General features: G+C 47.4%; 132 protein-coding genes, 2 tRNA genes and 2 pseudogenes (1 of these 136 only partly in view). 73 read left to right on the top strand and 63 right to left on the bottom strand.

The features are described from left to right. The 9 genes in view from L3N51_RS04740 to pyrB are tightly spaced (at most 58 nt apart) and all read right to left on the bottom strand, a layout consistent with a single transcriptional unit that may run on beyond the window. Positions 1-441, bottom strand: the 5' portion of a protein-coding gene (locus tag L3N51_RS04740; RefSeq protein ID WP_238025790.1) for an Lrp/AsnC family transcriptional regulator. The gene continues 30 nt to the left of window position 1, outside the view; the window shows 441 of its 471 coding nt (coding positions 1-441); its start codon is at positions 439-441; its stop codon lies beyond the left edge, outside the window. A 58-nt stretch (positions 442-499) separates the two neighbouring features. Beyond that, on the bottom strand, positions 500-1,102 hold the full coding sequence (locus L3N51_RS04735; protein ID WP_238025789.1) for a MarC family protein: 603 nt from the start codon (positions 1,100-1,102) through the stop codon (positions 500-502). Continuing rightward, positions 1,089-1,421, bottom strand: coding sequence for a hypothetical protein (locus L3N51_RS04730; RefSeq protein ID WP_238025788.1), 333 nt, complete (start codon positions 1,419-1,421; stop codon positions 1,089-1,091). Before L3N51_RS04730 ends, L3N51_RS04735 begins: the two co-directional genes overlap by 14 nt. Next, a complete protein-coding gene (locus L3N51_RS04725) occupies positions 1,405-1,701 on the bottom strand; it encodes a hypothetical protein (RefSeq protein WP_238025787.1) in 297 nt (98 codons plus the stop codon). The genes L3N51_RS04730 and L3N51_RS04725 overlap by 17 nt, the downstream gene beginning before the upstream one ends. Next, positions 1,698-2,561 carry a dihydroorotate dehydrogenase PyrD gene (gene pyrD / locus L3N51_RS04720; protein ID WP_238025880.1) on the bottom strand — a complete coding sequence of 288 codons (864 nt, stop codon included), beginning with the start codon at positions 2,559-2,561 and terminating at the stop codon, positions 1,698-1,700. Before pyrD ends, L3N51_RS04725 begins: the two co-directional genes overlap by 4 nt. Continuing rightward, positions 2,542-3,693 carry a dihydroorotase gene (gene pyrC, locus L3N51_RS04715; protein WP_238025786.1) on the bottom strand — a complete coding sequence of 384 codons (1,152 nt, stop codon included), beginning with the start codon at positions 3,691-3,693 and terminating at the stop codon, positions 2,542-2,544. The genes pyrD and pyrC overlap by 20 nt, the downstream gene beginning before the upstream one ends. Then, on the bottom strand, positions 3,683-4,264 hold the full coding sequence (locus tag L3N51_RS04710) for a 2-polyprenylphenol hydroxylase (RefSeq protein ID WP_238025785.1): 582 nt from the start codon (positions 4,262-4,264) through the stop codon (positions 3,683-3,685). Before L3N51_RS04710 ends, pyrC begins: the two co-directional genes overlap by 11 nt. Further along, positions 4,261-4,737 (bottom strand): aspartate carbamoyltransferase regulatory subunit, encoded by a 477-nt coding sequence (pyrI, locus tag L3N51_RS04705; protein WP_238025784.1) that lies wholly within the window; start codon positions 4,735-4,737, stop codon positions 4,261-4,263. Before pyrI ends, L3N51_RS04710 begins: the two co-directional genes overlap by 4 nt. After that, positions 4,730-5,626, bottom strand: coding sequence for an aspartate carbamoyltransferase (gene pyrB, locus L3N51_RS04700; protein ID WP_238025783.1), 897 nt, complete (start codon positions 5,624-5,626; stop codon positions 4,730-4,732). Before pyrB ends, pyrI begins: the two co-directional genes overlap by 8 nt. Positions 5,627-5,695: 69 nt before the next feature. On the opposite strand from pyrB, the gene pyrE reads away from it, so the two are divergent. From pyrE to L3N51_RS04685, 3 genes are read left to right on the top strand one after another with little or no spacing between them, the layout of a single operon-like run. Continuing rightward, a complete protein-coding gene (pyrE, locus tag L3N51_RS04695) occupies positions 5,696-6,271 on the top strand; it encodes an orotate phosphoribosyltransferase (protein ID WP_238025781.1) in 576 nt (191 codons plus the stop codon). Beyond that, positions 6,268-6,915, top strand: coding sequence for an orotidine 5'-phosphate decarboxylase / HUMPS family protein (locus L3N51_RS04690; RefSeq protein WP_238025780.1), 648 nt, complete (start codon positions 6,268-6,270; stop codon positions 6,913-6,915). Before pyrE ends, L3N51_RS04690 begins: the two co-directional genes overlap by 4 nt. Beyond that, positions 6,887-7,528, top strand: coding sequence for a hypothetical protein (locus L3N51_RS04685; protein ID WP_238025778.1), 642 nt, complete (start codon positions 6,887-6,889; stop codon positions 7,526-7,528). The genes L3N51_RS04690 and L3N51_RS04685 overlap by 29 nt, the downstream gene beginning before the upstream one ends. Here L3N51_RS04685 and L3N51_RS04680 read toward each other — a convergent pair. The 5 genes from L3N51_RS04680 to L3N51_RS04660 are packed head-to-tail and all read right to left on the bottom strand — an operon-like array spanning position 7,525 to position 11,167. Next, positions 7,525-8,535, bottom strand: a complete 1,011-nt coding sequence (locus L3N51_RS04680) for a phosphate uptake regulator PhoU (protein WP_238025777.1) — start codon at positions 8,533-8,535, stop codon at positions 7,525-7,527. The genes L3N51_RS04685 and L3N51_RS04680 overlap by 4 nt on opposite strands. Before the next feature lie 23 nt (positions 8,536-8,558). Beyond that, complete coding sequence (cdvB3, locus tag L3N51_RS04675) at positions 8,559-9,056, bottom strand: cell division protein CdvB3 (protein WP_238025776.1); 498 nt, start codon at positions 9,054-9,056, stop codon at positions 8,559-8,561. Between the two features lie 40 nt (positions 9,057-9,096). Continuing rightward, a complete protein-coding gene (locus L3N51_RS04670; protein WP_238025775.1) occupies positions 9,097-9,420 on the bottom strand; it encodes a winged helix-turn-helix domain-containing protein in 324 nt (107 codons plus the stop codon). A gap of 24 nt (positions 9,421-9,444) precedes the next feature. Continuing rightward, on the bottom strand, positions 9,445-10,794 hold the full coding sequence (locus L3N51_RS04665) for a dihydrolipoyl dehydrogenase family protein (protein ID WP_238025774.1): 1,350 nt from the start codon (positions 10,792-10,794) through the stop codon (positions 9,445-9,447). After that, positions 10,784-11,167 carry a hypothetical protein gene (locus L3N51_RS04660; protein ID WP_238025773.1) on the bottom strand — a complete coding sequence of 128 codons (384 nt, stop codon included), beginning with the start codon at positions 11,165-11,167 and terminating at the stop codon, positions 10,784-10,786. The genes L3N51_RS04665 and L3N51_RS04660 overlap by 11 nt, the downstream gene beginning before the upstream one ends. Positions 11,168-11,255: 88 nt before the next feature. On the opposite strand from L3N51_RS04660, the gene L3N51_RS04655 reads away from it, so the two are divergent. Further along, positions 11,256-11,900, top strand: a complete 645-nt coding sequence (locus L3N51_RS04655) for a tRNA(Phe) 7-((3-amino-3-carboxypropyl)-4-demethylwyosine(37)-N(4))-methyltransferase (protein ID WP_238025772.1) — start codon at positions 11,256-11,258, stop codon at positions 11,898-11,900. Here L3N51_RS04655 and L3N51_RS04650 read toward each other — a convergent pair. From L3N51_RS04650 to metG, 3 genes are read right to left on the bottom strand one after another with little or no spacing between them, the layout of a single operon-like run. Then, positions 11,826-12,458, bottom strand: coding sequence for a 7-carboxy-7-deazaguanine synthase QueE (locus L3N51_RS04650; RefSeq protein WP_238025771.1), 633 nt, complete (start codon positions 12,456-12,458; stop codon positions 11,826-11,828). The genes L3N51_RS04655 and L3N51_RS04650 overlap by 75 nt on opposite strands. After that, positions 12,439-13,434: an NOG1 family protein gene (locus L3N51_RS04645; RefSeq protein ID WP_238025770.1), complete on the bottom strand. Its 996-nt coding sequence runs from the start codon at positions 13,432-13,434 to the stop codon at positions 12,439-12,441. Before L3N51_RS04645 ends, L3N51_RS04650 begins: the two co-directional genes overlap by 20 nt. Next, on the bottom strand, positions 13,428-13,766 hold the full coding sequence (gene metG / locus L3N51_RS04640) for a methionine--tRNA ligase subunit beta (RefSeq protein WP_238025769.1): 339 nt from the start codon (positions 13,764-13,766) through the stop codon (positions 13,428-13,430). Before metG ends, L3N51_RS04645 begins: the two co-directional genes overlap by 7 nt. Positions 13,767-13,870: 104 nt before the next feature. Between metG and purC the strand changes: the two genes are divergently transcribed. The 15 genes from purC to lysX all read left to right on the top strand — a co-directional run bounded on the left by purC (position 13,871) and on the right by lysX (position 30,994). After that, positions 13,871-14,572: a phosphoribosylaminoimidazolesuccinocarboxamide synthase gene (gene purC / locus L3N51_RS04635; protein WP_238025768.1), complete on the top strand. Its 702-nt coding sequence runs from the start codon at positions 13,871-13,873 to the stop codon at positions 14,570-14,572. Continuing rightward, entirely contained in the window at positions 14,569-14,841 is a 273-nt protein-coding gene (gene purS / locus L3N51_RS04630) for a phosphoribosylformylglycinamidine synthase subunit PurS (RefSeq protein WP_238025767.1), read from the top strand. The genes purC and purS overlap by 4 nt, the downstream gene beginning before the upstream one ends. Further along, positions 14,822-15,490 (top strand): phosphoribosylformylglycinamidine synthase I, encoded by a 669-nt coding sequence (gene purQ, locus L3N51_RS04625; protein ID WP_238025766.1) that lies wholly within the window; start codon positions 14,822-14,824, stop codon positions 15,488-15,490. The genes purS and purQ overlap by 20 nt, the downstream gene beginning before the upstream one ends. After that, on the top strand, positions 15,487-17,595 hold the full coding sequence (gene purL, locus L3N51_RS04620) for a phosphoribosylformylglycinamidine synthase subunit PurL (protein ID WP_238025765.1): 2,109 nt from the start codon (positions 15,487-15,489) through the stop codon (positions 17,593-17,595). The genes purQ and purL overlap by 4 nt, the downstream gene beginning before the upstream one ends. Next, on the top strand, positions 17,592-18,932 hold the full coding sequence (gene purF / locus L3N51_RS04615) for an amidophosphoribosyltransferase (RefSeq protein WP_238025764.1): 1,341 nt from the start codon (positions 17,592-17,594) through the stop codon (positions 18,930-18,932). Before purL ends, purF begins: the two co-directional genes overlap by 4 nt. A 4-nt stretch (positions 18,933-18,936) precedes the next feature. Next, on the top strand, positions 18,937-20,142 hold the full coding sequence (locus tag L3N51_RS04610) for an amidophosphoribosyltransferase (RefSeq protein WP_238025763.1): 1,206 nt from the start codon (positions 18,937-18,939) through the stop codon (positions 20,140-20,142). After that, positions 20,143-21,576 (top strand): phosphoribosylamine--glycine ligase, encoded by a 1,434-nt coding sequence (gene purD / locus L3N51_RS04605; RefSeq protein ID WP_238025762.1) that lies wholly within the window; start codon positions 20,143-20,145, stop codon positions 21,574-21,576. Then, the gene (purM, locus tag L3N51_RS04600; RefSeq protein WP_238025761.1) at positions 21,570-22,541 is read left to right on the top strand and encodes a phosphoribosylformylglycinamidine cyclo-ligase; all 972 of its coding nucleotides are present in this window, start codon (positions 21,570-21,572) and stop codon (positions 22,539-22,541) included. The genes purD and purM overlap by 7 nt, the downstream gene beginning before the upstream one ends. A 56-nt stretch (positions 22,542-22,597) precedes the next feature. Continuing rightward, on the top strand, positions 22,598-23,044 hold the full coding sequence (locus L3N51_RS04595; RefSeq protein WP_012021912.1) for a hypothetical protein: 447 nt from the start codon (positions 22,598-22,600) through the stop codon (positions 23,042-23,044). Between the two features lie 78 nt (positions 23,045-23,122). Then, positions 23,123-23,308, top strand: coding sequence for a hypothetical protein (locus L3N51_RS04590; protein WP_238025759.1), 186 nt, complete (start codon positions 23,123-23,125; stop codon positions 23,306-23,308). 99 nt (positions 23,309-23,407) lie between these two features. Beyond that, entirely contained in the window at positions 23,408-24,583 is a 1,176-nt protein-coding gene (locus tag L3N51_RS04585) for an argininosuccinate synthase (RefSeq protein ID WP_238025758.1), read from the top strand. Then, positions 24,583-25,929 carry an argininosuccinate lyase gene (argH, locus tag L3N51_RS04580; protein ID WP_238025757.1) on the top strand — a complete coding sequence of 449 codons (1,347 nt, stop codon included), beginning with the start codon at positions 24,583-24,585 and terminating at the stop codon, positions 25,927-25,929. Before L3N51_RS04585 ends, argH begins: the two co-directional genes overlap by 1 nt. Beyond that, entirely contained in the window at positions 25,904-27,022 is a 1,119-nt protein-coding gene (gene carA, locus L3N51_RS04575) for a glutamine-hydrolyzing carbamoyl-phosphate synthase small subunit (protein ID WP_238025756.1), read from the top strand. The genes argH and carA overlap by 26 nt, the downstream gene beginning before the upstream one ends. Next, positions 27,009-30,149 carry a carbamoyl-phosphate synthase (glutamine-hydrolyzing) large subunit gene (gene carB, locus L3N51_RS04570; protein ID WP_238025755.1) on the top strand — a complete coding sequence of 1,047 codons (3,141 nt, stop codon included), beginning with the start codon at positions 27,009-27,011 and terminating at the stop codon, positions 30,147-30,149. The genes carA and carB overlap by 14 nt, the downstream gene beginning before the upstream one ends. After that, positions 30,149-30,994, top strand: coding sequence for a lysine biosynthesis protein LysX (gene lysX, locus L3N51_RS04565; RefSeq protein WP_238025754.1), 846 nt, complete (start codon positions 30,149-30,151; stop codon positions 30,992-30,994). Before carB ends, lysX begins: the two co-directional genes overlap by 1 nt. Here the strand turns inward: lysX and L3N51_RS04560 are convergent. Then, positions 30,991-31,596 carry a haloacid dehalogenase gene (locus L3N51_RS04560; RefSeq protein WP_238025753.1) on the bottom strand — a complete coding sequence of 202 codons (606 nt, stop codon included), beginning with the start codon at positions 31,594-31,596 and terminating at the stop codon, positions 30,991-30,993. The genes lysX and L3N51_RS04560 overlap by 4 nt on opposite strands. 94 nt (positions 31,597-31,690) lie before the next feature. On the opposite strand from L3N51_RS04560, the gene L3N51_RS04555 reads away from it, so the two are divergent. Continuing rightward, positions 31,691-32,638 carry a 3-hydroxyacyl-CoA dehydrogenase family protein gene (locus L3N51_RS04555; RefSeq protein WP_238025752.1) on the top strand — a complete coding sequence of 316 codons (948 nt, stop codon included), beginning with the start codon at positions 31,691-31,693 and terminating at the stop codon, positions 32,636-32,638. Here L3N51_RS04555 and L3N51_RS04550 read toward each other — a convergent pair whose 3' ends face one another. After that, positions 32,639-33,184 (bottom strand): cupin domain-containing protein, encoded by a 546-nt coding sequence (locus L3N51_RS04550; protein WP_238025750.1) that lies wholly within the window; start codon positions 33,182-33,184, stop codon positions 32,639-32,641. A 42-nt stretch (positions 33,185-33,226) separates the two neighbouring features. Between L3N51_RS04550 and L3N51_RS04545 the strand changes: the two genes are divergently transcribed. Then, a complete protein-coding gene (locus tag L3N51_RS04545) occupies positions 33,227-33,418 on the top strand; it encodes a hypothetical protein (protein ID WP_238025748.1) in 192 nt (63 codons plus the stop codon). 14 nt (positions 33,419-33,432) lie between these two features. Here the strand turns inward: L3N51_RS04545 and L3N51_RS04540 are convergent, their stop codons facing one another. Beyond that, positions 33,433-33,927, bottom strand: coding sequence for a hypothetical protein (locus tag L3N51_RS04540; protein WP_238025746.1), 495 nt, complete (start codon positions 33,925-33,927; stop codon positions 33,433-33,435). 106 nt (positions 33,928-34,033) lie between these two features. Between L3N51_RS04540 and L3N51_RS04535 the strand changes: the two genes are divergently transcribed. Together L3N51_RS04535 and L3N51_RS04530 are read left to right on the top strand one after the other, a co-directional pair. Continuing rightward, the gene (locus L3N51_RS04535; RefSeq protein ID WP_238025744.1) at positions 34,034-34,417 is read left to right on the top strand and encodes a hypothetical protein; all 384 of its coding nucleotides are present in this window, start codon (positions 34,034-34,036) and stop codon (positions 34,415-34,417) included. 27 nt (positions 34,418-34,444) lie between these two features. Next, positions 34,445-34,933 (top strand): adenosine-specific kinase, encoded by a 489-nt coding sequence (locus L3N51_RS04530; RefSeq protein WP_238025879.1) that lies wholly within the window; start codon positions 34,445-34,447, stop codon positions 34,931-34,933. On the opposite strand, the gene L3N51_RS04525 is transcribed toward L3N51_RS04530, so the two are convergent. Next, a complete protein-coding gene (locus L3N51_RS04525) occupies positions 34,835-35,302 on the bottom strand; it encodes a DUF309 domain-containing protein (protein ID WP_238025742.1) in 468 nt (155 codons plus the stop codon). The genes L3N51_RS04530 and L3N51_RS04525 overlap by 99 nt on opposite strands. 33 nt (positions 35,303-35,335) lie before the next feature. Here L3N51_RS04525 and amrS point away from each other — a divergent pair, with 33 nt between their 5' ends. After that, the gene (amrS, locus tag L3N51_RS04520; RefSeq protein WP_238025878.1) at positions 35,336-36,391 is read left to right on the top strand and encodes an AmmeMemoRadiSam system radical SAM enzyme; all 1,056 of its coding nucleotides are present in this window, start codon (positions 35,336-35,338) and stop codon (positions 36,389-36,391) included. 114 nt (positions 36,392-36,505) lie between these two features. On the opposite strand, the gene L3N51_RS04515 is transcribed toward amrS, so the two are convergent. Continuing rightward, positions 36,506-37,069, bottom strand: coding sequence for a hypothetical protein (locus tag L3N51_RS04515; RefSeq protein ID WP_238025740.1), 564 nt, complete (start codon positions 37,067-37,069; stop codon positions 36,506-36,508). A 71-nt stretch (positions 37,070-37,140) separates the two neighbouring features. Between L3N51_RS04515 and L3N51_RS04510 the strand changes: the two genes are divergently transcribed. Next, positions 37,141-37,920, top strand: coding sequence for a 3-hydroxypropionyl-CoA dehydratase (locus L3N51_RS04510; protein ID WP_238025738.1), 780 nt, complete (start codon positions 37,141-37,143; stop codon positions 37,918-37,920). A 54-nt stretch (positions 37,921-37,974) separates the two neighbouring features. Here the strand turns inward: L3N51_RS04510 and cyoE are convergent, their stop codons facing one another. From cyoE to L3N51_RS04490, 4 genes are all read right to left on the bottom strand, one after another. Beyond that, positions 37,975-38,832: a heme o synthase gene (gene cyoE, locus L3N51_RS04505; protein ID WP_238025736.1), complete on the bottom strand. Its 858-nt coding sequence runs from the start codon at positions 38,830-38,832 to the stop codon at positions 37,975-37,977. A 61-nt stretch (positions 38,833-38,893) separates the two neighbouring features. After that, positions 38,894-39,832: a homoserine dehydrogenase gene (locus tag L3N51_RS04500; RefSeq protein ID WP_238025877.1), complete on the bottom strand. Its 939-nt coding sequence runs from the start codon at positions 39,830-39,832 to the stop codon at positions 38,894-38,896. 1 nt (position 39,833) lies between these two features. After that, the gene (locus tag L3N51_RS04495; protein WP_428846156.1) at positions 39,834-40,490 is read right to left on the bottom strand and encodes a B3/B4 domain-containing protein; all 657 of its coding nucleotides are present in this window, start codon (positions 40,488-40,490) and stop codon (positions 39,834-39,836) included. Further along, positions 40,490-40,876 carry a CopG family ribbon-helix-helix protein gene (locus L3N51_RS04490; RefSeq protein WP_238025733.1) on the bottom strand — a complete coding sequence of 129 codons (387 nt, stop codon included), beginning with the start codon at positions 40,874-40,876 and terminating at the stop codon, positions 40,490-40,492. The genes L3N51_RS04495 and L3N51_RS04490 overlap by 1 nt, the downstream gene beginning before the upstream one ends. Before the next feature lie 26 nt (positions 40,877-40,902). Between L3N51_RS04490 and tldD the strand changes: the two genes are divergently transcribed. The 4 genes from tldD (at position 40,903) to L3N51_RS04470 (ending at position 45,256) form a co-directional block, all read left to right on the top strand. Next, complete coding sequence (gene tldD, locus L3N51_RS04485) at positions 40,903-42,246, top strand: zinc metalloprotease TldD (RefSeq protein ID WP_238025875.1); 1,344 nt, start codon at positions 40,903-40,905, stop codon at positions 42,244-42,246. Beyond that, a complete protein-coding gene (locus L3N51_RS04480; protein WP_238025732.1) occupies positions 42,239-43,492 on the top strand; it encodes a TldD/PmbA family protein in 1,254 nt (417 codons plus the stop codon). The genes tldD and L3N51_RS04480 overlap by 8 nt, the downstream gene beginning before the upstream one ends. 74 nt (positions 43,493-43,566) lie before the next feature. Continuing rightward, positions 43,567-43,992, top strand: a complete 426-nt coding sequence (locus tag L3N51_RS04475; protein WP_238025731.1) for a universal stress protein — start codon at positions 43,567-43,569, stop codon at positions 43,990-43,992. 31 nt (positions 43,993-44,023) lie between these two features. Then, on the top strand, positions 44,024-45,256 hold the full coding sequence (locus L3N51_RS04470; protein ID WP_238025730.1) for an FAD-dependent oxidoreductase: 1,233 nt from the start codon (positions 44,024-44,026) through the stop codon (positions 45,254-45,256). Here the strand turns inward: L3N51_RS04470 and L3N51_RS04465 are convergent. Together L3N51_RS04465 and L3N51_RS04460 are read right to left on the bottom strand one after the other, a co-directional pair. Further along, positions 45,236-45,919: a biotin--[acetyl-CoA-carboxylase] ligase gene (locus L3N51_RS04465; protein ID WP_238025729.1), complete on the bottom strand. Its 684-nt coding sequence runs from the start codon at positions 45,917-45,919 to the stop codon at positions 45,236-45,238. The genes L3N51_RS04470 and L3N51_RS04465 overlap by 21 nt on opposite strands. After that, positions 45,906-46,958, bottom strand: coding sequence for an L-threonylcarbamoyladenylate synthase (locus L3N51_RS04460; protein ID WP_238025728.1), 1,053 nt, complete (start codon positions 46,956-46,958; stop codon positions 45,906-45,908). Before L3N51_RS04460 ends, L3N51_RS04465 begins: the two co-directional genes overlap by 14 nt. A gap of 260 nt (positions 46,959-47,218) precedes the next feature. Between L3N51_RS04460 and L3N51_RS04455 the strand changes: the two genes are divergently transcribed. Next, positions 47,219-47,731, top strand: a complete 513-nt coding sequence (locus tag L3N51_RS04455) for an NADH-quinone oxidoreductase subunit B (protein WP_012021939.1) — start codon at positions 47,219-47,221, stop codon at positions 47,729-47,731. Here L3N51_RS04455 and L3N51_RS04450 read toward each other — a convergent pair. From L3N51_RS04450 to L3N51_RS04430, 5 genes are read right to left on the bottom strand one after another with little or no spacing between them, the layout of a single operon-like run. After that, positions 47,710-48,897, bottom strand: coding sequence for a glycerate 2-kinase (locus tag L3N51_RS04450; protein WP_238025727.1), 1,188 nt, complete (start codon positions 48,895-48,897; stop codon positions 47,710-47,712). The genes L3N51_RS04455 and L3N51_RS04450 overlap by 22 nt on opposite strands. Continuing rightward, on the bottom strand, positions 48,818-49,990 hold the full coding sequence (locus L3N51_RS04445) for an MFS transporter (protein ID WP_238025725.1): 1,173 nt from the start codon (positions 49,988-49,990) through the stop codon (positions 48,818-48,820). The genes L3N51_RS04450 and L3N51_RS04445 overlap by 80 nt, the downstream gene beginning before the upstream one ends. Continuing rightward, entirely contained in the window at positions 49,987-50,253 is a 267-nt protein-coding gene (locus tag L3N51_RS04440; RefSeq protein ID WP_255776147.1) for a hypothetical protein, read from the bottom strand. Before L3N51_RS04440 ends, L3N51_RS04445 begins: the two co-directional genes overlap by 4 nt. A gap of 58 nt (positions 50,254-50,311) precedes the next feature. After that, positions 50,312-50,953 (bottom strand): metal-dependent transcriptional regulator, encoded by a 642-nt coding sequence (locus L3N51_RS04435; protein WP_238025722.1) that lies wholly within the window; start codon positions 50,951-50,953, stop codon positions 50,312-50,314. Positions 50,954-50,965: 12 nt separating this feature from the next. Next, positions 50,966-51,226, bottom strand: coding sequence for a hypothetical protein (locus L3N51_RS04430; protein ID WP_425597971.1), 261 nt, complete (start codon positions 51,224-51,226; stop codon positions 50,966-50,968). Positions 51,227-51,315: 89 nt separating this feature from the next. Between L3N51_RS04430 and L3N51_RS04425 the strand changes: the two genes are divergently transcribed. Both L3N51_RS04425 and L3N51_RS04420 read left to right on the top strand, forming a co-directional pair. Beyond that, positions 51,316-51,741 carry a hypothetical protein gene (locus tag L3N51_RS04425; protein WP_238025721.1) on the top strand — a complete coding sequence of 142 codons (426 nt, stop codon included), beginning with the start codon at positions 51,316-51,318 and terminating at the stop codon, positions 51,739-51,741. Next, positions 51,717-52,118 carry a hypothetical protein gene (locus L3N51_RS04420; protein WP_238025720.1) on the top strand — a complete coding sequence of 134 codons (402 nt, stop codon included), beginning with the start codon at positions 51,717-51,719 and terminating at the stop codon, positions 52,116-52,118. The genes L3N51_RS04425 and L3N51_RS04420 overlap by 25 nt, the downstream gene beginning before the upstream one ends. On the opposite strand, the gene L3N51_RS04415 is transcribed toward L3N51_RS04420, so the two are convergent. The 3 genes from L3N51_RS04415 to mobB are packed head-to-tail and all read right to left on the bottom strand — an operon-like array spanning position 52,110 to position 53,992. Then, positions 52,110-52,805: a class I SAM-dependent methyltransferase gene (locus tag L3N51_RS04415; RefSeq protein ID WP_238025719.1), complete on the bottom strand. Its 696-nt coding sequence runs from the start codon at positions 52,803-52,805 to the stop codon at positions 52,110-52,112. The genes L3N51_RS04420 and L3N51_RS04415 overlap by 9 nt on opposite strands. Position 52,806: 1 nt before the next feature. Beyond that, the gene (locus L3N51_RS04410) at positions 52,807-53,514 is read right to left on the bottom strand and encodes a CBS domain-containing protein (protein ID WP_238025718.1); all 708 of its coding nucleotides are present in this window, start codon (positions 53,512-53,514) and stop codon (positions 52,807-52,809) included. Further along, complete coding sequence (mobB, locus tag L3N51_RS04405) at positions 53,507-53,992, bottom strand: molybdopterin-guanine dinucleotide biosynthesis protein B (protein ID WP_238025717.1); 486 nt, start codon at positions 53,990-53,992, stop codon at positions 53,507-53,509. Before mobB ends, L3N51_RS04410 begins: the two co-directional genes overlap by 8 nt. 28 nt (positions 53,993-54,020) lie before the next feature. Here mobB and L3N51_RS04400 point away from each other — a divergent pair, with 28 nt between their 5' ends. The 4 genes from L3N51_RS04400 to L3N51_RS04385 all read left to right on the top strand — a co-directional run bounded on the left by L3N51_RS04400 (position 54,021) and on the right by L3N51_RS04385 (position 57,975). Further along, positions 54,021-55,181 carry a molybdopterin molybdotransferase MoeA gene (locus L3N51_RS04400; protein WP_238025715.1) on the top strand — a complete coding sequence of 387 codons (1,161 nt, stop codon included), beginning with the start codon at positions 54,021-54,023 and terminating at the stop codon, positions 55,179-55,181. Then, positions 55,162-55,758 carry a molybdenum cofactor guanylyltransferase gene (gene mobA, locus L3N51_RS04395; protein ID WP_238025714.1) on the top strand — a complete coding sequence of 199 codons (597 nt, stop codon included), beginning with the start codon at positions 55,162-55,164 and terminating at the stop codon, positions 55,756-55,758. Before L3N51_RS04400 ends, mobA begins: the two co-directional genes overlap by 20 nt. 355 nt (positions 55,759-56,113) lie before the next feature. Beyond that, on the top strand, positions 56,114-56,782 hold the full coding sequence (locus L3N51_RS04390) for a diphthine--ammonia ligase (protein ID WP_238025713.1): 669 nt from the start codon (positions 56,114-56,116) through the stop codon (positions 56,780-56,782). Further along, positions 56,752-57,975, top strand: coding sequence for an amidohydrolase (locus L3N51_RS04385; protein WP_238025711.1), 1,224 nt, complete (start codon positions 56,752-56,754; stop codon positions 57,973-57,975). Before L3N51_RS04390 ends, L3N51_RS04385 begins: the two co-directional genes overlap by 31 nt. Here L3N51_RS04385 and lrs14 read toward each other — a convergent pair. Next, complete coding sequence (gene lrs14 / locus L3N51_RS04380; RefSeq protein ID WP_012021954.1) at positions 57,958-58,356, bottom strand: HTH-type transcriptional regulator Lrs14; 399 nt, start codon at positions 58,354-58,356, stop codon at positions 57,958-57,960. The genes L3N51_RS04385 and lrs14 overlap by 18 nt on opposite strands. A 246-nt stretch (positions 58,357-58,602) precedes the next feature. Here lrs14 and L3N51_RS04375 point away from each other — a divergent pair, with 246 nt between their 5' ends. Next, the gene (locus L3N51_RS04375) at positions 58,603-58,767 is read left to right on the top strand and encodes an AbrB/MazE/SpoVT family DNA-binding domain-containing protein (RefSeq protein ID WP_012021955.1); all 165 of its coding nucleotides are present in this window, start codon (positions 58,603-58,605) and stop codon (positions 58,765-58,767) included. A gap of 31 nt (positions 58,768-58,798) precedes the next feature. Then, on the top strand, positions 58,799-59,560 hold the full coding sequence (locus L3N51_RS04370; protein ID WP_238025710.1) for a TatD family hydrolase: 762 nt from the start codon (positions 58,799-58,801) through the stop codon (positions 59,558-59,560). Here the strand turns inward: L3N51_RS04370 and L3N51_RS04365 are convergent. Genes L3N51_RS04365 through L3N51_RS04355 form a run of 3 tightly spaced genes read right to left on the bottom strand, consistent with a single transcriptional unit; the run spans position 59,521 to position 62,534 of the window. Next, a complete protein-coding gene (locus L3N51_RS04365; protein ID WP_012021957.1) occupies positions 59,521-59,709 on the bottom strand; it encodes a hypothetical protein in 189 nt (62 codons plus the stop codon). The two genes, L3N51_RS04370 and L3N51_RS04365, sit on opposite strands and share 40 nt — an antisense overlap. Then, positions 59,710-60,732 carry an oxidase gene (locus L3N51_RS04360; protein WP_238025709.1) on the bottom strand — a complete coding sequence of 341 codons (1,023 nt, stop codon included), beginning with the start codon at positions 60,730-60,732 and terminating at the stop codon, positions 59,710-59,712. It lies immediately after the preceding gene. Positions 60,733-60,776: 44 nt separating this feature from the next. Next, positions 60,777-62,534, bottom strand: a complete 1,758-nt coding sequence (locus tag L3N51_RS04355; RefSeq protein ID WP_238025708.1) for a cbb3-type cytochrome c oxidase subunit I — start codon at positions 62,532-62,534, stop codon at positions 60,777-60,779. Between the two features lie 530 nt (positions 62,535-63,064). On the opposite strand from L3N51_RS04355, the gene L3N51_RS04350 reads away from it, so the two are divergent. Together L3N51_RS04350 and L3N51_RS04345 are read left to right on the top strand one after the other, a co-directional pair. Further along, positions 63,065-63,161: transfer RNA gene (locus L3N51_RS04350), tRNA-Ser, on the top strand. Between the two features lie 63 nt (positions 63,162-63,224). After that, positions 63,225-63,989 carry a hypothetical protein gene (locus L3N51_RS04345; RefSeq protein ID WP_425598009.1) on the top strand — a complete coding sequence of 255 codons (765 nt, stop codon included), beginning with the start codon at positions 63,225-63,227 and terminating at the stop codon, positions 63,987-63,989. A 164-nt stretch (positions 63,990-64,153) separates the two neighbouring features. On the opposite strand, the gene L3N51_RS04340 is transcribed toward L3N51_RS04345, so the two are convergent. Both L3N51_RS04340 and L3N51_RS04335 read right to left on the bottom strand, forming a co-directional pair. Next, positions 64,154-64,238, bottom strand: a tRNA-Leu gene (locus L3N51_RS04340). Positions 64,239-64,271: 33 nt separating this feature from the next. After that, positions 64,272-64,541 (bottom strand): UPF0147 family protein, encoded by a 270-nt coding sequence (locus tag L3N51_RS04335; RefSeq protein ID WP_012021961.1) that lies wholly within the window; start codon positions 64,539-64,541, stop codon positions 64,272-64,274. 55 nt (positions 64,542-64,596) lie between these two features. On the opposite strand from L3N51_RS04335, the gene L3N51_RS04330 reads away from it, so the two are divergent. Further along, complete coding sequence (locus L3N51_RS04330) at positions 64,597-64,956, top strand: Sjogren's syndrome/scleroderma autoantigen 1 family protein (protein ID WP_238025707.1); 360 nt, start codon at positions 64,597-64,599, stop codon at positions 64,954-64,956. Here L3N51_RS04330 and tmk read toward each other — a convergent pair. The 3 genes from tmk to L3N51_RS04315 are packed head-to-tail and all read right to left on the bottom strand — an operon-like array spanning position 64,889 to position 67,060. Next, the gene (gene tmk / locus L3N51_RS04325; RefSeq protein WP_238025706.1) at positions 64,889-65,479 is read right to left on the bottom strand and encodes a dTMP kinase; all 591 of its coding nucleotides are present in this window, start codon (positions 65,477-65,479) and stop codon (positions 64,889-64,891) included. The genes L3N51_RS04330 and tmk overlap by 68 nt on opposite strands. Positions 65,480-65,528: 49 nt before the next feature. Continuing rightward, on the bottom strand, positions 65,529-66,515 hold the full coding sequence (locus L3N51_RS04320) for a Clp1/GlmU family protein (RefSeq protein ID WP_238025705.1): 987 nt from the start codon (positions 66,513-66,515) through the stop codon (positions 65,529-65,531). After that, positions 66,512-67,060: a hypothetical protein gene (locus tag L3N51_RS04315; RefSeq protein ID WP_238025704.1), complete on the bottom strand. Its 549-nt coding sequence runs from the start codon at positions 67,058-67,060 to the stop codon at positions 66,512-66,514. Before L3N51_RS04315 ends, L3N51_RS04320 begins: the two co-directional genes overlap by 4 nt. Positions 67,061-67,077: 17 nt before the next feature. Between L3N51_RS04315 and L3N51_RS04310 the strand changes: the two genes are divergently transcribed. Genes L3N51_RS04310 through L3N51_RS04295 form a run of 4 tightly spaced genes read left to right on the top strand, consistent with a single transcriptional unit; the run spans position 67,078 to position 68,690 of the window. Continuing rightward, complete coding sequence (locus tag L3N51_RS04310; protein WP_238025703.1) at positions 67,078-67,602, top strand: AAA family ATPase; 525 nt, start codon at positions 67,078-67,080, stop codon at positions 67,600-67,602. After that, positions 67,593-68,090 (top strand): CDP-2,3-bis-(O-geranylgeranyl)-sn-glycerol synthase, encoded by a 498-nt coding sequence (locus L3N51_RS04305; RefSeq protein WP_238025701.1) that lies wholly within the window; start codon positions 67,593-67,595, stop codon positions 68,088-68,090. Before L3N51_RS04310 ends, L3N51_RS04305 begins: the two co-directional genes overlap by 10 nt. 7 nt (positions 68,091-68,097) lie before the next feature. Further along, complete coding sequence (locus tag L3N51_RS04300) at positions 68,098-68,430, top strand: hypothetical protein (RefSeq protein WP_238025700.1); 333 nt, start codon at positions 68,098-68,100, stop codon at positions 68,428-68,430. Between the two features lie 41 nt (positions 68,431-68,471). Next, positions 68,472-68,690 carry a hypothetical protein gene (locus L3N51_RS04295; protein ID WP_238025698.1) on the top strand — a complete coding sequence of 73 codons (219 nt, stop codon included), beginning with the start codon at positions 68,472-68,474 and terminating at the stop codon, positions 68,688-68,690. On the opposite strand, the gene mcm is transcribed toward L3N51_RS04295, so the two are convergent. Then, on the bottom strand, positions 68,687-70,747 hold the full coding sequence (gene mcm / locus L3N51_RS04290; protein ID WP_238025696.1) for a minichromosome maintenance protein MCM: 2,061 nt from the start codon (positions 70,745-70,747) through the stop codon (positions 68,687-68,689). The two genes, L3N51_RS04295 and mcm, sit on opposite strands and share 4 nt — an antisense overlap. Next, positions 70,728-71,267: a DNA replication complex GINS family protein gene (locus L3N51_RS04285; RefSeq protein WP_255776128.1), complete on the bottom strand. Its 540-nt coding sequence runs from the start codon at positions 71,265-71,267 to the stop codon at positions 70,728-70,730. Before L3N51_RS04285 ends, mcm begins: the two co-directional genes overlap by 20 nt. A 96-nt stretch (positions 71,268-71,363) precedes the next feature. On the opposite strand from L3N51_RS04285, the gene L3N51_RS04280 reads away from it, so the two are divergent. Genes L3N51_RS04280 through moaC form a run of 4 tightly spaced genes read left to right on the top strand, consistent with a single transcriptional unit; the run spans position 71,364 to position 73,823 of the window. Then, positions 71,364-71,867, top strand: coding sequence for a THUMP domain-containing protein (locus L3N51_RS04280; protein ID WP_238025694.1), 504 nt, complete (start codon positions 71,364-71,366; stop codon positions 71,865-71,867). A 33-nt stretch (positions 71,868-71,900) separates the two neighbouring features. Further along, the gene (locus L3N51_RS04275) at positions 71,901-73,154 is read left to right on the top strand and encodes an ORC1-type DNA replication protein (RefSeq protein ID WP_238025693.1); all 1,254 of its coding nucleotides are present in this window, start codon (positions 71,901-71,903) and stop codon (positions 73,152-73,154) included. Next, a complete protein-coding gene (locus L3N51_RS04270; RefSeq protein ID WP_238025692.1) occupies positions 73,129-73,383 on the top strand; it encodes a hypothetical protein in 255 nt (84 codons plus the stop codon). The genes L3N51_RS04275 and L3N51_RS04270 overlap by 26 nt, the downstream gene beginning before the upstream one ends. Before the next feature lie 11 nt (positions 73,384-73,394). Continuing rightward, positions 73,395-73,823 carry a cyclic pyranopterin monophosphate synthase MoaC gene (moaC, locus tag L3N51_RS04265; RefSeq protein ID WP_238025691.1) on the top strand — a complete coding sequence of 143 codons (429 nt, stop codon included), beginning with the start codon at positions 73,395-73,397 and terminating at the stop codon, positions 73,821-73,823. Here moaC and L3N51_RS04260 read toward each other — a convergent pair. The 4 genes from L3N51_RS04260 to psmB all read right to left on the bottom strand — a co-directional run bounded on the left by L3N51_RS04260 (position 73,810) and on the right by psmB (position 77,322). Then, positions 73,810-75,141, bottom strand: a complete 1,332-nt coding sequence (locus L3N51_RS04260; protein ID WP_238025690.1) for a replication factor C large subunit — start codon at positions 75,139-75,141, stop codon at positions 73,810-73,812. The two genes, moaC and L3N51_RS04260, sit on opposite strands and share 14 nt — an antisense overlap. Beyond that, positions 75,138-76,118 (bottom strand): replication factor C small subunit, encoded by a 981-nt coding sequence (locus tag L3N51_RS04255; RefSeq protein ID WP_238025689.1) that lies wholly within the window; start codon positions 76,116-76,118, stop codon positions 75,138-75,140. Before L3N51_RS04255 ends, L3N51_RS04260 begins: the two co-directional genes overlap by 4 nt. Before the next feature lie 66 nt (positions 76,119-76,184). Beyond that, positions 76,185-76,637, bottom strand: coding sequence for a YbhB/YbcL family Raf kinase inhibitor-like protein (locus tag L3N51_RS04250; RefSeq protein ID WP_238025688.1), 453 nt, complete (start codon positions 76,635-76,637; stop codon positions 76,185-76,187). 31 nt (positions 76,638-76,668) lie between these two features. Beyond that, entirely contained in the window at positions 76,669-77,322 is a 654-nt protein-coding gene (gene psmB / locus L3N51_RS04245; protein WP_238025872.1) for an archaeal proteasome endopeptidase complex subunit beta, read from the bottom strand. Between the two features lie 202 nt (positions 77,323-77,524). On the opposite strand from psmB, the gene L3N51_RS04240 reads away from it, so the two are divergent. Next, complete coding sequence (locus tag L3N51_RS04240) at positions 77,525-77,923, top strand: winged helix-turn-helix domain-containing protein (RefSeq protein WP_238025687.1); 399 nt, start codon at positions 77,525-77,527, stop codon at positions 77,921-77,923. 399 nt (positions 77,924-78,322) lie between these two features. On the opposite strand, the gene L3N51_RS04235 is transcribed toward L3N51_RS04240, so the two are convergent. Further along, positions 78,323-78,541: a hypothetical protein gene (locus L3N51_RS04235; RefSeq protein ID WP_238025686.1), complete on the bottom strand. Its 219-nt coding sequence runs from the start codon at positions 78,539-78,541 to the stop codon at positions 78,323-78,325. Between the two features lie 271 nt (positions 78,542-78,812). Between L3N51_RS04235 and L3N51_RS04230 the strand changes: the two genes are divergently transcribed. Next, the gene (locus L3N51_RS04230; protein ID WP_255776126.1) at positions 78,813-79,232 is read left to right on the top strand and encodes a cobalamin B12-binding domain-containing protein; all 420 of its coding nucleotides are present in this window, start codon (positions 78,813-78,815) and stop codon (positions 79,230-79,232) included. Further along, positions 79,222-80,166, top strand: a complete 945-nt coding sequence (gene meaB / locus L3N51_RS04225; RefSeq protein ID WP_238025685.1) for a methylmalonyl Co-A mutase-associated GTPase MeaB — start codon at positions 79,222-79,224, stop codon at positions 80,164-80,166. The genes L3N51_RS04230 and meaB overlap by 11 nt, the downstream gene beginning before the upstream one ends. Positions 80,167-80,224: 58 nt before the next feature. Here the strand turns inward: meaB and L3N51_RS04220 are convergent, their stop codons facing one another. Further along, complete coding sequence (locus tag L3N51_RS04220; protein ID WP_238025684.1) at positions 80,225-80,860, bottom strand: DUF2250 domain-containing protein; 636 nt, start codon at positions 80,858-80,860, stop codon at positions 80,225-80,227. After that, positions 80,845-81,444 (bottom strand): alpha/beta fold hydrolase, encoded by a 600-nt coding sequence (locus L3N51_RS04215; RefSeq protein WP_238025683.1) that lies wholly within the window; start codon positions 81,442-81,444, stop codon positions 80,845-80,847. Before L3N51_RS04215 ends, L3N51_RS04220 begins: the two co-directional genes overlap by 16 nt. Positions 81,445-81,590: 146 nt before the next feature. On the opposite strand from L3N51_RS04215, the gene L3N51_RS04210 reads away from it, so the two are divergent. Together L3N51_RS04210 and L3N51_RS04205 are read left to right on the top strand one after the other, a co-directional pair. After that, complete coding sequence (locus L3N51_RS04210; protein WP_238025681.1) at positions 81,591-82,820, top strand: NAD(P)/FAD-dependent oxidoreductase; 1,230 nt, start codon at positions 81,591-81,593, stop codon at positions 82,818-82,820. A gap of 5 nt (positions 82,821-82,825) precedes the next feature. Continuing rightward, on the top strand, positions 82,826-83,407 hold the full coding sequence (locus tag L3N51_RS04205) for a DUF1641 domain-containing protein (RefSeq protein WP_238025680.1): 582 nt from the start codon (positions 82,826-82,828) through the stop codon (positions 83,405-83,407). On the opposite strand, the gene L3N51_RS04200 is transcribed toward L3N51_RS04205, so the two are convergent. Further along, on the bottom strand, positions 83,400-84,206 hold the full coding sequence (locus L3N51_RS04200) for an ATPase (protein ID WP_238025677.1): 807 nt from the start codon (positions 84,204-84,206) through the stop codon (positions 83,400-83,402). The genes L3N51_RS04205 and L3N51_RS04200 overlap by 8 nt on opposite strands. Before the next feature lie 99 nt (positions 84,207-84,305). Here L3N51_RS04200 and L3N51_RS04195 point away from each other — a divergent pair, with 99 nt between their 5' ends. Together L3N51_RS04195 and L3N51_RS04190 are read left to right on the top strand one after the other, a co-directional pair. Then, entirely contained in the window at positions 84,306-84,848 is a 543-nt protein-coding gene (locus L3N51_RS04195) for a hypothetical protein (RefSeq protein WP_238025676.1), read from the top strand. Between the two features lie 216 nt (positions 84,849-85,064). Next, complete coding sequence (locus L3N51_RS04190; RefSeq protein ID WP_238025674.1) at positions 85,065-85,925, top strand: dihydrodipicolinate synthase family protein; 861 nt, start codon at positions 85,065-85,067, stop codon at positions 85,923-85,925. A 55-nt stretch (positions 85,926-85,980) separates the two neighbouring features. On the opposite strand, the gene L3N51_RS04185 is transcribed toward L3N51_RS04190, so the two are convergent. Beyond that, the gene (locus tag L3N51_RS04185; RefSeq protein WP_238025673.1) at positions 85,981-87,504 is read right to left on the bottom strand and encodes a cation:proton antiporter; all 1,524 of its coding nucleotides are present in this window, start codon (positions 87,502-87,504) and stop codon (positions 85,981-85,983) included. Positions 87,505-87,544: 40 nt separating this feature from the next. Here L3N51_RS04185 and L3N51_RS04180 point away from each other — a divergent pair, with 40 nt between their 5' ends. The 3 genes from L3N51_RS04180 to L3N51_RS04170 are packed head-to-tail and all read left to right on the top strand — an operon-like array spanning position 87,545 to position 89,390. After that, entirely contained in the window at positions 87,545-87,937 is a 393-nt protein-coding gene (locus tag L3N51_RS04180; protein ID WP_238025672.1) for a metal-dependent transcriptional regulator, read from the top strand. After that, entirely contained in the window at positions 87,934-88,509 is a 576-nt protein-coding gene (locus L3N51_RS04175) for a DedA family protein (RefSeq protein ID WP_238025671.1), read from the top strand. Before L3N51_RS04180 ends, L3N51_RS04175 begins: the two co-directional genes overlap by 4 nt. A 14-nt stretch (positions 88,510-88,523) precedes the next feature. Next, entirely contained in the window at positions 88,524-89,390 is an 867-nt protein-coding gene (locus L3N51_RS04170) for a sulfite exporter TauE/SafE family protein (RefSeq protein ID WP_238025670.1), read from the top strand. On the opposite strand, the gene L3N51_RS04165 is transcribed toward L3N51_RS04170, so the two are convergent. Beyond that, complete coding sequence (locus tag L3N51_RS04165) at positions 89,380-89,691, bottom strand: hypothetical protein (protein ID WP_238025669.1); 312 nt, start codon at positions 89,689-89,691, stop codon at positions 89,380-89,382. The genes L3N51_RS04170 and L3N51_RS04165 overlap by 11 nt on opposite strands. A 72-nt stretch (positions 89,692-89,763) precedes the next feature. Here L3N51_RS04165 and L3N51_RS04160 point away from each other — a divergent pair, with 72 nt between their 5' ends. The 6 genes from L3N51_RS04160 (at position 89,764) to L3N51_RS04135 (ending at position 95,143) form a co-directional block, all read left to right on the top strand. Beyond that, positions 89,764-90,297: a hypothetical protein gene (locus L3N51_RS04160; RefSeq protein ID WP_238025668.1), complete on the top strand. Its 534-nt coding sequence runs from the start codon at positions 89,764-89,766 to the stop codon at positions 90,295-90,297. An 89-nt stretch (positions 90,298-90,386) separates the two neighbouring features. Then, positions 90,387-91,895, top strand: coding sequence for an MFS transporter (locus tag L3N51_RS04155; protein ID WP_238025667.1), 1,509 nt, complete (start codon positions 90,387-90,389; stop codon positions 91,893-91,895). Further along, positions 91,873-92,508: a type-4 uracil-DNA glycosylase gene (gene udg, locus L3N51_RS04150; RefSeq protein ID WP_238025666.1), complete on the top strand. Its 636-nt coding sequence runs from the start codon at positions 91,873-91,875 to the stop codon at positions 92,506-92,508. The genes L3N51_RS04155 and udg overlap by 23 nt, the downstream gene beginning before the upstream one ends. After that, the gene (locus L3N51_RS04145) at positions 92,486-93,265 is read left to right on the top strand and encodes an SDR family oxidoreductase (protein WP_238025665.1); all 780 of its coding nucleotides are present in this window, start codon (positions 92,486-92,488) and stop codon (positions 93,263-93,265) included. The genes udg and L3N51_RS04145 overlap by 23 nt, the downstream gene beginning before the upstream one ends. Before the next feature lie 108 nt (positions 93,266-93,373). After that, entirely contained in the window at positions 93,374-94,858 is a 1,485-nt protein-coding gene (locus tag L3N51_RS04140) for an ATP-dependent nuclease (RefSeq protein ID WP_238025870.1), read from the top strand. A gap of 6 nt (positions 94,859-94,864) precedes the next feature. Next, positions 94,865-95,143: a TIGR00304 family membrane protein gene (locus L3N51_RS04135; protein WP_238025664.1), complete on the top strand. Its 279-nt coding sequence runs from the start codon at positions 94,865-94,867 to the stop codon at positions 95,141-95,143. Here the strand turns inward: L3N51_RS04135 and L3N51_RS04130 are convergent. Both L3N51_RS04130 and L3N51_RS04125 read right to left on the bottom strand, forming a co-directional pair. Then, the gene (locus tag L3N51_RS04130; protein WP_238025663.1) at positions 95,127-96,392 is read right to left on the bottom strand and encodes a Glu/Leu/Phe/Val family dehydrogenase; all 1,266 of its coding nucleotides are present in this window, start codon (positions 96,390-96,392) and stop codon (positions 95,127-95,129) included. The two genes, L3N51_RS04135 and L3N51_RS04130, sit on opposite strands and share 17 nt — an antisense overlap. Positions 96,393-96,462: 70 nt before the next feature. Next, on the bottom strand, positions 96,463-97,728 hold the full coding sequence (locus L3N51_RS04125; protein WP_238025662.1) for a hypothetical protein: 1,266 nt from the start codon (positions 97,726-97,728) through the stop codon (positions 96,463-96,465). 50 nt (positions 97,729-97,778) lie between these two features. Between L3N51_RS04125 and L3N51_RS04120 the strand changes: the two genes are divergently transcribed. Continuing rightward, positions 97,779-98,204: an NUDIX hydrolase gene (locus L3N51_RS04120; RefSeq protein WP_238025661.1), complete on the top strand. Its 426-nt coding sequence runs from the start codon at positions 97,779-97,781 to the stop codon at positions 98,202-98,204. Here the strand turns inward: L3N51_RS04120 and cysS are convergent. Genes cysS through L3N51_RS04105 form a run of 3 tightly spaced genes read right to left on the bottom strand, consistent with a single transcriptional unit; the run spans position 98,185 to position 100,963 of the window. Further along, positions 98,185-99,585, bottom strand: coding sequence for a cysteine--tRNA ligase (gene cysS, locus L3N51_RS04115; protein WP_238025660.1), 1,401 nt, complete (start codon positions 99,583-99,585; stop codon positions 98,185-98,187). The genes L3N51_RS04120 and cysS overlap by 20 nt on opposite strands. Before the next feature lie 6 nt (positions 99,586-99,591). Beyond that, positions 99,592-100,533 carry an SIS domain-containing protein gene (locus tag L3N51_RS04110; protein ID WP_238025659.1) on the bottom strand — a complete coding sequence of 314 codons (942 nt, stop codon included), beginning with the start codon at positions 100,531-100,533 and terminating at the stop codon, positions 99,592-99,594. Then, positions 100,526-100,963, bottom strand: a complete 438-nt coding sequence (locus L3N51_RS04105) for a hypothetical protein (RefSeq protein ID WP_238025658.1) — start codon at positions 100,961-100,963, stop codon at positions 100,526-100,528. Before L3N51_RS04105 ends, L3N51_RS04110 begins: the two co-directional genes overlap by 8 nt. A gap of 52 nt (positions 100,964-101,015) precedes the next feature. Here L3N51_RS04105 and L3N51_RS04100 point away from each other — a divergent pair, with 52 nt between their 5' ends. The 5 genes from L3N51_RS04100 to L3N51_RS04080 are packed head-to-tail and all read left to right on the top strand — an operon-like array spanning position 101,016 to position 106,584. Continuing rightward, positions 101,016-102,320 carry an FAD-dependent oxidoreductase gene (locus L3N51_RS04100; RefSeq protein ID WP_238025657.1) on the top strand — a complete coding sequence of 435 codons (1,305 nt, stop codon included), beginning with the start codon at positions 101,016-101,018 and terminating at the stop codon, positions 102,318-102,320. A gap of 46 nt (positions 102,321-102,366) precedes the next feature. Then, entirely contained in the window at positions 102,367-103,461 is a 1,095-nt protein-coding gene (locus tag L3N51_RS04095) for a DNA double-strand break repair nuclease NurA (RefSeq protein ID WP_238025656.1), read from the top strand. A gap of 20 nt (positions 103,462-103,481) precedes the next feature. Beyond that, complete coding sequence (locus L3N51_RS04090) at positions 103,482-105,257, top strand: ATP-binding protein (protein WP_238025869.1); 1,776 nt, start codon at positions 103,482-103,484, stop codon at positions 105,255-105,257. Between the two features lie 9 nt (positions 105,258-105,266). After that, positions 105,267-105,662, top strand: a complete 396-nt coding sequence (locus tag L3N51_RS04085; RefSeq protein WP_238025655.1) for a hypothetical protein — start codon at positions 105,267-105,269, stop codon at positions 105,660-105,662. A gap of 25 nt (positions 105,663-105,687) precedes the next feature. Next, positions 105,688-106,584 carry an acyl-CoA thioesterase gene (locus L3N51_RS04080; RefSeq protein ID WP_238025868.1) on the top strand — a complete coding sequence of 299 codons (897 nt, stop codon included), beginning with the start codon at positions 105,688-105,690 and terminating at the stop codon, positions 106,582-106,584. Here the strand turns inward: L3N51_RS04080 and L3N51_RS04075 are convergent. Next, positions 106,561-107,673 (bottom strand): MFS transporter, encoded by a 1,113-nt coding sequence (locus L3N51_RS04075; protein ID WP_255776125.1) that lies wholly within the window; start codon positions 107,671-107,673, stop codon positions 106,561-106,563. The genes L3N51_RS04080 and L3N51_RS04075 overlap by 24 nt on opposite strands. A gap of 57 nt (positions 107,674-107,730) precedes the next feature. Here L3N51_RS04075 and L3N51_RS04070 point away from each other — a divergent pair. Both L3N51_RS04070 and L3N51_RS04065 read left to right on the top strand, forming a co-directional pair. Beyond that, a pseudogene (locus L3N51_RS04070) lies at positions 107,731-108,684 on the top strand (SLC13 family permease); the annotation flags it as partial. Between the two features lie 76 nt (positions 108,685-108,760). Next, a pseudogene (locus L3N51_RS04065) lies at positions 108,761-109,341 on the top strand (ISNCY family transposase); the annotation flags it as partial.

The raw sequence follows: 109,341 nt of genomic DNA, 5'->3' as shown, positions 1-109,341 counted from the left end.
TGCATTAAGGACAATACTGGTGTAAGTCCTCTCCACCTTGCTGTTCTTCAGGAGCTGTTTTAGGAAAACGTCAAGATCCTCAACGCTTCTAAACTTAGCAATAAGGACTACATCATATTCACCAACAACATCGTAAACCGCGACGATATTGTCAGTATTTGCAATCTCCTTTTCAAACTCCACAAGGTATTTTCCACTCACCTTCACCATGATGATTGCAGAAAGTGAGTAACCGAGTTTGGTATAGTCCACGAGGGCCGTGAATCCCTTGATCACACCCTCCTGGACAAGTCTGGTCAACCTATTATGAAGTGTAGCGGGGGATACACTCATCTCCTCGGAGAGTCTCCTCAGGCTGACTCTAGAGTCCCTCAACAGTTCAATAAGTAACCTCCTGTCAACTGTATCTAACTCAACTTTCTTTCTTCCATTGTTTGACATGAAACCCTACGATCAATCTGATTTCTAATTAAAAAATTTTTATTCTCCGAAGGAATTGTCATGCAACCTTTGCCTGTGATATACCCTGGATAATTAACTGCACTCCAAAGGCAGCTATTATTATGGCAGTAAACCTACCAGCGGCAACTGTTCCTGTTCTCCCAAGGATCTTAATGAGGAGAGGGCCCATCATGAGGACTAAGTAGGTGAGGAGTGCAGCTATTAGACTCCCTATGGCCAGTTCAAGTATACTGTTCTGAACGGAGAGGGAAACCAGGGCGGTCATGGTACCAGGACCCACTATTAGAGGCGTTGCAATGGGGGTGACCACGGCCTCCTCAAGTCGCTTGGAGAGGAACTTAAGTTGTTGAAACCCGCCTAGAGTATCTATTCCCAGGTAAACGAGCAAGATTCCGCCTCCTATCTCCAGGGAATAGGGCTGTATTCCCAAGAATTCTAATATGAATCTCCCTATTACGGAGAAGAGAAGCAGAAGAACTACAACCGCAACCTCAACCTTGTTAACGAGGTAGGACCACTTCATGTTCTCTCCTCCCTGAGTTGCTTCCTCAAAGATGGATAGAATGTAGGGTATGATTGAGAACGGGTCCATAACCGCAAAAACTTTTATCGCAATTACTAGGACGCTATCTATTATCATTGTCTAGTACAGAAAGGATCTCACTTAAAGCATTACGCTTTTCTTCCTCGTTATTGGTGGAAAGGGCTACCACGACGTGAGACAATATCCTGTAAAGTGTGGAAATCTCCTTCCTGAGTTTTGCGTTCTCCTCCTCCAGCTCCTTGGTCTTGGAGTCTAGGCTCTGATAGTTCATGTAAAGTTCTCCAAGAACGGACTCTAGGTCTGACTCCTCGTGGTGATGATGCTCATGTTCGTGTTGATGAGAGCTTTCAACTTCCCTCTGTATTTCCTCTATATCCTCGTCAGTTTTGGGTAACTTATCAATTCTGAGTTTCATCCTCATCTCCTCCCTCCATATCCACGTTTCCACTCACATCTCCTTCCTTAATTATATAATTTCCTACTCCCAGCCTTAGGTAGTGCTTCATCACGGTTGAGATTTTTCCTGCAGCCCTAATGGGAATGCACTCCGTCTCTACCTCCTCGCTTGTGTCCAGTGTAGCCACGACCTTGGCCATGGTTTTGCTCTCGTTGCAGAACTCCACGTTCACAGTCTTTACCCTCCCCAGGAATACTAGGTTCTCCATATCCCTTCCTTTCATGTTTATCCTTGTCATTTTTTCACTGCTGATCCTATTACTTTACTTGGATTTATTCCCATCTCCTGAACCAACCTGTGAAATTCCTGTCTAAGGGACGCGAAGGCCTCTAATCCCCGATCAATGATCAGGGTTCCCAAACCCACCACCTTCGCTCCCACTTCCATGAGTTCCAGCGCGTCCTCAGCCGAGAAAACTCCTCCTATCCCTATGATCTCGGGTTGGTACTCCTTGTACACATCGTGTATGATCCTGACTGCAAGGGGGTGAATGCACCTGCCTGATATGCCCCCTGTTCCGTAGCTGAGGATCGGCTTCCCACTGAACACGTCCACCTTCATTCCCTTAAGTGTATTAATGAGAGTTAGACCATCCGCTCCTCCCTCAAGAGCCCTCCCAGCTAGCTCCAGAACGTTATCCCAGGGGCCCAACTTAACGAATACCGGTCTGGTGGTCACGCTCTTAACATCCTTCACGATCTCCCTGACGTACTGGGCCATATCAGCCCCATAGCTCCTCCTGTTAGGACTGCTCACGTTGATCTCAATGAGTTCAGCCAGCTCGTTAGCCAAGGATGACGTCTTCACGATCTCCTCCCTGGATGAGCCCCCGACGCTAACGAACAGTTTACATCCCACCGGTTTCAGTTCCCGTATTCCCGGATTTCCAAGGCCTATGGCGTTCATGTAGCATCCGTCGCCCACCCTGATCAGGGTTGGAGGCTTGTGGGGTTCCAGAGGGTTGAGGGTGAAGGTCTTCGTGGTTATGGCAGATGGTCTATACTGTTTGCACACTCGAGTCATGTACTCGGGAACGTCAGGAATTATCCCTGAGGCGATAATGAAGGGATCCTCCAGTTCAACTCCTGCCAGTATCATCGAATACATTTGATCCCCTCACAGGATAAGAATGTCCGTCCAGGTAGGCAACTTTTCCCTCCACTACTGTGCCATGCACCGTTGCGTCCAAGGCAAATCCGTCCAGCGGGGTATGTATAGCCTTACTGTACATGGTGGAATACCTCCACCTCTCCTTTCTCAGGATCGTGAAATTGGCCAGGTAACCCTCCCTTATTTCGCCTGCCTTAATACCCAGGATTCTGCTTGGGCCCATAGCTGTGAGCTCCACGGCCCTTGAAATGGGGAGGACATCCCTGAACACTAGGGTGTAAATGAAGGGGAGCGTAAAGGACATGGCGGGTATTCCCGGGGGACAGAGCTCGTGGGGTAGACCCTTTTCCCAGCTCGAGTGGGGAGCGTGATCGCTAGCCACTGCGTCCGCCTCAAACAGGGCTGAGAACAGCCTCCTTCTTTCCGTTACGTCCCTAATGGGAGGGTTCACCTTTGAAAGGCAGTCCCTCTCTCCATCCACAAGCAGATGGTGCATTGTAAGATCTGTGGTGTAGCCCAGCGTCCTCGCTATTCTCAAGGTATCAAGATTGCTCACATGGGTTATATGGAATTTTCCCCTGATCAGGAAGAGGGAGGCAAGTTCCTGCCACAGTCGCCTGTTTCCCCTCCCCGGGCGAAGGGACATGGGAATCTCAGGGTGAAGAACCTTTAGTTTGGGTGAAGAGAACACCCTCTGAACTTCCTCCTTTTCCAGGTCCTCCGGGAACACCTTATACCCAGCTATTGGCAGATTATCCACGTTCTCCTTAGTGACGCCCGAGTAAATACCGTAATCACACCTGGAGTGATTGGCCAGTTCGGCAAGCCTGAGCTTTATTGTCTCCTCGCTGTTGATAACTGGCAGGGTGTTGGGCATGTCCACCACAACTCCGATACCGCCGTACACCGCTTCGGAGGTTGCAGAGGTCACAGTTTCCTTATAGGAAAGCTGAAGTCCCCTCAAGTGAACGTGCATGTCAACCCCAGCCGGAACTATGATTGAGTCCTCAGGTAGCTTCAGATCGGGTTTGCATTCCTTCCTCACCTCTCTTATCCTTCTATCAAATCCCACACATCCCTCCACTATCTCCCCAAGGAACAGCTTTCCCTTAATCCACAACTCTCTCAACCTCAAGGAACGGTCCCTCTACACAGGCTAGGTTTCCCTTTATCTGACATACACCGCAAACGCCGTTCATACAATTCATCTTAACCCATCTAACGTAAACCAGCGTTCCTGGGGGGAGATCCCTAATCCTCTCCTTCGGGACAGAGGCTATGACCAGATCCCAATGCTCCCTCCTTCCCGAGGGAAAGTTGGCATCGCATTCGTCAATGCACTCAAGTCCAACGTCAAAACCCATCCTCCTTGCCTCCCTGAGAGGGTAGAGAACGTCGTGGTAAAGTTCCCCTGTGGTGATTGCCCTAGTGTTTCCCAGTTTCAGAGGTCTACCAAAAGGTCCATCAACTAACACAGTCTTGCTCTCAATTAACCATTGAGCCAGACCCTTGGAATCCACGTATACCTCTACCTCTCCATCCCTGTAGTCTGATACCCCCAGGGGAATCTCCTTCTCCCCCGGTGCTATCACGGTCAGGAACTGTCCTGGTTTAGGTGGCCTTCCATGATACTCCAGCAAGAACCTAGTGGACTTTCCCTCCCGGTGATACTCTAGGACTCTGGAGATCATCCCAGAATCTGCCTCACTACCTCATCTTCCGTGAGCCTGGTTTCGCAGTACTCGCATGCCAGCTGGAGAGGTTTCCTCTTTATGGTTCTGAACCTAGTTACCGCCTCCACATCATTGTTGGTAATACATGAGGGGTTGGTACATCTCAGCAGTCCCACTACCTCCTGGGGTATCTCCTGCTTCCTCTTCCCCACCACCTCATAGTCCTTGATGATGTTGATCGTGGCGTCCGGAGCAATTAAGGTGATCAATTCCGCCTCCTTCTCCTCTATCTCCCGATCCTCTATCTTCAGGATATCCTTCTTCCCCATCTTGGAGCTTTCAGCGTTCATCACTAGCGCTATCCTGTACCCCTCTATCCCCTTTATTCCCAGGACCTTGAGGACAGCTAATGCCCTTCCTGCAGGTATGTGATCAATGACTGTCCCGTTCCTTATCTTGCTTACTATGAGACCGCTTTTCAACTCAATCACCGGCCATTACCTCGTGGAGTAACGCTGATCTCAGGGGAACGGCGTAGGATGCCTCAAGGAAGTACTTTGCCTGTGGCATGGAATCAATCCTTCTATCTATCTCTGAAACCCTTGGAAGGGGATGCAAAATGGCGGAATCCCTTTTCATTTTCTCCACAGTCCTGTACTCGAGACGGTAACTTTCCTTTACCTTTTCATATTCATCCTCGTCCAAGAACCGCTCCCTCTGTATTCTCGTGACGTAAAGCACGTCCAGTTCCCCTATGATGTCCCTAACGTCGGTCAATTCCTTGACGGGGTAGTTTAACTCCTCCAAGATCTCTGCCCTGGCCCTTAGCTGTGGAGGGGATATCAGGTACACCATCCTGGGCCTAAACATGGTAAGTATCCTTAACATGCTGTTTACCGTCCTAGCATATCTTAGATCTCCAAGGAAGCCAAAGGTTAGACCCTCCATGGTCCCAAACAGTTTCCTCACGGTGTACATATCTATCAAGGCCTGGGTGGGATGTTCCCTTTTCCCATCCCCGGCATTTATCACCGGTTTCTTGGCGATTTCTGCGGCGAACTTGGCTGAGCCATCCAGTTTGTGACGCATCACTATGCAGTCAGCGTAGTTCTCCAACATCCTTATGGTATCTGCAAGGTTCTCTCCCTTGGACACTGACGTGGCCTCGTCCGAGGAGAATCCAAGAACCTTTGCCCCGGCGGAGAGGGCCGCGCTGGTGAAGCTCAATGCAGTTCTGGTGCTGGGCTCAAAGAACGCCGTCGCCACTATCTTTCCCTCCAGCCTTGGCTTGAATTTGCCAGAGAGAACTTCGTCCGTAAGTTCGAAAAGTTCCAGAACCTCACTCTTGGAAAAATCAAGGATCGAAATTACATCTCTCACGTAATGCCCTTCAAACTATTGATTCGAACTATATTTAAACTCTTTTCCTAGTATCTAGACTGGGTTACAATGGATATAGGAGAAGTCTTAGTGAGAAGAAAATTGCTCCTCATTGGTAACTTCGTGCTAACGTCAGGGAAGACCAGTCCCTACTACATCGACCTCAGGAGGTTCCCAAGCTACCCAGAATTTCGACAGGTAGTGGAGGAGGCTATCAAGAAGGTGGAGAAGGTCGGGTTTGATTTCATAATGGGTGTGGCGACGGGAGGTGTACCCCTAGCTTCTTTTCTGGCATGTAAGATGAACGTACCCATGGGTTACGTAAGGGTTGAGAAGAAGGGGCACGGGACGGATAAGCTGGTGGAAGGAGAGGTTTCCAGTAGAAAGGTTCTGGTGGTTGATGACGTGGCCACCACGGGGGGATCCCTGGAGAGGGCGTCGGTGGAGATAACCAAGAGTGGCGGTAAGGTGGTGGGAGCACTGGTGATTGTGGACAGGGAGGAAGGAGCATCTGAAAAGTTGAGGGATCTTGGAATAGAGTTCATCTCCGTGTTTAAGATAAGTGACATCCTGCGGTCTGTCTCCAGTACCTTGAGTGAGAGTGAAAGAAAACTCATCGAGGAATATCTAGGTGGAATTAAGTGAACAGGGTTATCCTTTCCCTAGATTCTCCCGTTCCCGAGGAAACCTTAAGGAAACTTAACGGTAAAGTGGCGGGGATTAAGGTGGGATGGCCCCTCCTTCTTTCCCTGGGCAAAGGGAGAGTTAAGGAACTCATGGACCTTGTTGAAGGGATGAAAATACTCGATCTGAAACTTGCTGACATAGACAACACGATGCTGTTGATTGCGGATGAACTGAAGGACGTGGCCAACTCCTTCATAGCCCACGCCTTTGTGGGTGTGGAGGGGGGTCTTGCACCACTTAGTCAGAAGGTGGATCTATTCCTTGTGCTGTCCATGTCCCATCCTGGATGGAATGACGCCTTCTACCCCTACCTGAGGGAAGTGGCCAGAAAGGTGAATCCAAGGGGTTTTGTGGCACCAGCTACCAGACCATTTATGATCTCAAGGGTAAAGAGCGACTTTCCAGATAAAGTGGTGATATCCCCTGGTGTGGGTGCTCAGGGGGCTAAGCCTGGAGTGGCCCTATGTCATGGTGCCGATTACGAGATAGTGGGCAGGAGCATCTATCAGTCTCCCGACCCCATCAAGAGGGTGGAGGAGATAGTGAGAACACAGGAGGAGGTCCTGAGTTCCTGTGAAGGAGCAAAAGATAGGGGTTCATGATACCTCCGTCAGGCTGGCCAAACTTTCCTCGCTGGTGAACAGGGCAGAGGAGATTTTCGAGGAAAACGATGTAGTGTGCACCACTGACCTGGAGGATCTCTTCTCTGAGGTTCCAGTGGAGGGAGTTAAGAGCGGGAAGGGGCCGTATCCCTACAGCATACTCTATCGCGAGATCTATATGGCACACCTGAATTTCCTTAAACAGGTATTCATGGATTACTCCAAGAAGACCATGGGTAACGGCGTGGAGTTCATTTCGTTCACGCTGGATACGGGGGAATACGTTATTTTCGAGGGAGAGGAGAACAGGGTGAGTCTACCCATGCCCCATGGTGTCACGTCAGCCCACACCCATCCAGGAATATGCCTCTTCTCGAATCCAGATCTGGAGACCGCAGATAATCTGCTCATAAAGGGCTACTTCAGCATAGGGGTCATGAATCCCGAATGTGCCCTCATCCTATATAGAAATGGACCCTACACCCTAGAGGACAGAGATTCATTACTTGACCTAGCTAGCAAGGTCAAGAAGGCTAAAACGCTCGAGGAACTAACCAAGGCTTACAACTCGTTCAGGGCACCGAATCTCGCAATGTCCTTGAACAGGCTCTAGGACTCTACCGCCTTAGTCTTGGCGAGCAGGTTTATGGTTGTCTCAGCCAAATCAAGGGAGTACCTGCTGACCCTTCTGAAGGAATCCGTGACAAGTAGGAGGGAAGGTTTAGTGCTCTCACTTGACCTAAAGATGGCCTCCGTCACCTTTTTATGCTCCATGGCAAGCTCGTAATCCTGGTCTATGATCTTGTTGGCTATCTCCCTCTTTCCGTTCAGGAATGCCCTAGTAGATTCCTTGTAAACCTCAAGAACCTTACTCCCAAAGTCCAAGATTGGTTGAGGTGTTTGAGGTCCAATTTCTAGGGCCAGACTTGAGATTCTGCTGGCGTGATCTGCAATCCTCTCAATGGACTTAACTGCAGAGTAAATATCCACTATCTGGGTTGCGTTATACCCCTCTTCCTCCAGTATCTCAAATGAGCTGATACTGAGTGTCAATTGTCTGGCTACGTAAAAGTAGAATCTGTCCACCTCATCATCCCTCTCCTGGACCTCCTTGGCCATCTCCCCGTCGTTGTTCCTCAGGGCGTCCAATGTGTCCTTCAACATGTTTTGAGTGATCACGGCAGCCCTGTTTATGGCCCTCGATATGGGTAGATCCTTTTCGTTAACCAAGAACTGAACCGTGAGGTTAGAGTTGTCCTCCTCTATAACCTCTGCGCCAAGAAGTCTCTTCCTTACACTATCCTTGACTAGAGTCCTCTCTTCAGCCTTCATCTTGGGACATATCAGCGAAACTATCGTGAAACCTGCCATGTAGTAGGCAATGAACTCCCTAACCGCGAAGGTAGGCCTCAGATTTTCGCAGGTTATGGTTGCCCTGTTCTGCTTGGTATCCTGTGGAATTCCCTTAGGGACAAGGAGAAGCCTGAAATTGTTATCCTGAATTACCTCGATTTCATCTCCAGGATTCAGGGATAGTTGTCTCACCCACGACTTGGGTAAGGATATGATGTAAGTGGAACCGCCAGTCAACTGAATCCTTCTTGATGATCTACTCTGCATACTGTATATAGAACTATATATATTTAAGCTTGAGTACCTACCCTAGTCTTGTTTCTACTATTAACTATATTTTCGCTCTCCTTGAGGATGGCCTTGGCCTCTTCCCTAGCCTTGATTCTCATGGGTTCAGGTACCTCTACCGAGGCATAGAAGCCGGAATAGAGCTCGTCCACGAGAATGCTCAGCTCCGTACTCAGGAGGGGAGTTAGCCGCTTAAACTCCTTCAGTGCCTCCATGAGGTTTACCATGTCCTGGGATATATAATCTATATAGGTCAGGGTCTCAAGTTTAAGTTCGACCATCTCGAGAAGGATGTCAAGCCTTTCCATGTAATTGAGTATGTTTTCCAATTGTTCCGACTCCTTAGCGTACTGTTCAGCAAGAGTGGCGAACCTTGTCGCGTTATTAGCTGAGAGTCTCTTGAACTGCTCTGCCCTAGAGCTGAGCCTGCTTTGCCATAGCCTTATTTTACCCCTGGCAATCTTAACGTCAATGAGAAGTCTCTGAAACTCTTTTTTCATGAGATTAGTATCGTGGCATAACGCTTAAGAGAGTTTAGGGTTATTTTTTTGTGGTTTTGGGCATCTTTACATCAGAAATGAGCTCATTGAAAACGTCAATGTACATCATGAATGACTTGCTTGGTTTATATAGTGCGCCATAGCCTGTGCCTTCCCTTGTTATTATCATGTTCTCCATTAGGACGTCCAAGTGATGCTGGACAGTCTTGTAATCCAGGGAGAGGACGTTACTCAACTGGTTTGCGTTCAAGGGAGACTTCAGGAGAGCCTCCACAATTCTTATCCTAGTGTTGCCTCCCCTTGATGTCAAAAATAGAAAAATGAAAAGCTTCCTTACCTGTCGCCTCTCCCTATCGTCACCCATTTACATATCCACACCGATCCCATCTTAATATATCTCTCCGTGAGTCAGCCTCTGAATTGCCTCACCAATCACTTCGCTCACCGTGGGATGGGAGAAGGTCACGGAATACAGTTGAGTTATGGTTATGCCCAACTCCATGGCCAAGGCCATGGTATTGATAACCTCTGTCGCCCCCTCACCAATCATGTGAGCACCTTCAATCTTGTTCCCTGCCACCACCAGTTTCAGGAATCCTTCGGTCTCATTGAGGGTCCAGGCCCTGGGTATGTCCTTCATCTCAACCATCACCTCCCTGGCGTCTATTCCAGCCTTCTTCAGGTCATCAAGGGTCTTTCCCACTGTCCCTATTTCCATATCCGCAAATATGGAGGAGGGAATATACTTGGGCATCTTGCTGTCCTTCCCTCCTATGTTATCGCCTGCCACTATTCCCTGCCTCCAGGCCTTGGTCGCGGACAGTGGCACTCCCGCCACATCTCCTGCAGCGAAGACCTTGGGGTTTGTGGTTCTTCCCCTTTCGTCAACTTTCACGTATCCTCTCTGATCCGTTTCCACCCCAATCTCCTTGAGGTTAAGGTTTTCAGTGCTAGCTTTCCTGCCTATGGTGACAACGGCCAGGTCTCCCTCCACTTCCTCGGAAGCGTTTGGAAGGTTAACGGAGAACTTCACAGTCCCATCGGAGTTTATAATCTTGGACTTGGCGTTGAGGTATATCCTGATCCCCTTCTCCTCCAACCTCTTCTTGGTGGTTGACGCCAGATCCCTGTCAAATCCCGGCAATAGCTGGGGCATTAGCTCCAGAATGGTCACTTCCTTGTTCAGGGCCCTGAACAGGGTCGCAAGCTCCACTCCAGCAACTCCTCCCCCAACTATCACAATCCTGTTCTTGAGCTCCCTCAGGTTCATGGCAGTCCATGGATCCAGAACGTTCTTCCCGTTGAGGGGAAAGTCCGGCAGGGATAGGGGTACTGATCCCGTGGACAAAACTAGGTGATCACCCGTTATGGTCTTTCCTTCCACCTCCACCTCTCCCTGAGCCTTTATCTTGGCATTTCCCTTAATCACCCTCACGTTTTTGGCGTTAAGGTTGTGTTCCATCCTGTCCTTAATTGCCGTTATTATCCTAGCCTTATTCTCGTTTAACTTAGCGTAGTCCAAGGTTGCAGAGGAAACTATCCATGGGGAGGAGGATACCCTGTTCACTGTCTTCACTGCGTCAATAAGGGTCTTGGAAGGTATGCACGCCCTATTTATGCATTCGCCTCCCACCTGGTCCCTCTCAACCAGGGCTACTGTCTTTCCAAGTTCTGAGGCCCTGAGAGCAGCAGAAACGCCTGCCACTCCGCCGCCTATTACTATTACATCAAAGTCCATGGTCACTACTCTTACGAGAGAGTATAAAGGTTTTTAACCTACGAAGGGCATGTGCAGCGTCCTCATCTCTCACCGCGTGAAGACAGTGGAGGGCAACGTACTCAAGGTCAGTGTAGACCCCATACTTCTCGTGTATATCGTTCAGGGAGAGGTCCAGATCTAAGTAATCCCTTGCGAACTCTGGATTGCAGTCGTACGCTATCTTAAGGAAAGCTAGATAAACCACTCTTCTCCTTCCTCCCCTCTCCAGCAATACCTGAGTTTCCAGGGGAATTTCATTTAACTCCGCCAGGCTACCCGGATCTATGAAGTCAACCTTAACCCTGAACTCCTCCCCTCGTCTGTAGAGGTCCACTACTTCCCTAGCTTTCATGGGTCACTAAAGGAGAGTGGGAATAAGTTCTTTACCCCTTTACCCTTCCGACGACTAGTTATTTAGTTAAGCAAGTAAAGCTTAATCTATGCTCAACAGGGATTCAGAGTGGTCGAGGTTTAAGGAAGAAGCCAACGCCCGACTGCTAAGGGATAAGGAGATAGGGTACCTGGATCCAGATATCTGGGACCTCCTGGAGGCATTCATGAAGAGGGATAAGGCATTCACCTACAGCAGTTGCAGTGGAAGGATAACCGTGATTGACTCCTTTTATCCGTGGAGCAGAAAGGACTCCTCAGTAATATACAAGAACCATCTTGGACTACCCGGCGACGAACTGCCCAGAATTGTGGAAAGAAAACACGTGAGGAGGTTGTGGCTTATTGTCCAAGGTCCTATCCTTCACGTTTACACAAGGGACTACGAGGAGGCGTGGACCATTCTCAAGACTGCAAGGGAGGTGGGTTTCAAGCACAGCGGAGTCCTGGTTGAGAATCGCAAGGGAATTCTGCTGGAACTGAGAACCGGGATAAGAATGGTTCACCTCCTGAAGGATAGGGTATCCCCACGCCTTGAGGAATTGGAGGAGGTGACCAAAGTGGCCAACGAGATACTTGCCAAGGGGAAGGAGAAGAAGAATCAGCTAAGGGACGCAATCCTATCTATAGGAAATGATCCTGTGAAGCTGGGGAAGGACCCTGAAGGGGAGTCCCAGCTCCATAACGGCGTCTGATAGCTCCCTGAGCGCCTGTGTGTAGTCCTGCCTGTTGCCGTCGGGTTGAACTATCACCTTCTCGGGATCTATTCTTTGTTCCTCAACGAAGTCCTTCACCTCCCTGAGGTCCCTGTAGGGCTCAACGATTACAAACTTGTAGTATGTGGCCCAGTCATCTGAGAAGTCGTACCTCAGCTTATGACCTGAGTTGGACAGTTTTGGGGAAACGGAAAACACGTCCACAATCTTCCTGAGTTCCTGTTTAGGCTTCACGGTTCCATTGGTCTCCACGGCCACGTTGTAGCCCATGTTCTTTAGAGTTGAGGCCAGCGGGATCAGATCCTGAAGGAGTGGTTCCCCACCAGTGATTGTGGTCCACCTGACCGACCTGCTCAGCTTACTGATTATTTCCTCCAGCTCCATGGGTTTCCCGTCCTCCCTCACCCACGAGAACTTGGTGTCGCACCAAACACAACGGAGGTTACATCCAGCTAGCCTGACGAAGTTTGACGGTCTCCCTATTACAAGCCCCTCTCCCTGAATTGACGTGAATATTTCAACAATCCAGTACCGCACTTGGATCCTGTGAAATTGACTTAAGCCAATTAAAAATTTCCCTCTTAAGCTCGGGAATTCCAGTTCCCTTTTCCGAGCTTATTTCTAGGACTTTGTCTCCCACTCTGGAGAGTATTTCCCTCCTCATGGCTTCGTCAACTGCATCTATCTTGTTCATGGCTAGGATAACCGGTTTGCCAAGGGCCTTGACCTCCCTCATGATATTCAGCTGTTGTTCTGCCCCGTAAATGGAGGAGGTCGAAACGTCAAAGAGGAAAATAACCAGACCGTTGAGATTCCTCAACGCATTGACAGCCTTCCTTTCAATCACATTCCTTTCAATGTCAGGCCTATCCAGAATACCAGGGGTGTCTATTACCTGAACCCTCATACCACAGTCCATGTGGCCAACGTGAATCTCCTTGGTGGTGAAGGGATAGTTGGCAATCTCAGGTTTGGCCGAGGATATTCTAGACACCAGAGTGGATTTCCCAACGTTTGGCGGTCCGGCCACCATCACTGTGGGAAGTTCCGGGTCTATTGCCTTCCCCTTGGAGATCACTGCGACCACTTCAGAAATCCACTCAACGCAATCGCTCATTTTCCTCAAGATGGAACTGGCCCTGCCGAACCCAGCCCTCATGAGGGAGTTGGCCCTCTCCTCCGGTTCCCTCCTGATCATGACCATGTATCTCTCGAGCATGTTCTGGGCCATGCTGGCGTGCCTTGATATGGCAGATAGGCACATTCTCACCCTGTCCAGAGATCCTGAGGCGATCTCCAGCGACGTTCTGTAAAAGGGGTGAAGGTCATTGATCCTGGGAAAGGCCTTCACAAACTCAACGTAAACCTCTATCCTGTCCCTGTAGTCCTTTAGCCTCCTGATCTCCCTCTCCTTAACCGTCTTTCCACCAATGGAGCTGAGCCTCTTCGCCTGGGATTCCACGAAGCTGTCCACGCTGGGTGGGGGTCTAAGCCTCTCAAAGGGGTTCAACATATTCTGGTACCCGGGGGTACGTCCCCATCAGGCGCGAGAAGGACAGGTTTCACTCCCCTTTGTTCATCCTCCTTACAGCCTGCAGCTAGTATCATTCCTTGACTTTCATATCCCCTTATCACCCTGGGTTTCAGGTTAACCAGGACTATCACCTTCTTGTTAACCAGCTGTTCTGGAGTGTAGTATTCGGCAATGCCCGATATTATCTGCCTAGTTTCTCCTCCAAGGTCTATCTTGAGCTTCAGGAGCCTAGTTCCCTCTATCCTTTCCGCTTCAACGACGAGTCCGACCTTCATCTCAACCTTCTGAAAATCGTCTATTGTAATTTCCATGCCTGAACCAGTAATCCCATCGTTTAATAGCTGAGTTTACTTGAGGAAGTAAATGTAAACGCAGTTGAGAGGCGAATTTTTAAGCTAAGCACGTAAATGTTGTTATGGAGAAAATTTCGGAGGGAAAGACCAAGGAAGTCTTTTCCCTTGATAACGAACATGTTCTCCTTAGGTTCAAAGACTCCGTAACTGCTGGGGATGGGGCCAAGGCGGACGTGATAGAGGGGAAGGGAGTTCTGAATGCCCAGACCTCAGCTCTCCTCTTCAGATTGCTGGAGAGGGATGGCATAGAGACCCATTACGTAGGAATGAAGGACGAGAGGACCATGATTGCCAGAAGATTAACCATGATACCCGTGGAAGTTGTGTTGAGGAACTACGCCACGGGGAGTATCGTGAAGAGGTTGCCCATAAAGGAGGGGGAAGTCTTCAATCCGCCAATCGTGGAGTTCTTTCTCAAGGACGACGCACGTCACGATCCCCTGCTCAATTACCACCACATGAGACACCTCAAGCTCATGAATGAGGAGGAGGCAAGGCAGGTGGAGGATATCATGGTCAGGGTTAACGATACCCTATCCAGAGTGATTTCCAAGATGGGACTCATACTCTATGATTTCAAGCTCGAGTTTGGGAGAGATGGAGGTAAACTTGTGGTGGGAGATGAGATCTCCCTGGATTCCATGAGAGTGAGGGAACCCAACGGGAGGATCTTGGATAAGGACCTTTACAGGAAGGGATATCCACTGGATCAGGTCAAGTCCTCCTACGTGGAATTTCTGGACAGGTTGAGGTCAGTGATATGATGTACAGGGTGGAGTTAATAATACTCAACAAGGATGGAGTGAGGGATCCGGAGGGCGAGACCCTCAAACGATACGTAGTGGACTCCACCTTGCCCGGTAAGGTTGCTGAGGTGAGAGTGGGAAAGATAGTGGTTGTAACCATGGAGGCTTCTTCAAGGGAGGAGGCAGAGAAATTAACAAGGGAACTGGCAGAGCAGAGAAGGCTGTACAATCCCATAGTGCACAAGCTCCAGGTGAGGGCAGAGAAGGTTGAGGACGGCAGTGATTAAGTTTCCAGGTACCACCTGTGAACTTGACGTTGTGAAGGCTCTGAAAGAGGTTGGCGCACAGGCGGAGGTGGTTAAGTTCAACTCCCTGGATCCCGACAGGTATGAGGCAGTGGTCATCCCTGGGGGCTTCAGTTTCGGGGATTACTTGAGGGCTGGGGCCATTGCTGCCAACAGTGAGGCCATGAAGGGGGTAAGGGAGATGGCCAATGAGGGAAAGCTGGTCTTGGGTATATGCAACGGGTTCCAGATCCTGGTGGAGTCCGGACTGCTTAGGGGTGCCCTTCTTCCCAACATTAACTTGAGGTTCGTAACCAGGTGGGTCAGGATAAGGGTCAGGAGAAAGGATACCCCCTTCACAGGGGAGAGTAAGGATGTGCTTTTCATGCCCATAGCCCACGCGGAGGGGAGGTACTTTCTTGATGACGAGGAGATGGCCTCCAGGCTCGCTGTTTTCCAGTATGTGGATGAAAGGGGAGAACCATCACCCCAAGCCAACCCCAACGGATCTCTCATGAACATTGCAGGAATCACCAATGAGGCAGGGAACGTTCTTGGATTGATGCCACATCCGGAAAGGGCCTCCTTTTCCTCAATTTCACCCGATGGATCGAGAGACGGACTTGAGATATTGAGGGTGTTTGGGAAATGATCCTCACACTATCAAGTGGCGAAATGGAAGTGGTGAGAAGGGTTCTGGGGAGAGAACCCAGGGAAGCGGAATGGAAACTGGTTGATGCGCTATGGTCTGAGCACTGCTCCTACAAGAGCTCAAAGGTTTTCCTCAGGAGTCTGCCCAGCACCGGTCCCAACGTCATAATGAGCGTGGAGGACTGGCAGGATGCCGGTGCAGTGGACGTGGGGAACGGGCTTGCGCTAGTTCTCAAGGTTGAAAGTCACAATCATCCCTCGGCAATTGATCCCTTCAATGGTGCAGCCACTGGAGTTGGGGGAATTCTGAGGGATATTATAAGTAAAGGGGCAAAGCCCATAGCCCTTCTGGACATGATAAGGGTTGGGAAACTTGACGAGAAGGGAAAGTGGTTACTCAGGAACATTATTGCGGGAATAGGCTTCTACGGAAACAGCGTCGGAGTTCCTGTCGTTGGAGGGGAACTTTCATTTGACGAGACCTATAACGATAATCCACTTGTGGACGTTGCATGTGCGGGGATCGTGAGCAAGGATTCCATTGTGCCCAGTGTAGTTAAGGAGCCAGGTCTGAGACTTGTCCTCGCCGGCTTCACGGGATTGGACGGTCTTGGAGGAGCTTCCTTTGCCTCCAGGAAACTGAGCGGTATGGATGAGATCGGAGCGGTTCAGATAGCGGATCCTTTTGCGGGGAAGATAATCATTGACGTGACCCTGGAGGTCGCAAAGGAGGTTGAGGCCATAAAGGATCTTGGGGGCGGAGGACTGGCCGTGGCAGTCACGGAGATGGCCAACGGACTTGGTGCGGTGGTTAACCTAGAGAAGGTACCCTTGAGGTTCAAGTATCTTTCGCCGGAGGACATCATAATATCTGAGACCCAGGAGAGGATGCTCTTTGCAGTGAAACCTGAAAGGGTGGAGTCCGTGTGCTCCAAGTTCAGGGAGTACAACTATCCGTGCGAGGACATAGGCGAGATCACCGCTGACCCCACCATAAGGTTCCAGTATAATGGGCAGGTAGTGGCTGAGTTACCCTCAGACCTCCTTCTTTCTCCTCCCCTCAACGTCTGGCCGGCGGAGAGAGCCTCAAGGAGGAGAGAGCCAGGGAGGGAGGTTCCCCTCGGGGAGGCATTGAGGGCTATACTCACTCATCCTGATCTGGTAAGCAAGGAGTGGGCCTACTCCCAGTTTGATTATGAGGTTGGAACGTCCACTGTGGTGAAGCCGGGGCAGGCGGACAGCGCTGTAGTGGAGTTGCCCAACGGGAAGTATCTTGCGCTGAAGGGAGACGCCAACCAGGATCTCTGTGCCGAGGACGCGTACGAGTGTGGTAAGGCCATAGTTGCCGAGGCATACAGGAACCTAGCTACGGTTGGGGCAAGGGGAATAGCCCTGGTGGATCACCTTCAGTTTGGAGACCCCAGAAAGCCCAACGTGTATCAGGACTTCATAGATGCAGTGAGAGGGATATCGGAAGCCTCAAAGTTCTTCTCCATTCCAGTGGTAGGAGGAAAGGTATCGTTCCACAATGAGGACAAGAACGGAAATCCCATAAAGCCTACCCCTCTCGTGGTGATGGCGGGACTCATTGAAGGTAAACTGGCTAGGAACAGGATAGATGAGGGCAACCTTGTACTGATTGGGGAGACAAGGAACGAACTGGCTGGAACCCTCTTCTCCAGGATATTCGGTGGAGGTGGAGAAGTGGCCAAGACCAGGTTAATGGAGGATCTGATAGCGTCAAACCTGGTGATAAAGGGAATAAACGAGGGCAAAGTAATCTGGAACAAGGATATATCCAAGGGTGGTCTTGCGGGAGCGCTTCTCCCAATCCTGACCAAGGGATTTTCCGTGAAGATTTCCTCCTCTCACGTGGTTGGGACCTCAAGCGTCCTCGGAAAGATGTTCTCGGAGAACGGAGGGAGGTTCCTGGTGCTCACAAGCGATCCACAGTGGTTTATGTATCAGGCTGGAAGGATGGGAATACAGGCCTCTGCAATAGGGAAGGCAACCAGGGATGGAGGCAAACTTGTCCTGGACGACGAGACCTTCCCCATGGATTCCGTGGTGGAGAACTACTATACCTTTCTGGAGGGGTCGTTATGAACGTAAGGGAACACTGTGGGGTTTTCGGGGCCGTGGGACCAGACTCGACGAAGCTCACCTTTGAGGGTCTTAAGCTCCTTCAGCACAGGGGGCAGGAATCGGCAGGAATCTCGTGGATAGAAGGGGGTAAAGTCCTTACTAGAAAGGGACTTGGCCTGGTGGGTGAAGCTCTGGATCCCAAGGACATAGGGGAGTCGTTCTTTTCCATTGGTCACGTGAGGTACTCAACAACTGGGTCCACCACACTTCAGGAGGCCCAGCCCCTAGACGATGGTTCCATAGCGGTTTCTTTCAATGGTACCATAACCAACCATTTCAGGTACGGGAGGTTCTCCACGGACACGGAGTTCATTCTCTCCTTTCTCAGGGGGCAACTCTCCCAGGGAAGGAGCCTGGAGAGCTCAGCTAAGGCATTCATGGACGTCGCTGACGGAGCCTTTTCCCTTCTGGTTCTCTCCTCTAGGGAGGAAATCGTGGCCATGAGGGATCCTCGGGGTTTCAGACCCCTTGTCATAGGCGAGATAGGGGAAAACAAGGTTGTATCATCTGAGGACTCAGCAATCAAGCAGTTGGGGGGAAGGGTAATAGGTTTCGTTCATCCAGGGGAGATAGTTAAGATAACCAGGGATAACCTGATCAGGGAGAGGGTTTCCTCCCTTCCTACGACCACGTGTGCCTTTGAGTACATCTACTTCTCCAGGGCTGATTCCGAGATAGATGGAATCTCAGTGTACGCGTCAAGGATCAGGCTCGGAGAGTTACTGGCCAGGAATCATCCAGCACGGGGAGACATCGTGGTCCCGGTGCCTGACTCTTCAAGACCCATTGCTCTGGGTTTCTCAAGGACGAGCGGTATCCCCATGGAGGAGGCCCTGGTTAGAACCGTATCCTCAAAGCGATCCTTCATTATGCCATCCAACGAGAAGAGGAACGAGGTATTGAAGGAGAAGTTTGGGGTTGTTGAATGGGCGATCAGGGGAAAGAGAGTAGTCTTAGTTGACGATTCCATAGTCAGGGGAAACACCATGAAGAGGTTGGTGAACTCGCTGAGGAACGCCGGGGCTAACGAGGTTCACATCAGGATCGGGTCACCCATGATCAGGTTTCCCTGTTACATGGGAATTGATTTTCCCAGAAGATCGGAGCTAGTGGCCAACGTTGGGGATGAGAGGGCCATAGCTAGAGAGCTCAATGCCGATAGTGTGGAGTATCTCTCCGTGGAGGAGATGGTTCAGGCCATTGGGAGAACCACCCTATGTAAGGCATGTTTCACGGGAGAATACCCCTTGAAGGGGAAATATGACCTCTCCAGTCTGGAGAGCGTTTTCGCAAGGTGATAAAATGGCGGGAATAGTCGGTCTCCTGGCATTCGATAAGGTATGGAACATATCCAGGTTCCTGTACTACTCCATGATAGGGCTCCAGCACAGGGGCTACGCCTCAAGTGGAGTGGTAATGCTAAACCAAGAGATGAGATCAGTCACGAGGGACGTATCGCCCGAGGACCTAGAGTTTCAGCTGGAGGGATGGGCAGGAATAGGCTACACAGGATCAAGGAGGGGTTACCCCATCCACAACGATGAAGTTGCCATTGTAGTGGATGGGGTTCTCAGGGAGCCTGAGAACTTCCTAAAGACCTTCACCAGGGACAGGGAAAGAGCGCTCGAGGAAGCCAAGGGAGCTTTCTCACTAATAGCCATGACCCGTGACGGTGAGATAGTGGGGTATAGGGATGAAACTGGGGTGAGACCTCTCAGCTTGGGAGGTTTCGGCTTCGATATGGGCATAATTGCGTCAGAGCCAGTGGCAATGTCGGTGATAGGTGGGGATTTCAGAAGAGAAGTGATGCCCGGAGAGATGGTTACAATCTCGAGCTTAAACGTCAAGTCAACGCAGATTAAGGAGCCCAGAAAGGCTTACTGCTCCATTGAGTATGTTTACCAGGCGAGGATAGACAGCGTGGTGAACGAGTCCAACGTGTATGAAACCAGGGTGAGAATTGGGGAGCAACTGGCTGAGGAGAAACCCATTGAGGCTGACACCGTGATAGGCGTTCCTGACACAGCGCTTCCCTTCGCCGTGGGCTACTCTAGGAAGCTGGGCCTTCAACTGGACCTGGGTTTCACGAGAACCGGAAGCCCCATAAGGACCATGCTGGCCTCCGACAGCTTCCTGAAGATAGTGGGAGTACAGCTGAAGCTGAACCCCATAAAGAGCGCAGTCTTCGGGAAGAGGGTGGTACTGATAGATGATTCAATGGTTACTGGAACAACTCTGAAGAACACCATCATGAGCCTCAGGAGGCTTGGCGCCAAGGAGGTTCACGTACTTATCGGCAGTCCCAAGCTTATATCAGCCTGTCCGTACGGCATAGAGGTACCAGAGGATAAGGAGTTAATCGCTGCGAACCTCTCGGAGGAGGAAATAGCCAAGGTTCTGGGCGCGGATTCGATTCACTGGTTATCTCTAGAGGGGTTATCCAGGGCAATATCCAAGTCCACCCTCTGCACGGGGTGCATGACCAAGAGGTATCCAAAGGTGATCTGAATGAAGGTTCTACTCGTGGGAGATGGAGCTAGGGAACACGCAATGGCGGAGGCGCTGGCGAGCTCTCCGCAGGGATACAGGGTATATGCCCTTTCCTCTTACGTGAATCCCGGGATCAGGGAGGCGGTGAACAGAACTGGCGGAGAATACACTCAAGGAAACATAAACTCCAGGGAGGAGGTAGCAAAGGCCATCAAGAGGTTCAACCCAGACTTCGGTGTGGTTGGACCAGAGGATCCCCTTTTCCACGGCGTAGCTGACGAGTTCAGGAAGAACGGAATACCGGTTGTGGGTCCCAACATGGCGGGGGCCGAGATAGAGAGATCCAAGGTGTGGATGAGACAACTCATGTGGAAGTACAGGATTGATGGCAGGCTCAGGTTCAGGAGCTTCACCAGCCTTGAGGAGGCCTCAAGGTTCATTGTGGAGTACGGAGGGTCTGTGGCCGTGAAGCCAGCTGAGCAGGTGGGAGGAAAAGGAGTGAAGGTTGTGGCGGACATTCAGGCTTATCTCTCCAACGAGAAAAGGAGGGCGTTAAGCAAGAGCGTGGACGAGATAGGGTCTCTAGTGAAGAATGAGGTCAAGATAATCATCGAGGAAAAGGTGGATGGGCCAGAGTACACCCTTCATGTCCTGACTGACGGCCATACCTTCCTACCGCTTCCGCTCGCGCAGGACTATAAACATGCATACCAGGACGGAATAGGCCCCGAGACGGGTGGTATGGGATCCGTTTCAGGTCCGGGGAGACTCCTTCCGTTCATCAATGAGGAAGAGTATGAGAAAACACTGAAGATTGTTCAGGACACGGCCAGGGCCATCGGCCAGGAGACGGGGGAATCATACAGGGGGTTCATTTCAGGACAAATGATGCTCACCGAGCTATGGGGGCCCACCGTGATAGAGTTCTACTCCAGAATGGGAGACCCGGAGACCTCGGCCATCATACCCAGGATAACCTCAGATTTCGGTTACCTTCTACAACTTACTGCCGAGGAGAGGTTAACTCAGGCCAAGCTTGAGGTGAGGATGGAACCCTCGGTGGTGAGGGCTGTCGCCCCCCTGGGTTATCCATTGAGAAGGGATATGGCCACGGGAAAGGAGATTTCGCTGGACGTTAAGGCCATGAGGGAGAAGGGATGTCTGGTGTACTTCGGCTCCATATCCTATGAGGGTGGCAAGCTCGTGACAAAGGGATCAAGGGCACTGGAACTGGTGGCTCTGGGCGACTTTGAGGAATCCTCCAGGAAACTGGACGGTTGCATCAAGATGATCTCAGCCAACACCGAACTGGTGTACAGGACTGACATTGGTAGAACACTGGGAGAGCAGGTTGAGAAGGCCGAAATCGTGAGATACTCCTATCAGAATAGGATAAGAAGGAATTCCCTGGGAGTATCTGCCGACTGGGCACCAAACGGTGGTTTGTGGTGAGCGACTACAAGGATGCTGGGGTGGACCTAGAGAAGCTGAAGGGAATTCACAGGGACATCGCCTCCATGATATCCTCCACCTACAGGAGGACAGTGCTGGGGGCAGGTCACTACTCTGGAGTCGTGGAAATAAATGGACTGAAACTTGCCATTCACGTAGATGGAGTTGGCACAAAGGTACTCCTTGCCAGAAAGGCAGGGAAGTATAGAAGTGTGGGAATAGATTGCGTTGCCATGAACGTGAACGATCTCATTAGCATAGGTGCCAGACCCATTGCCATTGTAGATTACATAGCCATGGAACAGCCCTCCGACGACGTGATCTCCGAGATAGTTCAGGGACTTGTGCAGGGCGCCAAGGAATCTGACGCAGATATTGTTGGAGGAGAGACTGCGGCAATGAAGGATGTGGTTAACGGCTTCGATATATCCTGCACTGCCCTGGGAGTTGTGGAGAAGCTGAAAACTGGAGAGGAAGTTTCACCCGGTGACGTCCTAATAGGACTGGCCAGCAACGGAGTTCACGCTAACGGCTACTCCCTGATAAGGAAGCTACTTAACGAAGGGAAACTGTCCTGGAAGGACTGGGAGGAAGAGCTCCTAAAACCCACGAGGATTTACGTGAAACCAGTCATGGAGATCCTAGATCTCATCAAGGCTGCAGGCCATGTGACAGGAGGTTCCTTCACCAAATTGAGGAGGATAACCAGCTACTCCCTGGAGTTAACCCTTCCAGATCCGCCCTCAATCTTTAAGGCCATTGAGCAGGCCGGTGTGTCCCACGAGGAAATGCACAGGGTCTTCAACATGGGTGTTGGGATGGTGCTCTTTGTGGACAGGAGTTACGCCGAGGAAGTTCTCAGGAAATTAAACCCCTACGTCCCATCACAGATCATTGGAGAAGTTAAGGACAGCCTAGGTCAGATTAAAATAACCACGTACAAGTCCCAGTTTCTTTATTTATAGAATTTTATCAATCCCTTTTAAACTCTGAATGATAAAGCAGTTTCTAGTGGCTAAGTATGAAGCCAGTTGATATAAAATCTCTCGTAAATTATGTCTCTTTGAAGATACTAGGAGGAGGCGACTATCTACTGAACGCCTTGGAGGAATACCTAGTGAAAGGTGAAGGACCGGCCATTGTAGCCCACAAGTACAATATCTCAAAGCATCAGCTCAGGGGTTACGCTCAACGTATCATTGAGAAGAGCGGTAGCGAGATCAGGGCCAAGAAGGTCATTCCCATTCTCCAGTATCTAGCTGAGGGCATTGAGCCCATAGTTGAAAGGAACGACAATGGAGTTTACACGTGCAAGCTCTGCAACACCGTAGTTGCAAGGGAGGATACGGAGGAACATGTCAGAAAATATCACAAGGATCAACTTTCTCTTGCTATCAAGAAAATGATGGAGAGACTAGAGGAGTACAAGGCGAAAAGAGAGAAGGCCCTCGTGGTCACCGCCTCATAAAGTTAAGATTTCTCGTGTTTATGTCCCAATCTGCCTAGGCAAAGTTTTTATGTTAAGATAGGATAGTATTACCTTGCCATGAACAAACAAACTGTAAGTTTGAGGCTTAAATATGAAATTCTAGATGAAATAAATAGGCTGATGCCAAAGGCTGACGTCAGGACAGTGTCGGAATTCATCATCACGGCCATTAGGGAATGCCTCGATGACGAGATGTGCATGAAGGATTTCGATGAGAAAATACTACACCAAGGATTACCGTAACCTTGATTGAAGGATTCCTTCAACTTTATCTTTATCAAGAATTACGTTATTTTCATTATCCCCATAGCTTATAACTCAGAGTTCTTCGTAAGAGTGAAGATGAAAATAGTCCTAGCTTATTCGGGAGGTTTAGACACCACTGTTGCAATCAGGTGGTTAAGCGAGACTTACCACGCAGAAGTGATAAGCGTTAGCGTAGATGTGGGGCAAAGGGATGACTTCAAGAAAATTGAGGAGAGGGCATACATGGCGGGAAGCGCTAAGCATTACCTAGTGGATGCAAAGAAAGAGTTCGCTGAGAACTTTGCCCTCAAAGACGTCAAAATGAACGGACTTTACGAGGAAGTGTATCCCCTAGCGACGGCGCTGGCCAGACCCCTCATAGCAGAAAAGGTTGCTGAAATCGCAAAAAAGGAAGGCACGGAGTATGTTGCCCACGGCTCAACGTCAAAGGGAAATGATCAGGTCAGGTTCGACCTGGCTCTGAAGACCGCGCTGGAGAACGTGAAAATAATTGCGCCGGCCAGAATCTGGAAAATGACCAGGGAGGATGAAATAGCCTTTGCCAGGGAAAGGGGAATACCCATAAAGACAGAGAGCAGTAAGTACAGCATCGATGAGAATCTTTGGGGGAGAAGCATAGAGGGAGACATCATCTCTGATCCCGCCTCAGAGGTTCCAGATGACGCATTTGAGTGGACGGCAGTGAGAAAACAGGATAAACTGAGGTTAAGCGTGGAGTTCGAGAAGGGAGTTCCCGTGGGGATTAACGGTGAGAGGCTTGATCCTGTGACGCTCATATCCAAGCTAAACGAGGAGATAGGTGCCAGGGGATTTGGAAGGGTGGAGCATCTGGAGAACAGGGTAGTAGGTTTCAAGTCAAGGGAAGTATATGAGGCACCTGCCGCACTGGCCCTCATTGCAGCGCACAAGGACCTGGAGAAAACCGTGTTGACACCACTGGAACTCAGGTTCAAGAGGCAACTTGATTCGTTATGGTCTGACCTGGTTTATCAGGGACACTGGTATGAACCCTTGAGGAATACCCTAGAGATTGCGGGAGACGAGATAAACAGGTGGGTGTCTGGAGAGGTCAAGCTTGAGGTTGATCACAAGAGTCTCAGGATACTAGGCAGGACCTCACCCTACTCGCCCTACTCTGAGAAAATATCCTCCTATAATAAGGGATGGTATCCCTCAGATGAGGAGGCCAGGGGATTCATTGAGATCTGGGGAATGCACTCCTTGCTAACAAGGAAGGCGAGGTATGGTTAATGCTGTACAGGAAGTGGGGTTCAAAGGAGGACAAGGTAGTAACCTATACTTCCTCCTCAAGGGAGGACGTCAGGATACTGGACAAGGTAAAGCAGGTAATGAAGGCCCACGTAATAGAGCTCTTCCTGTCTGGAAACATTACCAAGGATGAGGCCAGAAAACTGCTTCAGGGCATAAATTCCTTCACGAGGATAGATCCCTCCTATGAGGACGTTCATGAGGCACTGGAGGATCACCTCATTAAGACCGCCGGTGAGGCGGGTGGTTCGATAGGCCTGGGGAGAAGCAGGAACGACCATGTGGCCACGGCCCTGAGACTGGAAATGAGGGAGGAGTTACTTGCGCTCCTGGAACAGCTCTTGGACTTCAGGGGGATGATCCTGAAGAGAGCTGAGGAGAACCTTGGTACCCCCTTCGTTGTGTACACTCACTTTCAGCCCGCCCAGCCAACGTCCTTTGGGCATTACCTGCTCTACGTAGAGGAGGAGGTTGCCTCCAGGTGGAGTTCCATTTACAGGACCCTCGACCTGGTAAACAGATCTCCACTGGGAAGCGGAGCCATAGTGGGTAGCTCCGTTAACCTGAACAGGGATAGGGAGTCCACACTCCTTGGTTTCAAGGAGGTTCTCGTTAACACCATTTCAGCCACCTCCTCCAGGGCAGACCTCATCTCCTCAGTGATGGAGGTGGTCAATCTAATGCTGGCCCTGAGTAGGATCGTTGAGGACATGATACTGCTCTCCTCTAAGTTCGTGGGGATACTGGAGTTACCTGATACCCACGTGAGTACGAGTTCGCTCATGCCCCAGAAAAGGAACGCAGTTACCATGGAGGTGTTCAGGGCCAGAGTTTCAAGGGTACTCGGTGATCTAATGTCAATTGCGTCAACATACAAATCCCTTCCATCAGGGTATAATCTTGACCTCCAGGAGGTGAACCCGCTCCTCTGGGAGGTCCTTGATGAGACGAGGACCGGAGTGGAGGTCCTTCATGACCTTCTCACCAAGGTAAGGGTGAAGGAGTTCAAGATGGATAAGGAGATACTTTCCACAGATGAGGCGGAAATCTTGAGCGGAAAGGGAATCAGATACAGGGATGCATATTTTACCGTAGCCAAAGCAGTGAGAGAGGGCAAGTTCTCACCCACGATCACCCCTGAACAATCGGTGTCCAGAAAGGCAGTGAAGGGAAGTCCCAGCCCTGAGAGAATGAGAGAGGGTATTTCCCTCGCTAGGGAAAGATTGAATGGTGACGCCAATTTGTTAAGAGAATATAAAAACTGGATTCTCAAAGGAGAAGGGGAATTGAGGCTGATGGAAAATGACATACTGCAAGAGGGGAACTGAAGGACTGATATACCTTGAGGACGGAACCCTGCTGAGAGGTTGTGGGTTCGGTGCCAAGGGGGTAAGATACGGCGAAGTTGTGTTCACCACGGCCATGAACGGTTACCCCGAATCCATGACTGATCCGTCGTATAGGGGGCAGATCCTCATCATAACCCATCCCCTCGTGGGCAATTACGGAGTACCGGATCCCATTGTGAGGAATGGAATCCTGCAGAACTTTGAGTCCGAGAAAATTCAAATTGAGGGACTTGTGGTAACGGAAGAGACTGATCCCTCCAAGTGGAACTCGTCCAAGAGCCTTCACCAATGGATGGCGGAACAGGGTGTTCCTGGCGTTTCCTCCGTGGATACCAGATTGCTAGTAAAGAAGGTCAGAACTTTGGGTTCCATGATGGGAGTGATAGCCTCGGGGGAACAGGTTGAGGACCCGAGGAAACATATTGAGCTGAGATACGACGAGATCGATTTCACAAGGTTCACCTCTCCCAAGTCTCCTATCATCCATCAGAACAACTCACCGGACATAATTGTACTCGTGGATTGCGGTATAAAGCACGGCATACTGGAGGAGCTTTACAAGACAGGATTTACCATTGTCAGGGTTCCTTGTAAGTCCAGCGCAGATGAGATAATGAACTACTCCCCTAAGGGTGTGGTTTTTGGAAACGGGCCCGGAAATCCCAACATTCTAAAGGATCTGGTGAAGAACTTCTCAGCAGTTATGGAGTACAAGTTGCCCACCCTCGGAATATGCCTTGGACATCAGGTGGCGACTCTCGCCCTAGGAGGAAATGTCAGGAAAATGAAATTTGGTCACAGGGCTATAAATAAACCAGTAATGGACGTTTCCAACAACAAGTGTTACATCTCCACGCATAACCATGGATATGGGGTGTACAAGGAGGACATTCCGCCAGACACCCAGATCTGGTTCGTGAATCCAGACGATGGGGTAGTTGAGGGATTGATACACAAAAAATTTCCCTTGATCACGACCCAGTTTCACCCGGAGGCTAGGCCTGGACCCAATGATACCACTTGGGTTTTCCAGAAGTTCAAGAAGATGGTGATAAAGGATGAAGGGAATTAAAAAGGTTCTAGTTGTGGGTTCAGGGCCCATTAAGATAGCTGAGGCTGCAGAGTTCGACTATAGTGGATCCCAGTCTCTCAAGGCCTACAGGGAGGAGGGCATAGAGACAGTGCTGGTTAACTCCAACGTGGCCACGGTTCAAACTAGCTACGGAATGACCGACAAGCTCTACATGGTTCCGGTCACCTGGTGGTCGGTGGAGAAGGTTATTGAGCAGGAGAGACCCGATGCCATAGCCATAGGGTTCGGGGGACAGACAGCACTTAACGTGGGCGTAGATCTTTACAAGAGGGGAATTCTGCAGAAGTACGGGATCAGGGTACTCGGCACTCCCATAGAGGGAATAGAGAAGGCATTGAGCAGGGAGAAGTTCAGGGAGACCATGATAGACGTTAAGATTCCTGTTCCGCCAAGTTTCTCAGCAAAGAGCTCAGAAGAGGCTCTGGAAAAGGCCGAGGAAATTGGCTATCCAGTAATGGTGAGGGTTAGCTTCAACCTGGGAGGTAGAGGTTCCACCGTTGCCTGGGACAGGGAATCCCTGAGAAAGAGCATAGACAGGGCGTTCTCGCAGAGCTACATCGGGGAGGTTCTAGTGGAGAAGTACCTTCATCACTGGAAGGAGTTAGAATACGAGGTGGTGAGGGACTCAAAGGGGAACTCTGCTGTCATAGCGTGTGTGGAGAACTTGGATCCAATGGGCGTTCATACTGGGGAATCCATAGTGATAACGCCCTGCCAGACACTGGACAATAAGGAGTTACAGGAGATGAGGACGCTTTCAATGAAGGTTGCAGAGTCCATAAGTCTAGTGGGAGAATGTAACGTGCAGTTTGCGCTGGATCCGAGTAGCTATACTTACTACGTGATCGAGACCAACCCAAGAATGTCCAGATCCAGTGCCCTCGCAAGTAAGGCCACTGGTTATCCACTGGCCTATGTGTCGGCTAAGCTATCCCTTGGTTACACGTTGGAGGAGATCTTGAACAAGGTATCCGGGGCAACCTGTGCCTGCTTTGAGCCCAGCTTGGATTACGTTGTCATGAAGATACCCAGATGGGATTTGCAGAAGTTTGAGGAAGTGGATACTAGCCTGAGCACCGAAATGAAAAGCGTGGGGGAGATCATGAGCATAGGAAGGTCCTTCGAGGAGGCCCTTCAGAAGGGACTGAGGATGCTTGATATTGGTGAACCTGGGGTAGTGGGAGGAAGATATTACATGTCCACTGCTCCCAAGGATGATGCCCTCAAGAAACTGAGCAAGAGAATACCCTACTGGCCCATATGGGCTGCCAAGGCGTTTAAGGAGGGGGCATCTGTGGAGGAAGTGTATAAGGTAACAGGAGTGGATAGGTTCTTCCTCAGGAAGATTGAGAACCTAGTCAAAACCTTTGAGGGAATCAAGGGATCCAGACTCGACCTGGAGAAGTTGAAGTACCTAAAGACGCTAGGTTTCAGTGATGAACAGGTGGCCATGGCTATCAACTCCAGCGAGGAGGAAGTATGGAAAGTTAGATCCTCTAATCGCATCCTACCCAACATAAAGCTGATCGACACCCTGGCTGGAGAGTGGCCTGCAGTCACCAACTACCTCTATCTAACCTACGTTGGGTCTGAGGATGATATAGAGCTGAACTCCACTGGGAACAACCTCCTCATAGTGGGGGCTGGAGGTTTCAGGATTGGGGTCTCCGTGGAGTTCGATTGGGGAGTGGTGGAGTTAATGAAGGCCTCCCTCAAGTACTTTGACCAGGTAGCTGTCCTGAACTATAATCCCGAGACCGTCTCCACAGACTGGGACGTAACCAAGAAGCTCTACTTTGACGAGATATCTGCCGAGAGAGTTCTGGACATAGTAAACAAGGAGAAATACACCTACGTGGCGACCTTTGCTGGAGGCCAGCTGGGTAACAATATTGCAAAGAAACTGGAGGAGAGAGGAGTGAAACTTTTCGGGACATCGGGATCCTCGGTGGACATGGCGGAGGATAGGGAAAAGTTCTCCAAGCTTCTGGACAAACTGGGGATAAAACAGCCCGAATGGATATCCGCAAGGGACTCAGGGGAGATAAGGAAGTTCGTGGATCAGGTTGGCTTCCCGGTATTGGTTAGACCAAGTTACGTGCTGAGCGGATCTTCCATGAGCATAGTGCGGAGTGAGCAGGAACTGGAGGAGGTCATTCAGAGGGCAAGGCTGTCCACGAGGTATCCCGTGGTAATCAGTAAGTTCCTGGAGAACGCCTTTGAGGCTGAGGTGGATGCTGTTAGCGACGGTAAGGGTGTAATTGGGGTGGTTATGGAACATGTGGAGGAGGCCGGGGTTCACAGCGGTGACAGTACCATGTCCATTCCCACCAGGAAGATCACTCCAGTGGTTCAGGACCTGAAGAAGATATCGCTGACCCTGGCTAGGGAAATTGGGGTCAAGGGGCCCTTCAATCTGCAGTTCGTGATAAAGGATAACGTGCCATACGTTATAGAAATGAACCTCAGGGCAAGCAGATCCATGCCCTTCTCCAGCAAGGCTAAGGGGGTTAACCTAATGGAGATGGCGGTGAAGGGTATCCTTCAGGGATTGGACCTTGATGAGTTCATGGAGCCAGAGAGCAAGTCCTGGGCAGTGAAATCACCTCAGTTCTCGTGGACCCAGCTCAAGGACTCCTATCCGTTCCTTGGTCCTGAGATGAGAAGCACTGGTGAGGCTGCGTCCCTGGGCACGAGTTTCTACGACGCATTGTTAAAGAGTTGGCTCTCATGTTCGCCAAACAGACTACCCAAGCAAGGCAAGATAGCGCTTGTTTACGGAAAGGAAAATATTGACTCGCTGAGGGAGGCTGGGCAGAACCTTGAGAGGTATGGTCTTACCGTGAATACCTTAGATTTCGCTGAAATTTCAGGGTTCGATGTTGTGAACCCAGAGGATGCATTATCCTTAATAAGGAAGGGACAAGTGGATCTCGTGGTGACTAACGGATACATGAAGAACCTTGATTATAACATTAGAAGAACTACCGTGGATCTCAACATACCAATCATCCTTAACGGAAGGTTGGCAAAGGAGGTGTCCCACGCCATGTCCCTGAACGAAATGACGTTCTACGAAATAAGGAGGTATGGAGGAGGGATCTGATGAAAGTTGCTCTAATCGTGGACATAGTCAGGCAAGAGGAGAAGCTTCTGGTGAAGGCACTGAACGATAAGCAGGTGAGTTACGACGTACTTAACGTGGCTCAGGAGCCCCTGCCCTTCAACAGGGCACTGGGCAGATATGACGTAGCCATTATAAGGGCGGTGAGCATGTATAGGTCCCTATATGCCGCTGCTGTGTTGGAGGGAACGGGAGTCCACACCATTAACTCAACAGACGTGATAAGTGTAGCTGGAGACAAGATATTGACCTACTCCAAATTGTTCAGGGCGGGGATACCTGTACCTCAATCCATTATTGCCATGTCACCAGATTCGGTGATGAAAGCTTACGAACAGATTGGGTTCCCTCTCATTGACAAGCCCCCAATAGGTAGCTGGGGAAGAATGGTTTCCCTTATCAGGGATATCATTGAGGGAAAGACTATCATAGAGCACAGGGAGATGATGGGTAATTCTGCCCTAAAGGTTCACATAGTCCAGGAGTACATAACAGGAAAGAACAGGGATATAAGGTGTATCGTAATGGGCAATGAGCTTCTGGGATGCTATGCAAGGAACATCCCTTCCAACGAATGGAGGGCAAACGTAGCCCTCGGGGGAACTCCAACTCCTCTTGAGGTAGATGACGCCCTTAAGGAGACAGTGCTAAAGGCTGTGAAAGTAATAAACGGCGAGTTCGTCTCCATAGACGTACTTGAACATCAATCCAGAGGCTACGTTATAAACGAGCTCAATGATGTCCCCGAGTTTAAGGGGTTCATGCTGGCCACAGGAATAGATGTTCCCAACAGGCTCGTGGATTACATTAAGGAAAAGTTTTCCTAATCCTGGTCCACCTTTCCCACCACCTCAGCAAGGAACACGTCATGTCTCGTGTCCTCCAAGATTTTTCTCATGGCATCAACTTTTTGCCTGAGTCCAGGAACTAAGGACTTGGGATACTCCAGCCTCCAAAGTATATCATAGAGGTTTTCCATCTCCTCCAGGATCCTCCTTCCCCTTTCCTTATCCCCCCTTCTAAGACTTTCAAGGGCAGCTCTCCTCATTTCTCCTATGACATCAGCCAACCCTGTAATGTAATATATATCAGGTATCCCTAGATCCTTGGGCAGATTCAGGGGTAAGTCAAAATAGAAGGAAAGCACCACACTTGCCTCGCTGATCTCCTGAAAGGCAACACCGACGTCACCAAACAACAGCTCCGGGAAGTTCTGGACAATGTTTTTGATCTCCTCAACCCTTTTCTTTGCCTGATTGTACTTCTCCATAGCTTCCTCCTTCTTACCCCTGTGACTCAGCGATATGGTCTCTCCAGAAAAGCGAATTACCTCCCTAGATATCTGAAGTAAACGCTCCCTGTTCTCGAACCTGGACATTAATTTTTCTTCTACCGATGAGATATACTCACCTATTATATCCGTGAACATAACGGGATTATGAGAGAGTGATTTAAAGATTTTCTAGGTTGCCTCTGCGGGCAGGACCTACTAAATTTAAATTACTTATACAATATAAGCACCCATGACAGAAAAGATATCCGTCGTTGGGGCAGGAGTTATTGGTGTGGGTTGGGCAACCCTTTTTGCGTCCAAGGGATATAACGTCTCATTATACACGGAGAAAAGGGAGACCCTAGATAAGGGTATGGAGAAGCTAAGGAATTACGTCCAGGTAATGAAGAATAACTCTCAGATAGCAGAGGACGTGAACACAGTGATCTCCAGGGTTACTCCCACGGTTAACCTGGATGAGGCAGTGAGAGGGTCCAGCTTTGTTATAGAGGCTGTAATAGAGGATTATGACGCAAAAAAGAAGATCTTTGGTTACTTGGATAGTATTCTCGATAAAGATGTTATACTAGCCAGCAGCACCTCAGGTCTACTCATAACTGAAGTCCAGAAGGCCATGTCTAGGTATCCTGAAAGGGCGGTGATAGCACATCCCTGGAATCCACCCCATCTCTTACCTCTGGTTGAGGTGGTGCCTGGCGAGAAGACGAGTAAGGAGGTGGTGGAGAGGACTAAGGCGCTCATGGAGAAACTGGACAGAATTGTGGTCGTCCTCAAGAAAGAGATCCCAGGTTTCATAGGAAATAGACTGGCCTTCGCTCTCTTCCGAGAGGCTGTCTACCTTGTGGATGAGGGAGTTGCGACGGTTGAGGACATTGACAAGGTCATGACTGCGGCCATTGGACTGAGGTGGGCATTCATGGGGCCATTTCTAACTTACCATCTGGGAGGAGGAGAGGGAGGCCTAGAGTACTTCTTCAATAGGGGTTTCGGATACGGTGCCAACGAATGGATGCACACCCTGGCGAAGTACGATAAGTTCCCCTACACTGGAGTTGTGAAGGCAGTACAGCAGATGAAGGATTACTCCTTCATAAAGGGTAAGACCTTTCAGGAGATCTCCAAGTGGAGGGATGAAAAGCTCCTGAAGGTATACAAGCTGGTTTGGGAACAAAAATAATTATTCCTTTTCTTTAAATTCTAGAATACCCATGTTCTCCAGGAGACCAGAATCGGTTACGTCAAAGAGTATGGCCTCTGTCTCACCCGTGTTTGTGTGACTATGCACTGCATTCGCGGGAACCACGAACACGTCTCCCTCATTCCAGTGGTATATCTCACCATCGATTTCGGAGTAACCCTTTCCCTTCACCACCAGGTAGATTGAGGCCATGTTATGGGAGTGAGGTTTGGTGCTTACCCCTGGCTTAATATACTGAAAACCTGCCATCATGTTGGGAGTTAGGCCCCTTGACCTTCCGGTACTGGGTGAATAAAACATTACCTTGGCTACGCCGGGTTCCACCTGGCCTCTCTCAGCCAACCTCTCTAGAAGGGATAGGGTAGGACCGAACCTTATTACCTTGGGCCTCACCTTGGGCGCCGGTTCCGTGTTCTCCATGAAGACAACTACCTTTAAATCGTCTCCCTCTATCTCCTTCACTATGTCACTTACATCCCTTTTCAGTTCAGACTGGAGATCCTTCCTGACTAGAAGTTTTGACATTGGATTTAAAGAGTATAAACAGTATTAAAAAGGTGACTTAGAATGAAGAAGGATTGCATTATAAAATCTGGATATGAAACCTGCGTGGAAATCTGCGGAAGGCTAATATGTGACGAGATTACTGTGAAAGAATATTCCGAGATATGCGAGAAATGCAATAACGGCGACAGGAGGGCCTGTCTGACCCTCTATTCTAGGTATGGTTGCTGGAGCTCCTCAGGGTGGTGGTTATGATTTGAATGCAAACCTCATTTACCAAGAAAGAAGGAGATCAATAACATCACAGCTCCTCCTAACGCAATGACTAGCCCTGATCTTATCTTTTCCTTAAGGGACCCCTCATAGGCCAGCCCCAGGAGGAATAGTTCCCCCAGGGACACCACGACCCCATAAACCACTGTTTTTGTCACCAACGTCACAACGAGGGAAAGAAGACCCAGAAAAGGAGACAGTCCATGGGATAGCACAGAAAGCACGATGGTTATTTTCATCCCGTAATCATACGTAGACCCCTTCAGGCTCCTCATCATCTGTCTTTCCAGCCTCTCGAACTCCAGTTTCCTCTCCTTTACCTCCACGATGAGGGAATTCCACGCCGAGGAGATGGCAACTGCTATCACTCCAGATATCACGGTTAGCTCTATCACCCCGGTGGAGGCCTTTGCCAGGGTTGATGAGACCAGAATACCCAGTGATAGTAGGACCCCATCAAACGCTCCCAGGATAAGATAGCGCCTCAACATGGGCCTCTCATTGCGAAGAGAATACCTTAAACCATCCAAGAATCGGTCAAACACGTTAGTATCTATTGATTCAACTTAAATATTAGTCTTCTCTACTCCCATAACCATGAACAAAAGAGTACTATTAGCGTTAGCCTTTGTGGTCCTCATCCTGACGGTTGCCGGAGTGGTTGCCGCTTCATCTTACAAGACCAGACTGACAATAACATCCCAGGGTTCAAGTTCCAGTGGGGAGTATACGCTTCAAGTGAAGGTTATCATGAATTATGGTCCATTTGGCGGAGAGCAACCGCTGAGCGACGCAGTTGTTCAGGTGACAGGGCAGAATGGAAGCTTCTACAGGAACTTCACACTCTCCAATGGCGTGGCCACTTTCACCCTACCAGAGGGGATATACACGGTGAATGTTGCCAGCCTGCATTACACTTTCAAGGTTGATCTGACCCAGAACGAGCTGGCCACCTTGACTTATGCGTATCTAGTGAGCTAAATTTTAATACGTTTATTTTCAAGTTCAATTATGATTAAGCTAGATGTAGTTAAGATAGATATCCCAGAGGGAACAAATGTAATTATCGGGCATTCCCACTTCATAAAAACAGCGGAAGACCTTTTCGAGACGCTAGCCTCATCCTCGCCAAGCTTGAAGTTCGGTATTGCCTTCAGCGAAGCCAGCGGGAAGAGGCTGATTAGATACGACGGGAACGACGAGGAGTTAATAAAGCTGGCCATAGAGAACTGCAAGAGAATATCTGCAGGCCACACATTCGTAATTTACATCAGGAACGGATATCCCATTAATGTCCTGAACAGGATCAAGGCGGTAGAGGAAGTGGTAAGGATACATGCAGCTACCGCGAATCCGCTTCAGGTTATAGTTGGAGAGACGGAACAGGGAAGGGGTGTACTAGGAGTTATCGACGGCATGACTCCCCTTGGAGTTGAGTCCGAGTCTGACATAAAGGAGAGGAAGGAGATCCTGAGGAAGTTCGGATATAAGAGATAGGGCCCTCTCCATCAATTCGTCAGAGACCTTCCTGTTCTTTCTGTATTTTATCATGGATGCACACATAAGGATGAGGGCCTGAAGGTATCTTTTTTCCGGGCCATCAACCTTCCTCCATGTCTCTTCCAGAAGTTCGTGAGCCTCCCAGAATCTGCAGTCATTGAGGAGATCCCAGAGCTCCACCTTGATCTCCCCTACCTTCACGAAGAAGAGGGGCTGACCCAGGTCCCTCACCGCCTCATCGAGATTACCCAGCACGTCTACCTCCCTGTACTTACAATCCCTGATCTCTACGACCCTATAGCCTTGTCCTTCCCTCCCCTGTACGGGGGATTCGGCGGGGTAGAATAGAATGTACCTTTCCACCATGTTTTTATTTTCTGAAGTGAAGTAATTAGTTTGATGCAGAAGGAAGCCACGCTATACACCAAGGTAGACAATAGGATAAGGTGTGACGCATGCGCCAGGAAATGTCTCATTGGTGAAGGACAAATAGGTTTCTGCGGAGTCAGGTCAGTCTCCAACGGCAAACTTTACCTGAACGTCTACGGAAAGGTTGCAGCGGCTCATATTGACCCCATAGAGAAGAAACCCTTGGTTCACTTCTATCCCGGCTCCAGGGTTCTATCCTTCTCCACATTTGGATGCAATTGGATGTGTATGTACTGCCAGAACTACGATATAAGTCAGAGGAGAGTCGTGGATGGAGCTGATTTAATGCCCGAGGACATTGTGGATATGGCAAGGGCGTATGAGGTTGAGGGGATAACCTATACATATAATGAGCCGGCAATATTTGCTGAGTTTGCCCATGACACTGGGGTGCTTGCCAGAAGGTATGGATTGCTTAACACCATGGTCACCAACGGATACTGGAGCGAGGAGCTTGTGGAATACGTTAAGGACTTTCTGGACGCGGTTACTGTTGATTTCAAGGGTAATGGGGAGCCAAAGTTTATGAGAAGGTATACTGGCGCCTCCGGTCCTGATCCCATTTTTCAGACCATATCGGAGCTGATTCGCAGGAGGATTCATGTGGAGATTACAGATCTAATCATCCCTGAGATAGGGGATAGCCTAGAGTACGCAAGGGGATTTCTTAAGAGGCTATACGACATCGTGGGACCTGACGTGCCGATACATTTCCTTAGGTTCCACCCGGACTACAAGCTGAACAACCTTCCCTTGACTCCTGTAGAGACCCTTGAGGCGCACTACAAGATTGCCAAAGAAGTGGGATTTAGATTCGCATATGTTGGGAACGTACCTGGCCATCCTCTAGAAAACACCTACTGCCCCCAGTGCGGTAATGTGGCCATAAGACGGTACGGCTTTAGAATACTGGAGTGGAATTTGACGGAGGACATGAGATGTGTGCGATGCGGTTACAAACTTCCAATAGAGGGTAAAAGATCCAAACATTATCGCGAGGACAGATTTGAATCAATTTATATTTGACTTTTTGCTATACAGTGACGGAACCCCCATCATAAGTGATAGAAACTCCTCTCAGTAAACTCCTCTCCGTATAGAACATAGCACCAGCCCTGGAAAAGGGAATAAAATAGAACATCAGTATGAAATTGAGAGCTTCATATCGGCAGTATCGTTATTGGATATTATTACCTCCACTATGATGTCGCCACATCTCCTCCTCATAGTTATTTTGTTTTCTGAAAGGGATACCTTGAGGTTGGAACAGTTATTGAGGGATTTTAGCTTGAAGTTATAGTAAGGATTTCTCACTCTTCTAATAGCCTTGCTTACCACTCTCTCAAAAAGTGAGTTGGGATCTATAACCTGGTCACTCAATAGCGGAACCTTAAGCTTAACCTCTATGTAGTACTCGTTCACGTTAATCTCCATGGAGTCAAACTTCTTTGAGAAAGCGTAGGCGAAAAGCAGTGGAGAGACTAAGGAGTAGATAGTTGCTATCAACAGGAAATGTTTCATGTACTCAAAGGTGAAAAGTACGGTTGAGGCGAAGGAGAGAGGGGTTATGTAGAGTAGGTACGGAAGAGAGTTCCAAAAGTCCCTCATTCTCCTCGCTACGAGTAAGGTTGAGACCGCAGGACCTGCCCACGGAATTATTACGGAAAAAGACTGCAGTAACGTACCCCTCTCGTAACTGACCATATTAGATATTACTTAACTCGGGAATTAAAGCATTAATACTACTCCATTTAATAACTCTACTCGTATCAACCATGGAATTTGAAACAATAGAAACTAAAAAAGAAGGAAACTTGTTCTGGATTACATTAAACAGGCCTGATAAACTGAACGCCCTCAACGCTAAATTGCTTGAGGAGTTGCATAGAGCGGTTTCTGAAGCGGAGTCCGACCCTGATACAAGGGTAATAATCATCACAGGCAAGGGTAAAGCTTTCTGTGCAGGAGCTGACATAACTCAGTTTAACCAGTTAACTCCTGCCGACGCCTGGAAGTTCTCGAAAAAGGGGAGGGAGATCATGGACAAAATAGAGGCTTTGAGCAAACCCACGATAGCTATGATCAATGGATATGCCCTTGGAGGTGGATTGGAACTGGCCCTGGCCTGTGACATCAGGATTGCTGCGGAGGAGGCACAGCTTGGTCTTCCTGAGATAAACCTCGGAATCTATCCAGGATATGGAGGTACTCAGAGACTTACTAGGGTAGTGGGAAAGGGAAGGGCACTGGAGATGATGATGACGGGTGATCGTATACCTAGCAGAGATGCGGAGAGATATGGACTGGTGAACAGGGTTGTTCCCCTTGCTAACCTGGAGCAAGAGACAAGGAAGTTGGCCGAAAAAATAGCCAAGAAGTCCCCCATATCTCTGGCACTAATCAAGGAGGTGGTAAATAAGGGACTTGACTCTCCCCTACCCTCAGGTTTAGCACTGGAAAGCGTAGGATGGGGTGTTGTGTTCTCCACAGAGGACAAGAAAGAGGGAGTCAACGCGTTCTTGGAGAAGAGGGAACCAACATTCAAGGGAAAGTGAACAAAGGTATCTTGTGGCAGATTTAAGCACTAAACAACAAGTTAGCCTTGCTTTTTAGATCAACCTGGTAATTATGATCAAAATCAGCAGAATGGCCAGATAAGGCGAGGAGAACTTAAATGACCTCCACGCCTCCTCCCCGGTTGGATTTCTCATCAACCTTACACTGAAGTACATCTGTATGGCAGAGAGGATTAACGCAACTATCCCGTAGACCAGGCCTGCGTAGAGATAAAGGGCCAGGGCAAAGGGTATCATAAGTGCATTGGAGAGAGCTATCATCTTCGCGGAGAAGTTCTCAGACATTATCACAGGCAACATGGGTATCCCAGCCCGGGAATAGTCCTCCTTGAACTTCAGGGCTAGAGCCCAGAAGTGACCGGGAGTCCACATGAAAATCAGGAGGCCAAGAAGTAGGGAAGATATAGTGAAAGAAGACGTTGTGGATGCGTAACCTGCCCAAGCAGCTGCGCTCCCTGCTAGTCCACCTATTACTATGTTCAGTGGACTTCTTGGTTTTAGCCAGACAGTGTAAACCAGAACGTAAACCAGACCTCCAAGAAGAATGAAGAACGAGGTAAGAGGGTTATCCAAGAGTCCCATCAGTGTACCTAGGGCTAGAAGGGCAACTCCCACATAGATAGCCTCCTTCTGTGAAACGTAGCCCATGACTGTAGGTCTCTTGGAGGTCCTCTTCATAACCTTATCCTTGTCTATCTCTACTCCCTCGTTAATTATCATGGATCCAGCCGAAGCAAATGTTCCCCCTACCAACACTGCTAGGATGTTCAAGGGCATAAGCTTGCCTGAAAGAAATGCACCTGAGAGGGCAGCTAAATCCAGCAACCAAATAATCCTTGGCTTGCTCAGCTTAGCGTAATATATCAGCCTGGCTGAAATGGAAGTAGCCAACTTAATCCCGTTTTTTATTGTAGTATTCGCCACTTATAAATGTAAATCTAGAATGTTGGAATCAAATCAACCCCCTGCTCATGAGTACCATATCAGAGAACACCCCAAAGGCTGCGTTCTGTGGACCGGCACCTGGCCCTGTGATAACCACTTCCTGGATATCGGAGTGAATGTCCAGCGTATTGGTCACCCCATCAACGTGATATAGTGGATCCTCAGGTGAAACCTCCGTCAAGCTGACCCTGCTGGTTTTACCCTCAGAGACGGCAACCAGCTTAAGCTTCCTCGATCTACGTTTAGCTTCCTCTATCCTTGAAGGGGTTACGTTAACTATTCCGGAGAAGTCCACATCCTTGATGGAGATATTTCTGTTCATTGCAAAATTGGTCAGGATGGTGAGCTTTGCGGCTGCATCAAACCCGTTAACGTCATGCTCCGGGTTTGCCTCGGCATATCCCTTTTCCTGTGCTTCCCTTAGGGCTTGAGAGTAATCCAGCCCCTGATCCATGCGCGTGAGGATGTAGTTTGTGGTCCCATTCAGGATCCCCCTTATCTTCAAGATGGTGGACCCTTGCAACAGGCGAATAAGGTTTATTGAGGGTGTCCCGCTCATAACCGTTGCCTGAAACCCTATGGAGGCTCCATGCTTTCTGGCCTGGTTCATGATATCTCCATATTTCAAGGCTAGTGGAGCCTTGTTCGCCGTTATCACTGAGGTCCCCCGTGAAAGAGCCTCCATGTAAAGAGATACTGAGGGTTCCCCAGTTTCGTAATTAGCTGAGCTCACATCCACCACCAAGTCTGGATTCACAAGATTCAACGCATCCAGGGGCGTTCCTTCCCTTGTCTTCCTGAATTCCTCTGAGTCTCCCAGCATGATACCTCTCCTTGTGACAACTCCCTCTATAGTCACGTTTAACCCCAGCGAGGGCGCTCTCTCCTTGATCATCCTTCTGAGTGCCTTGCCCACATTTCCATATCCCAGAAGGAGAACCTTCAAGCTACTGGACTTCATGGGCAATCTTACCACCTATCTTACTTAATAGCTTAGCAGTGAGCCTCACTGCTTCTTCCACCAGTGATGGATCTATTCCCGCTACGCCTGCACCCAAGATCAGGACATCCCTGGTGGACATGTCCACACTGGTGAGAACTGAGTCCCTGTGGGGAAAGATATGCATAACCTTGCCTTCACCATCAATCATGATGGGGATAGCAGGGGGTAAGATCTCCACCTTGTTTCCTATCCCCTCAAACTTCTCCCCGCCCGAACTGAGCACCAGCATGGGTTCGCCCTTCATCTTATTCATATCGTATATGCCTATGGAAATGAGGGTCTCTGCACTTACCACGTTTCCCGCATCCACTATGTCGTTGATCCTGGGGAGCTTCCCGGTTCTAACCACTCTTCTCCTCAGCGCCTCACCGCTGGGCCTGGTCTTAGTGGGGTCAATACCCAGCTTCCAGTAAAAATCGCGGTACGCCCTTATCACAGGTATTTCCTTGAGCGATTCAGGGTTATCGGACCTGTACCTGCTTTCCACTGACGAGAGTTCGCCCTCAAACCTTCCCTGACCGTTGATGATATCCAGGACTTCAGTGTGCTTGAGGAAGATACCCATGGATGCGCATTTCTCCTGGACTGTGATCCTCACGATCACACCTCAAGGGATATGAGGAGTTTAGCCTTTTTCACCTTACCAATGGCGCTGAGCCTTCTTGCCAGGTTCTCAAGCTCGTATCTCTTCCCCTTCACCGCTATTGCCTCCATGCATAGCCTCTCGTTAACGTGAACATGTAAGGTTGAGATAATTGTGGCCTCATACTGATGCTCCACGGAAGTTATCTCCTCACTGCCGTCCTCCTCGTATACCAGGTTAAGGATACCGAAAACCTCCTCGTCCTTGCCCGTGAACTCTGCCAGGTACTCCGAGACTGCCATCTGGATTAATCTAGACCTGCTAACTCCCTCACTCTTGGCCCTCATCTGGAGCCTCCTCAGGGTCTCCTTATCCAGGGCCACGCTAATCTTTTCAACGTTCATGAATCAAATTTAGGGAGGAGGTTTATATCTTGCATGAACTTTTGAAGAGGAGTGAGGACCTTGGGGCCACCTTTTCAGACCTCAGGCTTTACGACGTGGATGAGCTGAGCCTTTTCGCCAGTGAAACCATGAGGCAGGTCACTTCCATGGGCAAGGATAAGGGTGGTTCCCTCAGGGTGCTGGTGTCAGGTAACTGGGGTTACGCTCACTTCACCAAGCTGAACCAAGACATTGTCAGGACTGCCGTTGAATCCGCATATGGAGATGAGAGGGTTAACATTGTGTTGCTTCCGCCCCTTCACGACAGGGTTGAGATAAGGACTAAGAAACCTGTAACCAAATCACCAGAGGAGATAATGAACGATATGATCAGGTTGAGGGATGATATAATGAGGGCTGATCCCAGAATAAGAAGCGTAAATGTGAGGTTTACCAACTCAAGGATACACAAGGAATACTTCAGTTCTGAGGACAGGGAGATAACTCTTGACTACGAGTTGAGCAACATCTCCGTTAGGGCGATAGCAAGGGAGGGAGACGTTGTGGCCTCCGCCAGCACATCGATGGCTACCTACCTGGGTTACCCGCTGGAGGTCTTTGACCCCAACGAGATAGTGGAGACAATCAAGAGGAGAATTGGAAATCAGCTCAGGGGTAAGGTTCCAAAGGGAGGTGACTCAGATGTTGTGCTGGCCCCAGATGTGGTTGGGGTATTCTCCCATGAAGCCCTAGGGCATCTCTCTGAGGCCGATTTAGCCATCAACGGTATCCTGGGGAACTTGAGAGGGAAGAGGATAGCGGAGGATTTCGTTACAGTGGTGGACTCGGGTAGATCGGATTATCCCATGGCTCACGGCATCGTGCCCTATGACGATGAGGGAGTGGAATCGCGGGACGTGAAGATAGTGGACAGGGGAGTTGTATCAGAATTCCTGGTGGACAGATACTACTCTGCCTATCTGGGAGAGAGACCCACGGGTAACGCCAGGGCAGAGGACTTCAGGAGCCCCATGCTCATCAGGATGAGGAACACCTACATGATGCCAGGGGATTGGAGTAAGGAGGAATTAATACGTGAAATCAAGGATGGGTATCTCCTGGTGTCTCCACTTGGAGGGCAAACCAGCCCCGATGGGACATTTCAGTTCGGAATTCAGGAAGGCTACAGGATAGTGAAGGGGGAAGTTACGGAACCTCTCAGGAACGTTGGTATCTCTGGCTACACCCTTGAGACCCTGGGAAGGATAAGCGGCATCTCCAAGGACTTTGGAATGTGGCCAGGGTACTGCGGAAAGGGAGGACAGAGCGTCCCAGTGAGTACGGGAGGTCCTTACATCAAGGTCAGGGTTAAGGTGGGAGGAAATGAGTGATCCCTTCTCCTTGGTTAACAGGGCAAAGAACCTAGGTTACGCGTGCGAGATATATTACGTGGAAAGATGGGAGTATAGCCTGGCTAAGGAGAAACAGTACCAATCCAGTAATCTGAAAGAGATGGGTTACGGTGTCAGGATTTTCAAGGATGGAAGGGTTGGTTTCGCGTTCAGCACAGACCTGACTGACGAAGTTCTGGATAGGGCCATCTCCGTGCTCAGGGTCTCAGAGAGAGATCCTAACAATGAGATCCCTCCGGCCAGCAAACCGTCGTTGTTATCCCTGGATCGCGGGGAGGATTTGGTTGAACCCTCCAAGGAGACCTTAAAGTCATTGGAGGACCTGCAGGAAAAGGTCAATGTTGTGGGACTCTACGCCTCTGCAACGAGGGTGAAGGTGGGTGTTGTTAATACGGAAGGTCTAGACGTGAGTGAGATTAGATCCTCGGTCCACGCTGGGGTAACGGCCAACTACAAGGACCAGGCCATTGTCACTCCTGAGATTTACGAGTCGAGATCGGGTAGATCTTTCAAGGAGATCCAGACAGACGAACTCAAGGAGAGTGTCGTGGAGAAGGTAAGCGTCACGAAGAGCAGAATCAAGCTTGAGACTAAACCCAGCAGGATTGTTCTGAACACCAAGGCTATCTCCGAGTTGCTCTATCCGCTCCTCTCCTACTCCGTGAATGGGGAGAACGTGTACAGGAAAAGATCTCCACTGGATTTAGGACAGGTTTATGGAATGATAACCGTAGTGGACAATCCAAGGAATGAGAAGTCGGAACTGAGCAGATCATTTGATGGAGAGGGTCAGGCCACTTCAGAGAGGACCCTTATTGGGAAGGGCGTCTTTCAGGGAGTTCTAACGAACTGGTACTGGTCAAGGAAGATGGGAGTTCCCAATTCTGCCTCTGCAGTTAGATCTTACATGTCAACTCCCAGTGTGGGCCCATCTCTCATGCAGATATTCTGCGATGAAAAACAGGAACTGGAGGAAAATGACTTGGTAGTGGACCAAGTCCAAGGAGTCCACACCAGTAACTGGGATACTGGAGAGTTCGGAGTTGTGGTTCCAGTTGCGTGGGTTGTGAGAAAGGGAGAGAAAGTGGGAGTCAGGGAGGTTGTGCTATCAGGTGACTTAAAGACTCTACTGAGGGGAGTCAAGGGAGAGGTAGGCTCCCGTAAGCGCGTATGGGCAATTGAGTCTCCTGATCTGGCCGTAGAGGGACTTACCATTGTCTCTTAACAGTGTTAATAAGTGCGTAGGAACCGAAAATCGCGAAGATTTAAAAGATCCCTTTCCTATTTTTGGCTGAGAATATGTTTAAACATATTTTAGTTGCGTTTGACGGGTCCGAGAACGCCAAGAGAGCTCTAAATGTGGCAATAGACCTCTCAAAGAAGTATGAGGCCAAGCTGGATGTTGTGGAAGTGGTGGACACTTCGGTGCTTCTGGGCGCGGGAATAGGTCCAGTGCCGCCTGATGTAATTGAGTCCCTCTACAACAAGGCTAAAGCTGACATTGAAACCGCAAAGAAGATGGCAGATCAGGCCGGTGTAAAGGCTGAGGGCGTGATAGTGGAGGGAGACCCGGCAACGGCCATCATGGATTACGCCTCCAAGAACGGAGTGGATCTCATAGTGACTGGGAGCAGGGGATTATCCACAATAAAGAGGATGTTCCTAGGTAGTGTTTCATCTAGAATTATTCACGAGGCCAAGATGCCCGTCCTCGTGGTAAAGTAAACCTTTATTCCTGTTTTTATTCAGATCTAGCATGAAACTAACTGTAGTTGGTTCTGGACCTGCAGGCCTTTATTCCGCATTGACAGCCTCTGAACAGGGGGCTAAGGTTACACTGGTGGACAGGTCAGAAAGGCTTGGCGGTACATGTGTTTTATTCGGCTGTATACCCTCTAAGGCGATGATGTCGCCCCTCTTCCTGAGTTACGCTGCCCGAAAATATGGTAAATCGGTGGAATTCTCATACTCCGAACTTGAGGACCTCGCTAGGTCTGTAGTCCAGCGGGTTAGCAAGGGTGTAGAGTACATGTTGGAGTCCGCTGGGGTGGAGGTTGTTAGGGGAGAGGCCGAACTGCACTCTGGAAAGGTACAGGTAGGCGGACAATCCCTTGAGTCGGATGCTGTAGTGGTGGCAACTGGGACGGAGAAACCTAATATTCCGGGTACTATAGCATCAGACGACCTTCACTTTCTGGACAGAGGCTTTAACTCCGTTCTCCTGATAGGCGGTGGAGTAGGTGGTGTGGAATACGGGTGGTTACTCCACCTGGCTGGGAAGAAGGTAACCATAGTGGAGAGGGAGGATCAACTTCTTCCGGGCCACGATAGGGATCTCAGGGTCAGCGTGACCTCCCATTTCAAAAGGCTGGGGATAGACGTCAGGACTAACTCCACGGCAGAAATCTCAGAAAGGGTGAAAATAAACGGACAACCAGAAGATTTTGACCTCGTGGTATTTACCTTTGGCCGTAAACCTGCAGTAAAGGGTTTCGAAGACCTAGTTGGTAACAAGTGGATAAGCGTGAACGAATACATGGAAACCAAGGTTAATAGGGTCTATGCGGCGGGAGATGTTACTGGAACGTTCACAGCCCATGAGGCAATTCACAAGGGAATAGTTGCGGGCCTTAACGCCAGCGGGCTAAGAAGGAGATATAGGGGCGATGCTGTGCCCAAGGTCCTTTACACCCACCCTGAAATAGCCTACGTCGGAGCAACTGAAGGAAAATGCGTTAAACTTTCGATGACGGAAGTGGTAAGGGCAGTTGCTGAGAAATCAACCGAGGGTTTCATCAAGGTCTGCGTGAATGAGGATGGAACATTAAGGGGCGGAGTGGCCTTCAGTGAAAGAGCTGAGGACATAATTTCCATGCTAGCCCTTCTCATGCAACTCCACGTCAATGTACAGGACGCCAGGGAACTGATGGTACCCCATCCGTCATACCTGGAGGGTTTATGGGAGGCACTACGGCGTCTCAAGCCTTAGAACCTCTTCCACCTCAAAAATTCCACATTCGGTAACCAGTCTTCCCAATTTGTCCACGAAGAGAGCCGTGCATCTCTTTTCCCAATCCTTTCCCTTCAGGATAACTTCCCTTTCTGCTATTGATAGATTCTCATTGAGCTCAGCAACAATCCTGTCCGTATCCCTGACCATATACCCCCCTATCTTGTCAAGTATCTGTTCAAGGAGGGAGTCATTATCGACTTCATGTCCCAGCTCCAGTTTGAGTGAAGTGGCAACTATCCCCTGAGGAAATGAGGTTACGTTCGTGTTCACCCCAAAACCAATGAAACCTGTGCCCCTTTCTCCCATGGTGATAGCCTCCAGCAGAACACCAGATACCTTCTTGTCATTTATCACAATGTCATTGGGCCACCTTATCTTGGCATTAACATACCTTGAGAGGACATTCCTGATCGAGAGCGCCACCTTCAGGGTGGAGATCCCAATTTCCTCTACGTTAAAGTTCTTGATGACATAAGTCACCCACAATCCACCTCTAGGGGAATACCACTCCCTTCCATATCTTCCCCTGGCCTTTGTCTGTTCCTGAGCAACAACTACGAAATCCCCATCCACCATTTCGCTTACTGCTTCAGCGAAGTCCTGTGTGGACGTGACCCTTTCGAGCCTAATTACCTGCAATTTGCCTGGCCTCCTCAACTGAGTGTATTATCATGTGAGCTGAGGCCTTCTTTGCCCTGTTCATTATGGCAAGTCCTATTCCCTTCTCAGGAAAGGGTTCCATGACGCCCATCTCCACGTCCATGGAATCAAGTTCCCTGAAGGACTTAAACAGATTCTTGGCCACGGTGTATAGATTTTCACTAGTCCCGAGGATTATCTTTGGCTCCTCTACATCCTCACAGGTTTCCTGGGAACAGAGAGCTGCTACCCTCTTTCTCTGTCTCAGTGTTTTAACCACTTCCTTGAAGATGGACTTCTTCTCCACCAAGTAAAGGGGCTTACTGGGCGCATAATGCTTGTACTTCATTCCTGGGGCCAAGGCCACGCTAAATTGTCCCCCTTCGGTAACCTCCCTTGGAACCACAATCTCACCCAGCAGGGAGTTAAGCTCTTCCACCGTGAACGGACCAGGTCTAAGAAGAACTGGAGGAGCTACAGTGAGGTTTATGATGGTGGACTCTACCCCGAAAAAGGTCTCTCCGCCATCAATTACCACGTCCACCGAACCGTCTAAGTCCTGAATAACGTGCTCCGCAAGGGTCGGGCTTGGCTTAGTGGCCAGATTAGCACTGGGTGCGGCAATAGGTACCCCGCTTTCCCTAATTAGCTGAAGCGCAATTGGATGAGCTGGCATTCTCACCGCCACAGTGTCAAGTCCACCTGTTGTTTCGAGGGGAACCTTGGGGTTTCTCTTGAGTATGAAGGTTAGCGGACCAGGCCAGACTCTCTGCGCAAAATCCAGGACCTCAGGTGGAACTTCCACGCTCACCTCCTCCAGTTGATTGAGGTCAGCTATATGCACTATGAGAGGATTATCCATGGGTCTTCTCTTAGCCTTAAAGACCTTCTCTGCGGCCTTTGGATCGAACGCATTACCGCCCAGTCCGTATACGGTCTCTGTGGGGAAGGCAACTAGACCGCCAGACTTGATCACTTCAGCGGCCTTCCTGATGAGGTCTATTTCCGGATTGAGAGGATCAACCTTCAGCACAATCATTTAGGCTTTTATGGATAATCTCTGTTTTATGTTTGAGTGATGAGGAACCTCCGAGGCTAATTGATGGCATAGGCGCTCTTTACTGACGCATGACCGATGATAGATGAGGTGATCTCTGAAGAGTGATGAGCCTCAAACCGTAAATAACATAGAACAGGTCTAAAGAAATTTAAAAACTAAGAATTAAATTTGGTCACTATTTTCAACTTCTAAAATAGAATACTTATTAGGACCTAAAGCCACTTCTACCGTGATCAACAATGAGCGATCAATTACTTCTCACAGGAAACTTGGAGGAGTCGGCCCGCAAGGCTGCGCAGTGGTTACTCAACAGGAAACCGGTGAAAACCCTAAGGGATTGGGGAATAGCGTTCTCGTTGTGGCCCCCGCATTTCACCACTAGCTGTTGCGGAACTGAGTTCGGGGCGTTCGCCGCAGCAAGGTTTGATGCAGAGAGATTTGGAATGCTTCCCTTCGCTTCCTCTAGGCAGTCAAATATCTTGACAATTGAGGGAACTTTAACTAGGAAGATGGCTCGAGCAGCTAGGATTGTATACGATCAGATGCCGGAGCCCAAGTACGTTATTGCCCTAGGCGCGTGCATCCTTGAGGGAGGAATATTCTGGAATTCCTACAATACGGTACTTCCCTCTGACGTGGGAATACCGGTTGACCTCTACCTACCGGGATGCCCCACAAGACCTGAGGCCATTGCTAGAGGTCTTCTGATGTTACAGAAGAAGATAAGGACTCAGGGAGCCATAAGAACGTAGACGTTATTTACGTTAGTTCCAGTGGGCCCAGTGGCAATCACGGCTCCCATTTTCTCAAGTAACTCGTACGATGAGTGAGCCTCCAAGGCTTTCCTTATTTCCCTCTTGGACACATTCGTTCCCCCTGAAACCACGCAGCCCGCGTACTCGCTATTTCCATCAACACCGTCTGTGGCTATAGCGTATAGCTTAACCTCTGGCACCCTCACCCATTCCAAGAAGGACAGGCAAACCTCACCATTTCTTCCGCCCTTGCCTGTAGGACCCCTCACCGTCACCTCAGGCTCTCCACCCAAGAGGAGAGTGAATGGTCTCTTGAGACCGGAATTCCTGGTATTCACAATAGAGGCAAGAAATGCCCCTAAGGATCTGGCCTCTCCCCTAACTTCGCTGGAAAGTATAGTTGCTCCAGGCATATCAGTAAGGCCTTGGAGAACGTCATCCACACTTTGAATGAGAAAGGCCCAAGAGTTGTCCAGCCTTTTTGGTGTTTCCTCTAGATATTCTGACAGGTCTAGGTTCAACTGTTCCAAGAGTTCCTTCGCCTCATCCACGGTAGAGGAATCTGGGAGTGTGGGCCCGCTTCCCACCACCGATAGGTCATTTCCTGGAACGTCACTCACAACCAGAGTAACCACTGGAGATCTGCTCAGGGTGGCAAGTCTTCCACCCTTAACCTTTGAGAGATGTTTCCTGACCACGTTAATCTCATCTATTCCAAGTCCAGATATCACAAGCCTCTTCATGGCCTCCACGTAACTGGAGGGTGGAGGAATTGGATCCTCCATAAGGGAGGACGCGCCTCCAGACAGGAGAAAGATAACAAGATCGTAGTCCCAGGATGTGAGGGCTTCTCTCACCTGCCTCCCAGCCCTGAAGCTATCCTCATCTGGGTAGGGATGGGAAGACTGTATAACCGTGGCATTGCCCTCAACGTTGAGGCCATCTCCCTTGGGCTTAATCACAATTGCCTGATAACTGCTCAACCTTTCCAAGAAGAAGTTGGCCATCCTCACTGAGGCCTTGCCCACTGATATCACGAGAGGTTTGGAGAAGCGAAACCTCGCCCCCTCCACTACCAACTCGTTACTCCTTACCTGTACTTTCCTCTCTAATGCTCTCCTCGGATCCGAAAGAGCCAGCACCCTCTCTACTACCTGATCCACGATACATCATGAGGAACCCTACAGTTAAAAGGGCTAATCCCACCAGAACAACCGGAAGCCTGGTCCCAACCACGCCAACAATGAATGAGTAGGAAAGCGCAAGCGTGGAGGCCACAAGCGACGAGATGGTGGTGATGAGACCCCAGGTTCTTCCCATCAGGCTATTGGGAACCCTGAGCCTGAGATCTGATCTGATGGAAATGGACTGAATAGAGCTCAGAAGCCCCCTGATCACCAGCAACGCATAAACCAGGTCAAGGGGAGATAGGGCTATCATTACAAGAACTAAGCCTAGGAGCAGTGAACCAGCCCTGGCCCATACCTTCACCGAACTTTCCCTTATCTTCTCGCCGCTCAGAATCGCCCCTATTCCGTTCCCCATTGTGGTTAGCAGGCTCACCAGCGCAAGTGAAGGTTCAATTGATGACACCACGAAAACCAGGCTGTTCATCATTACCGGGATTACGTCGAGAAAAGAGAAAACTAGTACTGGATAAAGCAGTAACCCCTTGGGAATCTTCCCCCTGTGCTCCTCTTTCCTGGCTCTGACCCTGACATTTCCTATGAAGAGCACCGTCAATCCTCTCATCAGTGACGCAATGGAGAGAAATAGCGTAATCCCCAGAGCCGGATAGGAAAGGCTAACTAGACCTCCTATGACGGAGGAAATGGAGATGGTAAGCGAGTTAAGCGAAGTCCCTCCCAGAACCTGCCTTCTCTCCATAACGGATTGCACAAGGCCTGCGGAGAGAGGACCATTGAGAGAGGTGAGTAGGTTGAAAGCGATGTAGGAAACTGGGGTTAGCTTGAGACTCAGGATGGGCAACAGCATGAGCCCTGCCTGAGATAGCCTTGTCAGCATGAGGGCTTTTCTCCTGTCAAGCGAATCACTGATATACCCGGAGGGAAGGCGTATCAAGGCGCCTGCCAGCATGGTTCCTCCGACGACCAGAGAGTAAAAGGAAGGAGAGACCAGCAAAAGGATGTAAGCTGTTATTACATTGAACATTATTCCAGAGATGTGGGAAAGGGAGATGGAAGCCCAATAAAACCTGAAGCTCTTGTTCTCGCTCAGTATCTTACCAAGTCTCAACCCTTCTTCAACTCCTTATAGAGCTGAGATGCGACCTTTCTCCCTTCCCTGCTGAGGTCGTAATATATCCCCTTGGGCTTGGTTCCCATCTCCTTAGCTTTCACCTTCAGCCAAGGCTTTACCGAGGACGTAACTGACCTCTTTAGTGAGCCCTGAAATCTAACTAGATAACCCAGCCTCTCCAGCTCCACGCACTCCTTCTCCACCAGATCAGGATCATACTTTGGGGCCCATCCACTTTCTCCCATGAGACGTCTGGCCATATACCAGGGGTTATCTGGTCCGAACTTGTAGATATGTGTCAGGATCAGCTTTTGAAGGTCATTGAGTTCCACGAACTATCACCTGTTCCGTGAGCGATCTGGGCACAACGCTTTCCCTATCATCGTTCTGAATCTTAACCTCTCCGCGTGAGTTTTGCACCACCCTCACCTTTCTCCCGGGTAAGAGTCCGAGAGAATCTGCCATTCTCAGTATCCACTCCTTTTCCTTCACAATCATGAGCACCGTGTATTCTCCGGGCTTCGCTTCACTTAGCTGTATCCCCTCGACCTGCTCTTCCCTACCTGGAATTGGATGCCCATGGGGACAGGTCTTGGGATGACCCACAACCTCATCTATCTTATCCAGTACGTCCTCCGGCCAGATGTGTTCCAGCCTGTGAGCGAGCTCGTGAGCTCTGATCCAGTCCAGACCAATTACGTCTGTGAGGAGTCTCTCAGAAAGGCGATGAGATCTAATCAACCTCACGGCAAGTCTCTTTCCATCCTCGGTGAGCCTAATCCTCCTGGATTTCCTGTCTATAAACCCTAAGGATTCAAGCCTATCCAATGCCTTACTTATGGTACCTGGGGATATTGAGAAAGCCTCTATCAGATCCACGACCTTGGCATTACCCTTAGTTTCCTCAAGCTCGTAGATCTCCTTAAGGTAATTTTCCAGTGGCTCAGATAATTCTGACATAAACTCTATTTCTCACGCCTTGATTTTAGTCTTTATACTTTCAATGAGTCTGGTGACCGATTCCTCCTTGGCGAATACCTCAATATGGGCGTTAAACTTCCCCATAATCCCCTGGTCCTTAAGGTAGGCCTTTACGTTATTGATAACCTCGTCAACCGCAGATGAGATATGGTCGTGGAGGCCGGTCTTGGACAAACCATCAGGAACCTCCACGTTATCTACTTTCACAATTGCATAGAATTTCTTACTATCTCCCGTCAATGGGATCGCCAAATATGATAGAGTAGTACGTTGGTAAAAAGATTAAGGTACGAAGCTCGAATCAACAAAAATATTTAAGCGTGAGGACAAACAATTCTTTGATGTTTAAGGTAATTTTTAGAGTGACCACGGAAAGAAGGGACACGGAAGGTTTGGCGGGAATCAGGAGGGCTGGTTTTATCCCCTATATGGCTAAGAGAAACGGAGACGAAGAGATATACTCAACGGTTTACAGGACAAACGATATTGAGGAGCTTAGAGAGGCAATTAGTGAGGCTGCATTTTTCCTAGGAAAGGCTGGGAGGAAGGGCGGACAGAACTTTGCCACTGTTTTTAAGGTTAACGACAGTTACCTGGGAAAGGGTATAGGAGGCGTGCTGGGAGCGTCTCTTGGGCTGAAGTTGGGTGGTATCCCTGGTTTATTCATAGGCGCACTGGGAGGACTTCTCCTAGGGGAGGTTTTTGACATAGAGTTAAATGAAACCTATGCAGGTGTATACACATGGCCAATGTCGATAGGGCAGTAACGAGGAGAGTAGTCAGCATACTGATAGGTTCGATGATGTTTTTCTCCTCAGTATACCTTGTGGACAAAGTACCCTTTAATCTCTTTGAAATGATAGCTACCTTCAATCCCTACATCCTGTATTACGTGGGCCTTATACTGGGAGCGGAGAGAATTATTTTCGGGATAACTAATAACAAGAGGCTATATTACCTTCTCATGGGCGAAGGTGATCTAGCAGCTTACGTTGTGTTCAGCATGTTCTTCTTTGGTATATTCATGGGCCTTTACATAGGCATATACGCCCTCTTCCTTCAGGGTTTACTTGTTAAGATTGCAGAGGTCGTGAATGGGGTCTCGTACATACTGTTTGCCATAGCCCTGTGGTCCCTACCCTGATGTTTTTACGCAATTTATTAAGGACCATGGACCCATCTGCCTGATGCTTGAAGTTTTGAGCTCAAACCTTTCCGAAATGCCCACGTAGAAGCTCTCCGGCCTCAACTCCAGTTTCCACCACTTTGAAAGCAACTCAGCAATCCTACCTCTTCTGGTGAGCACTCCCATTGTGCACTTCCCGTTTCTCTTCAACACCCTAGAGATCTCAGAGACTGGCTTTGATGGGTCGGGGAACATATGTATCACAAACATGGACGTAACGCCGTCAAAGGATTCATCCCCAAAGGGAAGAGATACGGCGTCCCCTCTCACTGCGATAACCCTTGGCCTTCTCTCCTTGAGAATCCTGAGAAATTTCAGAGAAATGTCAAGCCCGTAACAGTTTTCGCATTTAACATATTCAAATATCTTTCCAGGACCGGTTCCCACGTCCAAGAACTCCCTTCCAGAGGAGTGAGAGGCCACATCCCTGAGTACAGACGAGTAGGTGGCTTTCCCCGTGATCAGGAACCCAAGAGGGGCCCATACATCCTCATAAAGTGGTGCCACTTTCTCAAGGATATCATTGCTCTTGGGCTCCTGCTGGAGGAAATCATAGATTCCGTCAACAACCCTGTATGCATGGCCCTTGGGGCATTTGAGATCGTTAGATAGGGGAAGTCTATCAACAGGACAAACGAAAGCCATGCTAAACTTTCATTGAGTACATATAAATATGCTTGATAAGGTCCTTAAGTGTAACAATATATAAACTGTGATCTACAGAAAAGATTAGACTTCCCACACCTTTCTGCATCATGAGCTCCGCACCATCCCTTAAACTGATGCCTGTGTCGCCCTTAACCAGGTAGGGGACCATGACCTGCTTCACTTCCTCCTGAAGAGTTAACTTATCTGAAAATCTATAAACAATGTCCCTTGCAGATATCATTCCCAGTGGTTGATCTTCGACCACAGGCAAGTGCCTTATGGAGTTCCTGACCATTATCTCGGCCGCAGTTGAGAGCCTGGTGAATCCCTCCACGGTAATTGCTCTCACAGCCAGATCGAACATTCTTTCCTCATCGCTCCACTCGTAACCCCTGACCAGGTCCTTTTCTGTCACAATCTTTCCATCCACTATTACAGCATCCACAGAGTTCTGCATCATAGCCTTAGCTATCTCTAGTGGGTCTCCCTTCACCTGGATTATCCTTTTCAGCTTCACGTTACTCAGCTTGTCTTCAACCGACCTCTCCAAGATCTGCCTCATGGCCTCATCAACGGTAAACAGCCCGGCCATCTTGCCCTCACACGTGACCACAATCCTTCTTATTCTGTTAGTTTTCATGAAGAATATCGTGTCTAGAACAGTTGAGGAACAATCCAGCGAGATAATCTCTGAGCCTTCAATCAAGAAGTTTTACCTCTTTAATTCCCCATTTTTTCATTAACCTATAAAGCGTCATGTATACCATTTTATCTTTTTGTTCAGGAAATACCTCAAGGGAGACGCTATGCTTGCATTGAGAGGCCTCTTCCACTATCTCCCTCACTAACTCATCAGCTTCCGAGGGGTTATTCACCAAGAATTTCCTACCCAGATCCCTATCAGCGAAACCCTCCACAAGGATGACATCGGCGGGAATCAGATCTAGGTAATCGGGAGAGGAACATCTCCAGAGGAGAGCGCAATCATTGCTGTGCAACACTGTCACGTCAGATCCAGCACTCATGAAGCGCGCTGTGTCCTTTCCCGAAGGGTTTATCTCGTGATGGGTATGTTTCACCGTAGCTACGGTCAAACCTCTCTCCTTTAGGGCTGAGACAGCTCTCTCTATTACCAGCGTTTTCCCGCTATCCTTCTTTCCCACTATCTGAAAGATGCAATCCATATTAACTGGGAATATCGATGGATTATGAATGCTCATTCCAATCGATGAAGCTAGATCCCTCATTGAGAACATGTCAGTGTCGCCCGTCAGAAGGGCAAGACTGGATCTCATGTCTGCGGTGGGAAAGGTTCTCGCGGAGGACGTGATAGCCCTCAGGGACACGCCTGAAAGGGACATCTCTGCCATGGATGGGTTCGCATTCAGGTTCAGTGACCTGCAGGAAATGAAGGAACTGAGAATAGTTGGGAAACTCTTCCCCTCAACCAGGGAATTGCCTACCCTAGGAAGGGGAGAGGCGTACTACATCACCACCGGCGCACCGCTACCCGTTGGTGCTGACACCGTTGCCAGGGCAGAGTTCACCAGGGTAGTGGGCAATACCCTCACGATTAACGGGCCGGTGAGCAGGGGAAAGGATGTTCGCCAAAGGGGAGAGGACGTGAAGGCGGGAGAGCTTCTTATCCCCAGGGGAACTTACCTGACTCCTTACCACCTTCCAATTCTTCTACAGCAGAGGATAAACGAGGTTGAGGTTCTAGATATCTCCTTCTGTATTTTCGGAAACGGCGACGAGATAGTTCCATGGGGATCCGAAGGGGATGGAATACCTGACTCCATCGGACCAGCGTTCATGAAACTACTCGAGAGGTTCGGGCGAACCCATTATCAGGGGATAGCCAGGGATAACCTTGATGACGTAAAGAAGATGATCTCCAAATGCGCTGGGGGTTTCGATTTCGTTTTGTCAATTGGTGGCTCTTCAGTTGGCGAGAGGGATTTCGTGAAGAGGGCCATCTCTGAGATGGGGAAACTGCTCTTTGAGGGAGTGTCCACCAACGTAATAAAGAGGGGAGCCGTGGGAATAGTCTCGGGTAAACCGATTCTTGTCCTGCCGGGTCAAATAGTGTCAGCGGTTACAACATTTCATGAGCACGGGCTTCACATACTCACGAGGATGACGGGAATGGAATTGAGGGAGTATGTTAAGTGCAGACTGGGAAGCGAGGTCACAGTGGATCACAAGATGGATTCCACGTATCTCGTCAAACTTGATGGAGATAGGGCGTTCCCCCTTAGATGGGGCGTAGGTCTATATAGCGAGCTGGGTAAGGCCTCAGGGTTTACCATACTGAGGAGAGGGACAACATACAGGGAGGGCGAAGAAATAGTTGTTCAGAGATTCCTTTGATGTTGTGATCTTGGCAGGAGGAAATTCCACCAGATTCGGCACGGACAAATGCGAGTTCGAAATTGACGGCAAATCAATGTTGAGGAGAGTGGCTGATCTCTTTCAATCTCCCATTGTTGTCACGGACAGGCCTAGAGATGTTAACGGAAAAATCGTTCATGACAGGTGGAAGGAAGGACCACTTAAGGCGCTCAAACTTGCCCTGGAACATATCTCTGGGGAAAAGGTTTTCGTAACAGGATGCGACTTTCCCTTCCTTTCCAGGGAACTTGTGGAAATGTTATGCTCCAAACAGGAGTATGTGGCCACCACACTCACGTGCGGTAGAATTCAGCCATTGTTATCGTGCTATTCCCTCAGCTATCTGAGGAGCAGTATTAACAGTTTTAACTCCATGACTGATCTCATAGTCAACTCGCCCTCCATCTACATTGCAGGATACAGGGAAGTTGCCATGTTGGATCCCAGGTTAAGGTCCCTGCTCAACGTAAATAGGTTGAGCGATCTCTGGAAGGTACAACATCTCTTCTGGAATACTAGAATTTTAAGTAATACGGAAAGATTATCTGTTCTATAGCTCAAGAACAAGGTGCGACTATGATTACCTCCATGAGATTTGATAATACTCTAGCTAGAGAAAATTAAAAATAATTTCGGACTCACCTATGATAGATCATGTATATATTCAGAAGTTTACCCTAAGGTACAAAATAGATATCACTATTATCCTTGTTCTTCTACATTAGTTTTTAGGATGATATACGTGAATAATCTTTAAAATACTTCACAGGTTACTATTAAATCAGATCCCTAATGGCAAAGGGAAAGGAGAAGAAGGGACAGGCACAAGGCCAGCCACAGCAGTCTGGCGAAAAGAAGAAATAATGAGGTAGAAGTACGCTTAATATATTAAAAGTTAGCTCTTTTTTGTTATGAAAGTTTGTTCCCTTTTTTCGGGTGGAAAAGATAGTACTTTTGCTCTGCACTGGGCTATACTGAAGGGATTCGAAGTAGAGTGTCTGGTGACCATTCTACCCAAAAGAAAGGATTCCTGGATGTTTCAGTACAATAACGTAGAGCTAACAGAATATCAGGCGGAGGTCTTGGGGATCCCGCTCGTTACTGTAAGGTCATCAGGGGAAAAAGATGCTGAACTATCTGACCTCAGAATGGCACTGAAAACGGTCAAGTCCAGGGGAGCCATGGGTATAGTCACTGGCGCGCTGTTGTCTGACTACCAGAGAATGAACATCAATATGCTAGCGGACGAGCTGGACCTGAAGGTGTACTCTCCCCTGTGGAGAAAGGACCAGGAACGTTATATGAAAGAGCTCATTGAATACGGATTTGAGTTCATCATAACCTCTGCCACGGCGTATGGCTTTCCCTTTGAACTGGTGGGAAAGGTGATCACGATGGAGGACGTGGAGAGGATAGTGGAAAGGTCCAGGAAGTTCGGGTTCAATCCAGCTTTTGAAGGAGGTGAGGCTGAGACCTTTGTGATTAACGCACCGCTGTTCAAAAGAAAATTAATTGTGGAAGGTAAGGCTGTTAAACTAGGCGAATTTGAGTGGGAATATCGAATAGAACATATACGTTAAGGAACTGCTCCTTTGCCCTAGATCACGATCAGATCTTGAGATCAACTAACATTGTGATTGATAATGGTTACATAAAATACGTGGGCAGGGAGGTTGAGGGAGACGAGCTGGATTGCAGTGAGTACGTTGTGATACCCGGTCTGGTCAACGCTCATACTCATTCGGCCATGACGGTTCTGAGGGGCGTATTCGACGATGGTGAGCTCCACGAATGGTTGGCCAGAATGTGGGAAGAGGAAAGGAAACTTACAAGGGAGATCATGGCCTTAGGTTCAGAACTGGCAGTAATTGAAATGCTTTCCTCCGGAACCACAGCGTTCGTGGACATGTATTTCAACCCTGACCAGGTCAGGGATCTCGCAACCAGATACGGGATAAGGGCGATGGCTGGACCTACACTCATGCGGGAGAAGAGTGTAGATGAAACCATAAGGGAAATGAAAGGACTGGAGGAGAGCGAGCTCTTCAGGCCCATAGTGAACGTTCATAGCCTCTATGCTACAGAACTCAAGAAACTCAGGGAGTTAAGGGATAGCCTGACTCAAGAATACCATCTTCACATTCACCTCTCAGAGACTAGGGAAGAGGTATTTCAGATCAAGAAGAAGTATGGAATGTTCCCGGTTGAGTTAATACACAGGGAAGGCCTAGTTCCGCATGTGCATGGGGTCCACCTGGGATGGGTAACATCATGGGAGCTAAACTATCTAAGGGGGTCCATCGCAATAACACACTGTCCCACATCCAACATGAAACTTGCCACCGGAGGAGCTTTTCCCATGAAGGAGGCATTGGATCAGGGACTCAACGTTACCATAGGAACTGATGGCGCGGCAAGTAATAACTCGCTCAACATGTTCCATGAGATGAAGACGGCTGTTTTACTTCAGAGACATAACTACTGGTCCACGGGGATAACGGCTACTGACGTGTTTAAGGCTTCAACCATCAACGGGTACAAGATGTTGGGCATACGTGGTGGAGGGATCAAGCCGGGATACGTTGCTGACCTTGTCCTGCTCAATAAGGATGATCTATACCCCCTGGTAAGAGAGAGGCTCCTCTCCCACCTGGTTTACAACCCTCCCAGAGAAGTTGAAAAGGTGATAATTCAAGGAAAAGTGGTATATCAAAAGAATGACTTTAAGGAAAGGTTAAAGAAACTCCTGGAGAAGTTAAGCTTTTACCTCTAAGGGCTTGAATTCCTGGTTAACAAGTTCAGCCATCTTCTCTGAGCAATCTCTTATATCGCTCAACATTTTTCCCTTGAGGTCGTTATACTCCTTCGCCTTGTAAAGATATCTAGGCCTTCCAGCCTTATTTCCTGGCTCCTTAATCCTCATGACTAGGTTCATTTCAAGCAACTTGTTAAGGCTCCTGTTTATTGAAGCCTTGGACAGCTTCAGTTCCTTTTCCAGTTCCTCAGTTCCTCTGGCTCCTCCCCTCATTAACCCCATCAAAACCTGAACGTCAGTCTCGGACAATCCGTAACAAAAGGAGAGTATATCTACTAAACCAGCATCTTTCCCTGAAGGTAGTTTTATTCTAGCTCCACTTATCTGACTTTGAGACATTATAACCACAAATAAAGAATGTAATCACGAGCTATATATATTTTTTCCTAACGATTTATGGATATCATTTGAACTACCCCTTGGAGAAAAGGCGTTATACAAAATAAGAGATAATAGGAGTAAATATAATTATGTGAATTCTTCCACTAGAGACCATATTCTCACTTAAAGACCTAGAACATTTAATTACACATTTAGAAAAGATTTATATACCTCTTCCAATAGATAGGTATCATAGTGATCTAAATGGAAGTTGAAGAGATAGTAAAGGTCAGCAGGAATTATCAAGTAACGATTCCTGCAAAGATCAGGCAAAAATTCCAGATAAAGGAAGGGGATCTTGTAAAGGTAATCTATGACGAGAAGGAAAATGCTGTAAAGATTTCCATAATGGGGGAGCCGTGGAAATAATTTTTAATCTTCAAAATTTTTAATCTTTTTTATGCTTCTAGATGCTCACGCTCATATTGATGTGAAAGAGTTTGATTCCGACAGAGATCAAGTTCTCTCCAGGTGCGAGATTCTGATTGTGAATGCTGGTGTGGACCTTACCACTAACTTAACTACGCTGGAATTATCTAAGAGATATAGAAATGTTATACCTGCGATTGGTTTTCATCCTGAATTCATAGAAAGGGTTGAGCAGGAACTGGAACAAATAAAGGCATTGGTGAACATTGCTCCCATAATCAGTGAAGTTGGTTTAGATTACTTCTGGATTAAGGATGAGACTTTGAGGAAAAAGCAGAGAGAGGTTTTAGAGATTTTCATGCAACTGGGACAGGCTCAAAATAAACCTCTCATAATCCATTCTAGGGGTGGAATGAGGGAGATTCTGGACCTAGTCCCCAGTTATGGGGTGAGGTTTGCAATTCACGGGTATGAGGGCAGTGTAAGGGATGCTTTAAAGATCGTGGAATTGGGTGGCTTCGTGTCTTTTCCACCTATAATCGTAAGGGACAAGGGGAGAAGAGAGATAGCGAAGCATGTGCATGAGGATCACATTCTCACAGAGACCGATTCACCTTTCATGGGACCTGACAAGAGCAGAAATGAACCCTGTAACGTAAGGATAACCATTGAAACCCTCACAGAAATAAGGAAAGCAAAAAGAGAGGAAATTGAAGAAAAAATTATGAATAACTTCAGGAGGTTACTTGGACCTCATTTCTCCTCGCTGGGAGCGAATCTGACGAATAGATAGAATGCTATGAATCCCAGGAATGCCATGGCCGTAAACAGGCCTGTGTAAGGCGCTGCCGCTGAGTGTAGGGTTATATCTACGAGCTCCCAGACAAGGAGGAGAATGGCCAGTACGTAGCCTATACCCAATAGCTTGAAGAAGCTCACCATTTAGCTCCCCTCCACAAGAATTGTCCCCCAGGCTCCCATGACGTAGCCCTTATCCTGTCCTATGAAATTGTTGGACATTCCCTGGGGATTATAGACGTTGTAGACTGGGGTAACTATTCCATACACGTATGCAGGGGCCGTTGCGTTGAAGGTGAAGGTTATTGGAGTGCTGTAGGTTATGGGCTTTTGAGCGACCGGAGTTATGGTACCGTTCCACCAGACTGCATAGACTCCAACCATCACGTTGGACACGGGACTGGCAACACCGCTGGACGAGTAGTTGTACAGGTAATTGTGGTCGCTGGCGGGAGTGGTGAACACCAGGTTGAGAGTCACCTGTTTGCCTGCCTGAGCTACCAGTGTTGGACCTGGAACAGAGCTGTTGAACAAACCGTACTTATCCGTGACTAGGGTGACTGGTCCGTTTATTGTTACTATGGGCGGATTGTAGGGATCTCCTACTAAACCATTAGTCTGAGCTCTAGTGTCTTGGGCTTGTAGCTGTGAAATTGAGGTTGAAGAGAAGTAACCGTTTGTGGGAAGGACTAGCAGTTCGCCCTCCTGATAGCTGAACCATGGCCCGTTATATTCACCATTGAGGAAAACGAAGGGTCCTGTAATATTGGGCACCCTCAATGCATCGTAAGTGGTTAGCCCGGGAACTATCTGGTCGTCCACTACCTGGTCCGCGTAGTCCGGGAAGTAGAAGTTTCCTGTAACGTCAGCGGAAGTGATGGTAAGGTTCAGCCAGTCGCCTGGATGAGCCACTATCAGGTTATAGAGAACTGGGGATCCCAGTTCCTGAGCATTAACTGCACCACTTTCCTGAGCCTTGAATACGTATTGTTCCGCTACTATCCTAGTGTTGATAATATCCTGAGACGACACCTTGCTCAGAACTGAGAGTGTATTGGGAACTCCTCCCACTGTGAAGTCCTGAGGGAGAGTACCAACTATAACAACAGCGAATAAAATAATCACGAATAAAGCCCAAGCCAACTCATATTTCTCCTTTTTGTCCATTTTTATCACCTCAACTAAAAACACACGAAATTAAAAAAACATGATCATAAACTTTTGGCTCCCTTTAATACGGGGTAGGAGATCAGTACTATCCCTATGGACAGCAGAACTATCCACACCCAAGGCATGGCATTGTAGGTGTTGCCGGAGAAGGCCAGCGGGAACATGCTAACTACTATGATCAGTGCGCCCACTATTCCCAGCGTCCACAGACCGCTCAATCCTTTCTTTATCATGTTTTTACTGAATAAACTTGGGATATTAATATTTTCTCCATTCCACTCCAGAGCTGCTCCCACGGTTCCAATGAGTTGGCCAAGACCTACTCCCTCCAAGTTCATGTTTCTGCCCTTGACTAAGGTTAAAACTAGATTAAGGAACCAGACCAGTGTGGCTAGCTCCGCAATAACAGCACCAACAGTTGATATCACTTCTGCAGTAACTAGAGATGGAACTCTTGGATAAATCTCTGCCCTTCTCACAAGGCCCTCAAATCCCTGCAACTCATAGCCTACTATGAAGAGAACTGATCCAAGCACGTAACCTATCCAGTGAAGCCATGCCATCTTGGATGAGAACCACTGCTTTCCCGTCATCATGGGTATCATGAAGTAGAGCACTGCCATTGCGGCCGGGACAATTGAGAGCAATATCATTGCATGGAAGTGAGAGACCACCCAGTCAGTGTTGTGAACAATTGCGTCAAATGCAATGGTCGCATTGGATATACCCGTAACTCCCGCAGCTATGGCACCCGAGAAGGAGGTTACCGTAAATGCGGTTATCACGTTAAACTTGACCTGCGCACCTTTTACCGTGGCCCATAGATTGAAGAACGTTAGCATTGAGGGAACGACCACAGCATACGTGAGAACTTCCTGTAATATCTTGATAGAAACTGGAAGGTTAACCATGTACAGGTGATGGATAGGAACATTATTGGAGAATATTAGATAGAGAAGAGCGGAGATCCTACCCATTCTGTCGCTGTAGAGAGGCTTGTTAGCTAGAGTTGGTATAAGTAGATACAAGGCGCCAACTGCAGGCATCCACGCCATGTATACCACTGCATGCCCGAAAATCCAGAAGGCTATCTGGTTAGCAATAGCGTTGAGAGGCACTAGGTTGTAGAAAGCCAGTACATCCCATACGTCTGCCGCGGTCACCCCGGAATACCCTATCATGAAAAGCAGCGTATTCATGAGGAAAAATACCAGGGGGACGGGTAGTTTCTCCTTAAGCTGCTTGGATGCAATGTAGTAATGATAGACGATCCAAATGCCAGCTAGATAAGTGAAAGCATCTAGAAGAAGCCAGCCATAGAAGAAGAGAGGAGATACAACGTAGTTGGAGTAGTTAGGTATCCCCATGGGAGATATATAGTACCAGTCAGTAGCGCTGAAGTAATTGTCATTAAAAGTTGGGGCTATTACTATTGGGCCCTCCATGAACATCATGGAAATGTTGATTAGAATGAAGGAAATGTTGAGCAACCACTTGGCCCTAGGTTGGAGATTGAGAAGCTTTATGGTGAAGTAGATGAAGATAGCGTATATCACCTGCTGGGCGAACCCAAACAGGTCCCTCTCGGCATGTAGTGTTATACTCGCGAAATACTCCTGTGGGGTGAACACAAGAGTACCGCTTAACCCCCACATGGTTTCCTGGATCCTCACCATGAGAGAATCTATTACTCCCAGCAATCCCCAAATTACTCCCATGACTAGCATTGCCATAACAATCCTAGTAGTCCAATCCTTGTCTAATTGGAACAGCGAGACAACAAACTCCTTGAGTCCCATATCAATTCACAATGATAGTCATGTAGAGCTTAATTCTTATCCTTATTTTTAGTAGAACGACGGATATTGATTTTAACATAGTTTATCCCAGAATTATCTACTAATTAAATTTAGTTAATAGAGTTTGATAAACCTTAAATAGATCTCTGTTTTAGGCAATTGATTCTGGTATTGTCCAATACTTGACAGGTGTCAGACTGGAGGGGATGTAAGACTTGAATAAATGGACTCTGATACATGTTAAACCCAACAATGTGAACCGTAGCTTGACTGCAGACGTTATTTGGTAACTCTTTATCACGTCGATAATCTGTCTTGAGCAATACCGAAATTCTAACCTTGAGCTTACACATGAGAGGTTTGGTATCCTGCTGAGTGTTGGTAAAAGATATTTCTTTATCTTTATTCTAATCTAATGTGCAGATCGTGTGGTTCCCAACATCTTGTATGATATTATTTCTCGGAAGACCTGTTGAGACGCGAAGTATCATCGTGAAAGTTTTTTAATCGTGTTTCTCTTTTTACATAGTGCCGGGATCGCCTAGCCTGGTTAGGGCGGCGGCCTGCTAATCTATGCAGGTAGCCGTTGGGGGAAACCCCGCGTGGGTTCAAATCCCACTCCCGGCGCCTCTCACGTTGACATGCAACAATAATAAACCATTTTTCACTCCTGTACATGGGTGTAGTTTCATCCCAGTAGACAAATCAATTCTCTTGAAAAGGGCATTGGAGGTAGTAAATGCAGGAAATGAACAAGGCCTCACATTAAGGCTAATAGGGGGTGCAGCTGTTGCTGCTATAGCACCAGAGGGAGCTACTCTTTTCCCGAGAACGTATAAGGACGCTGATTACTTTGGTCTATCCTCGCAAAGGAAGGCTATTATTGATCTCCTCCAGAAACTGGGAATGGAGCCGGACAAGAGATTTAACGCCTTACACGGATATAATCGCCTTTTATTCTTCGACCCTGTTCTCAACACAAACGTAGACGTCTTCCTAGACGAGTTTGTAATGTGTCACAAACTGATTTTGAAGGATAGGCTTAAGCTCTATTCACCTTCCATACCCCCATCGGACCTCCTCCTGACCAAGATGCAAATCGTGAATCTCACCGAGAACGATAGAAAGGACATAGCAGCACTGCTTTATGAGTTTAAGGTGTCGAATAGGGACTATGATAAGGAATTGGACTCCAATTATATTGCTGAACTCCTGTCAGATGACTGGGGTTTCTACAAAACCTTTACAATAAACTTCGATAGAATGAGAGAGTTTCTCTCTTCCATTCCTCAAGAATATGGAAAGGTTATTCTTGATAAGCTGGAGACTATTATGAAACTAATTGAATCTCATCCTAAGTCCATGAAATGGAAACTTAGGGCAAAAGTCGGCGAAAAGGTAAAATGGTATGAGGAACCTGAAGAAGTAAAAGCTGCCGGAGGAACTGACCAGTAAGGCCATGATGTTCTCGCATAACTCTGCTGAACCCATGTCATGATTTTGCGCTCGGATCCGTTACACAGGGAGGAGTAGACTTTCCAGTTGGGGAAAGCTCACTCTCTGGTTGAGGGTATTAACTTGCCTCGCCTTCATTACTAGTAAGAACTGTGACATGAACATGCGGGGGGCGGGATTTGAACCCGCGCAGGACTGCTCCAGTAGGGCCTAAGCCTACCCCCTTTGGCCTAGCTCGGGCACCCCCGCTCAACACTCTCTTAAAACGCGCACTTTAAAAAACTAGTCTCTTATGGTCTCGAGAATCGAAACAACGTTCCAGATGGAAATCCTAGTCTGTGAAGGCATGTTTGGATCTTGACTTATTTCGTCCAGTATCGCCGTCGCATTAGCTGCCCTAACTGCCGGGCTTAATGACGGATCCTGAAGGTTTCTTATTGCGTCGCTAGCGGCTCTCCTAATGTTTCTGGGAACGCTTGTGTCATTAACCACCTTCTGAAGCAGAACTATTGCTTGCTTAATCTTCGCCTCATTGTCATAAAGGGTTGCCAACATTTTCACCCGATATACTTTTTATGTTACCAAATTTAGGTTTATGCTGAATTTAATGTCTTCGGAACAGAGCGTAAAAAGAGCAGCGGAACTTTTGAGGCAAGGCGCGACCATGTTAAGCGAGTCGTGCCCTCTATGCAACAGCCCTCTTTATAAGTTGAAGAATGGGGAGATAGTGTGCCCCGTTCACGGGAGGGTAATAATAGCTAGAGATGAAGAGGAAGAGAAAAAGCTGAAGCGTGGAATATCGCTGGATTACACGGAGCAGATCCTAGTTGACTCCATGTCCGTCGTTGTGGAGAAGTTGAAGAACGATCCCATGAACTCTGAGGTAATTGTCCAGCTGATCAGGTATCTGGACTCCTTGGAGAGGTTGAAGAGGATAAGAGATCTCGCACAAACTCAAGAGAAATAGACAGGAGTTTTTCCAAGGGAAGAGTTCCATCCAGTACCTTGAAGTTATATCTCTTGGACAGGGACAGGTAGTTCTCCCTCACCCGATCCAGCGATCTTCTCTTTTCCTCAAAATCTAGGGAGTCGCGTTTACTCCTGAGTCTCTCCAGTGCAACAGATACTGGCACGTCAAGGAGTATTGTGAGGCTCGGAAGGGGAAAGATTGAGCTAAGAGATTCAAGCCATTCCTGATCCGCCCCAACCCCCTGATATGCCAGCGTCGAGAAGAAATATCTATCGCTAATGATTAGATCAACGTTCTGCGACTCCATCCACTTCACGTGAATTCTTCTGTCCGCGGAGAATAGTAGGGCCAGGAGCACTTGGTCATTCCACTTATACTTCTCAAGAAGTTGCTTAATATCGTCAGTGAAAGGTTCTTGAGTAAGTAATACTCTGAACCTAGGGGAAAGCGATTCGGCGAGCTTGGTAGCTAACGTGGTCTTGCCAGATGCATCGATGCCCTCTATGACAACTAGTTTCATTAAATCATGTTTGCCTCCATGAATTATTTAAGAGAGGGGCCCCTCAATCCTAGGTTAATCTGCGTTCCATCCATCCCTCATCCAATGAAATAAAGCCTGGGACGAAATCATCGAAAAAGGGTACTGGCGTCCTGATGAGGAGCTCGTCGTCTACCTTCATAAGGCCTGCACCAACTATCCTTTCATTTATGATGACGGCAGTCATGAGGCCGTTGAGATAGTTATTAAGATAGCAGGAGTTTCCAGTAATCCCCAGCCTTCCTCCGAATCCGTTCACCTTTATTTCCCTAGCTTTTGTGAAATATCTCTGATAGAGCTCTCTCCTGTTGTTCCGCCTGTTGATTCTTGTCTTCCTGAACCTGATTTGAGGGGTTCTAAGCAGGATAGTTCTCTGCCTGTACTCTCTTGGGATAAGCCTCAGCGACTCAGTACCCAAGGCTATAACGTAATCTGGATCCGTGAGCTCAATTATTTTTCTCTTGTGTCCCACACCCGAGGATCTAGTCCAGCCGTCCGTGTCCACGACCAGGTTTCCAATATCCCTGATCAGCTTCAACGAAAGCTCTAAATGCAAGCCTGGGGCCCTTGATGGCGAGATATCCCCAAAGAACTCAGCCCTAGAGAAGGAGAGTGGATTTTGAAACCAGAGTTTACTTCCCTCTATCATGGAAATGAATGACGGAAGGAAAAGGCTAGACTGACCCACGTCTAGGTCAGCGTAGGCGAAATTGCCGGTTAGATTGTACAGCATCCTTGAAAAGTAGCTTTTTCCGGAATCCTGCTCTCCCACCACTATAACCCTTCCTCCCGTCGCAGAAATGAGTTCCGCGACGTTCTCCCATCCAGCGGACGGTGATACGAGTAGCGTTTCACAGTCGGACTCAATCTCAGCTCCCCTCTCACTATGGACCGTGAACGTGGTCTCTGGAATCAGGTAAATCTCCTGGCTTAGCCCAAGTATGCTGATCTCTCCTCTGTTAACTCTGACCTCACACGGGCCTCTCATGATTACGTACGTGTGCGGGGGAACCCTCATGTGGTAGACCTGAGAGCAATAACGTAAGCGGCCCTTAGGTCCTTATCCTTAATGGAAACATATGGGGTCCTGTAGTTGGTTCGGGACTCATTAACCTTCTTGGCATATGGGAAATATCTCCTGAGATATTCGTATGCGCGCCTTCCTCCGCCATTTCCCACTCCAACACCTATGTAAACCCTTCTGTGCGGATATCGCTCAATCACCCCCATGATATAACCTGGAGTTTCCTCTAGTTCCAGTTCCTCTGACTCCACAAGCTCTCCATCTGCTACCACTGCCAGAGTTAACCTGTCCTGATTGGTGTCGATGCCAATGAGTAGCTCATCAAACCTCTCCTTGTTCAGCAGTTTTAGGTAGATGGATACTACAGTATCCGAGGGATCCACAGCACTGGAAACGGGTATGTCGCCTGCCCCAGAGTCCGAGACAATCAGGGCACCTGAATCCGAGGATACGTTCACCCCTAAGCTCTTGAGCCTCTTGTACAACACGGTGAAAAGTTTAGGGTCCTCGAGCTTGAGGACTACCTTTTTATCTTTCACAAATATAGCACATATTAGTGGGATATAAACATTTATCAGTAATAGATTTCCTTTTCAATAGAGGTAGTATTATCTCAGTATTTGGCGGTTCCGGAACAGGGAAAACTGCACTGGCACTTCACGTGATCAAGGAGATAGGCGACGGGGTGTTCATCTCCACCACCGGTCATGAATACAAGGGTAGGATAAAGGGTAGATGGAGTGGCATGTTTGTGGACGTAAGCGGGGAATACGAGCTTTTCATGGCTATAATAGAGGCCGTTGAGATGGACCCAAGAGTTATCGCGATTGATGCCATAAACAGATTTTATAGGATAAACAGAAAAGTCTCTCAGTTTCTGATGACACTAAACCTGCTTAAGTTAGCCAGGGGAAGAGTGCTCATGACCTGGGAAATGTCCACCAATAACAGGGTGAGCGGACATAAGATCATGACCTTCTACTCGGATGACGTCTTCAGGACAACTGGAAGGTACATAATTGGCAACGGTAGAAGATGTAAATTCGCCATAAGGGAGAATGGGGTAATGGGATGTACCTAGTGGAGTTACTGCTGGGTTTAGTTTATTATCTCCCAGCCTTTGTGGCCAACGGATCTGGGCCCATGGTTAAAAGGGGAAGTCCGATAGACTTTGGGAAAAATTTTCTTGACGGCAGGAGGATTCTTGGAGACGGTAAGACCTTTGAGGGTTTAATAATGGGATTAACCTATGGTACCACTGTGGGCGTTGTTCTTTCCTCTTTCCTGGGTACGCACTGGATCCTGATCTCCTTCATGGAATCTCTAGGGGCCATGGTGGGGGACATGGTGGGAGCTTTCATCAAGAGAAGGATGAATATACCCCGAGGAGGAAGAGCCCTTTTCCTGGATCAACTGGACTTCATTTTTGGATCCACGATGCTGGCATATCCGGTGGGACTTTCAGTGACAGTGTACCAGTTTCTCTTGGTTATAGTTGTCGCCTTCGTGGCTCACGTCCTCACCAACATGGCAGCATTTCGATTAAGAATAAAAAGCGTGCCGTGGTAATTGTATTATGGTAAATCCGCAAAGAACTCTGTCGCAAATTCTTGAAACCTATGTAACAATAATCCTTGTAATAATCCTGATAGTTGGAATCGCAGGAGTTCTGGCCATTCCCTACTATATCTCTCCCATAACCTATTCTCAGGGAGGTCCCACCAACGGAGGATACCTGGTGCTGGGAATAATACTGGTGGGCATGTTGCTGGCCGGAACTTTCCTCCTAGAAAGAAAGCAGGTTGAACTTGGGGCCTTTACCATCATCTTCTCCGTCTTAATTCTATCCATAATAGTCTGGGAACTGTATGGCGTGTCCAGCGTTAACAACATAATACACAACATCTAGAAGAGAAAGTTATTTTAGGCAACACATCATTCTTTCGAATCATGGAAACGATTAAGGTAAAACTTTCCACGGGAAAGGAGGTCACAATAGACGAAAATGCAGTTTCAGTTCTTAACAGATACGCAAGGACCTTGCTCACCCTTGAGGGTGTAGCTAAGGAGCTTAACTTGGCTGGATGGGAGGAAGCATACGAATTAATTAAGGCAGTGCCCTCGTGGGTTCTCTGGACACCACTGGAGATATACAAGAGATCCGCCTAGGAAACTTTCTTGAAGCATTCTGTTGATGCTTCATAAATCAGGCCACTTTTCTTCATGTCCGAAATTATCTTTTCCGCGCTACTCTTCTCTATTCCTTCCCTTTCCGCTTCCTTCACTACCTCCTTAAGCTTTGCGCATCCCTTGTCGTTAGAAAGCTGTTCTATAATCTCCATTATCTTTACCATCTTCTCCCTAGCGCTCTTGGGCTTCCCGGTCATTATGGTGTCTATATCCAGGGAACCGGACTCGACGTCTATTCCCACTTTCTCAAGGAATATTCTCATGATATTGATGGCCCTCTCTGCGTCCTCCCTTGTGGCCTCTAAACGCAGAGCCATTCTGGCATAGGCCTCTGTAATCCTTATGAGTGCCTCCAATTGCCTAGGAGTAATGAGTATGGGTGAACTGGGATTTTCGCTACTTTTCCTTCTCATCTCCACGTAAAAGTCGGCCAAGAGTTGTTTTGCCTCATCATTCAACTTTGGATTAACGAACTTTCTAGCGAAGGCAATGTATTTCTTCAGGTCCTCTACAGGAATGAAGTTTCTCACTTCCTTCCCTCCATGCATATCCAAGATGTGGTTCGCCAGGTTCTGGTCCTCAGAACCGGGTTTATCCACCAAGATAAAGATGAGATCAAACCTTGAGAGGATCGTGGGCGGAAGTTCTATATTTTCCGCCACCGCCCTCTCCTGAATGTATCTCCCGAACTTCGGGTTTCCGGCAGCTATAATTGTAGCTCTAGCGTTAAGCTTAGCTAGTATTCCTGCCTTGGCAATGGATACGGTCTGTTGCTCCATTGCCTCGTGTATGGCTACCCTGTCCTCCTCCCTCATCTTATCTATTTCATCTATGACTGCTATACCTCCGTCGGCGAGGACCAGTGCACCGGCCTCCAGATAGTAATCACCCGTGTTTTTCTCTCTCACCACAGCCGCGGTTAGACCGGCCGCAGTAGCTCCCTTACCCGTGGTGTACACGGACCTAGGCGACACCCTTGCCGCAAACTGAAGAATCTGTGACTTTGCTGTACCAGGATCGCCTATGATCAATACATGTATATCCCCCCTTGTCCTTGTTCCGTCCTCCATTACCCTTGATACCCCACCAAAGAGGGCCAAGGCTATGGCCTCCTTGATTTCCCAGTGATCGTAGATAGAGGGAGCTATAGAGGATATTATGGCCTCCCTTATCCAGGGGTTTTTGGCCATATTTTCTATCTTTTTCCTATCCTCCTCGGTTATCTCCACCTCGTCCAATACCTTCTGAGAGATCTCTACGTTGATAACCTTCAGGTAAATATCAAATATGGACCTGCTTCCCTTCCTAAGGAAGGAGTCTTGTTTTATCATGAGTATTCCAGTGAACCTGACCCTATCCCCTGGCCTTGCAGAATCCACCAGATCATCCTCAAACACGGCCTCCAGCTGTCTAGGAATTTGCCCAGGTGGTACCTCCTCTGGTCTCTCCTGTATTATTACCCTTTGCCAGTCTGTCAACTCTGCCTTCTGGGGGATGATATCGAACTGGCCTGGCTTGCCACAGACAGGGCACACTGAGGGCATCTTTATGGTTTCGTCCATTTCCTCATCTTCTGGCCACCTGAACTCGGCGTTGCACTCAGGATGGGTATGCTTTAGAACAATCCTGTATGCCCGCTCCTTGATAGGGGTCTGCTTTGTGAGTATTCCCTCCACCACAACAATCTTGTTTATCTCTGAACTCCTTATCCTGCGCAGTTCCACTAGTCTTGGAACGTTTACCAGTCTAAGGTGAACTCTCTGGACCTCAGTCACGAATTGAGGATCCTGCTCCCCCAGTAACTTGAGGATCCTGTCCTCAAGAATAGGCAGAGTTGACAGGGGACTGTTTATTATTTCGGTGGCCAGTCTCTCATCGAACTGGTAGATATCATTGAAGTCAATAACTAGGCTCCTTTTCCTAAATGCCAGTATCTCATTAATCTGCTGAACATATTTCAGGTTTCCATCCTTATCCCTGGAGGTTCTGATGAACTCCTCCAGTCTTTCGCCCAAGTCAAACTGCTGAGTTTCCATCACCTTCACCTATCATGGTAAGTGAACGTCTCAAATCCTGAAATACCAAATTTTCCTCTGGGGTCATCCTGTTTATAAGGATTTGGTCAGATACGTTCAGGCTAGCCAATTGCACTATTTTCCTCATCCTTAGACGTTGCAACTCGTTAACCATGTAAGATAACCTTCTGTAGTTCTCCAGCTCGCTGGGGGAGCTACTCCCAGATAATTTTCTCAGAGTGTATTTTGCTCTGATGTAGAAATCCCATGGTATTTGAACTAGGGATCCCGGTACGGTAGCGTTCTGCTTCTCTTGATAAAGGTACTTGGATATCTCCTCTATGGTAAGGGGAATCTGGGATACATATCCTTCAGTTTCCAAGACCTCTATCAGCCAAGAGGGTAACTCTGACTGGTTTCCCTTCACCAGTTTGATCTCTTCCATTCCAAGGTCAATAGCCGTAATGTCATCTAGAACCTCCACCCTTCTCTTCCAAGTCTTGACAAGCCTTCCAAGAGCCCTGTACTTTGCAGTGATCAAGCCCACTACACTAAGATATTTTGGCGTTACATCCTTTAAAAGGAAAACAATATTTTACAAGTGTATTTTGAGCATGAGCAGAACGTGGTGTAATTCATGGAAGGATTTGACGGAATCAGACTTCTGATCACCACAGCACCCAACAAGGGGAACAGGTGCAGGACAGATATCCTGAATAGATTAATTCCCCATGACCTGGAGGTAAGAGTTGAAGAGCCCGTTAGGAACGTGTTGCTGGTATACTCCAAGTTGTCCAGCATACAGTGTTATGGGTTGGTCATGTCAGCTCCTCCCGCATGTGCCAAGAAGATCTACCCCGTGGACCTAGTGGTTAGATCGGATTACAGGGACATAATTAATTCCTCCTTGTCTGTATTACAAGATAAAAGCGGATCTCTCTACGTGGAGTGCATCCTTAGATCGGGGAACCTGGACTGCAGGACCATTGAGATGGCCGTGGGAGGATACCTGAAGGACAGGTTTAGAATTGATTCGAGAAATTTTGATATAAAGCTTACAATTAATATAATAAGACAGATCTCCGTCATTTCGCTTTTGAAGAGGGGTCAGGAGAAAGTTTCGGTCAAGTCTCTCAGCTAAAATATAAGGTATGACAGCTAATTTTAGGATTAGGTGAAAGTTACGACCAAGCTCGAGGACATAATAGAGAACAGCCTATCTGGAAGCACAATCTTCAAGCAACAGAAGGTATTATCTCCGGACCACATACCTAGCAGGCTTCCCCACAGGGAAGAGAAGATCAAGGAGTTATCCCTCGCATTCAGGGATCTCAGCACTAACATGGGATCAACGTCTGTCAGAGTTGTTGTGTCTGGGCCCACTGGCACAGGAAAGACAGTGACCACAAAGTCCTTTGGAGACGCCTTAAAGCGAAAGTTCAATGAGAGGGGATTGAGAGTGGAGTATATACACGCCAACTGTCATAGTCAGAGGACGCTGTATCTATTGACCATGGAGATAGCATCACATCTTAAGCTACCAATCCCGGTTAGGGGACTTTCCTCCCAAGAAGCGTTTAAGATAATTCACGACTATCTAGCCAAGAGAAACATTCACCTCATCCTTACCCTCGACGAGTTCGATTATTTAATAAATACCTCCTCTTACGAGGACATCTATTTCCTTGTGAGACTTTATGATGAGCTTTCCTCTCCCTCAAGACACATCAGTTACATCTTTGTCATGAGAGACGAACAGAATCTATACGCGCTGGACAGAAGTATTAGGGATCATATATTACGGAACGTAATAAGGCTGGAGCCATACAAGTCCTATGAACTGAAGGACATACTCATGGACAGGGTAAATGAGGCATTCTACCCCAACGTTGTTCCAGAGGACACCGTTGACTACATTTCCAACCTGTACGGTCACGATAAGGGAGGTAGTGGTAACGCCAGACTGGCTATTGAGGCCTTGGAAGTTGCGGGAAAGATAGCCGAAGTGAAGAACTCTCCCCTCGTTCTTGTTGAACATGCCAAGGAGGCCAATTCGAGAATAAATGTGGAGGCAGGAGAGATTCTAGACGAAATTCCGTTACTTGACCTGCATCTCCTTATCATGTTAAAAGCATTAATAAATTTGCAAAAGAGATTAAAAGTGGATTCTGTGCCAATAGGTAAACTGGAAAAAGAGTACGCTGAACTGTGCACGGAACTTGGAGAGGATCCTAGAAGGCATACTCAGATATACGAGTACGTAAGGAGAATGAAACTGATGGGAATCCTAGAAACCCAACAGAGTGGTAAAGGGATGAGGGGTAGAACCACCCTGATATCGCTATCTGTTCCCATCACTCAGGACTTTGAAGACCTCATAACCAGGAACCTGAGGATGAAACTTGATAACAGAGAGGAGCCTGTATAGGCTGAGGATACTTTCAACCCTTTTAAAGGAGGGAGAAATTCCCATTAGTCTTCTGGCTAGGGAGTCAAGGCTAAGATTTGACATAGCCAAGAGGGAAATAGCGGAGATGGAAAGGAAGGGACTGGTGGAGGTTCTGGACTCAGGGAGAGTAAAAATTGTAAAGATTAACATGACCAATAGAAAGGTTATAATATTGAGGAACCTAATTGAGGAACTTGAGGATCTTTGAAGGAGGCAATAATGGTAGATATTTCAAACAAGGAAGTGGTGTTGAGGGAGGCTGTAGCCGAGGGTTTCATTAAACTTAGGCCGGAAACACTTCAACTGGTTAGGGAAGGTAAAATAGAGAAAGGTGACGTTATCACCATTGCCAAGACAGCTGGTATTCTTGCTGCCAAGAGAACACCTGATCTACTACCACTGTGTCATCCAATACCACTTGAGAAGGTTGAAATAGAAGTCCTAGTGGAGAACGAGGGGATAAGAGTTAGAGCAAGGGTTATGGCCCATTATAAGACTGGTGTGGAGATGGAGGCCTTAACGTCAGTTTCGGTGGCCCTACTGACCATCTGGGACATGGTGAAAAAGTATGAGAAGGATGAAAGAGGACAGTACCCATCCACCGCTATCACCGACGTGAAAGTGGTCAGCAAACTCAAGATTTCCTAGACCTCGACCTAGAAGTGGATCTAGACCTAGTGGTTCCTTCAGAGGATTGCGTGCTGGTTCTGGTTTCCCTAGTTATACCTTCCTCGACCTTTGAGGATGAGATAAACTCCATCTCCTCTGGAGTGAGTTCCAGGTACTTTGCCATCTCATCTGAGCTCCTTGATGCCGTGATAAGAAAGAATGGGAATACGTCGTTGTAAATCTTCGCTGACGATGAATGGAGATGGTATCCTATCTTCTTTATTATTTGGTCCCTAACGTCCCTTGTCCTTTTAGATTTGTAAAGTTGCTGTACAAGGGTGGGAAACTGATACTTTTTCCACTTGGCCTTCCAGGAGGGGCTCTTCTTTTCCACCTCGGCCATTGCGACCCCAGGACCCATGAGATCGAAGGTGTAACTTAACATATCCCAGCTGGAGAGCCTTGCCCTAGTGAGGAAGATCGATGCCCTAGCCAGGGCGTCGTAAGCCCTCCATATATCATTTAACATCTCGTATTGCACAGGTATATTCTCGGATAACCACCTCATCAGAAGATCATATTCCACCTGGGAGTTAGATACAGCTTGCTTGGCCTGCCAGCCGTACCTCGCCCAGAAAACGCTTCTAACTGTCTCAAAGGGATCCAGTTCCCTCTCCTTTCTCCTTACAAGCTCGCTTACCAGCTTCTCGGTAACCTCACCATATCCCTCAGCAATGGATTGAAGAAAATTAATTGCATACCTCGAGTCGCCATCCGACGCCTCGATGATCTCATCCAGCGCGGAGTCCTCACACTTGATCTTCTCTCCCGTACAGATCTTCTTGAGTAATCTCCTCATGGCTATCTTTCCAAGTTTTTTTACCTCCACCATCTTCACAGCATTTCTCAGGTCGCGCAAATTCGGGTTCCATGGATCGTTGGCAGCCATCAATATGGGATACTTTGTGTTTCTAAGTATCTCGAGAATTGCAGAGATAGCTCCAAAATCCTGCTTTGGTTGAATTCCATCAACCTCATCCAGAAAGATTAACTTTCCCCTTATTCCAAAAAGGGAACCACTGACCGAGGCCCGCTCTACTATTGATCTCAACGAACTGAGATTCCTAGTATCGCTGGCATTGGTCTCAACCAGCTCCAGCTTATAGGTATTGGCTAGGGCAATGGCCATGGAAGTTTTCCCAGTACCAGGTGGTCCATACAGCATTACCGCAGTGGATGAGGGAGATCCCTTCAGCCAGGAATCTATCCAGGACCTTAATTCCTCCTTTACGTCCTCTTGATTTTCCACGTCGTCTAGGGTCCTTGGCCTATACTTGACCACCCAAGGAACAGTCATTTCTTCTCGCCTAAGTACTTCTGGCCAAGGAGGGCAAGTTTGGCTAGCATAGCTGAGAGCTGAATTTCGTCATCTGCTCCCTCGATTATCCTGAACTCGACCTCTCCTATATAATCCGTCAGTAGAACCCTGAGCTCTTCCGGTATCTGATACTCGTTGGAGAATATATCCCTGTGTACCTGTTTGACAATATCCTCACCAGATAAACCATAATTGATTATCAAGGAAAGAAGCTTGGAACGGGCATCCATGAATCTACCCTGAAGCGCGGACTTCACCATCTCCCTAACTTCCTTGGGCTGGGCCAGTCCCAGTACCTTGAATACCGACTCCTGCGTTACCTTACCGTATGCCGAGGCAGCCTGAAGTACGTTGATGGCTTTTCTCATGTCCCCGTTTGTAACGTCGTATATTACGTCAAGTGCCTTTGGATCGTACTGTACCCCTTCCTTCTTCAATATGAAATCTAGCCTTGATATCACGTCCTCCTTTTTGAGAGGATAGAACCTAAAGAGGGCAGTACGTGACTGAATAGGATCAATGATTTTACTTAAGTAATTGCAAGCTAGAATAAATCTTGTGGTCTCTGTGTAAAGTTCCATGGTTCTCCTCAATGCCTGCTGGGCATCAGCCGTCATATTGTCAGCCTCGTCCAAGAGTACCGTTTTGAATGGAACGTTTCCCGGGGTGACGGTTCTCGCAAATTCCTTTACCTTGTTCCTGATCACATCTATACCCCTTTCATCGCTGGCGTTCAGTTCGAGGAGATACTGCTCATAGTTTTCGCCATACAGATCGTGAACCAGTGCCAAAGCTGAGGTAGTCTTTCCTGTTCCAGGCGGTCCAGCAAAGAGCAGATGTGGCATATTCTTCTCCTTGACGAAATGCTTCAGGCGCTCCACAATGTCCCTTTGGTTCACAATATCATCCAGACTTCTCGGCCTGTATTTCTCGGCCCATAATATTTCATCCATCATTATCAGTTGTAAAATAGGAAGATCATATATTAAAAAACCGGTCTTCCTGTTCAGCTCTATCTACTGTCAATCCCTCTTGTATTTACCCATCAAGTTACCTACAGCTATGACATGTCCCTCCATAGCGTCCCTTAGATCCTCCGCAGATACCCGCTTGAGTGCCCTGAGCGAGAGCTCAGTGTTGAGAGCGTAAACATTGAAATAATATCTGTGATATCCATGACCCTTTGGAGGACACGGACCGTTGTAGCCAATCCTTCCAAAGTCGTTAACACCCTGCAGACCGTATTGAGTCTTCTCCCTCTTCTCTATTCCCTCTGGAAGCTCGTTATTCTTCACGTCGTAAATTACCCAATGAATAAAGGTACCTCCAGGTGCGTCTGGATCCTCAACTATTATGGCGTAAGTGACGGCACCGGGAACTTTCTCCCATTTAAGAGGAGGAGATACGTCCTTTCCTTCACATGTATACTGGGAGGGAATTACTTCCTCATTCTTGAATACCGAACTAACAAGCATGAAATAAAGTAAACATTAATGTATAAAATCTTTACATGGCTTCCTTCCTGTTAGGATATATCTCCTTCTCCACATGTCCATCCTTTGTTATCTTCGTCACAATTACGCCTGTGCCCGTAAAGGAGTCCCTCTTTATAGCGGACATAACGGCCCTGGCTGCTAAGTCCATTGCTTGATCTCCCGTCAGATCGGGGCTGTAACCATCTTCTAGAACACCCATGGCAACTGGAGAACCAGAGCCAGTTGCTACGTAGGTTTCCTCGGTCATGTCCCCTAGATAGTCAAGATTGAACAGTCTAGGTTGCGTGTCATATCCTCCCATTAGTATCTGAACTAAGTATGGAAAGTATTTGTTCTGGGATAGAATGTTCGTGAGGTACGTAGCTAGAGCCTTAACGGTGACCGGTCTATTCCCTGAAATGAAGTTATAGTGGTAGATATTCTTCATGTAATTATAGATGAATTGAAGATCGGCCACGCTACCAGCTGTGGTCATACCAATACGATCGTCTATATATACTATCTTCCTTACCATCTTATTTGCAACGAAGAACCCTGCGCTGGCTCTCCTATCTGCAGCAAGAATTACAGCGTCTTTGACCACCAGACCTACAGTAGTGGTACCTTTAAGAATCTTGATCTTATCCCTCGAAGGTCTATTCTCAAACTCTCCGAAACCTTCCATTTTACTCGACATCTATTTTATAGCCCTCGTATTTGAAACTTTGTTTAACCAAGGAAAGATAATGAGTGCGGAGAAACGACTAGGTTGAACCACTTATTTTATACATGCGTAAGCTCATCTTCTCTAACATGATTAAAATCAGCCAATTATATAGATAAAACGAAGAAAAGTTTTAAGTGTAATAGTATTATCAATTACAGGTATGGAGAGCTTAACAGGGACAAGACGGAAAATATACTACTATCTGGTGAAGCAGAAGGATCCGGTTCCCCTTAGGAAGATTCAGAGAGAACTGAAGCTGAGCTCTCCTTCACTTGTTCTGTACCATTTGAAGAAACTCGAGGAGAATGGCTTAGTTAAGGAAACTGATGACGGATATGTGGTCACCAAGTTAGTACTAGGTGATTTCGTAAAATTGATGAATGTCCTTATTCCTAGGTCAGCGTTTATGGCTTCATTTCTTATCGCATCCTTGATATTGCTCTGGGTAATCAACATGATAAACCCCTATTCTGTTACACTTTTCTCCTCCATTGTTATAGCAATACCAGCAAGCATTTTTATTGTGGATGTAGTGAGAAAGTACAACGAAATAAGATAACCTTTCTAGCCTTCTTTCAATATCTGACTAGATAGTAATATAGAATGGACATAGAAAGAGCATCTATGATTGACATTGTAAGTGAAGGATAGACATAAAGAGGATCCTTATCGTGACTCCACATAAAGAATGAGAGGGAATATGTAACCCCTTGAGCGATGAAAAGTACTGCCAATACAGTCAATATTGCAGATAGCTTACCTCCAAAACTCGTTCTAAGGCGATTGAACTCAAGTAGGGTAAGAATAGAAAGTAGGGCCGCAAATATTGAAAGACCAATAGTGACGTACCAAACCTCAAACATCTACCTGTCTATTTCTACTCACTCCCTAATCCGATAATAAGCATTTGCCCAAATCGTTCTTTCTTAACTTTTCAGTATTTTTACTAGTCAATATACTAATTTTGAAGACTGGTTCTGCTCATGGAGGTGAGATTCTTGACCTTCAATCGTTTACTGTAAGCTACCCCGCCATAAAGGGTGGAGCTTCCTGCTTCATGGATTAGGCTTGCCATGGCAAGCCTCATCTCCACAGGCTCAACGGATGGCTTCCACCCTGCCCTCCTGAGGAGGTTGAGGGAGGCATTGAGATCGCGGTAAAGAACGCTAGGCCCCATTTTAAATCTGTTTTGTTCGGCGTTCGTTCATCTCCGCCGCAAACGGCGAGGTTTTCAAATCTTTATAAAGACCACAATATTCCATAGCGTCGCCAAACTTGCATAAATTCGTTCCATGGCTTCGTGACTCGGCATCGAATTCCTTGAAACTTAAAATTTACCGACATGGCCACATTATGCACTATTCTAACAATAAAACAAGAATTTCTGGGAACATTATCATTTCCAGAAGTGTTTAAACTATTTAAACTTGAAATGTATGATAGTACTGATGGAGAAGAGGATAAAAGTAGTAGTAGCCAAACTTGGGCTCGATGGTCATGATAGGGGTGCTAAAGTAATTGCTAGGGCCCTTAAGGATGCAGGAATGGAGGTTGTATATACAGGTCTCAGGCAGACACCTGAGCAGATAGTTAGGACAGCCATTCAGGAGGATGCTGATGTAATTGGAATTAGCATATTGAGTGGGGCACATCTGGAACTGATGCCGAAGATCGTTGAGGCCATGAGAAGGGCAGGCCTAGATGACGTAGGTCTCGTGCTGGGAGGAGTTATCCCGCCTGAGGACATTCCTAAGCTAAAGGCCATGGGGGTGGACGAAGTATTTTTACCTGGAACTAGTTTGAAAGAAATCGCACAAAAGGTCTCAAAACTTGCCTCAACTAAGAGAGGTATAAAGGTTGAAGGATGAGCTCCTGAATAGGGCGTTAAATGGAGACGAGCTGGCTATATCGAAAGTTTTGACTAACATAGAATACGCTACAGAAAAGGGGCTCAATTACCTGAGTGAATTGGCTAAACTTTCAGGTAAAGCACACACTGTGGGGATTACTGGTATACCCGGTGCAGGTAAAAGTACGCTAATTTCCAGTCTAATTGAAAGCTATACTGCATCAGGGCACAGGGTTGGCGTGATAATGATAGACCCCTCCAGTCCAATATCCATGGGATCGTTCATGGGCAACAGGATAAGAATGCAGGACAAGAGCCTTCTAAAGAACGTGTTCATCCGTAGTATTGCATCAAGGGGACATCTGGGAGGGTTCTCGTCAGAGGCAATAATGTTAACTGAGGCCCTGGATGGGCTAGGATATGACAGGATAATTGTGGAGACTGTAGGAGCTGGACAGACTGATACAGACGTGATGTCCGTGACTCACTCAGTAGTGGTACTCGTTATACCAGGCACAGGAGATGAGATCCAGGCTCTCAAGGCAGGTATAATGGAGATTGGAGACATCTACACCATAAATAAGGCTGACAAACCGGAGGCCGATGCGGTATATGATGCGGTTAAATTCGTTATAGATAGTGGGGAAATGCTGTTCAGGGACGAATGGAAGCCCAGAATTCTAAAGGTAAGCGCACTGAAAAAGACGGGGATAAATGAACTAGTTAATACCCTTGAGGAACATGCGGAGTTTCTAAGGCAGAGAGGTCTGTTTGATCAAAGGGTTAAGAACAGAAGGACCAAGATGGTTGAGCTCTTATTGAGAAGGCGACTTTACGATGTGACCTCCAAGGTCATTGAGAACAACAGCGAAACAATTAACGAGCTGGTTAAGGAAGGTTACATCAATGAACTACTCACCAAGCTATATCACGAAGTGAAGGAGAAACTTTAGTTAGGGCACTCCAAATATTTTGAGGTTTAAACCTAGTAACGTTAATTCTACTCGAAACTCATTTCGGTAACATTCCTCTTCTTTTCATTTCCCTAACAGTTAATTCCCCGATTCTACTCAAGCCATAATATTTGTGATGAGTTCTTGTCTCTTTTTTTGGTTTAGATTTTCTGTCTCCAAATTTAATAATTTTGGCATTAACCTCTTCCAATAATCCCATTTTAACCAGTTGTTCAAGTTTCGAATTAACCTCCTCCAGGTCCTTTTTTGTGAGCTTAGCGTAAGTTAATGCGTGATCAGCATTCAATTCCTCTGCAAGTCTGACAATATTCAGTCCCAGCTCATCTCCCTGAAGGTATTCAATGTAGGCATTTATCAGATCCTTTTCCTCAAGATACCTGAGAAGATGGTCCCCTGTTCTGGTTAATGAATAGTAAGTATGGTGCTTGTGCACCTCTGAGCTCAATTTGAACTTTGCTTCGGTGTTCTTCAGGGTTGCACCTTTTACCCTCTCTATTAAACCTAAGCTTTCTAACTTGTCGAGTATGAGAATTACTTCCTCAATGGGGATCTTTGTATTCAGCATAATGGACTTGCCGTAGTCCACATTTGCCTTCCTTAGATGTTGTAAAACCGTCAGGTATCGCTTGTCTTCAATGAGCTTTTTAAGATAGTCCTTCAGTTCTGGTTCCATTTCAGGTCATTCAGAAACTTCACTAGGGTTTCATTGAACTTCTTCGGATCGTCCAAATAACATGCGTGCTGATTCCCAATGATCTCCAGCCTAGCACTCTTCACACTGCTCATTATTTTCTTGGCATTTTCCATGGGAGATACGGTGTCCCTCGATCCCCAGATCAGGAGTACTGGTTTACCGTTCAACTTTTCCAAATCCTTTTCCAAATCATCAACGCCTACTGGACCAATGAGTACTAATCCTGAAAACTTCCCATGATTAACAGCATACCTCAGAACCGCATTGCCTCCCATGGATGGACCAAGAAGCACTGGTTCTCTCAAACCCATTGAGTCCAGAAAGTCTCCTATGAACTCCCCTAGATCACCCCATTTACCTCTCTCAGACTTTCCGTACCCCGGAAAATCTACCGCAATTCCTGATATACCAGACTCCTTAAGCTGTGACAGCGTGCCCACCTGATTCCACGTTTCAGCGTTAAACCTAGCGCCGTGAAACATGACTATTCTAGGACTTTCCGATATATCATTGTCAATGTAGTGAATTTTAATACCCTTGACTCTAACGAAGCCGTCGGTCATATAGTAATATAGCAGATTGGAAGCTTTAAAGTTTTTGAACTTTATCTTAAAAAATAATAAGTTTAACTATATTAAATAGAAATTTTGTTCAGATTTATTGAAATAAAGTTTTTTAAGTGACACGACAAAACGGTAAAAGATCTGAAATGACAAAGGTCCTAGTTTTAGGAGGAAGATTCGGCGGATTAACTGCCGCCTATAACGCGAAGAGATTGTTGGGAAGCAAGGCTGAAGTGAAGTTAATGAACCAGGACAGATTCACCTATTTCAGGCCAGCTCTACCCCACGTAGCTATAGGTGTGAGGGATGTAGAGGAGCTCAGAATTGATTTAGCCAGTGCAATGCCAGAGAAGGGGATATCATTTTCTCAGGGGAAGGTAGAGAAGATAGATGCAGAGTCTAGGATAGTCTACTACAAGAAACCAGACGGTGGAATGGGAGAGGAAGAGTACGATTACCTTATGGTGGGAATAGGAGCTCATCTAGGAACGGAGCTCATCAAGGGATGGGATCAGTTCGGGTATAGTGTGTGCGAGCCTGAGTTCGCCGTCAAGTTAAGGGACAGACTGAAGGACTTCAAGGGAGGTCACATAACCATTGGGTCGGGTCCCTTCTACCAAGGAAAGAACCCTAAACCGAAGGTTCCAGAGAACTTTGTGCCTCAGGCAGACTCTGCGTGTGAGGGTCCTGTATTCGAAATGTCTCTCATGCTTCACGGATACTTCACAAGAAAGGGAATGTGGGACAAGGTGAAAATAACAGTATATTCTCCTGGAGAGTATCTTTCAGACCTTTCTCCTGCATCAAGAAAGGCAGTTGCTGAGATTTATAAGGGGCTGGGAATAGAGCTAGTGCACAACTTCAGGCTTAAGGAGTTAAGAGAAAAGGAGATAGTGGATGAGAAGGGTAATAAGCTGGAGTCAGACCTGAGTATATTACTTCCCCCATATACAGGGAATCCTGCACTAAAGGCCTCGACGAAAGACCTGGTAGACGATGGTGGATTTATTCCAACCGACCTGAACATGCAATCCATAAAGTACGATAACATCTATGCTGTGGGTGACTCTAACGCCTTGACTGTGCCCAAGCTGGGATACTTAGCAGTCCAAACTGGTAGAATTGCTGCCCAGCATCTAGCCAACAGACTAGGCATACATACGAAGGTGGAGTCCTATTATCCGACCATAGTGTGCGTAGCCGATAACCCGCTTGAAGGGTATGCCGTCTCTGTGAAGGACGATACCTGGTACGGCGGTCAGGTTTCCGTGGCCCAACCTGCGGCAGTAAACCACCTAAAGAAGGAGTTGTTCACCAAGTACTTCATGTGGACTAAGGGTGATATGGTCCTAGAGAAGTTCCTAGGAAGCTGGTGAGACTCGTGGAAACCCTTGAGGTTCAGACCATAGACAAGTTGATGAGCCCAGACAACCTAATGACAATTAACAGGGTCTTGGATCTTCTGGGAACCTTAGATAGAATGGGCATACTTGATTTGGTGAACGGTGCGTTACAGGATGAGGAACTAATAGGAAAAATTATGGGGTCCATTATCAACGATAACACCCTTTCGATGATAACACAACTGAATAATTTGGGATCTCTAGTAAAAATTTTCATGGATAAGGATATTACTGATGATCTCCAGTATGTATTTAAATTGTTGTCATCTCTTAGAAATTCTGGTCTCATGGATCCCATAATAGGCATTCTCAACGACCCCGAGACCCTGGGAAAGATAATGGGATCACTGGTGAACGATAAGACTCTCCAACTCATAGAAAACTGGAACGGCACTCTCGACCTAGTAAATGCTGTAGGCAACGCGCTTAAGGAGGAACACAAACCCGTTAAGTCTGTCATAGATATTTACAGAATGATGAAAGATCCTGACGTGCAAAGTGGCTTAGGTCTTCTATTTGGTATTATAAAAGAGCTTGGGAAAATTGCCAAAACTAAATAAACTCCTTTTTCACTAGAAAATCTATAAGAGCAGAACTACGCGAGGTTGCCAGCTCAATTGCGTAGGTCTGTGGTCTTAGGAACTTAAACGCCCCTTCGGATCTGATTAGCCAGGGAGGAAGAGAGGAAAGTTTGAGGAAATTGGAGTATTCCCTTCCACCGAAGACATAAACCCTTCCAGGGACAACTGTAATGACGTAATCAATTCCAGGTGGGTAGTAGGTAGGACAGGAAGCATTGTTATAGGACTCTATGAGGACGTCCTTACGACGAGCTAGGATCCTGACAACGCTCTCATACACTATTTTACCTGCGTTCTCCAGAAATCCCCATACTTCCTGTTCTTCCACGGTAACTGGATTGAATTGCGAGCTCAACCTCTCCAGTACATCCTCCATAGATTGAGGGATGAGGTTGGATGGACCCTGAAGATAGACGCTTCTCTTCTCATCTGTTACCCTAAGCATCACGGGGTAGCCCCTGTCCATCAAGGAGAGGTAGTATGGAAAATTTCTCTCAATGCGCTCAGGATCTACCGGAAAGAGCAGAACGGCAAATGGATTAATTTCCTCGATTCTCTCTCCTGTGCTATCATGATAACTCAACGCGTCATTACCCGCAAGTATTCCCAGTTCTAGGCTCCGCGTCAATGTTGAGTAACTATACCACGCGTTATGGCCTGCAACAGGTTTCAAGGGAAAAAGATCTATGCCAACCTCCTTAAGGAGGGAAATGAGGGTGAGTCCAAACCTAGTCTTTCCGGAATCATGTGGTAGGCCCCCATTTATCAGAAGCCTCATGAGTGAAAATCGTCTCAGGGAAATAAATGCATTAGACAGATAATAAAAGAGACGTAGATTTGGATTAAGTATATAATCCAATGAGGGAAACTTAGGTTTGTGAGAACAGGACTTCTGATGCTTGCTGGCATCGTAACGGCTGTAGCTCTGGCATACCTTTCCATAATGATAGCCAGTCTCCCTTTCTATCCCTTTCACGATAGGGGATTTAGGGATGATATGGAGACAGGAATTTACTTTGGCGGAAGTCAGCACCAGATACTTTTCACTCCCCTGGCAGTGACAGGGAATTCTTCGAACCTGAATTATAGTACCGTGAATTCAGCTTTCTATGATGCTCCAATGAACGGCACTGAGTATTTGTTTTCACGATGTCCCAGCAACATCGATGTGTATCCCATGAACGTAACGTCTTCACCAAACGGCACGGTTAGCTTTACGGTTACGCTTGAAGGTAACGGTTTCGTGCACATGATTGGTGACAATAGATTTTACAGAGTGCTGGAATTCCAGGAGGTATTCACACAAAATAACATTTCAATAAATATAACATTACAGCTAAATAATGTGCCTCCTGGGGAACTTTGGATACCGATTTGGGACAGTTGTCATACCGAATATGTGGAAGTGATTATCAGGTAGATTCGATCGTGTTTCCCAGTTGGGTTGAAATATTCTTACACTTGTGAGGCTAGGGCATGTCCTAACCACCAGATCGTGCTGGCATGAAAAGGCACATTGTCAGCCACAGATCTCTAATCTTTATTTTTAGTCATAATCGTGTACCAACCCGATTAGGTTCCTTCTTCTGGTCTGTTCTGCAACAACTTATTATTTGCGATGCTTCCACATACTCTCATGAAACAGATTATAGTTGCCAATGTTACTCCCTTCGACGAGAAGGGTAACCTAGACCTAGAGGGTCTGAAAACCCTTTACAATTTTGACTTAAGCAGGGGCGTTACAGGTTTTTGGGTGATGGGGACGACAGGGGAATGCAAGATGCTTACTACAACCGAGAAATTAACGGTTGCCAAGACCTCAATAGAAATCCTAGGCGAGAAGGCCATAATTGGAATAAATGAAGAGTCTACCGACAACTCGGTGAAACTTGCAAGGGAGATAGTGGACATGGGCGCTTCGAAGATTTTCTCCCTTCCTCCCATATATCATAAACCATCAGAACTTGGGCTCTTCAAGTTCTTCGAATCCCTTTCCAAGATTGGGGTTCCTGTATACGTTTACAATATACCCAGTTACGTGGGATACAACATTGACCTAAATCTCACAAGGAGGATGGCGGAGGAGGGGATAATCCAAGGCATGAAGTACACCACGAACGACCTGGTCTCCTTTCACGAATACACAGGACTGAAGCAGGATCACAGGTTTGAAATATTCATGGGTACCGAACACCTCATTCTGCCCTCGCTAATGTACGGAGGAGACGGCGTGGTGACTGCAGTGGCTAATTTCGCTCCCGAGTTCGTGAGGAATATATTCACCTTCTTTGAGGAGGGTAACCTTCAGAAAGCCATGGAAGAACAGCATAAGGTTATCAGGTTGGCTTCGGCGGTATCAGGAGAGGATTACCCGGCTGGAGTGAAGATAGCCCTAAGATATAGGGGGCTCTACGTGGGAAGAGTGAGGGAACCACTTCAGGAAGATATAAATCGTGAAGGGACAATATACGCAACGTTAAAGGAGTTCGGGCTCTGAATGATGAAATCGATGTAGGTTGAGGGATGAAAGGATTATTCCCGGCTGAGAGACCCTAGAGTGAGTTGAGTATTCTCAAAAGCTCCCTTTCATAGATTGTCTGAACTAGCCTTCCCTCCCTATCCACCACAGCTATCACTGCGCTCTCCGTAGATCTGAATTTTCTGAGCGCATCAATGACTCTCTGCGTATCTTCCATGATCACCGTTTCATTCAGTTCAAGATCTCCCGCCCTTAGAACGGAGTACATGGAGGGATCTATCTCCAGCAACTGTTGAACTGTTATATGCCCCATGGGCCTCCTCTCCCCATCAACGACTATTATGGCTCTGGCGCCCCGTTCTGTCATTTTGTTTATTGTCTCCCTTAACGTGGTCTCAGCGTCAACATAAAGCGGGGTTATCCCGGTTAGGGAACCGAGTCTCTGATTAAATCCTGGTCTACTCTCCTCCGCCCCACCTACTCCCCTGACCTTGGCCTTAAAAAGCAACGGCACAACCAGAGCAATCATAGTAATTGCCAGCGCTGAGTATGAGTACTGCGTCTGGCCCAGATAACCGGAAACTAGGGCCGAAATCAACAGAGAGGAATCCACACCTCCTTTGGTGGTTACACCCAGTCCGTTGACTATTCCATCCTCCTTAACCAGGAATGAGGTGATGTATCCTGAAAGGAACTTTGAGACAAAGACCAGTAAAGCTAGCGTTAAACCTACGGACGCTATATACAGATTCAATGGCGCAAAATAGAGACCTATGCTCACGAAGAATAACGGCTCGAAGAAACCATATGTTAACCCATGCATCTTCTCCCTTAAATCTGGTCTATCTCTCAGGTAATCCCTCAATAGAAAGCCTAGAAAGAGAGCCGCTATGGCTGAGTTGAATCCGAATATCTCTGCAATATATCCAGTCACCATTATGACGGACAACAGGAATGCCAGTTCCACTTCCCTTACCTTTATGAAACCCTCAATCCCCTCTAAAGCCCTTGCGATCCTGGGGCCTACAAAGAAAATTATTAGAAAGAGTATCACAATTTCAAGTGTTTGCCTGATTACCTGTACTGGCTGACCGGACTTGGACACTATGGCAAAAAGAATAACCGAGATTATCTCGACCAGTGTACCCTGGTAAAATAACCTTCTTCCCATGTCCGTTTTTACGAGTCCCGTGTCCATCAACAGCCTGGTGAGAGGACCAACACTTGTCATTATGAGGGGAAAGACTATCACAAGGGGTGATGGAACGTGAACAGCGAATAGGTACGCCGTTACCACAAGTAGAGGAATAGTAAGGAGAACGATGGAAGAGATGAAGACTCTGGAGTCAAAATGTATTTCCCCTCCAAACTCCTCTGCGCCTGCCAGAAAGAGAAGGAAAACTATTCCAAGCGAGGTCACGAAAGAAATGATGTTATTCAGTGTAATGATCCCGAGAACGCCTCTGCCCAGAAGTATGCCAGCAACTATGGCACCAACGAAAGGAGTCAATCCAAGTCGAGAGAACCCAGCCTCCATTAGTTTGGCTGATACAAGCATGATACCGATGTAGAGAAGGGATACTATAACTGAATTCATGTGTAAAGACTTTTTACTTTACTTTACCACTATAAGAGTGATGGACATAAGCGAAAGGGAAATTGTTTACCTTTCAGCAATAAAGGACATTAACGATAAGGGTAAACCCGGGAAGCTCTCCATCATTGCCAAGCAGATTGAAGTCTCGCCAGCAAGTGCCTTCGAAGAGCTGAAACATCTGGAAAGAAAGGGGTTAATATCAAAGGAGAACAACAATATTTACATTACAGAGGAGGGTAGGAAAAGCCTAACAAAGGCCTTAAGAGCCCACAGGGTTCTGGAGTCCCTTCTCGTCAAGGTTGGGATTGATCCAGAGACTGCCTGCAGTTACTCAAAGCAGTTTGAACTGAAGGTTCCAGATGAGATAATAGAGAAGCTATATGAATATCTCGGAAAACCTAATAAGTGCCCACATGGGAATGGAATTCCGTGATAAGCGTACAACCATCTTACATTTACATCTTCGCGTTAATGGTTTTGGAGGGAATGTCACTTCCTATCCCGAGCGAGATAGTGATGCCCCTAGTGGGTTACTATTCAACGAAGGGTTTACTTGATCCATATCTGGGAATTGTGATAGGTACCTTGGGTAGTCTTGTTGGATCACTTATTGATTATTACATTGCATTGGAACTTGGGGTTCCTTTCCTTCACAGGTATGGTAAGTTCTTCAAGCTTACGCCCGACAAACTGGATGCCCTCTCAAGATGGTTTGCCAGATACGGTACCCAATCGGTGTTCCTTTTTAGATTCGTTCCAGCGTTCAGGGCTCTCATTTCCTTTCCGGCTGGGCTCAGCAAAATGAGGTTACCCCTCTTTATAGTTGCCACCTTCGCGGGGCATCTGATCTGGGATACCGTACTGGTTTATATTGGAATATACTTCTCAAGCACGTGGCAAGCAATCATTTCGGTTCTTGACAAGTACCTTTATGGAGTGGCAATAGCGACTGCAATTATTATTGTGGTCTACATTTTGATCAAAGGAAACTTTTTAAAGTTTTAACTAGAATAAGGTTTATGATTGAAGTACTACTTTCTCCCTTACAATACTTCCTTGCAGTTATAGCTGGAGTCCTCGTGGGATTCAGTTTAGGGTTGATTGGAGGTGGTGGATCAATTCTAGCTGTTCCGCTCCTTCTCTATTTTGTTGGACTGGCTACAATCCCTCCCCAATACTCCTCTTCTCCTGCACTGGCAGCCGAGTATACTAACTTCGTGGATCATATAGCTCTAGGTACCACTGCACTGGCGGTGGGTCTAAACGCATATATTAACAGCTACATGCATTTCAGGAGGGGAAACGTAAAGATCCTTGAAGGCGTAACGTTCACAATTCCAGGAGTGGCAGGAGCTACGCTGGGAAGTTACGTGAGCCATATAACCCCGGGTAAATCCCTGCTATTCTTCTTCGGAATCCTAATGATCGGGGTTGCATTATTGATGTTGAGGCAAAGGTCCGCAGATAGGATAAAAGCCGGTTCTGAAGGAGGGCTGGCTAGACTATCACTGGTCAAAGTTATTCCCACAGGACTACTTGTGGGCTTCGCCTCCGGATTCTTCGGCATAGGAGGAGGCTTCCTGATTGTTCCGGGTCTACTATTCAGTACTGGGCTTTGCATGATTAAGGCCGTGGGAACGTCTCTAATTGCTGTGGGAACCTTTGGAATTACTTCTGCAACAGTCTACTCCATGTACGGGTACGTTCTACCTGTCATAAGTATCCTCTATCTAGTGGGAGGGATTTTAGGAGGTTACGGAGGAGCCTCTATAGCCTCCAGATTGCCTAGGGGAACACTTAGAAAGGCTTTTGCCCTAATCATCATAGCCGTGGCAATATACATCATGGTCGAAAATTACAAGGGATTGTTTCTTCTCATACATTGACGTTAGAATCAGCCATTTCTCTGTACATTTTTTCTATTTCCTCCTTAAGAAAATTCAGACAAGAATCCACGTTTTTCTTGATTAAATCCCATCTCTCTTCCTTTATGGCCCTGATAATCTCGTCCCCCTGCTCCTTGCAACCTACCCTATCATGTTTACGTTGAAACTCCGTTAGCTCCTTATTAACCCATTGATAAACTGTTTTTTCCTTTCTTTCATCCACATGTAATTTAACCTTCTCCAGTGAGGTCCTAAGCAGGATAAGGTCCTGGAGTTGATAGAACTTCTTTGGAATTGACATGTCTCATAAATATGGATAGAGGATAAATAACTCATGTCCCTATTACATTTATCCGCTTAGAGGAGATTGATCATGACATCTGAACCTGGGAAAGATATTAACACCAAGACATATGTATTATACTCCATAGGAGGGGCCATAGCGCTGATTCTGATCACATTTCCCTTTGGGGGCGTGGCACCGCTTGACGAGCCTAAAGTTTATGCGTCTGATGGAGCATATTACAATCTGGGAGTGCCTGTAGGGATTTCGTTCATTGCATTCATCAACCTTCTCATTTTCATTGTCTCCAGTATACTGTTCTGGGGATCTAAGGGCCTTTTCAAGAACCTCATGATAGATTCCTCTGCACTCTCATTTGTGTTCCTAAACTACTTCAATTATTACGTACTTTGGCTAGTTTGGCATCCCCAAATAACTGTGTTACCTTTTCTTTTCCTGATAAAGTATAATGGTGCGTCAGCGATACAAGTGGATTTCGGACAAATGGTCTTAATAGCTTATATATACAGGATTATTAGGAGAGCGAGAAAGCCCCGCCCTTTATCAGGGCTCGAGTCGGTGAAACCGGTTGATGAGAGTCCTCAGCCGGGCGGGGTACAATGATGACGCCGACATAATCAGATCAGTGACGTGAGGGTCGATAAACTGAACTTACTCAAGTTTAAAATCCCTTTTAGATATATCTTGTCGCCATGGAAGTTCCTAAGGACAGATCCAGTGAAGGTAAGGATTACGATCTGAAGTATGCATATAAGGCTTTGAGTGTTCTGGCCCCTCTTGCAATTGTTGTAATGTACACTGAGGGAATGCTCATTCCCTCCCTAGTGAAGATAGAGGATGATTTTGGAGTTAACGCAGCCCAGGTTAGCTGGGTCTTGACAGTGTATCTCCTAACCGGATCTGTAATGAATCCGATTGCTGGAAAACTGGGGGACATGTTTGGGAAGAAAAGAGTTCTCACCATAATTATCTGGATCTATGCAGTTGGTGTTACCTTGACAGGATTCGCGCCAAACTTCGACTTCTTGATATTTGCGAGGGCTATTCAGGGGTTGGGGCTCGCCATGTTTCCCTTGGCGTTCAGCTTAATCAGGGAGGAGTTTCCGCCCAAGCTAGTTCCCACCGCACAGGGAATAGTTAGTGCAATGTTCGGAGCAGGTTCTGCAATAGCTCTCCCCATAGGCGCTTATATCTCACAAAACTTTGGATGGCAGTACACATATCACACGGTTATCCCATTCGTGGCCCTAATGGCAATACTTACATCCACGCAAATCAGGGAATCCAAGTTCAAGAATCCGAATACAAGGATAGACTTTGTTGGTGCGGGGATCCTGTCAATTTCGTTAGCTTCCCTGATCCTAGGTTTCAGTGAGGCACCAACTTGGGGATGGTCATCTCCCCTTACCATAGGGACGCTACTTCTCTCCGCTATTACCTTTGCAACCTTCATTTACTTTCAGAGTATCACTCCTTTTCCTCTAATATCTGTAAAGCTATTGAAGAGAAGGAACGTTCTTGTGGCCAACGTAGCGGCCGTGGTGGCAGGCTTTGCCGTGTTCATGGGCTCCCAGACCTTAACTTACCTGTTTGAGGAACCGAATCCAGTGGGATTTGGCCTGGATATACAGGCTACAGGACTGGCCCTGCTACCAACGGCACTTATTCAATTGATAGGAGGTCCCCTAGCTGGAAAGGCTATATCCAGAAGCGGTCCAAGAAAGGTCATGATAGTGGGCTCAACTGCACTCATCCCCGTTTATCTTGTTCTATCTCTCCTTACCTCTTCAGGAGGGTCTCAATCAATCAACCTAGTGATTACTTTCGCTACCTTGGCAATGTTGGGCGCCACACTTCTAAATGTAAGTCTTGTTAACTTGCTTACCTTCTCCGTGGAAAGGCAAGTCATGGGTACGGCAACTTCAATTAACACCGTGTTCAGGCTGGTGGGCGGAACTATAGGGCCTTCGGTAGCCGGAGCAATTATGGGGACATATCAAAGTAGTATCGTGGAGATCATACCAATGGGAGGAACCACTGTTTATTATCCCGTGGTCATTCCCTCTGACCAGGCCTTCAGTCTCATCTATTTGCTGGCAACCCTTCTGGCGGTGGTCATGACTGGTATATCCTTCATGACCAAGGACATAAAAATTGGGAATGTAATGAAGGAAAGAAATGAGTTCGTTGCAGGACATTGATAATCAAGTTATCAATTGCCATAAATGCTCCCTTTCTGGAACTAGAACCCATGCGGTTCCTGGTGAGGGGAACCCATCAAGCGACGTGGTTTTTGTTGGAGAAGCTCCAGGGGCTAGGGAGGATGAAACCGGTCGGCCCTTCGTGGGTTCGGCCGGGCAGCTACTCAACGATTTAATAAGAAAATACTTGGGTAGAGACCGGTCACAGGTCTATATAACTAACGTGGTAAAATGCAGACCACCTAACAACAGGGATCCTGAGAAGGAGGAAATTGAGGCCTGCTCCCCATACCTCGTTGCGCAGATAAAGTTGATTAAACCTAAGGTTATTGTCACCCTTGGAAGGCACTCCACGGGATTTTTGCAGACCTTGGCAGGAGTTCCCCTAACTCCCATTTCGCGTTGTCACGGAAAACCTTTCAACATGGATCTAGGATTCGGTGTTGTCATAATATTCCCCACCTATCATCCCGCTGCTGCACTCTACAATCCTCCACTGAGGCGCGATCTGGAGGAGGATTTTCAAAAACTCTCGAGACTAGTCACAACAGGTTCAAAAGCCATAACTCTCGATAAATTCCTGGATCTAGATGGATCTGGGAATAAAGGGTAAAAGGGTTCTCGTAACAGCCTCAAGTAAGGGAATTGGATTTGCTACCGCGAAGAGATTTCTGGAGGAGGGAGCCACTGTCACCGTCTCTTCTCATAACCTTGAGTCTTTGAAGGTAGCTTATGAAAAGTTAAGGAGTCTTGGACAAGTTTACATGGTACAAGCAGATCTGACAAAGGCTGAGGAGGCTAAGGAGTTAGTGAAGTCTGCTCATGACATTATGAATGGCTTAGATGTGACAGTCTACGTTACCGGAAGTCCAAAACCCGGAAACCTCCAAGAGTTAAGCGACAAGGACTGGTTGGACGCATTCAATTTACTCCTAATGAGCGCTGTTGTGGTCACCAGGGAATCAGCCAAGTACATGAAGCCTGGTGGAAGAATCATTCTCTCCACCTCAATGACCCTGAAGCAACCGATTGACAACCTGGACCTATCCAACGTGGTTAGACTTTCACTTGCAGGACTGATCAAGTCGGCCTCCAGAGAACTTGGCCCTAAGGGTATACTTGTTAACGGAGTGATGCCTGGATGGACTCTAACCGAGAGAGTGAACCAGTTGGCCAGGGATAGGGCTACGAGAGAGGGAAAGACCGAGGAACAGGTAATATCCGAGATAGTAAAGGAAGTTCCCCTGAATAGGATTGGTCTTCCGGAGGAAGTTGCCAACGTTATTCTCTTCCTAAGTTCCTCCCTCTCCACCTACGTTACTGGAGCCCTTATCCCCGTGGACGGTGGACTGATCAGGGCAACCCTTTAAAGGCATTCGGCTGATAATACTCCCTTTTTTCTCTATCTCGGAAAAACACGGCTAATAAGGGCCCAATGGTTATATCAATCTAAGGAGTAATACTCTCTAGTGATACTGTTGAGGCTAGCCGAATTCTACGCTAATAATTTCAGGAGTTTGGAGTCAGTGGAATTGAGAGACGTTGGAGGCTTCAACGTAATTGTAGGTTTCAATGGATATGGGAAGACTAACCTGTTAACTGCCATCTATCTTTACATCAAGAATCTATCAGCGGGCTTGGAGAAGAGATCCATAGAGGATAAGAACCAAGAGTATCTGCTAATGTGGAACAGTTACGACACAAGCAAGCCCATTCTTCTTGGAGGCAGGTTGCAGTTTGGTGAGAAGGAAGTTGAGAAAGTTGTGGGAAAGAGCATGGCCATGAACATTGACCTGGTAAACAAGTTGAGATATATAAACGGATATCTTGAGTGGGACCTAGACCTAATAAGGATAAATGGATCTGTACCCTCCAAGGATGAGATTGATCAAGCCAAGAAGTTGTTGGACTATGCTTCAAGTCAGGTGGAGTATGTTCCCATTTTCGATCAAAATTATTTCGATGATGTGCTCAACAGGATCATAGGCCTAAACAGGTCGCCCATCAGCCTTAGAAAGTATTGGTACGATTTCGCCAATCTGGTGAGCAACACCATTCCAGAGGTTAAGGGAATTGAGATCTGGGACTCAAAGAAACTTGTCCTCAACGTGTACAACCTGCCAATCTATATAGACCTGGCAGCAAGCGGTTTCCAGAGAATCATTCTCATACTTTTCGTAATATGGCTAAGCGGGAACAAGATCCTCCTGATAGAGGAGCCTGAGGTTAACATGCATCCCATAATGCAGTTTAAAATGGCCAAATTGCTCAAATCATGGACTGAAAGCGATGTTCTGCAGGTATTTATGACCACACATTCTCCCTTCATTGTGTCCTCCGATGTGGATAGTTTCATCGTGTTGAGGAGAGGTCAAACCGCGTCTAAGGCCGTGAACTTTCAGCCAACCGAGGATGTGAAGTCTGCATTCTCGCTACTTAATGTCAACATAAGTGACCTCCTCTTCAACAAGACTATAATTGTGACAAGTGAGATGGCGGAACCCAATGTGATATTGAACTGGCTAAGAAAATTGAATGTAAACCCAGAGTATAATGGCATCGTTATCTACACTGTGAGGAACGAACTTGAATTGCAGACATGGCTCAAACTGAGGAACATGCTTAAACTAGACATGCTGTTCTTGGGCCTTTGTGATAAGATAGACCTAGAATTGAAGGATCTTTGTCTACCTCTAAGTAGGGAAGTGGAGTCATTTTACAGCAAGAGCGGAATGTTGGAGGCCCTCAAGAGAATAGGGATTTATCCCGACGAGAAAGAGATGAGGGATCTCTCCAGGGAGGACAACGCGAGATGGTTGATGAACGTCCTCAAGAGAAGGGGACTCGATTATGGTAGCATGAGATCGTCCATAGGCGATATTATATCTAGAATAGATTCCATTGAGATCCCCAAGGAAATGGAAATCCTTGTAAATAAGATTAAAACCGCTCAGGTCATTTAGTAATTCATGAATCTGGTTTCCCTTGCCTTTCTACTAATATTCCTGGGGTTCATCCTAGTCTTTGCTGACGTTGTCCTGACGATGGTAAGGGCGGTGAAACAGCAAGGAGAAGAATCAAGTGAGGAGCAGAGAAAAGCTGAGGCAGGTGGTGTAATATTTATAGGTCCTATACCCATAATTTTTGGGACTTCTAAAAAAATTGAGAAGTGGATGCTTATAGTCGCATTGGTAATAACGGTAATTCTCGTTGTGCTGTTTGTACTCCCCTTTATATTAGGCCTCTAACCTTCATTGCCCTTACTACCCTCTCCACCGCTACTACCATAGCGGCTGTCCTCAGGTCCTGATCACCTAGCGAGTTGTACTTGTTATATACCTCATTGAATGCCTTTTCCATTCTGCCCAGGATCAACTTCTTTGCATCCTCCTCGTTTATTATCTCACCCATTCTATTGTTTGCCCATTCCACATAACTTCCAACCACTCCGCCTGAGTTGGCTAGGATATCGGGAACCACCGGGATACCCCTATCCTTGAGAATTGCATCCGCGTCAGCTGTTAAGGGCCCGTTTGCGCCTTCAACGATTAATTTAGCCTTTATTTTGGGCGCATTGTATTTATGAATCACGTTCTCAAGGGCTGCAGGGACCAGTATGTCAGTTTCGGTGATAAGCAATTCATCATTGCTAACTTTCTTACCGGATGGATAGTTCACCACTGATCCAGTGCTCTTTTTCACCTCTTCCAGCTTCGAATAGCTGAGTCCGTTAGGGTCTATTACACCACCTTTCGAGTCACTAACTCCTATCACTATGGCTCCATTCTCCTCAAAGAACTTAGCGGCGAAGCTTCCCAGGTTGCCGAATCCTTGAATTATAACCTTTCTTCCCTCGAGACCACCCAAGAATTTCTCCGCAGCTAATTTAGCCGTATGAACAACGCCTAACCCAGTACTGAACTCCCTGACAGCAAGTCCTCCCAAATCTATGGGCTTACCTGTGAAAGTGGCTGGATCTATCTTACCTGAGATTTTAGTGTACTCATCAAGGAACCAAGACATAATCTGAGAATCGGTGTTAACGTCTGGGGCAGGTACATCTATATCACTCCCTATGTACTTGTAGATTGCATCAATGAAGTTCCTAGATAGTTGTTCCAGTTCCTCTTTGCTTAGTGACTTGGGATCTACCCTTACTCCAGCTTTACCTCCACCATAGGGAAGCTGAAGGAGGGAGTTCTTCCAAGTCATTATCATTGAAAGTGCTATGACTTCATCTTGAGTAACATTGGGATGGAATCTTACTCCTCCCTTATATGGACCCAATGCACTGTTATGCTGTGATCTCCACCCTGTGAACGTCTTTATGGTCCCGTCCCTTCCCTTGATTTGAATCTTGACCTGAATTACCCTTTCAGGAGTGGATAGGGCCGTGAGTTGGTCCTCATGCAGTCCTAGGATTTCCCCTATCTTATATAATTTTTTAGTCTGTTGTGTGTATAAATTCGAAGTTAAAACTTCTTCTACCGAAGTCATTAATAATTAATCATGATGTATTATTAAAAAATTTTTCCCCTGCCGTGCTTTAATTACTTATGCCTAACCTCTATCTCCTATGTAGAATTACAAGAATTGCAATAACAATTAAGGTGACCACGACGGCTATTGTAAAGGACTCTGAAGGGTTAATAGCCTTGTAGGGTAGGGTGGTATTCTGATATCCAGTAAGGTAAGGGAAATGAAGGCTGGGATTTATGTAGGAGCCATTAATGAACTCCAGTTTATAGCTAGAGAATGAAGGAAATGTTTGATTATAGTTCACTTCCACGACCATATTCTTTAACGCATAAACTGTGGCTGTGGCAAAGGTGATGTTTCCTCTTGTCACCTTAGAAGTGAATTCCTCCAAGTTGTATGTTGTACCCTGAACAGTTTTGGTAACATTGCCGACGTAAGACAGCTTGAGCGAGTTCCACGTCAATGAACCGTTCACGTTATTGATGAAGTTTGTGTTCAAAGTGATTGGGGTTCCCACCTGGATAACGAAGTTTACAGGCCTATCGTTCAGTGAGGTGAAACCTCCCAAGGGAAAGGCATTGAGTTCATTGATGTTATATTGAAGCATCAAAAGAATGTTTCCCGGAAGGAGTGCAGGGTAAACATATTCTACGTAACCCGAGGGTTGATATGTCGCCGAGAAATTGGAGTAGGTCATGTTCACGTAGACGTAACCAGGACTACTTGTGAAGTTAGTGGGCTGAAGCTCGTTGGAGAGCTGATAATTTGTCAGGTTCATGACAAATTCTAGACCTGACACAGTCCTGTTGATGGATTGGATAACACCTGATGGCATTACCGAAAATGTAAAACTTTCTGGCAAAATTTCGGAATACTGGTAGGTTACCTGTCCCGTAACGTTGTTTTTAGATGAATTAATGAATGATAAAATAACCGTGGAAACGTTGGACTCAATGGCGTAGGATGTGGAATTAGACATGTAACCCGGGTAAAGATAAGGGTAGCTCATGTTTAGAGGACTCATGGCATAATTTACGGTGTAACTTCCCGGTTCCACAAAGGTAACGTTCTTAACTGCAGTGTAATTTGAACTGACGTCCACCTTAACCCATGTTCCGTTCAGATTAACAACTTCGTAGTTTACGAAGGCACTCTCTATGAGGGAGGGCTTCGTTATATTCCCAGCTTTAGTGATATTGAAAACGCTGAGCGAATAGCTAAGCTTGGTGGGGACTTGATATGGAATGGCCTGATTTCCGTTTGGGTAAAACGTGAGGCTACCGGCGAGCGGAACCAAGGCAAAGGTGAAAGTTAGGGCGATTAATAGCGCGATTATGGACCTCAATTGCGACATCAGTATAGAACAATGCGTTGCTTTAATAACTTTTATCCCCACTTAAAAACATGCAGAGACCTTTAGTTGCAGTTGGATCAGTGATTTTCAATCTGGACAAGGTACTACTGGTGAGGAGATTACACCCCCCTAACCAAGATAAGTGGGCAATTCCAGGAGGAAAGGTGGAGTTCGGGGAATCAATAAGGGATGCTGTTATCAGGGAAACGGCTGAGGAAACTGGATTGCAGGTAGAACCCAGAGTGCTCATGGCCGTGGTTGAGGTGTTCAGGGAGGGTTACCATTACGTCATCCTCGATTTCATCTGTGAAGTTAGGGGAGGGGAACTCAAGGCCTCTTCAGATGCGGGAGATGCGAGATACTTCTCGCTGGAGGAAATAAGAAAGCTCAACGTGAGTTCCACAACCCTTGAAATGTTGGAGAGGTTCTGGAAGGGGGAGAAAATGCCTTACCTGATCACTGAAATCTCCAGGTAGAACCCTCCTTGGAATCCAGTATCTTGATACCGCTCCTGGAGAGTATATCCCTAATCTGATCCGAGAGGTCATACATCTGCTTTTTCCTGAGATAGTTTCTAACCTCTATCACTGCATCAATTACCTTGGCCAGCCTGTCAAGCTCAGCTGAAAATTCCTCATCCATCACCGCAAACACTTCGTTGAATTTCCTGAACCCATCCAACGCTATTAATGCCCCAAATACGTCCTCACTATACTGTAGCTTTGAGAACACTATTGATGCTAACTCGTGTATTGCTGTTAATGCATTGGACGTATCAAAGTCGTTCTCCATGTGTTCATCAAACCTGGAAATGGTCCCTATGACCTGTTCCTGTACCTTCACGTCTTCCTCCTTGGCATAATGGATCGGTCCCTTCTGAATTATCTTCCTGAGTATGGATATGGCGTCCTTTAGTCTTTGTAACGACCTCGAACTTTGTTCCAAGATCTCCTCACTATACTCTATGGGGTTTCTATACTGTGAGGAGAGGAACCAGTACCTGAGCGTGGATGGCCCATACTTGCTTAACGCCTCCTTCAACGGAACAATGTTTCCCTTGGACTTGGACATCTTTTCCTTTTTGATCGTGAGAAAGGCCACATGCATCCAGTATTTAACCCAAGTTGACCCTGTGAGCGATTCTGTCTGCGCCCTCTCGTTCTCGTGATGGGGAAACACCAGATCCATTCCACCTCCGTGGATGTCGATCTTGTTTCCTAGATACCTAGTGGACATAGTGGAACACTCTATGTGCCATCCAGGTCTACCCTTCCCCCACGGTGACTCCCAGTAGGGTTCACCAGGCTTATATGCCTTCCAGAGAGCGAAATCGTAGGGATGTCTCTTCTCCTTAACTATCTCCTCTCCCTGATCCCATTCCTCCTTCCTCACATTGGACAGCTCTCCATACCCGGGATACGTATCCACATCAAAGTAAACGCTCCCGTTGGCCACATATGCGTGTCCGCTATCAACTAACTTCTGAACGAAATCGATGATCTCGTTGATGTGGGTGGTGACCTTTGGATGCATGTCAATCTTAACCTTGAGGGCACCAATATGTTCCAGATAGGTTTTGGAGTAATATTCGGAAACTTCGTTCCAGCTCTTGCCCAGGTCCCTAGCCCTATTGATTATCTTGTCGTCAATATCGGTTATGTTCTGAACCCTGATTACGTTGTATCCCTTCACCCTAAGATACCTGCTCATGGCATCGAAGGCAACAAAGGTTCTGCCATGCCCAATGTGAACCTCATCATATACTGTGGGACCACACACGTACATCTTAACGGTATTAGGTTCATTAGGCTCGAAACTTTGAATCCTCTTCCCCAAGGTGTTATATACCTGCAACAAGCCCCATCACTTCAGGATTAGGTTTGCCAACTTCCTTGCGATTTTAAGGTTGCTGTCACTGAAGGCCTCCTCTTCCGTTAACCCTTCCTCCTCTGCCAGGAGGAGGGATGTGAGACCTGACAGAAGGACCAGATATGACACGTTACGCAAGGGAGTAGTAGCCACGGGAAGTATTTGTTCGGCCTTAATCACGGATAGCGTCACGTAATCTATATCCTGGTCCCCTATCACGAAGGGCTGAAGATTTTGTCCCTTAACGTAGGCCTCTAGGTCATTATGGTTGGACTCTGGAATAGGCCCGTAGAAGGCAGGGTATTTAGCAGTTTCGTTCAGATCCTGTTTAAACCTTATCGCCACCGGGAAATAGAGGGAACCGTAGAATACAGGTATCTTACCCCTAACTAACATCACCAGTCTCCTGGCCAGGTTCAAAGCCCTCTCTTTGTTACTCTCCACCCCTTCTGTCAGCTCCGAAACCTTATATTGGTCCCCAGTCCTTGTGTTCAGGATCTTAACGAGTGCCGTGAAAAGGAGAGGGAACCAAACCCTTGATGGGTAGTCCTGTCCGTTGGCCATTTTGGCCTGCATGGACAGGTTCACATGCCTTCCGCCCCTCTCCCTGCACAGTTCCGCCAGTTTTCCTCCAGCCGAAACGCATATAACGTCTGCACCAAGCTCAAAGGCTCTCCTTGTCACCAGTAACGTCTCTATATTATCTCCAGATCTGCTGAAGGCAAGTAAGGAGAATTTTCCCTTGGCCCTGAACCTAGAGGGATCACCATTATAAACGGAGTAGTCAAAGGGAAGCTCGAGTATCTTAGCCATCTCACCCGGAATGTAACTGGCTCCCATTCCCGTATAGATCACATTGTCATACTTGATGTCTGGAACCTCTATTTTCTCCGCATCTCGAAAAAGTTTATCCCAGTCCAGGAAAACATTATGCATTTTTCATCACAAGGGAGATATTGAACGATGGAGGAGACGAGTTCATAGAGACGGATATGTTCTCCATGTTCATATCCTTAAGGTTCTTCCTGAGGGTGACAATGAACTCGCCCATCAGTTCAGACATTCCCTCAAGGACGCTCTCCACCATGTCCCAGATTTTACCTGAGAGCAGTGAGCTTAAGACAGAGGGTTGCATCAGATAGGCGTAAAGTAGATTTACCCTCTGAACGGAACTGAGAAAGTTAACTATTGCGTCATCCCAATTCTTTGCCTCAATCCCCTTCTCAAATCTCTCTGCAAGTTCCATAATCTTCTTCAACTGAGCCCTAGTAAAGCTCACAATCCCCTGTTCCGCCACACTGAGGCCTGTAAAACTTGTTTTCTCCAAGTTACTTAAAATCTCTCCTATCTTGGTTGTGGATTTCATGGCTTATCTCTATTCATCTATGCATAAAAGTCTTGGCGTAATCAGAGTGAATATGCCCGAGAGTTTAGTGGTTCTAGGAGGAGGAGCAGCGGGAATGAGTGCCGCCTCCAGGGCAAGAAGACTTAGGCCCGACCTCAGAATTACAGTGATTGAGGCCACAAAGATGGTAAGTCATGCACCCTGCGGAATACCCTACTTTATTGAGGGATTGTTCGACGACGAGAATCTCTTCATGACTTATACTCCCTCTTTCTTCGAGAGCGAGAGGAAAATAGAGGTGTTAACGAACACAAGGGCCAACGAAGTCGACCTTGATGCCAGAGTGGTGAAAACTGACTCAGGTAAAACGCTCGAGTATGACTGGTTGGTTGTTACGCTCGGAGCTCTACCAAAGACGTTTCCTCGCGTTGAAGGGAAGAGAGTTTTCTATGTACATCATCCTGCTCACGCGGTTGAGATTAGGGAACAGCTGTGGTCCATGAACAAGATAGCTGTGGTGGGGGGAGGAATACTTGGAGTGGAAATGGCTGAGGCGCTGGACTCCGTGGGAAAGAGGGTTATTCTAATTCACAGGGGCCCTTACATTCTCAACAAGATGCTGGACCATGATCTCGGAGACGTAATGACTAAGCTAATTCAGGGTAAGGTGGAGTTGCATCTTAACGAGAGCACAGAGGAGATAGGTGAAGGCTACATAAAGACCGACAAGGGAAAGTATCAGGTCGATGGAATTGTCCTTGCCCTTGGAGTGGTGCCAAACGTGGGCATGTTCAAGGACAAGTTACAGATAGGGGTAACAGGGGCCATAAAAACCAATCGTCGCATGGAGACATCCATGAAGGGAGTATACGCTGCAGGTGATGTTGCTGAAAGCATTCACGTGGTATCAGGGAAGGAAGTGTGGATGCCCTTTGCCCCAGTTGCGAATAAGATGGGATTTGTGGCCGGGAGCAACATAGGTGGCAAGGAGACGGAGTTTCCGGGCACAGTGGGTAACATGATCACAAAGTTTCATGACATGTTCATAGGAAAGGTGGGATTAAACGAGAGCGAGGCCAGGGATGCAGGATTCAAGCCCGTCTCTGCAACCATCAGATCCAAGACCAGGGCTAGATACTACCCAGGTGCTAAGGATATATACGTGAAGTTAATTGCGGATGAAAACAGCAAGAGAATTCTTGGTGGGCAAATAGTAGGAGGAGAGGAGGTTCTGGGTAGACTTGATGCCATCTCCGTGGCCCTCATGAAAGGATTTACTGTCGAGGAAATGTTCTTTGCAGAAATGGGCTATTTACCTGCAATATCTCAGGTGTGGGATCCGCTTACGGTGGCAGCTAGGCAACTTCTCAAGGCATAAGTAATACATTATATTTAAATATTTCTATAATTGTTAATATCGTAATATGGAAGCAGGAGGCGGGCTATCCGATTTACTCAATAGTATCGTTACAAAGTACATTATCTTTCACCTAGAGAGCCCGCCCTTTAACCAGATTCTGGATCGGGTAGAGGATGTGAGCCTGAGCCCTTGTGATGACACGGTTAGAATTGTGGAAAAAATACCTAAACTATCAAGCGAAGTTGTTGCAGTTGATGGTAGCAGTAGAAGCTTTGTCCTTTCCCAGGGATTAATTTCGGTCAGCTCTGTCTCTGCAATCTCGAGTTCAAAGGGGATTAAGGGTATGTTTCCCTCATTTGAACCGAGCATGAGTCTTGATCTACAGGAACCCTTTATTGCCCTTGCAACTCCCTTTAGCGGTCCAGAGAGAATAGAGGACTTCCTCCTTCATCCAGCCGTATCAAGAGTTCAGATGGAGGGTAACCCCTTTCAGCAGGACCTGACCAGGTTGGAGACCGAGCTCCGATTCTCTTTGGAGACATCCTCTTTGGAGAAGGTGAAGGATAGTCCTTTGGTTTTGGTTGACGGACCTCTCTTACCCAAGTTCATGTACCTTAATAGGAAGGTAGCTCAAAGGCTTATCCAGAGGAGGAAGGAGGTTTTACAGAAAAATTTTGTAGGTGTAGTCAAAAGGGTTAACCATTCCACTGTTCTGATTGAATCCTTGAAAGATGGGAAAGTTAGAGAGAGGATGATCATGAAGTACAGGGTTAACCCGACCTCCTTCTCCAACGACGAAGCCTTCCTGGTTCACCTGGTTAAGAGGAACTTCAAACCTCCCTTTAGACCCCTTGTGGTGGGCCCCCTTAAGGGAAAGCAGGAGGAGATGGAAATATTTTCCAACTATCTTGTGATTCCATTCCACCCATTTCTCGAGAGGTTTTCCATACTGAGGGTGGAGAGCCTCACGGATTCCATCGCTCCTGAAACCATTCTATCCACTCACATCTCCTCTGACGGGATCCCGCTTCCGCTAGCCTTTGCGGATAAGGTTGCCAAGGAGGTATCAAATGCGGTGTTTAACATGTTACTCCAGCAACTGTCAAGGGGAGGTATGCAGTCGAGTTTCTACAGTAGACTGGAGGGATTGGGGGCTTGATTGACGAACTCTACAATGGTATGAGGGAGAGGACCAGCAGGGCTAGGGCCTTGGCTGTGAGCCTTGGGAAGATGGTGGGGAAGATCTCCAAGTACATGCCCAACAGGATAGACCAGGAGAGCCTTTACGTAAACGCTGTAGTTGACGCGGAAACATACTACTCCAATGAATACCTTGGAAGGATGGGAATTCTGCTAGGGACAGTGGACATCAGGACCCTTGAGTTCATTCTCCTTCAGGTCGTTGGATATGAGAGGAGCGATATCACCTCCTCCCTGTTCAATTCATCGGACATCACCCCTAAACTGGTTGAAGACGATGATCCGGGAACCCTCATCGGAAACGTCATACTCAAGTGTGAAATGCTCACTAGGCTTGACCCCCTGGGTAGGGGAGAACCCGTGCCTGCAGATATAATTCCTGAACCACAATCGCCCGTGATCATCCCCTACCCTGAGATTGTGGAGAGAGCTATGGGGATCAATCGTGGTAAGTTGAGGCTTGGCTTCCTAGACATCTCTAACTCTGAGGCAAAGGTCAGCATTCCGCCAGAGGAGTTGAACTTCCATAGCCTAGTCATAGGCACCACAGGGGCTGGCAAGACATCGTTCATTAAGGACGTTATAGCGACGCTGGCAGGGATGGAGGATGAGCAGGTGATTATCTTCGACGCCACGGGAGATTATTATCACTCCTTCCTTCCGCCAGACCTAAGCTCTGACCACGTCAGAAGGGGAGTTGAGGATTATAACAAGCTGAACGGACCGGTGAATGGAATACATACCAGCATTATCTTCCCGGTGACCAACCGCTGGCTCAGGAAATACACCCAGGAAAGAACGGAGGAGGAGATAACCAAAACCTACTACAATCTCTACATCAAGCCTCTGATTAACTACATAGAGAAAAAGGGGACAAGAGTGGACGTTCAGATTAATGGAAGAAGAATTGAACTCTCTTCAGATCACTGGAGATCAAGCGCTGAAATAAACCCCTTCTACCTCTCTTTCAGAGAAAACAGGAGGATAGTTCATAAGCTTAACCCATACTTTAGCGAGCAGGCATCCCATTTCCTTAAGATAATTACCGCCCAGCTTAAGGACGTGGAGAGCCTTGACGAGTTCATAGAAAACATGAACGAGGAGAACTTCGAGAAATTACAGGTTCATAAAAGCACTAGGGAGAACATACTTCGTGGACTTTACCTGCTTCGCGAGACTGGACTTTTCGACCTCCGTTCCCCCAGAACGTCCCTGGGAGATCTGCTTTCAAGTTCTAGGATACTGACAATTGACCTCTATAATCAGGAGCTGGACGACTTCGCTCAGAAAATATTAACATACTATTTCCTAGATAGGATTTTCCAGTATAGAGAAAGTAAAATGAGAAGTGGTGAGATCAACAACAAACTGTTGATAATAATAGATGAAGCCCACAGGTTCTTTCCGTCAAATAAGGGAGGAGAGGAGGACAGCAATTACGTCAGGAGAGTCGCAGGAAAGATATCAGTAATGATGAGACTTGGACGCAGGAGGAGAATTGGTTTCCTGTTCTCAACTCATAACCCGTCAGACCTGAGCGATATAATCGTACAGCTGGCCAATACCAAGTTTGTTTTCAGAACGTCACTGGACATTGCGGAAAGCCTAGGTGTTTCACGGTCGGAGGGGAAAATATTAAGCTGGGAAAGGAATGGAGTAGCATATATGATTTCGCCGTGGTTAAAACAAGGTAGATTGAAAGTCAGAGTTCCGGTTCCTCCTCCCATAGGTCATTACGATCTTTCAAGGACTTAGGTGAGCATGATGGATAAATTGGAACAATTAAAGTCGTCCTTAAACACGTTAAGACTGAGCGGAACAAAGGAGAATCTCACCAAGGTGTTAATTGAGATAACCAAGCTGTTGCCTCCCTCGGATGACGTTGCAATAACGGTGGGGAAGAAAGGAACACATGAATACGTGATAGACAGGAAGGGATTGGCCATTATCACTACGTCACAGGACGAATACCTCCCATTCCTTTCTTCTTCAGAAAAGAGAATATCCATGGAACAGCTACCCGATGACGTGGCTAAGAAGGTCATCTCAGATATCTCCAGTCTCCTAGTCCAGCTAAGGGATATACTAAAGGCACAGGCTAGGCGTAATCCTTCCTACGGATTACTAGCCTCAGAGGTAGACTTGATTGCTAAGAGTTAGCGACACCGTGGTTAGAACCATAAACATGGTACATTATCAGCAAACCAACTTCATGGGGAGACTTCATGGAGGCGATATGCTGAAGTTTCTGGCTGATGCCGGAATGCTGGCATCCATGAAGGTGAGTAAAGGTCTCACCGTTCTAGCCTCCCTGGATCAAGTACTTTTCAAAAGGGGAGCGAACCTAGGGGACATAGTTTTCGTTGACGCTCGCGTTCTATATGTGGGTAATTCCTCCATGGAGGTGGAGATGAAGGCCTCCAGAGGATCCGAGGTTATAGTTACAGCAAGCGGAACTTATGTTAAGGTAAATCAAGAGTTCAGACCGGTTCCCGTGGGCGAGAAGGTTGTGGGAGAAACCGAAGAGGAGAAAAAGTCAATTGAGCTGGCAATACAGAGAAGGAATAACAAGGCACAGAGAATCAGAAACAAAAGGGAGACCCTTTGCTCTGAGGATCCCACCAATTTCCTGAGATTCAGACTCAGTAACACCATTTTTGTGGGTCCAACCATGACCTATGATGGGAGGGTGATGTCTGCTGGAATGCTCCTTAAGGCCATGGATGATTTAGGAGGGACGTTGGCCCTGAGATATAATGGCATTGAGAACTACAGACCTGACCAAGACGGAGTGGTCACAGTTGCAGTATCTGACATCTTCTTCTACTCCCCAATAAGGCTTGGGGACATCGTGGAAATGAACGCAGGAATAACCTATGTGGGTAAAACATCCATTGACCTCCTGATAAACGTGAACAGATTAGATGAGACGACGCAGGAGTGTAAGCACGTGACTACTGCGTACTTCACATACGTGCGGGTAGATCCTCATGGGAACAAAAAGGAGATGCCCAAATACGTTCCAGAGACGCCACACGAGATTGAGCTGTGGAATGAGTCAATTAGAAGACGAGGAAGATAGCCTCCTGGTTATGAAACTATACAAGGTAACTGCTGAGAGGGCAAAGGAGTAGAACGCAACTAAATAGTCCAAGTTTAGGTCGTTACCAAGAAAGCTAACTGCTGCACTCCCTCCTATATTTGCTATATCCTCAACTGCGTTGAATACCCCTATAATGGACCCCCTATTCTTTCTAAGATTTCTGAACATGTACGAAAAGAACGAGGTTCCAAATAATGGGTAAAAGGAACCGAAGGTCACAAAAACAGGTATTGTGACTCCGCCGGATCTTATCCCTAATCTTAAGACTAAGGAAATACCCAAGACCAACAGGGCTCTCCCCATGATGGAGAGGTACATTAAGAACGCTTCTCTTCCTGAGGACCTTTTCCCAGCAATATAATATATTCCCTCATCTAAAAGATATAAAATAAAATAACTCACATATATGAAGGACTCCGGATTCCCCATAAGGTAGTTGAAGGGGACGAAGGTCGTGAAGAATATTTCAGCGCCGAAGTTAAAGGCCATAAACGATGAAAGTGCACCAGTTAATTCCTTGATACTTTTCAGTCTGGAAGGCTTATCAATGTTGATCTTCCCGTGAGTGCCCATTAGGGACACGAAAGCAAGAGGGATTGATGTCATACACAGGAGGAATGGGAAAAGGTATGAGCTCACCACAATGGCCGAAACGCTTCCCAGGGCATTACCCACTAACGTAAGCTGGGATAGCCTAGAATTCATCTTTGGGATCTCCTCAAAACTGTAGTTTTCTAGAAGGAGGAGAGAGTAAAGGGGTGAGTTTAACGCAGATGCGAATCCCGAAAGGGTGTATCCAACTAAACTCTCCTCAAGCTTTCCTCCCAGCAGAAGCGCGGATATTGATAATAACACGGGCAAGGAAATTCCGTACTCCAATCTTCTCCCTGTCCTGTCCAGCAGGTCACCCCAGAAATAAGAACCTACAGCATTGCTCAGGTTATACAGGGTTGTGGCCAATCCCAGCAGAAAGATGGACCTAGTATGAGAATACAGAGTTACCGGGTACCATATTCCCATATATGTTGTCGCGGTTATAAGCAATGGCTGCGAAAGAAACCTTCTCATTAAGAACCCTTATCTTGAATGGAAGCCCTTTAAATCAGATTCCTTATCTTTACTGCTATGAATCTATTGGCTTTTGTGGTTGTAATAGTGACCTACGCCCTCATTGTCACCAGGGGAATTTCAGGAATACCGCCTTGGGCATCCATGTTCTTTGGGGGAGTGATGATGATTATAACAGGCGTAATCACACCCCATGAAGCGTTTGCGTCAATTAACCTTGACGTGATACTTTTCTTGATTACCCTGTTCACCTTTGCCTCTGCCCTAGAGGTCTCAGGCTTCCTAAAGTATCTAGGATTTTACATTGTGAACAAGCTCAGGACGCCCTCCAAAACGCTTTTCGGCGTATTACTCTTCTCAGGGTTGCTCTCCAATCTAGTCACAAATGATGGAGTCTCGGCCAGCTGGACTCCTGTTATCCTAGAAAGCAGTAAAAAGCTTGGCGTGGACGAGAAGCCCTTCCTGTATGCACTGGCTTTCGGAGTTACAATAGGAAGCGTTATGCTTCCTACGGGAAATCCGCAGAACCTTCTAATAGCCCTGGATGCGGGGCTGAAGGACCCCTTCATCGAGTTCGCCATGTTCCTAGTGCTACCAACAATGATCAACCTAGTCATCTCATACCCCATCCTGCTTCTCCTGTTCAGGAGAGAGTTAAGGGGAAATGGTGAGATTACAATCTCTCAGGAGAGAGTGGAGGACCCTCTCACTGCATATCTCTCTTTGACTCTCTTGGCCATAACAGTTGTACTATTCTTCTCGCTTAGCTTCATTGGAATAGATATTGTCCTTGGTTCCCTGACCACTTCCTCAATCCTCATCCTAGTCTCGAAGAGAAGAAGAGAGATCATCAGAAGAATGGATTGGTCTACCATCCTCTTTTTCATAGGGTTGTTCATATTTACGGAGGGCATGATTAAGGGCGGAGTGCTTGATGCGATAGTTCACTACCTTCCGTCCCCATCCTCAATTTTAGCCATCATGCTTGTGAGCGTCCTAGTAAGCCAATTGTAGCATTTCCCTGAACTTGACGTCAGTGCCTCGGCCCTTGAAAAGTTTTTTACCAGGGTAATACGCGTTTTGAATAATGAGAAGGGGTAAGTGGCTGAGGAAACTGAAGGAGGCGCTAAGGTGGAGGAGGGATTACCTGAACGCGCTGAGGGATGCGCTAAGGAAGTTCAGGGCTGACGTTGTGAGGAAGCTGCTCCTTGCCGTGATCGCGGAGAGGGGAAGTCTGGCGGGTAGGGCTGAGGCCGTGGGTTTCGACTACGAGAGCGTGCTGGGCAAGCTTGACGAGCTGGCTGACGTTGACCTGCTCCCACCTGTGAAGCTCCTGGTTGGAGATCATCCAGTGCAGGTGGCGGTGGACGATACCTTCGACGAGAAGGCCTACGCCAGGGCCATGCCCGTGTCCAGGAACCTGGCCATGTTCTTCTACTCCAGGGTGAAGGGGACCTTCATCCCCGCGATCCAGCTCCTCGTGGTCACCGTGAGGGACCTGGTAACGGGCGAGGTGTACCTGGTCCACATAGACGCATACGTGGCCAGGAAGGTGGCAGAGCTTGCCAAGGCCGTGGGACAGGACCTGAACTTCTCCACGAAGGTGGACATGACCCTCCAGGTCCTGGACAGGTTGAGGAGGGAGCTCAACGTACAGGTCATAACCTT

This window comes from Metallosphaera javensis (ex Hofmann et al. 2022), from assembly GCF_022064045.1.
In the GTDB taxonomy this organism is placed as follows: Archaea; Thermoproteota; Thermoprotei_A; order Sulfolobales; family Sulfolobaceae; genus Metallosphaera; species Metallosphaera javensis.
This window is presented reverse-complemented; position numbering and strand designations above follow the sequence as displayed.

Coding starts and splice junctions, on each gene's coding strand:
- L3N51_RS04735 (WP_238025789.1), bottom strand. CDS start 1,102: ATGATAATAGATAGCGTCCTAGTAATTGCGATAAAAGTTTTTGCGGTT.
- L3N51_RS04730 (WP_238025788.1), bottom strand. CDS start 1,421: ATGAAACTCAGAATTGATAAGTTACCCAAAACTGACGAGGATATAGAG.
- L3N51_RS04725 (WP_238025787.1), bottom strand. CDS start 1,701: ATGACAAGGATAAACATGAAAGGAAGGGATATGGAGAACCTAGTATTC.
- pyrD (WP_238025880.1), bottom strand. CDS start 2,561: ATGATACTGGCAGGAGTTGAACTGGAGGATCCCTTCATTATCGCCTCA.
- L3N51_RS04710 (WP_238025785.1), bottom strand. CDS start 4,264: ATGATCTCCAGAGTCCTAGAGTATCACCGGGAGGGAAAGTCCACTAGG.
- pyrE (WP_238025781.1), top strand. CDS start 5,696: ATGGATATAGGAGAAGTCTTAGTGAGAAGAAAATTGCTCCTCATTGGT.
- L3N51_RS04680 (WP_238025777.1), bottom strand. CDS start 8,535: ATGCAGAGTAGATCATCAAGAAGGATTCAGTTGACTGGCGGTTCCACT.
- cdvB3 (WP_238025776.1), bottom strand. CDS start 9,056: ATGAAAAAAGAGTTTCAGAGACTTCTCATTGACGTTAAGATTGCCAGG.
- L3N51_RS04670 (WP_238025775.1), bottom strand. CDS start 9,420: ATGGGTGACGATAGGGAGAGGCGACAGGTAAGGAAGCTTTTCATTTTT.
- L3N51_RS04665 (WP_238025774.1), bottom strand. CDS start 10,794: ATGGACTTTGATGTAATAGTAATAGGCGGCGGAGTGGCAGGCGTTTCT.
- L3N51_RS04660 (WP_238025773.1), bottom strand. CDS start 11,167: ATGAAAGCTAGGGAAGTAGTGGACCTCTACAGACGAGGGGAGGAGTTC.
- L3N51_RS04655 (WP_238025772.1), top strand. CDS start 11,256: ATGCTCAACAGGGATTCAGAGTGGTCGAGGTTTAAGGAAGAAGCCAAC.
- L3N51_RS04645 (WP_238025770.1), bottom strand. CDS start 13,434: ATGTTGAACCCCTTTGAGAGGCTTAGACCCCCACCCAGCGTGGACAGC.
- metG (WP_238025769.1), bottom strand. CDS start 13,766: ATGGAAATTACAATAGACGATTTTCAGAAGGTTGAGATGAAGGTCGGA.
- purC (WP_238025768.1), top strand. CDS start 13,871: ATGGAGAAAATTTCGGAGGGAAAGACCAAGGAAGTCTTTTCCCTTGAT.
- purS (WP_238025767.1), top strand. CDS start 14,569: ATGATGTACAGGGTGGAGTTAATAATACTCAACAAGGATGGAGTGAGG.
- purL (WP_238025765.1), top strand. CDS start 15,487: ATGATCCTCACACTATCAAGTGGCGAAATGGAAGTGGTGAGAAGGGTT.
- purF (WP_238025764.1), top strand. CDS start 17,592: ATGAACGTAAGGGAACACTGTGGGGTTTTCGGGGCCGTGGGACCAGAC.
- L3N51_RS04610 (WP_238025763.1), top strand. CDS start 18,937: ATGGCGGGAATAGTCGGTCTCCTGGCATTCGATAAGGTATGGAACATA.
- purD (WP_238025762.1), top strand. CDS start 20,143: ATGAAGGTTCTACTCGTGGGAGATGGAGCTAGGGAACACGCAATGGCG.
- L3N51_RS04595 (WP_012021912.1), top strand. CDS start 22,598: ATGAAGCCAGTTGATATAAAATCTCTCGTAAATTATGTCTCTTTGAAG.
- L3N51_RS04590 (WP_238025759.1), top strand. CDS start 23,123: ATGAACAAACAAACTGTAAGTTTGAGGCTTAAATATGAAATTCTAGAT.
- L3N51_RS04585 (WP_238025758.1), top strand. CDS start 23,408: ATGAAAATAGTCCTAGCTTATTCGGGAGGTTTAGACACCACTGTTGCA.
- argH (WP_238025757.1), top strand. CDS start 24,583: ATGCTGTACAGGAAGTGGGGTTCAAAGGAGGACAAGGTAGTAACCTAT.
- carA (WP_238025756.1), top strand. CDS start 25,904: ATGACATACTGCAAGAGGGGAACTGAAGGACTGATATACCTTGAGGAC.
- carB (WP_238025755.1), top strand. CDS start 27,009: ATGAAGGGAATTAAAAAGGTTCTAGTTGTGGGTTCAGGGCCCATTAAG.
- lysX (WP_238025754.1), top strand. CDS start 30,149: ATGAAAGTTGCTCTAATCGTGGACATAGTCAGGCAAGAGGAGAAGCTT.
- L3N51_RS04560 (WP_238025753.1), bottom strand. CDS start 31,596: ATGTTCACGGATATAATAGGTGAGTATATCTCATCGGTAGAAGAAAAA.
- L3N51_RS04555 (WP_238025752.1), top strand. CDS start 31,691: ATGACAGAAAAGATATCCGTCGTTGGGGCAGGAGTTATTGGTGTGGGT.
- L3N51_RS04550 (WP_238025750.1), bottom strand. CDS start 33,184: ATGTCAAAACTTCTAGTCAGGAAGGATCTCCAGTCTGAACTGAAAAGG.
- L3N51_RS04545 (WP_238025748.1), top strand. CDS start 33,227: ATGAAGAAGGATTGCATTATAAAATCTGGATATGAAACCTGCGTGGAA.
- L3N51_RS04540 (WP_238025746.1), bottom strand. CDS start 33,927: ATGTTGAGGCGCTATCTTATCCTGGGAGCGTTTGATGGGGTCCTACTA.
- L3N51_RS04535 (WP_238025744.1), top strand. CDS start 34,034: ATGAACAAAAGAGTACTATTAGCGTTAGCCTTTGTGGTCCTCATCCTG.
- L3N51_RS04525 (WP_238025742.1), bottom strand. CDS start 35,302: ATGGTGGAAAGGTACATTCTATTCTACCCCGCCGAATCCCCCGTACAG.
- amrS (WP_238025878.1), top strand. CDS start 35,336: ATGCAGAAGGAAGCCACGCTATACACCAAGGTAGACAATAGGATAAGG.
- L3N51_RS04515 (WP_238025740.1), bottom strand. CDS start 37,069: ATGGTCAGTTACGAGAGGGGTACGTTACTGCAGTCTTTTTCCGTAATA.
- L3N51_RS04510 (WP_238025738.1), top strand. CDS start 37,141: ATGGAATTTGAAACAATAGAAACTAAAAAAGAAGGAAACTTGTTCTGG.
- L3N51_RS04490 (WP_238025733.1), bottom strand. CDS start 40,876: ATGAACGTTGAAAAGATTAGCGTGGCCCTGGATAAGGAGACCCTGAGG.
- L3N51_RS04480 (WP_238025732.1), top strand. CDS start 42,239: ATGAGTGATCCCTTCTCCTTGGTTAACAGGGCAAAGAACCTAGGTTAC.
- L3N51_RS04475 (WP_238025731.1), top strand. CDS start 43,567: ATGTTTAAACATATTTTAGTTGCGTTTGACGGGTCCGAGAACGCCAAG.
- L3N51_RS04470 (WP_238025730.1), top strand. CDS start 44,024: ATGAAACTAACTGTAGTTGGTTCTGGACCTGCAGGCCTTTATTCCGCA.
- L3N51_RS04460 (WP_238025728.1), bottom strand. CDS start 46,958: ATGATTGTGCTGAAGGTTGATCCTCTCAATCCGGAAATAGACCTCATC.
- L3N51_RS04455 (WP_012021939.1), top strand. CDS start 47,219: ATGAGCGATCAATTACTTCTCACAGGAAACTTGGAGGAGTCGGCCCGC.
- L3N51_RS04440 (WP_255776147.1), bottom strand. CDS start 50,253: ATGGCCAGACGTCTCATGGGAGAAAGTGGATGGGCCCCAAAGTATGAT.
- L3N51_RS04435 (WP_238025722.1), bottom strand. CDS start 50,953: ATGTCAGAATTATCTGAGCCACTGGAAAATTACCTTAAGGAGATCTAC.
- L3N51_RS04425 (WP_238025721.1), top strand. CDS start 51,316: ATGTTTAAGGTAATTTTTAGAGTGACCACGGAAAGAAGGGACACGGAA.
- L3N51_RS04420 (WP_238025720.1), top strand. CDS start 51,717: ATGGCCAATGTCGATAGGGCAGTAACGAGGAGAGTAGTCAGCATACTG.
- L3N51_RS04415 (WP_238025719.1), bottom strand. CDS start 52,805: ATGGCTTTCGTTTGTCCTGTTGATAGACTTCCCCTATCTAACGATCTC.
- mobB (WP_238025717.1), bottom strand. CDS start 53,992: ATGGATTGCATCTTTCAGATAGTGGGAAAGAAGGATAGCGGGAAAACG.
- L3N51_RS04400 (WP_238025715.1), top strand. CDS start 54,021: ATGCTCATTCCAATCGATGAAGCTAGATCCCTCATTGAGAACATGTCA.
- L3N51_RS04390 (WP_238025713.1), top strand. CDS start 56,114: ATGAAAGTTTGTTCCCTTTTTTCGGGTGGAAAAGATAGTACTTTTGCT.
- lrs14 (WP_012021954.1), bottom strand. CDS start 58,356: ATGTCTCAAAGTCAGATAAGTGGAGCTAGAATAAAACTACCTTCAGGG.
- L3N51_RS04375 (WP_012021955.1), top strand. CDS start 58,603: ATGGAAGTTGAAGAGATAGTAAAGGTCAGCAGGAATTATCAAGTAACG.
- L3N51_RS04370 (WP_238025710.1), top strand. CDS start 58,799: ATGCTTCTAGATGCTCACGCTCATATTGATGTGAAAGAGTTTGATTCC.
- L3N51_RS04365 (WP_012021957.1), bottom strand. CDS start 59,709: ATGGTGAGCTTCTTCAAGCTATTGGGTATAGGCTACGTACTGGCCATT.
- L3N51_RS04360 (WP_238025709.1), bottom strand. CDS start 60,732: ATGGACAAAAAGGAGAAATATGAGTTGGCTTGGGCTTTATTCGTGATT.
- L3N51_RS04355 (WP_238025708.1), bottom strand. CDS start 62,534: ATGGGACTCAAGGAGTTTGTTGTCTCGCTGTTCCAATTAGACAAGGAT.
- L3N51_RS04330 (WP_238025707.1), top strand. CDS start 64,597: ATGTCTTCGGAACAGAGCGTAAAAAGAGCAGCGGAACTTTTGAGGCAA.
- tmk (WP_238025706.1), bottom strand. CDS start 65,479: ATGAAACTAGTTGTCATAGAGGGCATCGATGCATCTGGCAAGACCACG.
- L3N51_RS04320 (WP_238025705.1), bottom strand. CDS start 66,515: ATGAGGGTTCCCCCGCACACGTACGTAATCATGAGAGGCCCGTGTGAG.
- L3N51_RS04305 (WP_238025701.1), top strand. CDS start 67,593: ATGTACCTAGTGGAGTTACTGCTGGGTTTAGTTTATTATCTCCCAGCC.
- L3N51_RS04300 (WP_238025700.1), top strand. CDS start 68,098: ATGGTAAATCCGCAAAGAACTCTGTCGCAAATTCTTGAAACCTATGTA.
- L3N51_RS04295 (WP_238025698.1), top strand. CDS start 68,472: ATGGAAACGATTAAGGTAAAACTTTCCACGGGAAAGGAGGTCACAATA.
- mcm (WP_238025696.1), bottom strand. CDS start 70,747: ATGGAAACTCAGCAGTTTGACTTGGGCGAAAGACTGGAGGAGTTCATC.
- L3N51_RS04280 (WP_238025694.1), top strand. CDS start 71,364: ATGGAAGGATTTGACGGAATCAGACTTCTGATCACCACAGCACCCAAC.
- moaC (WP_238025691.1), top strand. CDS start 73,395: ATGGTAGATATTTCAAACAAGGAAGTGGTGTTGAGGGAGGCTGTAGCC.
- L3N51_RS04260 (WP_238025690.1), bottom strand. CDS start 75,141: ATGACTGTTCCTTGGGTGGTCAAGTATAGGCCAAGGACCCTAGACGAC.
- L3N51_RS04255 (WP_238025689.1), bottom strand. CDS start 76,118: ATGATGGATGAAATATTATGGGCCGAGAAATACAGGCCGAGAAGTCTG.
- L3N51_RS04250 (WP_238025688.1), bottom strand. CDS start 76,637: ATGCTTGTTAGTTCGGTATTCAAGAATGAGGAAGTAATTCCCTCCCAG.
- psmB (WP_238025872.1), bottom strand. CDS start 77,322: ATGGAAGGTTTCGGAGAGTTTGAGAATAGACCTTCGAGGGATAAGATC.
- L3N51_RS04240 (WP_238025687.1), top strand. CDS start 77,525: ATGGAGAGCTTAACAGGGACAAGACGGAAAATATACTACTATCTGGTG.
- L3N51_RS04235 (WP_238025686.1), bottom strand. CDS start 78,541: ATGGGGCCTAGCGTTCTTTACCGCGATCTCAATGCCTCCCTCAACCTC.
- L3N51_RS04230 (WP_255776126.1), top strand. CDS start 78,813: ATGGAGAAGAGGATAAAAGTAGTAGTAGCCAAACTTGGGCTCGATGGT.
- L3N51_RS04220 (WP_238025684.1), bottom strand. CDS start 80,860: ATGGAACCAGAACTGAAGGACTATCTTAAAAAGCTCATTGAAGACAAG.
- L3N51_RS04215 (WP_238025683.1), bottom strand. CDS start 81,444: ATGACCGACGGCTTCGTTAGAGTCAAGGGTATTAAAATTCACTACATT.
- L3N51_RS04210 (WP_238025681.1), top strand. CDS start 81,591: ATGACAAAGGTCCTAGTTTTAGGAGGAAGATTCGGCGGATTAACTGCC.
- L3N51_RS04200 (WP_238025677.1), bottom strand. CDS start 84,206: ATGAGGCTTCTGATAAATGGGGGCCTACCACATGATTCCGGAAAGACT.
- L3N51_RS04190 (WP_238025674.1), top strand. CDS start 85,065: ATGAAACAGATTATAGTTGCCAATGTTACTCCCTTCGACGAGAAGGGT.
- L3N51_RS04185 (WP_238025673.1), bottom strand. CDS start 87,504: ATGAATTCAGTTATAGTATCCCTTCTCTACATCGGTATCATGCTTGTA.
- L3N51_RS04180 (WP_238025672.1), top strand. CDS start 87,545: ATGGACATAAGCGAAAGGGAAATTGTTTACCTTTCAGCAATAAAGGAC.
- L3N51_RS04170 (WP_238025670.1), top strand. CDS start 88,524: ATGATTGAAGTACTACTTTCTCCCTTACAATACTTCCTTGCAGTTATA.
- L3N51_RS04165 (WP_238025669.1), bottom strand. CDS start 89,691: ATGTCAATTCCAAAGAAGTTCTATCAACTCCAGGACCTTATCCTGCTT.
- L3N51_RS04160 (WP_238025668.1), top strand. CDS start 89,764: ATGACATCTGAACCTGGGAAAGATATTAACACCAAGACATATGTATTA.
- L3N51_RS04155 (WP_238025667.1), top strand. CDS start 90,387: ATGGAAGTTCCTAAGGACAGATCCAGTGAAGGTAAGGATTACGATCTG.
- udg (WP_238025666.1), top strand. CDS start 91,873: ATGAGTTCGTTGCAGGACATTGATAATCAAGTTATCAATTGCCATAAA.
- L3N51_RS04145 (WP_238025665.1), top strand. CDS start 92,486: ATGGATCTGGGAATAAAGGGTAAAAGGGTTCTCGTAACAGCCTCAAGT.
- L3N51_RS04135 (WP_238025664.1), top strand. CDS start 94,865: ATGAATCTGGTTTCCCTTGCCTTTCTACTAATATTCCTGGGGTTCATC.
- L3N51_RS04130 (WP_238025663.1), bottom strand. CDS start 96,392: ATGACTTCGGTAGAAGAAGTTTTAACTTCGAATTTATACACACAACAG.
- L3N51_RS04125 (WP_238025662.1), bottom strand. CDS start 97,728: ATGTCGCAATTGAGGTCCATAATCGCGCTATTAATCGCCCTAACTTTC.
- L3N51_RS04120 (WP_238025661.1), top strand. CDS start 97,779: ATGCAGAGACCTTTAGTTGCAGTTGGATCAGTGATTTTCAATCTGGAC.
- L3N51_RS04110 (WP_238025659.1), bottom strand. CDS start 100,533: ATGCATAATGTTTTCCTGGACTGGGATAAACTTTTTCGAGATGCGGAG.
- L3N51_RS04105 (WP_238025658.1), bottom strand. CDS start 100,963: ATGAAATCCACAACCAAGATAGGAGAGATTTTAAGTAACTTGGAGAAA.
- L3N51_RS04100 (WP_238025657.1), top strand. CDS start 101,016: ATGCCCGAGAGTTTAGTGGTTCTAGGAGGAGGAGCAGCGGGAATGAGT.
- L3N51_RS04095 (WP_238025656.1), top strand. CDS start 102,367: ATGGAAGCAGGAGGCGGGCTATCCGATTTACTCAATAGTATCGTTACA.
- L3N51_RS04090 (WP_238025869.1), top strand. CDS start 103,482: ATGAGGGAGAGGACCAGCAGGGCTAGGGCCTTGGCTGTGAGCCTTGGG.
- L3N51_RS04085 (WP_238025655.1), top strand. CDS start 105,267: ATGGATAAATTGGAACAATTAAAGTCGTCCTTAAACACGTTAAGACTG.
- L3N51_RS04080 (WP_238025868.1), top strand. CDS start 105,688: ATGGTACATTATCAGCAAACCAACTTCATGGGGAGACTTCATGGAGGC.
- L3N51_RS04075 (WP_255776125.1), bottom strand. CDS start 107,673: ATGAGAAGGTTTCTTTCGCAGCCATTGCTTATAACCGCGACAACATAT.